Below are 112,299 nucleotides of genomic sequence, written 5' to 3'. Positions count from 1 at the left end.
CGCCACGACGGCGAGGACGATGCAGACGGACGGCGCGAGCGCGGGCAGCATCGCGCCCTGCTGGATCGCCGACTGGCCCTCGTTGATCATGGCGCCCCAGTCGGCGGTCGGCGGCTGGACGCCGAAGCCGAGGAAGGAGAGCGCGGCGAGGTCCATCAGCGCGTAGCCGAAGTTCATCGCCGACTGGGCGAGGAGGGTGGGGGTGATGTTGGGCAGCAGGTGGCGCAGGCAGATGGTCCAGCCGGACCAGCCCTGCACCCGGTAGGACTCGATGTACGGGCGGGCCTTCTCCTGGCGGGCGATGCCGCGGACCAGGCGTCCGACGTACGGGGTGTAGGCGACGGCCATGGCGATGACGGGCGCGGTCATGCCGGAGCCGACGACCGCCACCAGCATGATCGCGAGGAGCAGGCCGGGGATGGCGAAGACCAGGTCCATGGACCGGGAGAGGAAGGCGTCCGCCCAGCCGCCGCGCCAGCCGGCGACGACGCCGAGCACGGTGCCCAGGAGGGTGGAGACGGCGACGACGAGGAGCGGGCCGAGGAGTCCGGTGCGGGCGCCGTACATGAGCCGGGACAGGATGTCGCGGCCGGACTGGTCGGTGCCGAGGAGGTGGTCGCCGCTGGTGCCGACGAGGCTCGACGTGAGGTCCATCGCCTCGGGGTCGTACGGGGCGAGGAGCGGGGCCAGCGCGGTGACGAGCACGAGGGCGACGAGGAGGAGCACGGCCGCGTTGAACATCGGGCCCTGGCCGAGCGCCCGCAGGCGGCGCAGGCCGGGCCGGCGGCGCAGCGCGTCCGTGGGGCCGGCCGCCCCGGGGCTTGCGGTGAGGGTCATGAGGTGCCTTCCCCGAGGAGGGTGAGCCGGGGGTCGATGAGGGGGGCGCAGAGGTCGACGACCAGGTTGACGAGGACGAAGGCCGCGACGCTGAGCAGGGTGATGGCCTGGACGACCGCGAAGTCCTTGGCGCTGACGGACTGCACGAGGAGCGAGCCGATGCCGGGCACGTCGAAGGCGGTCTCGACGACGGAGGTGGTGACGAGGAGTCCGGCGAGCATGGTGCCGCCGACGGTCACGACCGGTCCGAGGCTGTTGCGCAGGACGTGCCGGCGGACCACGGTGCGGCCGGCGACGCCGCGGGCGCGGGAGACGTCCACGTGTTCGCGGCCGAGTTCGTCGAGCATCGCCGAGCGGGTGACGCGGGCGAGGAGTCCGGCGAAGGTGGTGGCGAGGGCGAAGGCCGGCAGCGTGAGGTAGTAGAGGCGTTCGCCGAGTCCTTCCGGGGTGCCGCCGGGTCCGGGGAACCAGCCGAGGTTCACGGAGAACAGCGAGACCAGGGCGATGGCGCTGACGAACGAGGGGGTGGCGGTGGCGACGCCGGTCGCGATGAGGACCAGCCGGTCGAGGAAGCCGGGGCGCAGCGCGGCCAGCATGCCCGCCGCCACGCCGCCGACGGCGACGAGGACGGCGGAGTAGCCGACGAGCAGCACGGTGCCGGTGAGCCGGGAGCCGAGCAGGGCCGAGACGTCCTGGTGGTACTGGGCGGAGCGCCCGAAGTCGCCGTGGAGCGCGCCGCCGAGCCACTTGGCGTACTGGACGGCGAGCGGGTCGTCGAGGTGGTACTCGGCGCGCAGCGCGGCGACGGTCTCGGGGGTGGCCGGGCGGCCGTGCAGCAGGAAGGAGACCGGGTCACCGGGGGCGAGGTGGACGCTGGCGAACACCACGAAGGAGGTGACCAGGAGGACGGCGAGGAGTCCGGCGAACCGGCCGAGGAAGTAGCGGAGCATGCCGTTCATCAGGAGGCGGCACCGATCGTCGCGGCCCAGGGGTAGTACAGCTGGGCGATGCCGGTGGGGGCGCCGGTGATGCGGTTGCCGAGGAAGACCGAGAACGGGGCCTCGTAGATCGGGATGCTGGGCAGCTCGCGGACCGCGATCTTCTGGAGTTCGGCGGTCAGGTCGGAGCGGGCGCCCGGGTCGACGGCGGTGTTGGCGCGGTCGAAGGCGGCGTCGTAGACGGGGTCGGACCAGTTGCCGTAGTTCCCGAAGTCGCCGGTGCGGAAGTACTGGTAGAACTCCAGCGGGTCCGGGGTGTTGTCGTAGCCGTTGGTGATGACCAGGTCGAGTCCCTTGCGGGCGTTCTTGTCGACGAAGATGCTGCTGTACGCCTCGGGCGAGACGGACTTGAGCTGGACGTCGAGGCCGATCTGGCGGCCGGCGGCCTGGACGGCGTTGGCGACGACGCTGATCTCGGGGGCGAGGGTGCTGGTCACCAGGGTGACCTTCTTGCCGGTGGCGCCGGCCTGGTCCACGAGCTCCTTCGCGGCGGCGACGTCGTAGACGGGCTCGGGCAGCTCGGCGAAGTACTTGTCGGTGCGCTCGGGGAGGAGCGACCAGGCGCCGCGCGCGGTGGGGGCCTTGGCGGGGATGCCGATGCCTCCGGCGGCGGCCTTGATGATGTTCTTGCGGTCGAGCGCCATGGACAGCGCCTGGCGGACCTTCAGGTCGCCGAGGGTGCCCTTGAAGTCGAGGACCGCGAGGTTGGCGGCGGCCGTGTTGGGGCCGAAGTACAGCTTGCCCTTGTTGGACGAGCGCAGCTGCGCGAGGGAGGACGAGGGGACCATGTAGCCGCCGTCGGCGGTGCCGGACAGGAAGGTGTTGGTCCGGGCGGAGGGGTCCTCGACGAAGGTGAAGCGGACCGTGTCGGTCTTCGGGGTGAGCTTCTTGTCCCAGTACCCGGGGTGCTTCTTGAGGGTGATGGACTCGCCCTGCTGCCACTTCTCCAGCGCGTAGGGGCCGGTGCAGTTGACCTTGCCGCCGGGGACGCCGTACTCCTTGCCGGTCTTCGCGAGGAAGGCGGCGCTCTCGATGGTGCCGGGCGAGGCGGCCATGAGCTCGTTGAGGAGCACGTCGGGCTTGCTGAGCCGGAGGGTGACCTGGAGGGGTCCGGTCTTCTCGATCGCCTTGACGTTCTTGAAGGCGGAGCCCCAGGGGGAGCCGGTGGCCGGGTCCATCTGGCGCTTGAGGGAGGCGACCACGTCGTCGGCGGTCATGGTGGTGCCGTCGTGGAACCGGACTCCGGGGCGCAGGGTGTACACCCACGACGTCGGGTCGGGGTTCTCCCACTTGACGGCGAGACCGGGCTCGATCTTCAGGTCGGGGGTGACCCGCAGGAGCTGCTCGCAGACGTTGGCGAGGACGGTGTTCGGCGGGTAGTCGAAGGCCTGGGCGTAGTCGAGCGTGTACGGCTCGGCGTACAGCGACCACGTCAGGGAGGACAGCCGGCCCTTCGCCGCGGGGGAGGTCGGCGTGACCGTGTACGCGGCGGCGTCGCCGCCCGGCTTGGTGGCGCCGGAGCAGCCGGTCGCCGCGAGGGCGAGGGCCGAGGTACAGGCGAGGGCTGCGAGGAGTCTGGGCGTGCGCAAGGAGACCCACCCCTTTACGGGTGTAGAGACGTGCACTGGGGATGGTGGGGGATGGAGCGAGTATTGATGCGGGAACGTTCCCGCACAAGACTTTGCGGGAACGGTTTTGCAATGGTCACGGAGGTGGCAGCATCGGGCTGTGACCACACGTGAACAGTTCGGAGGGCATGCCGGTGACAGGCCCGGCGGACCCGGCGCACGACCGCCCGGACCCCGGGTGCGGCTCATCGACGTGGCCCGTGAGGCCGGTCTCTCGAAGACGACCGTCTCCGCGGCGCTGAACGGCACCGGGCGCCTCTCCCCCGAGGTGCGGGAGAGGGCGCGCGAGACCGCGCGACGGATGGGCTACCGCCCCAACGCCACCGCCCGGCAGCTGCGCGCCGGGCGGGCCCGGCTGATCGGCTACGTCGTGGGCGAGTTCGCCGGCCGGCCCTGGACCTACCTGGACTCGCCGTACTTCGCCCGGCTGACGAGCGCGACCGCCGCCGCCGCCCTGCGGCACGGCTACGCGATGGTGATGCTGCCCGCGGGGACCTTGCAGCGGGAGTGGGCCGACCTGCCCCTGGAGGCGGTGATCGTCGCCGACCCCGTCGAGGACGATCCCCTCGTCGAGGACTTCCTCGCCGCCCGCATCCCGGTCTTCAGCGACGCGTCGGTCGCGGACCGGACCGGCGCGCACTGGGTCGACATCGACACGGACGCCGCCGTACGGGACTCCCTGGACCACCTGCGGGAGCGGGGGGCCCGGCGGACCGCGCTCGTCCTGCCGGACAGCACGACCCGCTTCCACCGGCACGTCCACGCCGCCTACCGCGCCTGGTGCGCCCGGCACGGCGCCGAGGAGCTGGTCACCCTGGTGCCCACCCCCGGCAACGGGCCGGTGATCCGGTCCGTCGAGGAGGCCCTGGGCGCCGAGCCCCGGCCGGACGGGCTGTTCGTCGTGGCCGAGGCCAGCCCGCCGCTGGTCCTGGACGCGGCGCGGCGGCTCGGCCTCGCGGTGCCCGGGGACGTGCGGGTGGTGTGCGTCAGCGAGGACAGCACCGCCGCCCACGCCGACCCGCCAGTCACCACGCTGAGCCTGCGCCCGGCCGAGGTCGCCGAGGCGGGTCTGAAGCTGCTCGTCTCCGCCTTGGAGGACGGCGGCGGCACCCCTCCGGGTGTGCTGCTCACCGCGCGGCTGGAGGTGCGGGACTCGTCGTGACGGCCGCCGGGCTCCGGCCCGGCCGCCGCCGGGTGCCGTGACGACCGCCCGGGGCGCGCGGCACCCCGCGACCCCGCGCGGCGCCGCCCGTCGTTCCCGTCCGACCGTCACGGCTCCCCCTAGCCCGCGTACACGCGGGTGCCGCCGACGAAGGTCTGCTCCACCCGGGCCTCGGCGATCTCCTCGTCCGGACCGGTGAGGATGTCGCGGTCGAGGACGACGAGGTCCGCGAGGTACCCGGCGCGCAGGCTGCCGGCCTCGTCGTGACCGCCGACGTGCGCGGAGCCCGCGGTGTAGGCGGCCAGCGCGGTGCTGAGGTCGAGGCGCTGCTCGGGCAGGAAGACCCGGCCGTCGGTGGCGCCGGGCTCGGCCCGGTTGACGGCCACGTGCAGACCGGCGAGCGGGTCGGGGCTGCTGACCGGCCAGTCGCTGCCGGCCACCAGGGTGGCGCCGGCCCGGACCAGGTCGCCGAACGGGTACTGCCAGGCGGCGCGCTCGGGGCCGAGGAACGGGATCGTCAGCTCGTCCATCTGCGGCTCGTGCGCGGCCCACAGCGGCTGGATGTTGGCCAGCGCGCCGAGCCGGGCGAAACGGGCGATGTCCTCGGGGTGCACGACCTGGAGGTGGGCCAGGTGGTGGCGGTTGCCGCGCCGCCCGTTGGCCTCGATCGCGGCCTCGACGGCGTTCAGGGCCTCGCGGACGGCACGGTCGCCGAGCGCGTGGAAGTGCACCTGGAAGTCGAGGGCGTCGAGCTCGGTGACGTAGCCGCGCAGCGCCTCGGGGTCGACGAAGCTGAGTCCGGTGTTCGCCGTGGCGCAGCCGCAGGCGTCGAGGTAGGGGCTGGTCATGGCGGCGGTGAAGTTCTCGGCGACGCCGTCCTGCATGATCTTCACCGAGCCGGCCCGGAAGCGCCCGTGGCTCGACTTCGCGCGCCGCTCGACGAGTTCGGGGATCTGCTCGGCGCCGCGGGCCCGGTCCCACCACAGCGCGCCGCTGACCCGCGCGGTGAGGGAGCCGTCGCGGGCGGCGGCGAGATAGGCGTCGGAGGGGTCGGAGATCCCGCTGAAGGAGCCGAGGAGGGCGTCCTGCCAGCCGGTGATGCCGAGCGAGTGCAGCATCGCCTGGGCGCGCAGCAGTCCGTCGGTCCGGTCGGCCGCGGTGCTCGGCGGGACGAGCCGCTGGACGAGCGCGACCGCGCCCTCCTGGAGGACGCCGCTCGGGGTCCCGTCGGCCTCGCGCTCGATGCGGCCGTCGGCCGGGTCGGGCGTCTCGGCGGTGATCCCGGCGAGCTCCAGGGCGCGGGAGTTGACCCAGGCGCCGTGGTGGTCGCGGTTGGCCAGGAGCACGGGCCGGTCGGCGACCAGCTCGTCGAGCAGGTGCCGGGAGGGCAGTCCGCCCTCGAAGCTCTCCATCGACCAGCCGCCGCCGGTGATCCAGGGGCGGTCGGGGTGCTCGGCCGCGTAGCTGCCGATGATCCGCAGGTAGTCGTCGACGCCCGTGGTGCCGGTGAGGTCGCACTGGGCCATCTCCATCCCGCCGGAGACGGCGTGGATGTGGGCGTCCTGGAAGCCCGGGATCAGCAGCTTGCCGGCCAGGTCGACGACTTCGGTACGCGGCCCGATCAGGCCGCGGACCTCGTCGTGGCCGACGGCGATGATCCGCTCGCCGACGACGGCGAGGGAGGTGGCCCGGGTACGGGCGGGGTCGCCCGTGAAGACGGGGCCACCGGTGAAGACCAGGTCGGCCGTGCTCATGTACGTACTCCTGGGAAGGTGAGGGGGCCGGGGCCGATGCCGCCCCGGGCCGCCGGACGGGCCCCGAGGCGGGGCCGGTGCGAGGGGCGTCATGCAACCGCTGTGACGGTTCACACGTCAAGGGCGTTGTCATAAGGTCGCGGCATGGCCGAACGAGTGGTGCCGGAGAACCGGCGACAGCGCAGGCGCCCCACCAAGCAGGGCACCGTCCTTTCCGAGCGGATCATCATCGAGACCGCGCTGCGGCTCGTCGCCCAGCACGGAGCGGAAGCCCTGTCGGTGCGGCGGCTCGGCGCCGCGCTGGGCGCCGACCCGAGCGCGCTGTACCGCTACTTCCGCAACACCGACGACCTGCTCCTGGCCCTCGCCGACGAGCTGATCGGCGTGGCGCAGCGGGGCTGGCGGGCGACCGGCGACTGGCGGGCCGACCTGCGGGACATCGCCCTGCGCATCCACGCCGCCTACCTGGCCAACCCGCAGGCGGCGGTGCTCGCGGCCCATCGCACGACCGGGCGCGAGCACGAGACCCGGGCGGTGGAGGCGATCCTCTCGGTGCTGCGCGGGGCCGGCTTCCCGGACGCGGAGGCGGTGCGGATCTACCACGCGTTCGTCGACCAGGCGCTCGCCTTCGCGGCCCTGGACGCGGCCGCCCTCGCCCTGCCGGAGCCCGCCCGGGAGGCGGACGAGCAGGTCTGGCACGCGGCCTACGGGAAGCTCTCGGCCACCACACACCCGCATGTCGCCGCGACGTTTCCGCTGCTCGCGGCGGACATGAGCGAGAGCGGGCATCCGTTCGCGCTGGAACTGATGCTGGACGCGGTCGGCGCCCGGCTCGCCGCGCGGGGCACGGGGTGAGCGGGGCGGACGGGACGGGGTGAGTGGGGCGGGGTGAGTGGAGCGGACGGGACGGGGTGAGCGGGGCCTGCGGGGCCGGGTCGATGGCATGGTCTCTTGCGCCCTTACGTCAACACCATTGACGCAAAATCGCCTGGCCGGTTCTCATGGCGGCACTTCGGAGGCCCGTACCTCCGCGATCCGAAGGAGCCCCGCCCCATGGACCCCGTGCACTCGCTCCGCGACGCCTCGCCCACCCCGTTCTGGCTGGACCACCCGAGCAGGCCGCAGGCCTCGCCGGCCCTCGTCGGCCCCACCGACTGCGACCTGCTGGTCGTCGGCGGCGGCTACACCGGGCTGTGGACCGCGCTGATCGCCAAGGAGCGCGACCCGTCCGCCGACGTGGTCGTCATCGAGGCGGACCAGGTCGGCGGCGCCGCCTCCGGCCGCAACGGCGGCTTCTGCGAGTCGAGCCTCACCCACGGCCTCGGCAACGGCATCGCGCGCTGGCCGGACGAGATCGGGCGCCTGGAGCGCCTCGGCCGGGAGAACCTGCGGGCCATGCAGGACACGATCGAGCGGTACGGGATCGACTGCGACTGGGAGCGCACCGGCTCCCTCGCCGTGGCGACCGAGCCGTACCAGCTCGACGGCCTGGCGGAGGAGGCCGAGGCCGCCCAGCGGTACGGCGGGGAGCTGACCATGCTCGACGAGTCCGCCGTCCGCGCCGAGATCGACTCCCCGACCTTCCTCGGCGGACTGTGGAACAAGGACGACGTGGCCATGGTCGACCCCGCCAAGCTGGCCTGGGGTCTGAAGCGGGCCTGCCAGGAACTGGACGTCCGCGTCTACGAGCACACCCCGGGGACCGGGCTCTCCGAGGACGGCGCCCGGGTAGCCGTCACCACCCCGTACGGCCGGGTGCGCGCCCGCCGGGTCGCGCTGGCCACCAACGCGTACCCCTCCCTGCTGCGCCGGCACCGCCCGTACACCGTCCCGGTCTACGACTACGCCCTGATGACCGAACCTCTGACGGACGCTCAGCTCGCCTCCGTGGGCTGGAAGAACCGGCAGGGCTGGGCCGACTGCGCCAACAGCTTCCACTACGTGCGCCTGTCCGCCGACAACCGGATCCTGTGGGGCGGCTACGACGCTGTCCACCGTCGCGCCGTGCGGGCCGAGCACGACCAGCGGCCCGAGTCCTTCGTGACCCTCGCGCGGCACTTCTTCGGGACCTTCCCGCAGCTCGCCGGGGTGCGCTTCAGCCACGCCTGGGGCGGTGCCATCGACACCAGCACGCGCTTCTGCGTCTTCTTCGACACCAGCCACCGGGGCAAGGTCGCCTACGCGGCCGGCTACACGGGCCTGGGCGTCGGCGCCACCCGCTTCGGCGCGGAGGTCATGCTCGACCTGCTGGCCGGAGAGCGCACCGAGCGCACCTCCCTGGAGCTCGTCCGCCGCAAGCCGCTGCCGTTCCCGCCCGAGCCGATGCGCTCGGTGGGCATCGGGATCACCCAGTGGGCCCTCGCCCGCGCCGACGCCCACGAGGGCCGCCGCAACCTGTGGCTGCGGACCCTGGACCGCGCCGGACTCGGCTTCGGCAGCTGACGGGGGCGCACCACCCTCACTACCTACGTCACTTGCACCGCCTGCGTCTCTTGCACCACCCGCGCCACCCGCGCCACCCGCATCACCTGGGCCCCCCACGCCACCCGCACCCCGTGCATCACCGCCGAGGAGGCCCCTGTTGAAGTCCCCCGACACCGCCCCGCCCACCGCCACGAGACCCGGAGCCGGGTCCGGCGGTGGGTTGCGCCGGCTGCTGCCGCTGCTCACGCTCGCCCACGCGGCCCTGTTCACGGTCTACATGGGCGTCGGCGGCATCCTGCTGCCGGTGCAGGTCGAACTCCTCGACCCGGCCGACAAGGTGGCGAACCTGGGGCTGGTCTCCGGGGTGGCCGCGATCCTCGCGACCCTGTTCAACCCGCTGGCCGGTCTGCTGTCCGACCGTTCCGGCCGGCGGAGTCCGTGGATCCTGGGCGGCGGTCTCGCGGCCCTCGGCGCGCTGAGCCTGCTCGGCGCCGTGCGGACCGTGCTGCTCGTGACCGTCGCCTGGTGCCTCGTCCAGGCGACGATGAACGTCTACCAGGCCGCGCTCACCGCGATCGTGCCCGACCGGGTGCCGGTCGAACGGCGCGGTCTCGCCTCGGCGATGGTGGGGATCGGCACCCCGATCGGCTCGGCGGTCGGCATCACCGGCGCCGCGCTCTTCGTGCCGGACTCGCTGACGACGGGCTACCTCGTCATGGGCGCGGTCGTCGCGGGCGCGGCCGTCCTCTTCACCGCTCTCGTGCGGGACCGCGGGAAGGCCGCCCCGGCCGCGCCGGTACCGCTGCGGCGGCAGATCACGGCCTTCGCCTCCACGCCGGCGAACGCGGACTTCCGCTGGGCGTTCATCGGGCGCTTCCTGCTGATGCTGGGCTTCTTCTCCGTCTCCCTCTACCAGCTGTACATCCTCCAGGACCACATCACCCTGCCCGCCGGGCTCTCCCCCACCGACGCCGTCGCGATCACCGCCCCCATCGACGCCGTGTGCACCCTGCTCGCCACGGTCGCCGGCGGTCTGCTCTCCGACCGCATGGGCCGGCGCAAGCCGATGATCGCGGTGTCCTGCGCGCTGAGCGGCGTGTCGATGCTGGTGCCGGTGTTCCTGCCGACGTGGACCGGCATGCTGGTCTTCACGGTCCTCACCGCGCTGGCCTTCGGCTGCTTCATGGCGGTGGACACGGCCCTGGTCACGATGGTCCTGCCGAGCGCCGACGACGCGGCCCGTGACCTGGGCGTCCTCAACATCGCCAACGCGGGGCCGCAGATCATCGCCCCGTTCCTGGCCTCGCTCCTCGTCGGCACGCTCGGCTATGACGGCCTGTACGTCGTGGCGGCCCTGCTCACGCTGCTCGGCGCGGCCTCGGTCGCGGGGATCAAGGGCGTGCGCTGACGGCGCGGGCGTGCGCAAGCGCGTCCATGGGGGGCGGAGGTGGAACCCGGTGGCGTGCACCGGGTTCCACCCCCGTTTCCGTGTCAGACCCCGGGGATCGCCCGGGCCTTGAACGCGGCGCGGACCGCGTCCGCCGCGGCCGGGCCGTACATCCGCTGGGCCGTCGCGATCGTCTTCGTCGCCGCGTCCGAGAAGGAGGTGTCGGGCGCGAAGCCGAACTGCGCGTTCACGATGATCCGGTCGGCGGTCCGGGCCCCGAGCGCGCCGCGGATGTCCCACAGGGCACGGGACCAGATCTCGCCGTCCGCGTGCACCTCGCCGACCCGGTCCGCGTACGTCTTGTCGCCGTCGACGCGGCGCAGACAGTGCGGGGCCGTGCTGTACGGGACGGAGTCCCAGTCGCCGACGCAGGCGAGGTCCGTCTTCACCGGCCAGCCGTAGCGGGCGGCGGCGTGGCTGCCGACCTCGACGGCCAGGTAGTCGCCGAACGCCTCACCGATCGCGCCCCCTTCGGGGGAGCTGCCGAAGCCGGGGACCTGGGCCTCGTGCACGGCGTGCCCATACTCGTGGACGATCACCTCGGCGTCCTCGGAGTCGTCGACGCCGCCCTTGCCGAAGCGGATCTCGTCCTTCTTGTCGGTGAAGAAGGAGTTGTCCGAGCCCCACTGGTTGAGCCGCACGGCCTGCGGGCGGTCGTTGGCGCCGGGCAGTTCGGTGCCGAAGCCGAGGCCCTGGAGGTACTCCTGGGACTCGTTGACCCAGAAGTAGGCCATGACCTGCTCGAACTGGTCGTCGCGCCGGTTGTACGCACCGGCGTCGGCGACCTTGGCGGGGGCGCCGGTCTCGGACCTGATGTACGCCCAGCGCCCGGAGAGTCCGCCGCTGCCGTCGAGGTTGCGCAGCGCGGCGGTGGTGTAGGCGGAGGCGGGCACCGCGTCGGCGGCGTCCTTGGCGTCGGCGAGCGTCTGGTCGCCGGAGGACTGCACCGGGTTGACCATGAAGATCCGTGCCTGCGGACCGCTCGCGGCGGGCGCGGGTGTGGCGGCCGTGGCCGTCGTGAGCGAGGCGGTCAGCGCCACGGCGGCGGTGGCCGCGGCGATCAGGCCGCGGGTTGTGCGGCGTGCCATCAACGTCCTCCTGATGGGGGGATGTGAGGGGGGTGGCGTGGTGCGGGCGTGATCATCGCGCAGGGACGGGGTCCGCGTCGAGGGTCAGGGCGGGCCGGGCTTCGCGGGCGAGACCGTGGGCGAACTCCGGCCACCAGGCGCCGGCGGGCGGGTCGACGACGCCGTACTCGGGGTCGACGGGGCCGCCGGTGCCCCGGGTGCAGCTGCCGTCGGACTCGCCGATGATCTTCACGTACAGGTAGGCGTCGGCCAGCGGGACGCCGGTGTCGGCGGTCGGGCGCGGGCCCATGCCCCGGCCGGGCGGGTTGCACCAGGTCTCCGGGTCGGCGTACGTGCCGGCGGCGGGGGTCCAGGGGCCGCGGCCGTTGCGGCTGGTGTCGACGACGAAGTGGAGGAGCTCGGTGCCGGCCGGGCTGCCGGTGGACTGGTCGTACCAGGCGTCGGTCCAGTGCCAGGTGGTGGGGTCGGCCGCCGAGACCGCGTTGCCGGGCGCGCCGTCGTTGGGGGCGGCGCCGGAGTAGTACTGGCTCGCGCACCAGTCGGTGTGGCCGCGGGCCCAGTCGGGGCCGCGGGTGGCGAACCAGACGCACTTGGAGACCCAGGTGCCGTAGCGGGTGAGCTGTTCGGTGGGCTGGAAGTTGGAGACGTTCAGGGAGAAGCCGTCGGCCTTGCCCGCGCCGGCGTCGATCAGACGCCGGGCGATGTCGCCGACGGCCTTCCACTGGCTGTTGCCCGCGTCGAGGTAGACGGCGGTGCCGGGGTGCCGCTTGAGCGTCGTGACGGCGAAGTCGAGGTCGGCGAGGCGGGCGGCGGTGAGCGCGCCGGTGGGGTCGATGTTCCCCGCGCAGTCCTTGGGCAGGGCGGCCAGGCCGTCGGGTTCCAGGATCACCAGCGCGGGGCCCTCGCCGATGCCGTCGGCGAGGCCGCCGATCCAGTCGCGGTAGGCCGCCGAGGAGGGGGCGCCGCCGCTGGAGTAGAGCCCGCAGTCACGGCCGGGGACGTTGTACGCGACGAGCACGGGGACCTGCTGGGCGGCGCGCGCCCGCGTGACGAGGGCGCCCGCTCCGGCGCGCACGCCCTCGGGGGTGCCTCCGGTGAACCAGGCGGCCTGGGGCAGCGCGGCGAGCCGCCGCATGTTCGCGGCGTCGGCGGCGCTCCCCGCGCCTCCCGCCTCGTCGAGGACCGCCTGCCGGGCGGCGCCGCTGTCGGGGTCGACGTAGAACCGGGTGGCGGTGGTGAGCGGCCCCTCAGGTGCCGCTCCCCCGCCGGGGGACTCGGCCGAGGCCACCGGGGCGACGGCGGTCCAGGCCGCGCAGACGGCGAGCGCCGCGGCGAGTGCGGCGGAACGCCGTCCGCGCATCCGGAACTTCATGAGGGCCTCCCGTGGTGCGGTCCCTCGCAGCGTAGGCGGCGATGATCAACCAGGGGGCCGGAACCTTTCGTTCAGTCCGGATTCAGTCCGGATTCAGCGCGGAACACATTCCCGAACAAAATCCGAACGCAATCCCGAACATATTCCTGAACGCAATCGCGGACACCCTCCCGGCGCCCCTCTCGCACACAATCCCGGACGCATTCCCGAACGCCGCCCGAAACCGCGTCCGGAACACGCCCGCGATTCAGTCCCGCCGACTGCTCTCGTCCCTGAGCCAGGTGTCGAAGTCCCGCGCCTTGATGGCCTTGCGCGCGCCCCTGCGCGCCGCGAGCGCCGCCGAGAGGAAGACGAGGACGGCCGGCAGCAGCAGGGGGTCGGCGCGCAGCAGGGCCCGCAGGTCGGAGACGCCGGTACGGGCCGAGGGCGGCGCGGCGGGCTCCGGAGCCGCCTGCCGGTCCCCGGCCGCCGACCGGGCCTGGTGGTCCTCCAGTTGGGCCGTGGACGTGGCCGCCCGGACACGGCGCCGGATCAGGTCACGCCAGGTGCGCGGCGGCCGGACGACCACGCGGGCGGCGCGGACCACGCTGCGCTCGGCCGGCCCGAAGGCGAGCGAGGCGGCCAGGTCGTCGGCCATCAGGGGCGGCAGCGCGGCGATCCGGGCGTGGCCCTCGCCGGACATGGCGATGACGCCCCGCCCGAAGAGCCCCTCGCGGACCGCCGGCAGCCGCTGCCACACCCGGTAGTACGCGCGCACCCGCCAGGAACAGCCGGTCATCGGCAGCTCCCGCTCGGGCGCCGCGGCGAGGACCTCGCCGGGTCCGGCGAGCGCGGCGGTCAGGGCGCGGACGTCCCCGGCGCCGAGCACCACGTCGGCGTCCACGTAGATCCGGGGGAAGCCCCGGGCGTGCGTGTCGCCGAGGCGCAGGGCCTCGTGTTTGGAGGGCACGGGGGTCTCGACGACCCGGACGCGCGGGCCGTGCCCCGCGGCGACGCGGGCGGTGGCGTCCGTACAGCCGTTGCACACGACGACGATGTCGAACTCCTCGTCGCCGGCGCCGTCCAGGAGGGCGTCCAGGAGGCGGCCGAGGGTACGTTCCTCGTTGTGGGCGGGGATCACGATGCTGGGCACTGGGACAGTATGACCAAGGCGTCCCACTCTTACAGTTCCTTCAAGTATCGGTAGGAGTTTCACACAACTCCTGGATGGACTGCCCTAGTTGGTCTAGATTGAGCGCTGCCGGATCCGCTGGGGCACGAACACGACTCGTCCCGGGCGGATTCAGCGTCCTGTGCGGACACCGGCCGTGGCTGGGGAGACTTGCGACCGCGGTCCGCACCGTTCAGTCAGGCGGAAGAGCCGCGCACCCTCGTCGTACCACCGCATTCTTTCCCGTGCCCGCGAGCCGCTCTCGTGAGCAGTCCCTCGGGAGGGGCGCGGTGGTCCAACAGGGTGCGCGTGAATCGCCCTTGGGGGGAATGGATGACCGTCCTGCCGGTCACGCATGAGCGGCATCGAGTCGAATCCACACATTTCGATGTCCACCGCCTGTGGTGGCGGAGGAGACACCAGATAATCCTGTTGACCGCGGACACGATGGCGGCCGCCGTCGCCGCGGCGAGCGTCCTCGGCGCGGTGGGCCGCTGGCCCGTCGTCCTCGGCCTGCCGCCGGTCTGGGTCGCCCTGATGTGCGCCCACCGGGCCTACGACCGCGGCTCGTTCGGCACCGGCGGTGAGATGTACCGCCGGGTGCTGCGCGGCGCCCTGGTGCTGCCGGCCCTGGCCGCGGTCCTCGGCTGGGGTCTGGTCCGGGATCTCGACCTGCTGCACGAGATGATCCTGGCGGCCCCGGTCGTGGCCGCCCTCACCCTGGCCGCCCGCTTCCTGCTCCGGCGCTGGCTGCGCCGCGACTGGGCGCAGGGGCGAAACCGGACCACCGCGATCCTGGTCGGACCCTCGGCGGGCGTCTCCGCGCTCCTGTCGGCGCTGTGGAACGGCGGCTCCGGCCGCACGCCCGGCCGGGTCGGACTCCCGGGCATGGACATCGCCGGCGTGTGCCTCACCGACCCCGGCCACGACCGGGGCCGTGCGGTGCTCGACAAGCTGGGCGTGCCCGTGCTCGGCGGGGTGGACGAAGTCCCGGGCGCGATCCGGGGGTTCGGCGGCTCCACCACCGTGGTGGTGCTGCCCTCGCCGGAGATCGACGCGACCATGCTGCGGGCGCTCTCGTGGAGCACGGCCGCCGCGGGCGGCGACTTCCTGCTGGCGCCGCCGTTCGGTGACGTGGCCGCCTCGCGCCTGGAGGTTCGGCCCGTCGGCGGGGTTCCGCTGATACGCCTGCGGGCCCCCCGGCTGTCCCGCTGGGCCCGGCTGCCGAAGGAGCTCGCCGAGCGCCTGTTCGCCGCCGTGCTGCTGCTCGCGCTCGCCCCGCTGATGTGCGCCGTCGCGCTGGCGGTACGGCTCGGCAGCCGCGGCCCGGCGCTGTTCCGGCAGGTCCGGGTGGGCCTGCACGGCAAGCAGTTCACCATGTTCAAGTTCCGGACGATGCGGCCCGACGCCGAGGCGGTCCGGGACGAGCTCGCGCACGCCAACCACAACAGCGACGGCCTGCTGTTCAAGGTCCGCGACGACCCGCGGATCACCCGGGTCGGCGCCACCCTGCGCCGCTACTCGATCGACGAACTGCCCCAGCTCCTCAACGTGCTGAACGGGCGGATGTCGCTCATCGGGCCGCGCCCGCCGCTGCCCGAGGAAGTCGCCGGATACAGCCACGAGGTCCGGCGCCGGCTGCTGGTCAAACCGGGCCTCACCGGCCTGTGGCAGGTCAGCGGCCGCTCCGACCTGCCGTGGGACGAGGCCGTACGCCTCGACCTGGCGTACGTGGACAACTGGTCGCTCGGCCTGGACGCGCTGATCCTGCTGCGCACCGGCCCCGCCGTCCTGCGCGGAACAGGGGCCTACTGATGATGAGGGGAAACCACGTGACCGACGTGAACGACGCCGACCGGCCGGACGGGCGGCTGGGGGTCGCCGTCATAGGCGCCGGCTACTGGGGCCCGAACCTGGTGCGCAACTTCCAGGCCAGCGACCGCTTCCGGCTGCGCTGGCTCTGCGACCTCGACGTCACGCGCGCCCAACGGGTCCTCGGCGGGTACTCCACGGTCCAGGCCACCGACGACTACGCGGCGGTCCTGGCCGACCCGGCGGTGCACGCCGTCGCCGTGGCCACCCCGGCCGGCACCCACCTGGACGTGGCGCTCGCGGCGCTGCGCGCGGGCAAGCACGTCCTGGTCGAGAAGCCGCTGGCCACCACGTACGCCGACGGGGCACGGCTGGTCGCCGAGGCCGCGGAGCGCGGCCTGACCCTGATGTGCGACCACACCTACTGCTACACCCCGGCGGTCGCGAAGATCCGCGAGCTGGTGCGCGAGGGCGCGCTCGGCGACATCCACTACGTGGACTCGGTGCGGATCAACCTGGGTCTGGTCCAGAAGGACATCGACGTGCTGTGGGACCTCGCCCCGCACGACCTGTCCATCCTGGACTTCATCCTGCCCGAGCACGTGGAGCCGGTCGCGGTCGCCGCGCACGGCGCCGACCCGATCGGCGCGGGCCAGGACTGCATCACGTACCTGACCCTCCAGCTGAACACCGGGGCCATCGCCCACGTGCACGTCAACTGGCTCTCCCCGACCAAGGTCCGCACCACCATGGTCGGCGGCTCCAAGCGCACCCTGATCTGGGACGACCTCAACCCCGCCCAGCGCGTCGCGCTGTTCGACCGCGGGGTGGATCTGGCGACGCCCCAGGAGCTGGGCGCGGACGAGCGCCGCGAGGCCCTCATCTCGTACCGCAGCGGCGACATGGTCGCCCCCGCGATCGGCGAGAAGGAGGCGCTGCGCAGCATGGTCGACGAGTTCGCCGCGGCGATCACGGAGGGACGGCCGCCGCTGACCGACGGCCGGGCGGGGCTGCGGGTGCTGGACATCCTGGAGGCGGCGTCGCGGAGCCTGGAGTTCCGCGGTGCCGTCGTCGGGCTGCGGACCGGTTCCGACCGGTCCCTCAAGAACGGTGACGAAGTGCTGGGAGAACGGCGTTGAGCGATATCGCGGGCAAGCGGGTCCTGGTCACCGGCGGTGCCGGCACCATCGGCTCCCATGTGACGGACCTCCTCGTGGAGGGGGGTGCGAGCCAGGTCGTCGTGCTGGACAACTTCGTGCGCGGCCGGCGGGCCAACCTCGCCCGGGCGCTGGCGAGCGGCCGGGTCGAGCTCGTCGAGGGCGACATCCGTGACGCGGCGACCGTCCACCGGGTGACCGAGGGCGCCGACCTCGTCTACCACCTGGCGGCGATCCGCATCACGCAGTGCGCGGAGGAGCCCCGGCTCGCCAACGAGGTCATGGTGAACGGCACCTTCAACGTCCTGGAGGCCGCCGCGGCCGCCGGGGTCGGGAAGGTGATCGCCTCCTCGTCGGCCTCCGTGTACGGCCTGGCGGAGTCGTTCCCGACGACCGAGCGGCACCACCCGTACAACAACGACACGTTCTACGGAGCGGCCAAGGCGTTCAACGAGGGAATGCTGCGCAGCTTCCACTCGATGTACGGCCTGGACTACGTGGCGCTGCGCTACTTCAACGTGTACGGGCCCCGGATGGACATCCACGGCCTCTACACCGAGGTGCTGATCCGCTGGATGGAGCGGATCGAGGCGGGCGAGCCGCCGCTGATCCTCGGCGACGGCACCCAGACGATGGACTTCGTCGACGTCCGTGACATCGCCCGCGCCAACATCCTGGCGGCGCGCGACGGGCTCACCGACGAGGTGTTCAACGTGGCCAGCGCCACCGAGACCTCGCTGCGCGAGCTCGCCGACGGGCTGCTCGGCGTGATGGGCTCCGACCTGGAGCCCGTGCACGGACCGGCCCGCGCGGTCAACGGGGTGACCCGCCGGCTCGCGGACACCACGCTCGCCGAGGAGCGGCTCGGCTTCAAGGCCGAGATCGACCTGCGGACCGGCCTGCGGGACCTGGTCGACTGGTGGCGGGCGGAGAAGGGCGCGACGGGGACGGACGCCGACGTGGCCGCCGCCGGGCGGGCTCCCGCGCGGATTCCCGTGATGGTGCCGTGGCTCGGCGAGGAGGAGGCGAAGGCCGCCTCCGACACGGTGCTGTCCGGCTGGGTCGCGCAGGGCCCGAAGGTCGCCGAGTTCGAGCGGGCCTTCGCGGAGCGGGTCGGCGCCCGGCACGGGGTGGCGGTCAGCTCCTGCACGACCGCCCTCCACCTGGCCCTGGTCGCCCTCGGGCTGGGCCCCGGGGACGAGGTCGTGGTCCCCTCGCTCTCCTTCATCGCCACCGCCAACGCCGTGCGGTACGTGGGCGCCGAACCGGTCTTCGCCGACGTCGACCTCGCCACCGGCAACCTCACCGCCGGCACCGTGGACGCGGTCCGCACCCCCCGTACCAAGGCCGTCCTCCTGGTCCACCAGGGCGGGGTGCCCGCGGACGTCACCAGCCTGCGGGCCGCCTGCGAGGGCTGGGGGCTGCCGCTGGTGGAGGACGCGGCCTGCGCGATCGGCTCGACCGTCGACGGCGCGTCCGTCGGGCGGGGCGCGCTGCTCGCCGCCTGGTCGTTCCACCCGCGCAAGCTGCTCACCACCGGCGAGGGCGGGATGGTCACCACCGACGACGACGCGTGGGCGGCGCGGCTGCGCCGGCTGCGCGAGCACGGGATGAACGTCTCGGCGGCCGAGCGGCACGCGAGCGGCAAGCCGGTCCTGGAGAGCTACCTGGAGACCGGGTTCAACTACCGGATGACCGACATCCAGGCCGCGGTCGGCCTCGCCCAGCTGGCGAAGCTGGACGCGATGGTGGCCCGCCGCCGCGAGCTCGCCGCCCGCTACGGGGAGCTGCTGCGGGACGTGCCCGGCCTGGAGCCGGTGCGGGACCCGGCGCACGGGGAGGGCAACTTCCAGTCGTACTGGGTGCTGCTCGCCGAGGACTTCCCGGTGGGCCGCGACGAGCTGCTCGCCGTGCTCGCCGAGGCCGGGGTGTCGGCCCGTCGGGGCATCATGGCCGGCCATCTCGAACCGGCCTACGCGGGCCACCCCGCCGGACCGCTGCCGGCCACCGAGCGGATCGCCCGCGACTCGCTGATCCTGCCCCTGTTCCACACCCTGACCGAGGAGCAGCAGGACCGGGTGGTCGCCGTTCTGCGGGAAGCGGCGGCGCGTCCGTGACCCAGCTCGTCCTCATCGGCGCCGGCGGCTTCGCGCGGGAGACCGCGCAGGCCGCCCGCGCCGCCGGCCTGCCGCTGGCGGGCCATCTCGACGACGACCCGGCGCTGCACGGCGTCGAGGTCGACGGCGTGCCCGTGCTCGGCGGCAGCGCGCTGGTGCGGGAGCTGCCCGGCGCGTCCTTCGTGGTGTGCGTCGGCAGCCCCCGCGACTACGCGTCCCGGGCCCGGGTGGTCGAGCGGCTCGGCCTGCCGCAGGAGCGTTACGCCACCGTGGTGCACCCGACCGCGGTGGTCTCGTCCACCTCGACGCTCGGCCCCGGCACGGTGCTCCTCGCCCACACGGTCCTGACGGCCGCGGTGCGGGTCGGCCGGCACGTCGCGGTGATGCCGCACACCGTCCTCACCCACGACGACGAGGTCGCGGACTTCGCGACCCTCGCCTCCGGGGTACGGCTCGGCGGCGGCGCCCGGATCGGCCGGGGCGCCTACCTCGGCGCCGGCGCGCTGGTCCGCGAGGGCACGGCGGTCGGCGCCTGGTCGCTCGTCGGCATGGGCAGCACCGTCCTGGCCGACGTCCCCGCGGGTGAGGTGTGGGCCGGTTCCCCGGCCCGCCGGCTGCGCGCCGCCGCGCCCTCGGCCCTCGCACAGCTCACGGCCGAGGGCCCCGGCCCCGCCGACGACATCGTCCCCGAGCCGGGCCGGGCGGTCGCGCCGGTCCCGCACGTCCCGCCCGTCCCGGCAAGAGGAGTGAACGGCACATGAACCAGATCCCCCTGGTGGACCTGAAGGCGGCGCACGCCGAGGTCGCCGAGGAGATACGCGCCGGCTTCGACCGGGTCCTGGCCGGGACCGCCTTCATCGGCGGCGCGGAGGTCCGGGAGTTCGAGCGGGAGTACGCCGAGTTCGGCGGCGTCGCCCACGTCGTGGGCGTCGCCAACGGCACCGACGCCCTGGAGCTGGCGCTCCGGGCGAGCGGGGTCGGCTCCGGCGACGAGGTGGTCGTGCCCGCGAACACCTTCATCGCCACGGCCGGCGCGGTCGCCCGTGCCGGGGCCCGGCCGGTCCTGGTCGACTGCGACCCCGAGACCCTGCTGATCGACCCGGCGGCCGCCGTGGCCGCGGTCGGGCCGGGCACCCGGGCCGTGGTGCCGGTCCACCTGTACGGGCAGAGCGCGGACGTGGCCGCGCTGGCCGCCGCGCTGCCGGAGCGCGTACGGATCGTCGAGGACGCCGCGCAGAGCCAGGGTGCGAGCCGGGACGGCCGGACGCCGGGCAGCGGGGGCATCGCCGCCACCAGCTTCTACCCGGGGAAGAACCTCGGCGCCTACGGCGACGCGGGCGCGGTGCTCACCGACGACCCGGAGGCGGCCGCCCTGGTCCGGGCGATCGCCAACCACGGCGGGGTCGAGAAGTACCGGCACGACGTGCCCGGCTTCAACAGCCGGCTCGACGGGCTCCAGGCCGTGGTGCTCCGGGCCAAGCTGCGCCGGCTCGCCGCCGGCAACGCGGCCCGGCGGGCGGCGGCGGCCCGCTACGACGAGCTGCTCGCCCCGCTCGCCGGGTCCGGGCGGCTGGTGCTCCCGGCCACCGCCGAGGGCAACGAGCACGTGTGGCACCTCTACGTGGTGCGGGTGCCCGGGGCCGACCGCGACGCGGTGGTGGGCAAGCTCAACGCGGGCGGCATCGGCGCCGGGGTGCACTACCCGGACCCGGTCCACCTGACGCCCGCCTACGCCCACCTCGGCCACCGCCGGGGGGACTTCCCGCACGCCGAGCGGGCCGCCGGCGAGATCCTCTCGCTCCCGCTCTTCCCGCAGATCACCCCCGACCAGCAGCAGCAGGTCGTGGACGCACTGGTGAACGCCCTGAACTAGGGCCCGCTCCCCCACCCCCGGCCGGTAGGCCTGGATCTGTACTGCCCGTGAAAGGTACAGCGATGCAAAACCGATTCCGCCGAGCCAGAGGCGCCCTGTTCGCCCTGGCGGCGGCGCTGACTGCGATCTTCTTGCCGCCGGCCGGAGAGGCGAGCGCGCTCGCCGATCCATGCGGATCGGGCAGCAATCCCATCGTCTGCGAGAACTCCAAGCCGGGCACGCCCATGTCCGACTGGTTCGCGGGCAGTTCCTGGGGCGACATCGCGGGATTCCCCACCAAGATGAGCCTGCAGGCCGGGGAGACCCTCCAGTTCAAGGTCCAGTCCCCCTCGTCCTACCGGGTCCGGATCTACCGGCTCGGCTGGTACGGGGGTGACGGCGCCCGGCTGGTCTCCACCCAGGCGCAGGCCGACCAGACCTACCCCGCCACCTACTTCACGCAGCGTCCCAGCTGTCTGAAGGACCAGCCGACGGGGCTGATGGACTGCGGCAACTGGCCGACCACCGTGAACTGGACCGTGCCGAGCGACGCGGTGTCCGGACTGTACGTGGCCAACTTCGACCAGGCCGACGGCAACGGCCTGATGCCCTACCCGTTCGTGGTGCGCAACGACGCCAGCCGCTCCGACATCGTCGTGCAGACCTCGGACCAGACCTGGCAGGCGTACAACGACTGGGGCGGCACGAACCTGTACGACGGCCAGGGGCCGGCGCCCGACGGGCGCGCGTACAAGGTCAGTTACAACCGCCCGATGGACATCGGCGGCGAGAACGGCATCTACGGCTCCGAGTTCGAGATGATCTCGTGGCTGGAGCGCAACGGCTACGACCTCAGCTACGTCTCCGGGCTGGACACGGCCACCCGGGGCGCCGCGCTGCTCGCCAACCACAAGATGTTCATGTCGCAGGGGCACGACGAGTACTGGACGCAGGAGCAGTTCACCAACGTGCTCAACGCGCGCAAGTCGGGCCAGCACCAGACGTACTTCTCCGGCAACGAGATCTTCTGGAAGACCCGGCTGGAACCGAGCATCGACGGCAGCGGCACCGCCAACCGCACGCTGGTCTGCTACAAGGAGACCAAGCTCAAGTTCCCCACGCCGAACGGCGTGCCCGACCCCAGCAACGTGTGGACGGGCACCTGGATGGACCCGGACAGCACCAAGGAGGGTGAGCCCTACCGGCCGCAGAACATCCTCACCGGCTCGCTGTTCCAGGTGAACGGCCCCCGAAACGACGCCATCACGGTGCCCGCCGCGTTCGCGAAGATGCGGCTGTGGCGCAACACCTCGGTCGCCGCGCTGACCGGCAACCAGGTGGCCACCTTCCCGCAGGGCACCCTCGGCTACGAGTGGGACAGCGACATAGAGAACGCCTCCCGGCCGGCCGGCCAGATCAGGCTCTCGTCCACCTCCGTCGACGTCAACGACGGCAACTACCTGCTCGACTGGGGCAACTACTACGGCAACGGCACCGCGACCCACAGCCTGGTCGCCTTCCGTGACCCGACCTCGCGCGCCCTGGTGTTCGGCACCGGCACCGTGCAGTGGTCCTGGGGTCTGACCAACGTCCCGACGGCCGATCCGAACGGCGGGGTGATCACCGAGGACAAGCGGATGCAGCAGGCCACCGTGAACATCCTCGCCGACATGGGATTCCAGCCGAAGAGCCTCCAGGACAACCTGGTCACGGCCCAGGCGTCCCAGGACGTCACCGGCCCCACGGTCAACGTGACCAGCCCGGCCCCGAACGGCTCGGTCCCCGCGCTGCGGCAGATCACCGTCGCCGGCACGGCGGCCGACGCGGGCGGCGTGGTCGCCCGGGTGGAGGTCTCCACCGACGGCGGCACCACCTGGAAGGCGGCCGAGGGCACCGGCTCCTGGACCTACAAGTGGACCCCGCTGACGGAGGGGCCGGTACAGCTGAAGGTCCGCGCCGTCGACGACAGCGTCAACCTCGGCGCCGTCAGCACCGTCCCGCTGACCGTGACACAGCAGCAGTGCCCGTGCACGGTGTGGCCGGCCACGGCCGCGCCCACCAAGGCCAACAGCGGCGACGGCAGCTCCGTCGAGCTCGGGGTGAAGGTCCGCAGCTCGGCGCCCGGCACGATCACCGGCGTCCGCTTCTACAAGTCGAGCGCCAACGTCGGCACCCACAAGGGCAGCCTCTGGTCCGCCGGCGGCCAGCTCCTGGCGACCGGCACGTTCACCAACGAGACCGCCTCGGGCTGGCAGGAGCTGAAGTTCGCCAACCCGGTCCCGGTGAAGGCCAACACCACCTACGTCGCCTCGTACTTCGCGCCGAGCGGCGGATACTCCTACGACGCGCACTACTTCACCGACAAGGCCGCCGGCCTCGCCCCGCTGACGGCGCTGCAGTCCGGCACCGACGGCGGCAACGGCGTCTACCGGTACGGCACCACCAGCGGCTTCCCGAACCAGGCGTCCGCGGGCAGCAACTACTGGGTCGACGCCATCCTGGAGACCGGCTCGGCCAGCACCGTGCCGCCGGTCGTCACCGGCCGCACGCCGAGCCCGGGGGTGACCGGGGTGTCGATCACGGCCCCGCTGTCGGCCACCTTCAACCAGAGCATCGACAGCGGCACCCTGCTGTTCACCGTGCAGGGCCCCGGCGGCGCCTCGGTCCCGGGCCGGGCGACGCTCGACGGGGACGGGAAGACCGCGGCGTTCACGCTCAACAGCCAGCTGGCGCTGGGCACCACGTACACGGTCTCCGTGCAGGCCGCCGACCTGTGGGGCAACGCGATGCCCGACCCGGTCAGCTGGACCTTCACGACGAGCTCGACCCCGCCGCCGGCCGCCTGCCCCTGCACCCTGTGGAGCGCGCAGACGGTCCCCTCGAAGACCGCCGAGACCAGTGACGGCAACTCCCTCGAACTGGGCACCCGCTTCCAGTCCTCGCTGAACGGCAAGGTCACGGGCATCACGTTCTACAAGGGGGCGACCAACACCGGCAGCCACACCGGCAGCCTGTGGGCCGCCGACGGCACCCAGCTGGCCACCGGCACCTTCAGCGGCGAGACGGCCACCGGCTGGCAGACCCTGACCTTCGCCACTCCGGTCACGATCACCGCGGGCACCACCTACGTGGCCTCGTACCACGCGCCCAACGGCAACTACGCCTCGGACGCCGGGTTCTTCACGGGCGCTCACCTCAACTACCCGCTGTCGGCACCCGCCGACGCCGCCGGGAACGCCAACGGGCTGTACCGGTACGGCGCCACGAGCGCCTTCCCGAACAGCTCCTACAACTCGACGAACTACTGGGTCGGCCCGGTCTTCACGACCGGCTGACCGATCGACCGCACCCACCGAAATCGGGGAACGCAGCACATGAGCTCAGTCAGCGTCGTCATCCCCTGCTACAAGTACGGCCACTTCCTGGCCGACTGCGTACGCAGCGTGCTCGACGAACAGCCCGGCCTCGACGTGCGGGTGCTCATCATCGACGACGCGTCCCCCGACGACTCGGCGGAGGCGGCCAGGAAACTGGCCGCCTCCGACCCGCGGATCGAGGTGCGGGTCCACGAGACCAACAAGGGCCACATCGCCACCTACAACGAGGGCCTGCTGGAGTGGGCGGACGGCGACTACGTCGTCCTCCTGTCCGCCGACGACCGGCTGGTCCCCGGGGCGCTCGTGCGGGCCGTGGCCCTGCTCGACTCGCACCCGGAGGCGGGCTTCGCCTACGGCAGGCCGCTGCGCTTCCGGCACGGCGGGCCGCTCCCGGCGGCCCGCACCCGCTCCACCGGCTCCGTGGTCTACCCCGGCCACTGGTGGCTGGAGCGGCGCTTCCGCGAGGGCACCGGATGCATCACCTCGCCCGAGGTGGTGGTCCGCACCAGCCTCCAGCGCAAGGTCGGCGGCTACGACCCGGAGCTGCCGCACGCCGGGGACATCGAGATGTGGATGCGGCTGGCCGCCCACGCGGACGTCGGCTACGTCGCGGGCGCGGACCAGGCCTACTACCGGGTCCACGGGAACAACATGTCCACCACCGACTTCGGCGGCCAGCTAGACGACCTGCGGCAGCGCAGGGCCGCCTTCACGGCCGTCCTGGAGAAGTGCGCCGACCGGCTCCCCCAGGCCGACCGCCTGGCCGGCCTGGTCGACACCCGGCTGGCCCGCCACGCCCTGCGGCGCGCCTACCGGGCCTACGACCGGGGGCGCACCGACGTCGTCCCGGTCGAGGAGCTGGTGGACCTCGCCCGGCAGTGGCGGCCGGACGCCGAGGCGCTGCCGGAGTTCCGGGCGCTGCGGCTGCGCCGCCGGATCGGGGCGCGCGTCATGCCGTACCTCCAGCCGCTGGTCCTGTCGGCGGTGGTCGACCGGGGCCGCGAGTGGCTCTGGTGGCGGTCCTGGAAGCGCCGCGGCATCTAGGTCTCATCAGGCCCCTCAGGTCTCCTCCGCTCTCATCGGGTCCCGCCCAAGGAAAGGCTCATCCGTGAACTACCGCGTCCAGCCCACCGCCCAGGTCGACGAGAAGGCCGTCGTCGGCGCGGGCAGCAGCGTGTGGGAGCTCGCCCAGATCCGCGAGGACGCCACGCTCGGCGAGAACTGCGTGGTGGGGCGGGGCGCGTACGTCGGCCCGGGAGTGACCATCGGCGACAACTGCAAGCTCCAGAACTACGCCCTGGTCTACGAGCCGGCCGTGCTCGGGGACGGCGTCTTCATCGGCCCGTCCGTGGTCCTGACCAACGACCACAACCCGCGGGCGGTCGACCCCGACGGGCGGCTGAAGCGGGGCGGCGACTGGGAGCCGGTCGCTGTGCGGATCGGCGACGGCGCGGCCGTCGGCGCCCGCTCCGTGTGCGTGGCCCCGGTCACCATCGGGCGCTGGGCGCTGGTCGCGGCCGGCTCCGTGGTCACCGCGGACGTCCCCGACTTCGCCCTGGTGATGGGGGTGCCGGCCCGGCGGGCGGGCTGGGTCGGCAAGGCCGGGGTCCGGCTGGCCGAGGAGCCCGGCACGCCCGGCCTGTGGCGCTGCCCCGAGACCGGTGAGCGGTACGAGGAGCGCGAGGGGCGGCTCACGGAGTACGGTGCGGCGCGCTGAGCCGCCGTCCGCGCCGCGCCACCGCGATCCGCTCGATCCACAGCGCCGCCATCACCCCGGCGAGGGTGCCCAGCGCGCCCGCGCCGGCCACGGCCCGGGTCCGGTTGGGGGGCAGCGCGACGGTGCCGGGCCGGTTCACCAGATCGACGGTGAGCAGGGTCGCGGACGGCACGCGCTGCGCGGCCTGGAGGGCGTTCAGGTGCTTCCCGTACACCCCGATGATCAACTGGACCTGGCGGTCCGCCTCTTCGGGCCGGGACTGCTCCGACTCGACCTGGAGGGTGGGGATCGAGTAGTACGGGGTGGCACTGGTGCCGCTGTTGCGGGGCGTGATCCGGTAGGTGCCGCGCACCCCGGCGGCCCGCAGCTCGGCCTGCCCGGCGGGCGACTGGAGCTGCTGGACGACGGCGTACGACACCAGGGCCAGCGAGGGCTGGAGGTTGGTCAGCTGATTGGGCTGGTTGCCGGTCCGCGGCGGCTTCACGACCAGCACCGCCGAGCTCTGGCAGCGCGGCGCGGGCCGCAGCGCCGGGTAGCAGGCGGCGCCGGTGAGGAGCATGGCGAGGACCAGGACGTACCAGCGGCGCAGCAGCACGCGGGCCAGTCCTTCGGGAGTCAGCACGTCTCTTTCCATCAGCATCGATACTGGCAGCACGAAGAGGAACCGGGGGAGGGTTCGTGAGCATCGCCGAGATCTTCCGCGTCCTGGCCGGGCGTTGGTACGTGATGGTCCCGCTGACCCTGCTCAGTCTGCTGGCGGGCGGCTACCTGTACACGACCGTGCCCGTGACGTACGAGTCGCAGAGCCAGCTCGCCCTGCTCAACTCCAGCAGAGTGGCCAAGCCGGCGCCGAGTTACGGCAACACCCTGGCGTACGCGAGCGGTTCGCTGATCGGCACGGCGGACGTGCTGATCCGCGCCCTCCAGTCGCCCGAGACGGCCCGTTTACTCCAAGGCCGTGGGATCACCGACGAGTACGGCGTGGACTTCGCCGCCCAGGCGGAGGGGCCGCTGCTGACCCTGACCGTCAAGGGCGAGGACAAGGCGAAGGTCCTGGAGGAGACCCGGAAGATCACGGACTACGCCTCCGAGCAGCTCCAGGTGCTCCAGGAGCAGGCCCGGGTGCCGGAGGGCTACTACGTCAGCTCGGCGCGGATCGTGCCGCCGCAGAAGCCGGTCTCGCAGCCCAAGTCGCGCTACCAGAAGGTGGCCGCCGTCGTCGTCTTCGGCGTCACGGGCGCCTTCCTGCTGTCCTTCGTGATCGAGACCTGGGCGGCGGCCCGCCGCCGCACCCGCGGTCTGCCCGAGCTCCCGGCTCCCCCGGCGCCCCGGCCAGGCGCGGGGCGGCTGCGCACCCTGCTGACCCGGCCGCTGGACGCCACCGCCGTCCTCACCGGCTATCTGGCGCTCGCCCTGTTCCTTCCCTCGAACCTGGCACTGCCCGCCCTCGGCGGCGCCGGCACCCCGGCGAACGTCTTCGCGCTGCTCGGCCTGTTCTGGTACCTGGCGACCTGGTGCCGCGGGCGGATCGCCCCCGCGCCGGGGACCCGCACCATGCGCACGGTGATGCTGCTGCTCTCGGTCGGCGTGCTCCTGTCGTACGTCGCCAACCAGGACCGGATCAGCTCGCAGAAGGAGATACTCGCCGCGGACCGGGGGCTGATCGTGCTCCTGGTGTGGGTGTCGCTCGTGGTGCTGACCACGGCCGGGATCCAGGACCGGGCGCGGTTCGACGTGCTGATGCGGCGGCTCGTGGTGATGGGTTCGATCGTCGCCCTGCTCGGCCTGTACGACTTCTTCACCGGCACCAACATCGCCGACTCGCTGCGCATCCCCGGCCTGAACTCCAGCGTGGCGAACGTGGCGGTCCTGGACCGGGGTTCGTTCACCCGGCCGCGTTCGCTGACCGCGCACCCGCTGGAGTTCAGCGGGATGCTCGCGATCCTGCTGCCCTTCGCCATCGCCCAGGCCTTCGACCCGGTGCGGGCCTCGCTGCCCGGGTGGAAGCGCTGGGCGCCGGTGGTGCTGCTCGGCGGCGGGCTGCCCCTGACCGTGTCGCGGACCTCGATCATCGGTCTGCTGGTGGTCGTCCTGATCATGGTGCCGCGGTGGAAGCCGCAGCGGCGGTGGACGGCGATCGGCATCCTGTTCGGCGCGGTGGCGGTGTTCAAGGTCCTGGTGCCGGGCCTCATCGGCACCATCACCACCCTCTTCTCGGGCAGCCTCAACAACGCGGACAGCAGCACCCAGGCCCGCACCATCAAGTACCCGAAGATCGCCGAGTACTTCGCCCAGGACCCGGTCTTCGGCCGGGGCTTCGGCACCTTCACGCCCGAGCGGTACTTCTTCACCGACAACCAGTACCTGCTGACCCTGGCGGAGCTGGGCGCGCTCGGCGTCCTCGTCCTGCTGGTCCTGGGTCTCACCGGGGTGCACAACGGCGGCGCGATCCGGCGGCTGGCCCGGAGCGAGGCGGACCGGGAGCTCGGCCAGGCCTTCTTCGCCTCCGCGCTGGTCGCCCTGGTGATCAGCGCCACCTTCGACACCCTGAGCTTCCCCATGTTCGCCGGCGTCTTCTTCCTGCTCCTCGGCGCGGGAGGCAGCTGCCTCGGATTCGTCCGGCGCGAGGCGGAGCCGGCCCCGAAGGCCGAGCCCGTACCGCGCCCGCGCACGCCCGACCCGACCCACCTCGTGGAGATCTGATGCACCGACAGCAGCAGGGGGCGGGGCCGGTCGCCGTCCTCGTCGTGACCTGGAACAGCGCCGAGGTGCTGCCCGGCTTCCTGGAGTCGCTGCCGGCCGGGATGGCGGGCCTGGACTGGCGGCTCGTCGTCGCCGACAACGCCTCCTCGGACGACACGGTCGCCGTGGTCCGGAAGTACGCCCCGGAGGCCACCGTCGTCGAGACGGGCCGCAACGGCGGCTACGCCTTCGGGATCAACGCGGGCCTGCGCGCCGCGGCCTCCTGGGAGGGCGGCTTCGGCCCGGTGCTGATCTGCAACCCGGACGTCCGCATGGACGAGGGCTGCGCGGCGACCCTGATCGGGGCGCTGGGCGAGCCGCTGCCGGACGGCGGCCGGGTCGGCGTCAGCGTGCCCCTGCTGCACGAGGAGGACGGGTCGCTCATCCACTCGCTGCGCCGCGAGTCCAGCGTGACCCGGGCGCTCGGCGAGGCCGTGCTGGGCAACCGCAGGGCCGGGCGCTTCCCCCGCTGGAGCGAGCTGGTCACGGCACCGTCCGCGTACACCGGGCGGACCGGGGCGGACTGGGCGACCGGGGCGCTGCTCGCGCTGTCCCGGGAGTGCGTGGCGGCCTGCGGGCCGTGGGACGAGTCGTTCTTCCTCTACTCGGAGGAGACGGAGTACTGCCTGCGCGCCGGCGACCTCGGACTGCGCACGCGCCTGGAGCCGCGGGCCCGGGCCACCCACCTGGGCGGCGACTCCCGGGTCTCGCCCCGGCTGTGGTCGCTGCTGGTGGTGAACCGGGTGCGCCTGTTCCGGCGCCGTCACGGCCTGCCGGCGACGGTGGCGTTCCGTTCGGCGGTCCTGCTGCGGGAGGCGTCCCGGGCGGCGCTCGGCCGGGAGCCGGCCCGGGCGGCGGTGCGCGCCCTGCTCGGCGCGCCCCGCTCCCCTCACCAGGACGTGTAGAAGCTGCCCGGGTTGACCAGGTAGCGCACGGTGGGCCGGGCGAGGTGCGCCACCCGGCGGCCGCGGCTGTAGCGGCGGATCAGCTCCCAGTCCTCCCGGGGCAGCACCTCGGGGGTGCGCCGCAGGCGGCTGAAGCGCAGGGCCGGGACGCGGCGGGCGACGAAGGCGTTGGTGTCGAGGAACGCCTCGTGGGCGGACCTGCGCCGGTCGAACGGCACCGACAGGACGTCCATGTCGGTGCCGTCCGGCCGTACCCTGCGCAGCGCCGTGTACACGCCGTCGGGTCCGCCGGGGGCGGTCAGGGCGCCGAGCGCCTCCGCGAGGTGCTCGGGTTCCCAGAGGTTGTCGTCGTCGAGGAACGCGACGTACCGCGAGGCGGTCAGCCGGATGCCCACGTTGCGGACCACTCCGGCGACGCCGGTGTTCCGGCTCAGCGAGACCGCGAACAGGCGTGGGTCATCCGGGAGTTCGGGCAGGCCCGCGCCGTCGTCCACCACGATGACGACCTGGTCGCGGACCGACTGGTCCAGGGCCGAGCGGACGGCCCGCAGCAGCGCCTCGGGCCGTCGGTGGGTGGCGATGACCGTGGCGACCCGGGCCGTGGGGCGCCGGCCGAGGACCCGGGCGAGCCGGGCGGTCTCGGCGTCCTCGAAGCGGCGCAGCCGGACGGCACTCGGCGCGAGCAGGACCTTGTTGCGGAGCTCGTACAGGACCAGCCACCCGAAGAGCCGTTTCAGCAGCTCCCACGGCCCCCTGAGGACCCGGCGCATCAGACCCGGGTACGGACGGCCGTCAGCGACTTCGTGAGCCCCGCCACCCGCTCGCTGAGGATCACGGAGCGGGGGAAGAGGTAGCTCATCTCGGCGCGGGTGAGCAGCTCGATGTTGATGACCGCGTCCATGCCCTCCTCGGGCGTGGCGGGGCGGCTGTGGGTGAGCGGCCAGTGCCGGACCAGCTTGGCCTGGGCGGCCAGCGGCAGGAACTGGAAGCCGGGGGCGAGGAAGTGCGGCTCCACCGGGAAGTAGCGGTAGGGCGTCTGGACCCAGTGCAGCGGGGCGAGTTGCTCGATCGCGGAGACGAAGCGGCGGCGCTGACTGGGACCGCCGACGTGCTCGATGGTGGAGTTGGAGACCACCAGGTCGAACTCCCCCAGTTTGGCCGGGATCTCGGGGTCGGTGACGTCGGCGATCTCGGCGGTGATCCAGTCGGGCAGTTCGGTGGGGTGCGCCTCCAGGTTCACCAGGTGGACCTGGAGCGGGCGGTGCGGGGAACGCTGCCAGTTCTCGGCGGTGCCCCCCAGGTCCACCACCCTCATCTTCTCGATCTGCGGGAAACACCTGCGGAATCGCTCCCAGCGGGCCGCGCGGAATCGTTCGCCGAGCGAGTCGGGCGCGTCGACGAATCGATTGCGGAGGGCACGGGTGCGCGACATCGCATCAACCACCTGGAGTTCGGAGTTCGGGCCCGCTCTAAGGAGTCGGGGGACGCGATCAACGGTAGTGGTGGATGGGGTGATTTATCAGGCGGATGCCCGGAACGCGGCCTCGCACTTTCCTTGATCGTCAGGACGGGTCGGCGGGGACGACGGGGGTGCCGTCGGCCATCCGGTTGCCGCGCCAGACGTTGCCGTTGCCGGCGGCGTTCCAGTAGGCCACGGCGCCGTACTTGCCGCCCGCCGGGAAGAACTCGGGCGAGAAGACGTTGTCGGTGACCTCGATGCCACTGGAGTCCTTGCCGCCCGCGTAGAGCGCGTAGGCGCCGCCGGCCAGCCAGTTACGGTCGACCACGGTGTGGGTCACCGGAGCGGAGTCGGCGAACAGGCCGACGGCGGCGGAGGCGCCCTGGTCGACCGGGGTCGCGTTGATCAGGGTGTTGTGCCGGATGATCAGCTTGCCCTGGCCGCCGCCGTTGCTGATCACGGCGTTGGTGTGCTGCCACTCCCCGTCGAGGTTCTTGTACGGGACGATGCCGTGCACGTAGTTGTCGTGCAGGTTGCCCTGCCCCATGGAGAGGGCGTCGCCGAAGCCGGAGATGTCGCAGTGGCCGACCTCGACCGAGCTGGTGCTCATGTTGGAGACGGCGTAGTCCGAGCCGCCGTTGTTGGGGCCCTTGCCGGGGACGGCGGTGATCGTGGTGTGCAGGATCCGCAGCCCCGAGAAGCCCGGACGCAGGTTGATCCCCCACCAGTTGGTGGAGGTGACGCGGCTGTCGATCACGGTCACGTTGTTGGCGTAGATGTCGAGCGAGCCGGTGATGTCCCAGCCCCGGATGACCGTGCCGTCGGTGCGGATGCTGGCGTTGCCGGTGCTCTGCGGGGTGAGGGTGGCGACCCGCGGACCGGTGCTGGCCGCGTCGGGGTAGCCGCAGGCCCCGGGGTTCGCGCAGCCCCTGCGGGCGGGCGGCTTGGCGTCCCGGAGGCCCGGGGACCGGGAGAGGCTGGAGGACGGGACGGGGCCCGGGGACCCGGACGGGCTCGCGGACGGGGCGGGACTCGCGGACGGGTCCGGCTCCGCCGACCGGGACGGTCCGCCGCCGCCCTCGGCGGGGGCGGTGATGGCGCGGGGGTCGCAGAGCGCCGCGCCGCCCAGGCAGACCGAGGTGCCGCCGAGGCCGGTGAAGGTGATCAGGGCGAAGAGCAGGACGGCGCAGAGCAGCACCGCTCCGAGGAGCTTGCGGCGGCCGGTACGGGACGAAAGCTTGTGGCGGCCGGTGCGGGCCAGGGGACTCACCTCATCGTTCACGTGCCGGGGTGGCCGGCTGCTTCTGCGCCGGTACGGCGGGCGCGGCGCTCTCTTGCTGCCCGGCCGGGCCCCGGCCGAACCGCGCGAGCGCGCCGCGCACCAGTGTGCGGGCGGGCAGGACGCACAGCGCGTAGCACACGAGTCCGATGACACACGTGGCGGACAGGGCCCACAGCCCCTCCCCCAGCTCCCGGCGCAGCAGCACCAGGACGCCCGCCATCAGCGCGCCGCCGAGCACCGGCCGGACGCAGACCCGGACGACGGCACGGGTGGCGATCCCGCCGCGGCGCAGCGCCAGCAGGAAGGCCGGCAGGACGACGACACCCGCGACCAGGACGTGGCCCGCGGCGACCGTCTCGATGCCCCCGGCGCGGGCGGCCAGCACCAGCACGGGGACCAGGGTGACCAGCCACAGCCCCTGGATGACCAGGAGCGAGCGGCGCCGGCCGATGGCGACCAGACAGTCGTAGGTGAGCTCGGCGGCGATCCGGGCGAGGCCGAGGGCCATCAGCCAGGGCAGTGCCTGGGCGGCGGGCAGCCACGTGGCGCCGTAGACGACCTCGACGGCGGGACCGGCGAGCGCGCCGAGCAGGACGCAGGCCGGGACGGTGGCGCTCATCAGGATGCCCAGGGCGCGGCCGAAGCCCTCGGAGAGGGCCTTGGGGTCGTCGGCGAGCCGGGAGAAGCCGGCGAAGGAGACCCGGCGGGCGGTCTCGGAGATGACCCGTACGGGCCAGCCGGCCATGTTGAAGGCGAGCATGTAGAAGCCGAGTGAGACGTTGCCGAGGACCGCGCCGACGATCATGGCGTCCGCGTTGACGACGGCCAGCGCGAGCATGCTGGCGCCCGCGAGCGGCAGGCCGAACCGGAGCAGCGCCCTGGCCTGTGCCGGGTCCCAGCCGAAGCGGAGCATGCCGGGGGCGGCGAGGGCGCAGCCGACGAGGGCGACGACGTTGCCCGCGACGGCGCCGCAGGCGAAGCTCATGGCGCCCCAGCCGTGCAGGGCGAGGGCCAGGGTGACCGAGGTGCTGACGACGAAGTTGAGCGCGTCGATGATCATCCGGCGGCCCTGGGCGAACTCGCGGGTGAGGACGCCCGCGGGGACCTGGGAGAGGCCGTCGAGCACGAGGCAGACGCACATCACCCGCAGCACCGCGGTGGCCTCGTGGGAGCCGAGCAGTCCGGCGACGGCGGGCGCGGCGGCGAACAGGCTGAGATAGAGCAGGCCGCTGGAGACCGCGCTCAGGGTGAGGACGGTCGGCGCGAACCGGCGTACGTCCCCCTCCCAGCGCACGATGGCCAGCGAGACGCCGAGTTCGTTGGCGGAGAGCAGGACCATCAGGACGGTCTGGGCGACGCCGTACACGCCCCAGGCGGCCGGGTCGAGGACGTAGCGGACGAGCACGATGCCGGTGGCGAAGTTGCCGAGCCGCATGACCATCGTGTTGATGAGGCTCCACCGGGTCGCCGAGCGGACCTTGGTCCCCAGGGTCGCCTGGTCGCCGGGGGCAGCGGGCGCGGCGGGCGCGGTTTCCATCGGGAGGGGGCTCCTCGTCACTTCACCCAGGACGGCGGGCGTTTGGCGGGGCGGTGCTCGGCGGGGGCGGGCTGGATGGGCAGCTGCATGGTGGGCTGGTCGAGGGGCTGGGCGGCGGACCGCCCGGCCGACACCTCGGGGTCGACGAGCGGTCCGGACCCGGCGTGCTCCTCGGGCGCGGAGGGACCCGCCGGCTCCCTGGACTCCGTGATCCGTGGGGCCTGCGCGGTCTGCGGGGCCTGCGCGGTCTGCCCGGCCTCGGTCTGGCGGTGCTTCGCCGGGGCGTCGCGACGGCGGCGGGCCTCCACGAAGAAGGTGGCGACGAGGCTGAGGACGAAGCCGAGTCCGGCGGCCATGATCAGGTACTGGACCTTGGACTTCAGCTTGGCCTGGGGCTCCTGCGGCGGCACGATCGTGGTCAGCCGGATCATGGAGTCCGGCTCGACCTTCTGGTCGGCCTGCAGTTCCTTCAGCCGCTGCGCGGTGTACGCCATGAGCGTCTTGTTCGCCGTGAGGACCGCGTCCGGGTCGTCACCGGTGACGGTGAGCCAGAGCAGCGGTCCCTGCGCGTTGTCCGCGATCTTCGCCTCGTACTTCTCGGTGAGCCCCTTCTCCTTCAGGTCGGCGACCGACTCGTCGGAGTTCACGTTGCGGGCGAGGCTGTCGGCCATGCCCGTGAGCGAGGGCTCCATGCTCAGGAAGGGGTTGCCGTCGGCCGCAGCCCCCTTGCGGGAGTTGAGCAGCGCGACGGTGCTCTGCGACTCGTACGAGGTGGGGACGAACAACCACGCCCCCACGGTCAGGCCGGCCGTGAGCAGCAGCCCGGGCACGAGGACGTACCACCGCCGGCACATGACCCGGAAGATCTCTGCGAGGTCCATGGCGTTCCCCCCTGCGCCCCCGATGTGGCGGCTGCTCAACTGCCGTACCGCTCATGAGGATAGGTGGGATCGCGACAGGTTGTGAGCCCTTCGCGATCACCACGTGTGCGGTCAACGCCGGTCGGTGGGACGGGGGCGGTTGCCCGCCGTCCCTCCTTCCAGCAGGACCCGGGCGATCCGGTCCCCCGCGTGTCCGTCCCACAGGGCGGGGCGGCGGGGCGGCGGCGGGTTCTCCAGGAGGCGTACGGCGGTGGCCAGAATCCGCTGTGGGTCGCGGCCGGCGAGGACGTTGGTGCCCTCGTCGACCGTGATGGGGCGCTCGGTGTTGTCCCGCAGGGTCACACAGGGCACGCCGAGCGCGGTGGTCTCCTCCTGGACGCCGCCGGAGTCGGTGAGGACGATCCGGGCGCCGGCCTGGAGGGCGATGAAGTCGAGGTATCCGGCCGGCGGGACCAGCCGGATGCCGCCGGGCACGCCGAGCGCGTTCAGCCGCTCGGCCGCCCTGGGGTGCACGGGCAGCACGAGCGGGCAGTGCGCGGCGACCTCGCCGAGTCCCTTGAGCAGCCCGGCGAGGATCTCGGGGTCGTCCACGTTGGCCGGCCGGTGCAGGGTGACCAGGCCGTACGCGCCGGGGGTGACGCCGTGGCGGGCGAGGGCGTCGGTGGCGAGGGCGCGCTCGCGGTTGGCGAACAGCGTGTCGATCATGACGTTGCCGACGACGTGGATCTGGTCGTCGTGGTAGCCCTCGGCGCGCAGGTTCACGGCCGCGTCGTCCGAGGGGGCGAGGAGGTAGTCGCTGATCCGGTCGGTGGCGACCCGGTTGACCTCCTCGGGCATCGACCAGTCTCGGCTGCGCAGCCCCGCCTCCACGTGGGCGAGGAGCGGGCCGGCCTTGGCGGTGACCAGGGCGCAGGCCAGGGTGGAGTTGACGTCGCCGACCACCACGACGAGGTCCGGGGCGAGTTCGGTGACGAGCGGTTCGAACTCGGCCATCACCCGCCCCGTCTGCACGGCGTGGCTGCCGGAGCCGACGCCGAGGAAGCGGTCGGGCGGGCGCAGTCCGAGGTCGCGGAAGAAGACGTCGTTCATGGCCGGGTCGTAGTGCTGTCCGGTGTGGACCAGGAGCACCTCGGCGCCCCGGGCCTCCAGGGCGTCCATCACCGGTTTGATCTTCATGTAGTTGGGGCGCGCGCCGGCGACGCAGACCACCCTCTTGACGTGCCTGTCGTGCGTGCTGTGCGTGCCGTGCGTGTCCTGCATTCCCCGCGGTCCCTGCGTTCCGTTCGTGAGGTGGTCCGTGATGCCCGTGGTGCTCGTGTCGGCCATGCGGTTCAGAGCACCTCGATCCTGGATCCGCTCAGCCGGCTCCGGCAGTCGAGCACGTAGTCGGCGTGGGCCTCGACGAGCTCGTAGTCGAAGGCGTCGTGGTCGGTGATGAGCACGACGGCGTCGGCGGCCTCCAGCTCCTCCTTGCTGAGCTCGACCCGGACGAGCCGGTTGTCGACCCGGTGGCCCTCGACGACGTGCGGGTCGGCGGCGCGGACCTCCGCGCCCATGTCGAGCAGGAGCTGGGAGATGCGCAGCGCGGGCGACTCGCGGGCGTCGCCGGTGTTCTTCTTGTAGGCGAGGCCGAGCAGCAGGATCCGCGAGCCGTTGACCGCGCGCTTGCGCGTGTTGAAGGCGTTGACGAGGCGCCGGGTCACGTAGTCCGGCATATGGTTGTTGATGTCGTTGGCGAGTTCGACGAAGCGGAAGCTGGTGCCGAGTTCGCGCTGCACGTGCCAGGAGAGGTACGAGGGGTCGATGGGCAGGCAGTGGCCGCCGACGCCGGGTCCGGGGGTGAAGCGCATGAAGCCGAAGGGCTTGCTGGAGGCGGCGTCGATGGCCTGCCACACATCGATGTCGAGGTGCCGGGCGAACATGGCTATCTCGTTGACCAGCGCGATGTTGACGTGCCGGAAGGTGTTCTCCAGCAGCTTGGCGAGTTCGGCCTCCTTGGGCGAGCTCACCGGCACCGTGGTCTCGACGAGTCCTTCGTAGAACTTGCGGACCGCCTTGAGGGAGGCCTTGTCCACGCCGGAGACCACCTTGGGGGTCTGCTCGAAGCCCCAGACCGGGTTGCCCGGGTCGATGCGTTCGGGGCTGTAGCCGAGGTGGAAGTCGGCTCCGGCGACGAGCCCCGAGCCCTCTTCGAGGAGCGGTCCGAACAGCTCCTGGGTGGTGCCGGGGTAGGTGGTCGACTCCAGGATGACGGTGGCGCCGGGGCGCAGGTAGCGGGCGAGGTCCCGGGCCGACTCCTCGATGTAGCGGAGGTCGGGGGTGCCCTCGTGCAGCGGGGTCGGGACGGTGACGACGGCGACGTCGAAGCCGCCGCAGTCGCGCACGGCGTCGCTCGCCCGGTAGGTGCCGGCCTCCAGGGCCGCCTTGAGGCGCTCGGAGGTGACGTCCTCGACGTACGACTCGCCCGCGGCGAGGCTCTTGACCCGCTCGGTGTCCACGTCGTAGCCGATCACCTCGTGACCGGTCTCGGCGGCACGGATGGCGAGCGGCAGGCCGACATAGCCCTGTCCAACCACGACGACGCGCATCATGACTCCCTGCTGGCGGTGGTGACCGGGGTGACCTGGGTGATCAAGGGGCGGGGGCGGATCAGTTCCCGGCCCGTCATCAGGGCGAAGGAGATGTTGGTGGTGAGGTAGCGGCGGCCCAGCCTGCGCGGCTCCTGGAGTGCGCGGTAGAGCCATTCGAAGCCGAGCCGCTGCCAGCGTTCGGGGGCGCGGCGGGTGACTCCGGCGAGGACGTCGAAGGAGCCGCCGACGCCGTGCACGAGCGCCACCTTGCTCCGCTCGCCGTAACCGGCGGTGAAGATCTCCTTCTTGGGGGAGGTCATGCCGAGGAACAGCATGTGCGCGCCGCTCTCGGCGATCGCGTCGGCGATGGCCGGCTGGTCGGCGTCGTCGAAGTAGCCGTGCCGGCTGCCTGCGACGCGCAGGCCGGGGAAGCGGACGGCGACCCGGCGGACCATCTCGTCCAGGACCGGCTGCTTGGCGCCGAGGAGGTAGACGGAGAGTCCGGCGGTCTCGGCCTCGCCGAGCAGCCGGGTGAACAGGTCGATGCCGGCGACGCGTTCGGGCAGCGGGCGGCGCAGCAGGCGGCCGGCCCAGACGACCGCCTGCCCGTCGGCGAGGACGAGGTCGCAGCCGGAGACGGCCTGGGCGAGGGCGGGATCGCGCCACATGTTGACCAGCTTGGCGGCGTTCACCACGCCGATCTCCAGGCGCTCGCCGGCCCGTACGGCGGCGAGGCAGCGGGTGACGGTCTCGTCCATGGTGAGCGCGTCGATCCGTACACCGAACAGGGTCTGACGCTTCGTCACGTTCTGGGGGCGCGGGTCGGAGGTCATCTCGCGATCCCTCCCAGCCAGGCGAAGAGCATCCAGCCGAACTCGTACGGGCGGCACTCGCGGTCCACCGCGGTGGGCCGGAACACCCCGTCGAGCGGGGCGAGCCGGAGGCCGGGGGCGACCCGGGTGGTCAGCCCTCGGGCGGCGCGCACGGCCTTCTTCGGGTCGCCGCGGTACACCTTGCGCCAGGTGACGCCGAGTTCGTCCAGGATCATCGGCTCGGACGCGCCGGCCGAGGCGAGTTCGGGCACCTCGGTCATCCAGCGCAGGCCCTTGCGGATCGGCTCGCCGAAGTCGGTGCCGCCGGCCTCGGCCAGGTCGAGGAGGGCGGTCGGGGCCATGGCGTGCTGGTGCACGCTGTAGACCGGGTAGCCCTCGACGACGGTGCCGCGGCGGGCGTCGTAGTGCCACCACCACTGGCCGCCGTCGCCCTGGAGGGCGCAGATGCGGGTGGCGCAGGCGTCGGCGGCGGCCAGCGCCTCCGGGTCGTCGCCGCTCGCGTGGGCGCGGGCCAGCGCCTGCAGCGGGTAGGTCTGGTCGGCGAAGCACCCGATGTGCGCGCGGTACCAGGGGTTGAGGCCGGGTCCGGTGGCGTGCGGGAAGAGCGGGCTGGTGCCGATCCGGGCGCGGAGCAGCCGGTCGCGGGCGCTCTTCAGCCGGTCCTCGACGTCGAGCGTGCCGCGGGCGGCGGCGAGCGCGGAGAGCACCCAGGCGGCCTCGACGGTGTACTGGGGGCGGCCGGGCTCGTCCAGGGCGGCGACCCGGTCGAGGGCGTCGGACAGCTTGGGATGGCCGGTCTCTGCGGCGGCCCAGGCGATCAGGGCCGCGTCGCCGAGGTTGCGCACCCCGGGGAGCCGCTCGACCAGTTCGCCGGCGAACTCCTCGGCGGTGTGGCCGCCGAGGACGGTCCGCTGCCGGTCGAGGGGCAGGAAGCGGGCGCCGAGCGTGGTGATGGCGGCGTAGCGGATGCTGGTGCCGCGCTGTTCGAGACGGACGGTGCCGTCGTCGGCGCGGTGGCCGGCCCGGGTGAAGACGAAGCCGGTCCCCTCCGGCAGGAGCATGGCGGGGAGTCCCCGCTCGGCCACCGCGAGCAGACGGGTGGCGAGGTCATGGAGCGGCCGGTCCGCTCTCGCGAGCCCGGTCATCCGTGAACTGCTTGGACTGTCGGGTGTGTTGGCAGGACGATCGGACACACCCACCCCCCTCGGGTCGGTTCGGATCAGGGCGCTGATCCGGATCGGCTGGCTTGTGGCGCGCTTGCGGAGTTGCGCGGGTGCGCTCGGTGGTGGTGTGGGCGGACCTGCGCTCGCGCACGACGGATGCGCGGCACCCTGGCGGATTGCCGCAACGGCACGTCGGCGCGTGCGATCTCTACTCGGCGGCTCCCCAGCCGCGACGAACATGACGACGAGAACAGGCGGCCTCGAAGCGACGGAGCTTCGGCCTCCTGGTGGAACCCCCCACGACACCCCCAGCGCACAGCGCGAACGTTGTGCTCAACTCGCAGCGTACAACGGGAAGATAGGCCCACAACACGGTGTCGATGAGGCCTTTCGAGGAATTGGTCGCAAGCAGTCGCTAAGCCGCACCGATCCCGCCTAACTCCCGGGCCGGCAGCGGTTACAGTGGGCGCGCGATCACCCGCTCACGCCGGTTGGGGTCCCTCACTGTGTATCTGGCCGACCGTTCCGCACCGCAGGGGGCGACCTCCGCGCAGGACCGCCTGCGCGGTACGGCCCGGGCGGTCTCCCCGACCGTGCTGGCACTCGGCACGGTCAGCCTGGTCACCGACGTCTCCACGGAGATGGTCACGGCGGTGCTGCCGCTGTACCTCGTCATGGGGCTCGGGCTCAGCCCGCTCGGCTTCGGCATGCTCGACGGGGTGCAGAACGGGGTGAGCGCCCTGGTCCAGCTCACCGGCGGCCATCTGGCCGACCGGGTGCGCGACCACAAGCTGATCGCGGGCATCGGGTACGGCCTGTCGGCGCTGGTGAAGCCGCTGCTCCTGGTCCACCACCTCGGCGCGCTGGGCGTCGCCCTGGCCCTGGACCGCACCGGCAAGGGCCTGCGGACGGCGCCGCGCGACGCGCTGATCTCGCTGTCGGTGCCGCCGGAGCGGCAGGGCCGGGCCTTCGGTCTGCACCGGGCGATGGACACCACGGGGGCACTGCTCGGGCCGATCGCCGCGTTCCTGATCCTGGGCGTGGCGGCGGGCGGTTACGACGCGGTGTTCGCGGTCAGCGGCTGTGTGGCGGCACTCGGGGTGCTGGTCCTGCTCCTCTTCGTACCGAGCGGAAAGAACGCCCCCTCGGCCGGAAGGAGCGCCCCCGAGGCCGGAGAGGACTCCCCCGCGGCCGGGGCCGCTCCCGAGGAACGGCCGGATCTGCGGGCCGCGTTCGGCCTGTTGCGGGGCCGCCGGCTGCGGGTCCTGTTCGGCTGTGCCGTGCTGCTCGGCCTGACCACCGTGAGCGACGCGTTCCTCTATCTGCTGCTGCAACGCCGTACGGGGGTGGCGGAGCAGCTGTTCCCGCTGCTCCCGCTCGGCACGGCCGCGGTCTTCCTGCTGCTGGCGGTGCCCGCCGGGCGGCTGGCGGACCGGATCGGGCGCCGGACGGTGTTCCTCGCCGGACACGCCGGACTGCTCCTCGGCTACGCGCTGCTGCTCTGGGCGCCCGCCGTCCCGGCCCTGCCGTACCTGGTGCTCGCGCTGCACGGCGCGTTCTACGCCGCCACCGACGGCGTGCTGCCCGCGGCCGTCGCCGCGGTGGTGCCGGAGCGGCTGCGGGCCAGCGGCATCGCCCTGGTCGGCACCGGACAGGCGTCGGCCCGCTTCTGCTGCTCCCTGGCCTTCGGCGCCGTGTGGGCCGCGTGGGGCGACGGCCCCGCGCTCGCCTCGGCCGCCGTCGGCCTCGCCTGCTGCGCCACGATCGCCGGTGTCGCGCTGCGCCCGGCGGGAGAACCACGATCGACGGGAGTTCCGCGATGACCCTCACCCCGCTGCGCCGTCTGCTGATCCTCGCCACCGGGGTGCTGGTGCTCGTCGGCGTCGGTGCCTGGTCGGTGCTGTCGGCCGCCGACCGGGCGGCCGAGGAGAACAAGCCCCGGGCGGGCGGGCCGCTGTTCGCGGACGGGAAGGTGAGCCTCACCGAGCCGGACCGGCTGGTCTTCCGCAACATGGCGCGGGGCCCGCGGCGCGACCGGCTCGTCTCCGTCCCGGCCGGCACCGCCGCCGGGGCGACCCGTACCGCCTCGGACGTCTCCTGCCTGCGCTTCCACGCGGCGGCCGGCACCGGGGTCTGCCTCCAGGCCACCACCGCCCTGGGCCGGCCCGCGTACCGGGCGCAGATCCTCGACTCCGGCCTGCGCACCCTGAGGAGCTACCCGCTGGCGGGCATCCCGAGCCGCGCCCGGGTCTCGCCCAGCGGCCGGCTGGCCGCCTGGACGGTGTTCGTGAAGGGCGAGTCGTACGGCACCGCGTTCTTCTCCACCCGGACCTCGGTCCTGGACACGCGTGGCTGGAAACTGTCGGCGAACCTGGAGGAGTTCGCGATCACGCTGAACGGCGGGCCGTACCGCAACAGCGACGTCAACTTCTGGGGCGTCACCTTCGCCTCCGACGACGACACCTTCTACGCCACCATGAGCACCCGCGAGAAGACGTACCTCGTCCGCGGTTCGCTCGCCGGCCGCAGCGTCACCAGCCTGGCGGAGAACGTCGAGTGCCCCTCGCTCTCCCCGGACGGGACCCGCGTGGCGTACAAGAAGCGGGTGCTCGGCACGGCGGCCCTGTGGCGCGAGCACGTCATGGACCTGCGCACCATGAGGTCGACCGCGCTCGCGGAGCGCCGCAGCGTCGACGACCAGGCCGCCTGGCTCGACGACCGCACCCTCGCCTACGCGCTGCCCGCCGAGGGCCGCACGGGCGTCGACGACGTGTGGACCGTGCCGGCGGACGGCACCGGCGCCCCCCGGATCCTGCTGACGGACGCGCAGGCACCGCCGCGCGCCACGAAGTGAGCCGCACGGCGCAGTGAGCCGCCCCGCCGTCCGCTACGGATACGTCCGTACGTCGTCGGTGTACTCGCGCGCCCGCTCCCGCACGAGCTCCGGCAGGGTCCCCTGGACCAGGTCGGCGAGGGTCGTGCCCTCCAGGACCTGGCGCAGGCTCGCCCGTACCGCCCGCCACACGTCCGGCATGGGCGCGGCGGCGCCCTGGTACTCCAGCCCCGTCAGTTTCAGGTCGCGGACGCTGACGAGGGGCCCGTCCATCGCGCGGATGACGTCGGCGACAGTGATCTCCCCGGGCGGGCGGGTCAGCGCGTAACCGCCGTCGGGGCCGCGCACGCTGGAGACCAGCCGGGCCTGGCGCAGGTCGCTGAGCACGACGAAGAGAAAGCGGACGGGGATGTCCTGGCGTCCGGCGATGTCCTCGGCCTTGAGCGGCCGGTCCTGGTCGCCGGCCAGCTCCGCCATGGCCCGGATGGCGTAGTCCGTTCGTGCTGAGATCCTCACGCACTCAATGTCTCACGCCCGGCCGAAGGACGGCCGCCGACCGGCCACGGGACCCGCCGCGGGACCGGCCGCCGTCCGTCAACGGCACGCCCACGGGAGCGGGTTGTCCGGAAGCAGCATTGCGACTCCACTTTGTTCATCGACATAGTGAACTTCACCCGCGCAGTGCCCGCCCGACCCGGAGGTGCCCGAAGTGTCCGTGGTGTCCGCTCCCTCGCCCGAGTCCCCCGTGCCCACCGCGTCCGGGCGCACCCGCCCCACCGTCGCGGTCGTCGGCGCGGGCGCGGCCGGCGCGCTCGTCGCCGTCCAGCTGTGCGAGGCCGCGGCCCGGCGGCGCACCCCCCTCGACCTGGTCCTGATCGACCCGGCGGCGGAGGCGGGGCGGGGCGTCGCGTACTCCACGGAGGTCCCCGAGCACCGCCTCAACGTGCCGGTCGGCGGCATGAGCTGCTACCCGGACGACCCCGGCCACTTCCGCCGCTGGCTCTGCCGGCACGGCGAATCCACCGTGACCGCCGCCGACTTCGCCTCCCGCTACCGCTACGGCTCGTACCTGGCCGACACCCTGGGCCGGGCGATCATCACCGCACACGGCACCGTCTCCGTGCGGCGCCTGCGCACCCGTGCCACCGGCTGCGCCGAGCTCCCCGGCGGACGGGTCGAGCTGCGGCTCGCGGACGGCGGGACGGTGACGGCGGACAGTGTGGTCCTCGCCACCGGTCCGGCGGCGGGCCGCTCGGACTGGGCCCCGGAGGAGCTGCGCGGCTCCGAGCGCTTCATCGCCCGCCCCTGGGCGCCGGGCGCGCTGGACGCCGTGGGCGCCTCCGACGACGTGCTCCTCGTCGGCACCGGGCTCACCGCCGTCGACCTCGCCCTCGTCCTCGACCGGCCCGGCCGCACCGTGCACGCCGTCTCCCGCACCGGCCTGCTGCCGCAGCCGCACGCCCTCACCCCGCTGCAGGCCGTGCTGCCGCCCCGTGACCTCGCCGTGCTGCCCTTCGCCCGGCTCCGTCGCGAGGTGCTGCGGTACGTGGCCGAGACCCGCCGCACGCACGGCGACTGGCGGCCCGCCTTCGACGGCCTCCGGCCCTGGATCGCGCAGCTGTGGCAGGGGCTCACGGACGACGAGCGGGCGGAGTTCCTGGGCCGCGACGCCACCCCCTGGAACGTGCACCGGCACCGGATGGCCCCGTCCACCGCCGAGACCGTCACCCGGGCGCGCGCCGCCCGCAGGCTGCGGATCCACGCCGGCCGGATCGCCTCCGCCGCGCCCCACGAGGACGGCGGCCTCACCGTCTCCCTCGCCGACGGCGGCACCCTGCCGGTGGCCTGGGTGGTGGACTGTACGGGGCCAGGACTGCGGGCCGACTCCGGCGGCGACCCGCTGTGGACCGGGCTCCTCGGCGACGGCCTCGCCGTCCCCGGGCCGCTGGGCATCGGGGTGGCCACCGACGCGGGCCGCCTCCTCGACGCGGCGGGGCGCGCGGAGCGCCCGCTGTTCACGCTGGGCGCGCCCCGGCGCGGCGAGTTGTGGGAGACGACCGCGATCCCGGAGATCCGCACCCAGGCCAAGGAGATCGCCGAGGCCGTCCTCGCCCCCTTCGCCGGTGCCCCGCGCCCGGTCCGCCGCAGGCCCACCGACCAGTTCGGGCTGCCGCTGTCCACGCACGCCGCCGCAGCGGCCTCGTTCCGGGGCGGCCTCGGCCGGGTGATCACCGTACGGGCGAAGGCGGCGGAGGCGTTCGCGCGCGCCACCGAGCTGGACCCCGGCTTCGCCCTCGGACACGCGGCGCTGGCCCTGCTCGGGCACGAGTGCGGCGCCGAGGTCGACGTGGCCAGGGAACTCGCGGACGCCCAGCGCAGCGTGCGGGAGCGCGGGGACGAACGGGAGCGCTCGTTCGTGGAGATGGTCACCCGCCGGATCGAGACCCGGCCGACGGCGGCGGACGGCCCGGACGCCGGCGACCAGGCCCTCGTCGCCCATCTGGACCGCTTCCCCGGCGACGCGTTCGCGCTGGCCGTCGCGGTGCCCACCATCGCCTTCTCCGGCATCGGGGACATCGACGGTTCGCTGGCCAGGCGCCTGGTGGAGGGCACCGCGGGCGCGTACGACGGGCACTGGTTCCACACCTCGCTGCTGTCCTTCGTACGGCAGGAGCAGGGCCGGATCGACGAGGCCGGGGAGCTCGCGCGGGCGGCCCTCGCGGCGGAGCCCGCCTCGGGCCACGCCGTGCACGCCCTCGCCCACGTCCACTACGAGTCGGGCGACCACGCCGCCGGCCGGGACTGGCTCGACGGCTGGATCGGCGCCCAGGGGCGCGGCGCCGTGCACCGGGCGCACTTCTCCTGGCACGTGGGCCTGCACGAACTCGCCCTCGACGACGCCGCGGCGGTGCGCCGCCGCTGGTACGCGCAGCTCGCCCCGGGCCAGGTGAACGGCGTGCGGGCGCTCGTCGACTCCGGCTCGCTCCTGTGGCGGGCCCGGATGGCGCAGAGCTGGAGCGGCCGGGTGCCGGTCGACGGCGTGCTCGACGCGGTCGCCCGCGAGCTGGTCGAGCGCCCCTCGACCGCCTTCACCGCCCTGCACGGCGCCTTCGCCCTCACCGCCGCCGGCGACCTGGCCGCGCTCCGTCGGTTGCGGACGCACGCGGCGGGCGCCGACCAGGTGCAGCGCGAGGTCGTCGTCCCGCTGTGCAGCGCCCTGGAGGCCGTCCTGGAGGAGGAGTGGAACACGGCGGCCCGGGGGCTGCGCGCGCTGCTGCCCTCGCTGCGCCGGGTGGGCGGCAGCGCGGCCCAGCGCGAGGTCGTCGAGGAGACGCTGCTGTACGCCCTGGTGGAGGCGGGTCACCGGGACACCGCACGCGACCTCCTGGAGCGGCGCCTCGACCGGCGTGCCTCGCCGCTCGACCGGCGCAGGCTGGCCGGCCTGGGCGCCTGACACCTGGTCTGGGCGCCTGACTCCCGTCCTGGGCGCCTGACACCAGGTCGGCCGTCGTCCGCCGCGCCCATGATCGCCGCGCCTATGATCGAGTCCTCCGCCGGACCGCGCGAAGACGTCGAAGAGACCGACGGGGCCGGCGCAGGGACGGAGGAGCACGCCCATGGCGGACCAGCGGGTGTACCTGGTGACCGGCGGCGGGACGGGCATCGGCGCCGCCACCGCGCGCCTGCTGCGCGAGGCGGGTCACCACGTGGTGGTCTCCGGCCGCCGCCCCGAACCCCTGCGGCTCGTGGCGGCGGAGTCGGGGGCGCTGCCCGTCCCCTCCGACATCACCGATCCGGAGGGCGTCCGCGCCCTCGTCGAGACGGCCGTCGGCACGTACGGCCGGCTCGACGGGCTCGTGCTCAACGCCGGTATCGGGCGCGGCGGAAGCGTGGGCTCGGTGACCGTCGAGGACTGGGAGTCGGTCATGCTGACCAACCTCACCGGTCCCTTCCACCTGCTGCGGGCGGCCCTGCCGCACCTCCTCGACGCGCGCGGCGCGGTCGTCGCGGTCGCCTCGGTCTCCGCGCTGCGCAATGGCGTCGGCAACGCCGCCTACGCCACGTCCAAGGCGGCGCTCCTCCAGCTCTGCCGCTCGCTCGCGGTCGACTACGGCCCGGCGGGCCTGCGGGCCAACACGGTGTGCCCGAGCTGGGTGCGCACCGACATGGCGGACCGGCGCATGAGCCGCTTCGCGGAGGAGGCGCGGCTCGGGGCGGGCGGGACCGAGGCGGCGTACGAGGAGGTCACCCGGCCGCTGCCGGCCGGGCGTCCGGCCGAACCGCGCGAGGTCGCCGAGGCCGTCGCCTGGCTCCTCTCCCCCGCCGCCTCCTTCGTGAACGGGGCGACGCTCACGGTCGACGGCGGCGCGACCGCCCTGGACCCGGGCACCCTGGCGTTCGACTTCCGCATCGAGCCGAGGGCGGGCCGGGAGCCGGGCGCCTGACGCGCTCCCTTCGAGCTCCCCCGGAGCTCCCCGCGCGCCTCACACCCTGACCTGCCTCACGGTCCGTGACCGATAGGCTCCGTGGTGTGATGCTCACGCGCGTGCCGGCGTTCGTTCAGCGGCGCCTGTTGGGACTGATGCTGGGCTGCTACGTGCTGGCGGCGGTGTGCCCGGGCCCCGGGGAGGCGTGGCGCGGGCTGGGTGTCCCCCTCCCCGGCGGGTCCACCCGGATCACCCTGCCGATGGCGCTGCTGGCCCTGATGGTGTTCAACGCCGGTCTCGGCGTGCGCCTCGCCGACCTGCGGGCCGTGGCCCGGCGCCCGGCGCGGCCCCTGCTCGGGGTCGCCGCCAACGCCCTGCTGCCGCTGGTGGTCCTGCCGGTCGCCGCCCTCGTCCTGGCCCTGTGGCCCGACGCCGGGGAGGCGGAGGGCCTGCTCGTCGGGCTGATGCTGGTGCTGGCCATGCCGATCGCCGGCGGCGCCGCCTCCTGGGCCCAGAACACGGGCGGCAACCTGCCCCTGTCCGTCGCCACGGTCGTCGGCTCGACCCTGCTCAGCCCGCTCACCGTCCCCGCCACCCTCTATGTGGCGGGGCGGGTCGTCGGCCCCGCCGGCATCGGCGCGCTCGACGACACGGCCACCCTCGACGGCCTCGCGCGCGGCGGCGCCGGACCCTTCGCGGTCGTGGCCGTGGTCCTGCCGTGCCTGGCCGGGATGGGCGCCCGGGTCGTGCTCGGCGAGCGGGTGGTGGGCCGCGCGCTGCCGGCCGTCAAGGCGCTGAACCTGCTGAACACCCTGCTGCTCTGCTACCTCAACGCGAGCGGCGCCCTGGGCCGGGCGCTGGCCCACCCCGACCCGGACCTCCTCGTCGTGGCGCCGGTCGCCGCCGCCGCGGTGTGCTTCCTCGCCTTCCGCTGCGGCCGGTGGGCCTCGGCCCGGACCCGCTGCGACCGGCCGGACACGATCTCCCTCACGCTGGCCACCGGCATGAACAACAGCAGCGCCGCGGCGGCGCTCGCCGCCACCTGCTTCTCCCAACGCCCCCAGGTGCTGCTGCCGATCCTCGCGTACAGCCTGTTCCAGAAGGTCGCGGCCCAGGCGGCGGCCCGACCGCACAGGCCGTAGCGGCCCGGGGCGACGTGGGCGGGGGTCGCGTCGATTCCGCATCGTATGGTGGAGAGATGCCCGACACGGCTCACGGGATCACGACGGGCGCCGTCGCACGGCGCCTGGGCGTCTCCCCCACGACGGTGCGTTCCTGGGACCAGCGGTACGGCATCGGTCCCGCCGTACGCGCGGACGGACGGCACCGCCGGTGGAGTCCGGCGGACGTGGCGATGCTGGAGGAGATGTGCCGGCTCACGGCCTCGGGCGTCCCGCCCGCCGAGGCCGCGCGGGCCGCCCGGCAGGTGCGGCCCGGGGCGGCCCGGCCGACGGCGCCCCTGGAGGCTCCCCGGGCGGCGGTCCGGCGCGCCGGGCCCGGCGGCGGGCTGCCGCTGGGCGACGTGCGCCAGGAGTGCCGGGGGCTCGCCCGCGCCGCCGTGCGCCTCGACGGTCCGGCCATGGAGGCGCTGCTCCAGGAGGCGCTGGCGGAGCACGGTCTGGTCACCGCGTGGGAGGAGGTCATGGTCCCGACGCTGCACGCGGTCGGCCGCAAGTGGGAGTCCTCCGGGGACCGTTACGTCGAGGTCGAGCACCTGCTGTCCTGGCACGTCTCCACCGCGCTGCGGCGGGGTGCCGCCACCGGACCGGCGGCGACCCCCTCGCTCGCCCCGGTCCTCCTGGCCTGCGTCCCCGCCGAACAGCACACGCTGCCGCTGGAGGCGCTCACCGCGGGGCTCGCCGAACGGGGCCTGCCGACCAGGATGTTCGGCGCGGCCGTGCCCGCGGAGGCGGTCGACGCGGCGGTACGGCGCTTGGGCCCGGCCGCCGTGGTCCTCTGGTCCCAGGCGCGTTCCACCGCGCACCACGCCCTGGCCCGGCACGTCGCGGGCACGGAGTTCGGGGTGCGGGGCGCGCGCACGGCTCCCCTGGTCCTCCTCGCGGGCCCCGGCTGGCGCGGCCGGACGCCCGCCGTCGGCCTGGTCCGTCCCACGGGGCTGCGCGAGGCGCTCGACGTGATCTCGGGGCTGTACGGGGAGCCGCCGGGCGCGGCGGGCGAAGGCTGACCGGACGTGGGACCCCTCATGCCCGGGGGCCGGTGGCCATGACGGGCGCGAGGTCGTGGCGCATGCGCAGCAGACCGCGGCGCGCGTGGCTCTTGACGGTGCCCAGGGGCAGGCCGGTGCGGGCGGCGATCTGCGCCTGGGTCAGGTCGGCGAAGTAGGCGAGGGCCAGGACGTCGCGCTGGACCCGGGGCAGCCTGGCCAGCTGCTCGGTGACGACGATCCGGTCGAGGACCCGCTCCGGCTCCGCCTCCGGACGCTCCTCGTGCTCCAGGGCGGCGCCGAGGACGGCCGCGAGCTCGGTGCGGCGGGTGCGGGCGGTGAGCGCGTCGGCGATCTTCCGGCGCGCGATGCCGGTGAGCCAGGCGGGCAGCGTGCCCCGCTCGGGCCGGAAACCGGCCCGTCCGCGCCAGGCGGCGACGAACACCTGCTGGGTGATGTCCTCGGCCTCACGCGGGTCGCCCAGCGCCCGGGCGGCGAGGGCGTGGACCAGACGGCCCCAGCGGTGGTAGGCGGCGGCCAGACAGGACTCGTCGCCGAGGACCAGACCACGGGCGATGCGCTCGTCCGTGCTCCGGGTGTCGGCGGTCCGGTCGTCGACGGTCGGGGTGGCTGCGATCCGGTCGTCTCCGGTCCTGGTGGCGGTGGTCCGGTCGTCGACGGTCCGGTCGTCGGTGGTCCGGGTGGCGGTCATGGTGGTTCCTCCGGCGGGGGCGGCGTCGGGACCTCGCTCACCGGTCCCGTGCACCCTCACGTTCCGGCCGAATGTCCCACCCGGACAACTCGCATCGTTTGCGCGTCGATATCGCTCAGGGCCGGTCCCGGTCCGCCCGGAAGCGCGCCAGGGCGTCGGAGAGTTCGACCAGCGGTTCCGGGTAGTCGAGGGCGGCCCGTTCGAGTCCGACGAGCCGCCAGGGCTCGTGGACGGCGGGGCCTTCGAGTCCGGCGAGCTCCGGGACCCAGCGCCGCACGTAGCCGCCGTCCGGGTCGTACCGGCGGCCCTGCCGGACCGGGTTGAGGACGCGGTTCGGCCGGGTGTCGGTGCCCGTGCCCGCCGCCCACTGCCAGTTGAGCTGGTTGTTCGCGATGTCGCCGTCCACCAGCAGACCGAGGAAGTGGCGTGCCCCCTCCCGCCAGTCCACGCGGAGCGTCTTCGTCAGGAAGGAGGCCGTGAGCAGCCGGCCCCGGTTGTGCATCCACCCCTCGTGGGCGAGCTGCCGCATCGCGGCGTCGACGACGGGGTAGCCGGTCCGCCCCTCCCGCCAGGCGGCGAGGTCGGCCTCGGCGTCGGCGCCCCGCCGCCAGCGGTCGTGGCGCGGCCGGTAGTCCTCGGTCGCCGCCTCGGGGCGCGCGGCCAGCACCTGGTGGTGGAAGTCGCGCCAGCACAGCTGGCGTACGAACGCGTCGGCGCCCGCCCCGCCGCGCCGGCGCGCCCGCTGCACCGCCTCGGTCGCGGACAGGGTGCCGAAGTGGAGGTGCGGGGAGAGGCGGGAGGTGAGGTCGCCCGCCAGGTCGTCGTGGCCCTCCTCGTACGTGTCGACGTGGGCGGCCAGCCAGGAGGCGAGCCGCCCGCGCCCCTCGGTCTCGCCGCCGGCGGCGAGACCGGGCGACACGTCCGGGACCTCGGACCGGCGCGGCAGCGCCGCGGACCGCACCCCCGGGGGCACCCGTACCTCCTTCGGGGCGGGCAGCGGCGCGCGGACCGGCTCGGCGGCCCAGCGCCGGTGGTAGGGCGTGAACACGGCGAAGTGGTCCGATCCGTGCGGGAGGACGTCGCCGGGCGGTACGACGGTGACGACGCCGTCGTGCACGTACAGCCGGCGTCCGTCGCCCTCCAGCGCCTCGCGGAGCCGCGTCTCCCGCGCCCGGGCGAAGGCGGTCACGCCCGCGGCGAGGTGCACCTCGTCGGCCTCGGCCTCCCGTACCAGGGCCAGGACCTCGGACACGGTGTCGCCCTCCCGCACCACGAGGCGGCCGCCGCGCCGCGCGAGCCCGCGGTCCAGGTCGGCGAGGCAGTCGGCGAGGAACGCGAGCCGGTTGGGCGCGGCGAAGCCCGCCCGGTCCACGGCCGGGTCGCGGACGAACACCGGCACGACCTCCCGCGCCCCCTGGACCGCGGCCCTGAGCGGCGGATGGTCGTGGACCCTGAGGTCGGAGGTGTACAGAACGACGGAGACGGTCATCGCGTCCTCCCTGCTGGGCCGCCGTCCGCGAGCCCGCGTCGGCGGTGTACTGATGTCACACCCGTGCACCCGCGGTTCCCCCGCGACACGCGTTCCGGATGCACCCGGGACGAGAACGGCCGAAGACAGCGGTCGCCCGCTCCGTGCGGTCGAACGGGGCCGGGTTCTGCCCCAGAATGCGGGGCATGGAGAGCTGGAGGCCGCCGGAGAGCGGGCTGTTCGTGGGGCGGGGCCGGGCCGTCGGGGAGCTGGGCGCCCTGCTGTCCGCCCGTCCTCTCGTGACGCTGGTGGGCATGGGCGGCATCGGCAAGTCCCGGCTCGCCGCGCGGGTGGCCGAGGAGTACGGACCGGGCGGGTTCGCCGCCGTCCACTGGGTCCCGCTCTGGTCCCTGACCGGCCCCGCCCTGTTCACCTCGCTGGTCGCCGACGCCTGCGGTCTGTCGGACCACTCGGCGGGCGATCCGGCCGACACGCTGGCCGAGTGGATCGGCTCGCGCCGCGTCCTGCTGGTCCTGGACTCCTGCGAGCACGTCCTCGGCGCCTGTGCCGCGCTGGTCCGCGTCCTCCTCGCGCGCTGCCCGGCGCTCGTGGTGCTCGCGACCAGCCGTGAGCCGCTGGGGGTGGACGGCGAGACGCGGTTCCCGGTGGGCCCGTTGGACCCCGACTCCGAGGCGGTGGAGCTGTTCGCCGCGCGTGCGGCGGGCGTCGGCGTGCGGTGGACGCGGCCCGAGGAGTTCGTGGCCGCCGCCGACGTGTGCCGCTGGCTGGAGGGGGTGCCGCTGGCACTCGAGCTGGCCGCCGGGCATCTGCGGGAGCGGCCGGTGTCCGCGATGGCCCGGCTGTTGCGCGGCCGGCTCGCGCTCGACCGGGGCCCGGAGAGCCGGGTCCAGCCGGCCCGTCACCGGGCGTTGCGGACCACGATCGGGTGGAGCCACGAGCTGTGCGAGCCCCATGAACGCCTGCTGTGGGCGCGCCTTTCGGTCTTCCGCTCGGGCGCCACGGTGGAGGACGTGACGCGGGTCTGCCGCGGCGGACCGCTGACCGACACGGTGCTGGCCCGCGCGCTCGACGGGCTGGCCCGCAAGAGCGTCGTCACGCTGACCGACGGCCGGGTGCACCTGTACGACACGGTGCGCGAGTACGGGGCGCTGTGGCTGGCGGAGCTCGGCGAGACGCGTGCGACGGGCACCCGGCACGCGCTGCGCTTCCATGAACTGGCCCTGACCGCCGAGGAGTCCTGGTGGGGGCCGGGGCAGGCGGAGACGACGGCGCGGCTGGCCGACGGCTACGGCGACCTGTGCGCGGCACTGGAGCACCTGCTGGCGACGGACCCGCAGCGGGCGGCCGAACTGGCGGGCGCGGTCGGCTTCTTCTGGGGGTGCTCGGGGCATCTGCACGAGGCCACGCACTATCTGGAGGAGTGCCTGCGGCTGGTCGCCGGACCCTCGGCGGTGCTGGCGCGGCTGTGCTGGGCGCTGGGGGTGGTGCGGTGCCTGCGGGGCGAGTACGACACGGCGGCGCGGCTGGCGGGCCGGGCCGACGAGGAGGCGGTACGGGCGGGGGACGCGACGCTCCTCGCGGACGCGGCGTATCTGCGCGGCCTGGTGATGCTGCTGCGGGGCGAGCCCCGCAACGCGCTGGCCGTCGCCGACCGCGCGCTCGCCGGCCCGGCGTCCGGCCCGGCGGCGGCGGCCCGGTGCCGGCTGGTGCGGGTCTTCGCCCTGACGGCCTCCGGCGCCCTGCCGAGGGCCCGGGCGGCGGCCGAGGCGCTGCGGGACGACTCCGTCGAGGCGGGGGAGCACTGGACGCGCTCCTACACGGAGTACCAGCTGGCGGTGATAGCGCTGTTCGAGGAGCGCGCGTCCGACGCCGCCGCGCACTCCCGGGCGATGCTGCGCGACAAGCGCCTCATCGGCGACTCCTTCGGGCTGGGCCTGGGGCTCGACCTGCTGGCGGTCGCCCTGGCGGCGCTGGAGCGCGGCGAGGAGGCGGCGGTCGCGTACGGGGCGGGCCAGGTGTTCTGGGAGAGGGTGGGGCATCCCCAGCGGGGTACCCCCGAGTTGAAGCCCCTGCGGCAGCGGGCCGAGCGGGCGGCCCGCCGCCAGATCGGCGACGGCGCCTACGACACCGCGTACCAACTGGCCCGGATCGCCGACCCGTTCAGGACGCTGGACACGATGCTGGCCGGTTAGCGGGGAGGCGGGCCGGTCCGCCCGCGTGACGCCCCCGCTCCCGCCCCCGCCGCCGTCGACCGGCGGGAACCTACCGCCGTCCACGCCGAGGGACCCGGCGGCGGAACCGGCCGGGCGGGCCCTGCTCCGGGAGGGCCGGCTCCCGCCCGTACGAGGGGATCCGGCCGCCCTGGTCGCGGCCCCGGCGCCGCCGGGCCGGGCGCGCCGATGCCCGTCCGCCGAACCGGGCCGCCGCCCGACGCGCGTGCCGGGGTCACGCGCGTGCCGGGGTCACCGGCCCGCGTGCGGGCGTCCGTCCGGCCGCTCGCCTACCTCGTGTCCGGCAGGCCAGTCGCCTCGTCCGGGCGTCGCCCGCTCTCGGCCTCGGCGGTCCGGGCGATGTTCCGGGCCATGCCGCCGAAGACCACGGCGTGGAACGGGGCCACACTCCACCAGTACGCCTGCCCCGCGAGGCCCCGGGGGTGGAAGAGCGCCCGCTGCCGATAGGAGGTGCGGCCCCGCTCGTCGCGGTCGACGCCCATTTCCAGCCAGGCGAGTCCGGGCAGGCGCATCTCGGCCCGGAGGCGGAGCAGCCGGCCCCGGTCGATCTCCTCCACCCGCCAGAAGTCCAGCGCGTCACCGGCCCGGAGGCGCGCGGCGTCCCGGCGCCCCCGGCGCAGCCCCACGCCGCCCACGAGCCGGTCGGCCCAGCCCCGTACGGCCCAGGCCAGCGGGAACGAGTACCAGCCGTTCTCGCCGCCGACGCCCTCGATGACCCGCCACAGCGCCTCCGGACCGGCGTCGACGACCCGCGAGCGTTCGTCGGTGTAGAGGCTGCCGCCCGCCCAGTCGGGGTCGGTCGGCAGCGGGTCGCTCGGCGCGCCGGGCGTGCCGGCGGAGGACCAGCGGGTGGTGACCTCGGCGTCCCGGACCCGGCGCAGCGCGAGCCGCAGCGACTCGTCGAAGGTGAGGGGCTCCCCCGGGCCGTCCGGGACGTACCGGGTGAGGTCGTCCTCGGTACGGACGACCTCGTGCCGGAGCGATTCGGCGAGGGGCCGCGCCAGGGCGGCGGGGACCGGGGTGACGAGCCCGATCCAGTGGCTGGACAGCCGGGGCGTCAGCATCGGCACGGAGACGATGAGGCGCTTGGGCAGCCCGGCGACCCGCGCGTACCGCAGCATCATCTCCCGGTACGTGAGGACGTCGGGGCCCGCGATGTCGAAGGTCCTGCTGACGTCCGGGGGCAGGGCGGCACTGCCCACCAGGTACCGCAGCACGTCGCGGACGGCGATGGGCTGGACCCGGCTGCCGACCCAGCTCGGCGTGACCATGACGGGCAGCCGCTCGGTCAGGTACCGCAGCATCTCGAAGGAGGCCGACCCGGAGCCGATGACGACGGCCGCCCGCAGGACGGCGGTGGGGACGCCCGAGCCGAGCAGGATGCGCCCGACCTCGGTGCGGGACCTCATGTGCGGCGAGAGCTCCGCGTCCGGCACGCCGCGCGGGGCGAGGCCGCCCAGGTAGACGAGGCGCCGCACACCGGCGGCCCTGGCCTCGGCGGCGAAGGTGCGGGCGGCGAGCCGGTCCGTGTCCTCGAAGTGCGTCGTCGAGGCCATCGAGTGGACGAGGTAGTAGGCGATGTCGACCCCGTCGAACGCCGCCCGCAGGCCCTCGGCGTCGGTGACGTCCCCCCGCACCGTCTCCACCCGCCCGGACCAGGGGAAGTCCCGCAGTCTGTCCGGGTGCCGGGCGAGACACCGCACCCGGTACCCCTGGTCGAGCAGTTCCGGCACGAGCCGCCCACCGATGTACCCGCTCGCACCGGTCACCAGACAGAGGGCCCCCTCGGAGGGGCGGGGAATGTCCATGCGCTGATCCGTTCCACCGATGTCCGTGACGTGACCGCCTGTGTCGATACTTCGCCGCGACGGGGCTCTTCGGATGCGGCGAAGGGCCGGATCCGCCCTTGCGGCTCGGCCGGGACTGGGCCGGGGCTCGGCCGGGGCCCGGCCGATGCTCAGCCCAGGAAGCTCAGCCGGACCTGCCGTACGGGGTTGTCCTTGTTGGTGTCGACCAGGCAGATCGACTGCCAGGTCCCCAGCTCCAGGCGCCCGCCGAGCACCGGCACCGTCGCGTGCGGCGGGATCAGGGCCGGGAGGACGTGGTCTCGGCCGTGGCCCGGGGAGCCGTGCCGATGCTGCCAGCGGTCGTCGGCGGGGAGCAGCTGGTGGAGGGCGGAGAGGAGGTCGTCGTCGCTGCCGGAGCCGGTCTCCAGGATGGCGAGGCCCGCGGTGGCGTGCGGGACGAAGAGGTTGAGGAGGCCGTCGGCGCCCTGGGCGGTGCGGCTGAGGAAGTCCTCGCAGTGGCGGGTGAGGTCGGTGACGGTCTCCGTGGAGCCGGTGGTGAGGCTGAGGACCGTGGTGCTGAAGGGCATGGCCCCATCCTGCCGTTCACGGGCCGGGATCGCGCGTCCACGCTCCGAGACACCGTTGACCCGGCGCGGAACGGCTCGCTACGTTCGCGGCATGTTGCGTACAGCCCTGCTCACCACGCGCGGTCACATCGACCTGCTGCGGGTGGCCTCCGCCGCGTGTCGTCGCGGCCGCTGACGTCTCCCTCTCCCTCCCTCCTGTCCAGGACCTTCCGGGGCCTCCTGACGTCCTGACGCGGTGCCGGCCGCGGGCGCGTGCGCGGTGGCGTGCGCGGGTCCGTGAGCGCTGACGCGTACCCCTGGACCCTCCCTTCGCCACGTCGCGCACGCCTTCCCTCCGAGGGCGGCGTGCGCGCTCCCGAAAGGCAGCTGCCGTGATGGCGACCGACCTTCCCCGGGCCGTGATCGTGCGCGGTCTGACCCGCTCCTTCGACGGGCGCGCCGTCGTCGACGGGCTCGATCTGAGCCTGCCCGCCGGGCAGTTCGCGGCGCTGCTGGGACCTGCCGGCTGCGGCAGGTCGACGCTGCTGCGCGTGCTCGCCGGGTACGACCGCGAGGTCGGCGGCACCGTCCTGGTGCCGCGCCGCCGGGCCCTCGTGGCCCGGGCGCCTCGCCTGCTGCCGTGGAAGCGGGCGCGGCACGGCACGCCGCCCGGCCCGGCGGGCCGACGGGTCTCGCTGGACCGGGCGTTGGCCCGGGATCCCGATCTCCTGCTGCTCGACGATCCGTTCGGGTCTCCGGACGCGCGGGCCGCGTCGGCGGCCCGGCGCCGGGTGCGGGAGTGGTGGGAACGGGGCGGGCGCACCGTGCTCCTGGTCACCGACGACGTCGACGAGGCGCTGCTGCTCGCCGACCGGGTGCTCGTCATGCGCGGCGGGGTCGTCGCGTACGACGCGCCGGTCGCCCTCGACCGTCCGCGCTCCCCCGCCGACCCGGCCTTCGCCGCCCGGCGCGCCCGTCTGCTCGCCGCGCTCGGGGCCGCGGCGGACTCGCCCGTACCTCGGGCCGCCTGACCCGGCCCCCGCCTTCCGCTCCGCCATCCACCCGCCGCCGTCGGTCGCCCCGGCGCGCGGCCACCGAAAGGGCAGCTCCCGATGACCGTCCATCTCCACTGGTTCCTGCCGACCGGCGGCGACGGCCGCACCCTCGTCGACCGGCACGTGTACGGCGACGGCGGCATCGGCCGCACGAGCGGGGTGCGGGCCCCCGACATCGAGTACCTGGCGCAGATCGCCAAGGCGGCCGAGCGGCTGGGGTTCGAGGCGGTCCTCACGCCGACCGGGACCTGGTGCGAGGACTCCTGGCTGACCACCGTCGCGCTCGCCCAGCACACCGAACGGCTCAAGTTCCTGGTGGCGTTCCGGCCAGGGGTCGTCTCCCCCGTCCTCGCGGCCCAGATGGCGGCGACGTACCAGCGGATCACCCGTGGCCGGCTGCTGCTCAACGTGGTGACCGGCGGCGACTCGGCCGAGCAGCGGCGCTACGGCGACTTCCTGGGCCACGACCGGCGCTATGAGCGGACCGCCGAGTTCCTGCGGGTGGTGCGCGGGGTGTGGAGCGGGCAGCCGTACGACTTCGAGGGCGTCCACTACCAGGTGGAGGGCGGCCTGACCGCGCTGCCGCCGGACCCGCTGCCGGAGATCTTCTTCGGCGGCTCCTCGGCCGCCGCCGGTCCGGTCGCCGCCGAGCACGCGGACGTCTATCTGACCTGGGGCGAGCCGCCGTGGCAGGTGAAGGAGAAGATCGACTGGATCCGGCGGCTGGCGGCGGAGCGGGGCCGCGAGGTGCGGTTCGGCATCCGGCTGCACTCCATCTCCCGCGACTCCGCGCGCGAGGCGTGGGCGACGGCGGACCGGCTGCTCGCCGATCTCGACGCGGAGACGGTGGCCACGGCCCAGGCGGCGCTGGGCCGCAGCGAGTCGGTGGGCCAGCAGCGGATGCTGGCGCTGCACGGCGGCGGCACGCTGGACCGGGACCGGCTGGAGATCGCGCCGAACCTGTGGGCGGGCGTGGGGCTGGTGCGCGGCGGGGCGGGGACGGCGCTCGTGGGCAGCCACGGGGACGTGGCCGACCGGATCGAGGAGTACCACGACCTGGGCGTCGAGCACTTCGTGCTGTCGGGCTATCCGCACCTGGAGGAGGCGTACTGGTTCGGTGAGGGCGTGACACCGGAGCTGGCGTCGCGCGGTCTGCTGCCGGCCGTCCCCCCGTCGCCGCTGCTCGGCGTCCCGGCGGCGAACGGCCGCCCGGCCTCGGCACCGGGCGGGGCTCCGCTGCTGGTGTCCGGCAACGGACGGTAGCCGGCCGGCGCCCGTGGCCTCGCGGGGCGGGCCGGGAAGATCCCCGCCCCGCCCACGGTTGGTGGAACCGTGAACGATTTCGGGGTACACGAAGTGGACGTGGTCGTCGTCGGCGCCGGGCAGGCGGGCCTGTCCGCCGCCTACCACCTGCGGCGCACGGGGTTCGAGCCCGACCGGGACTTCGTGGTCCTCGACCACGCCCCGCGCCCGGGCGGCGCCTGGCAGTTCCGGTGGCCCTCGCTGACGTACGGCAAGGTCCACGGGATGCACGCGCTGCCCGGCAAGGAGCTGGCCGGGGCGGACCCCGCCCGGCCCTCCTCCGAGGTGATCGGCGGCTACTTCGCCGACTACGAGGAGACCTTCGGGCTGCGGGTGCACCGCCCGGTGGAGGTGTCGGCGGTCCGCGAGGGCGAGGGCGGGCGGCTGCGCGTCGAGACCTCCGAGGGTGTGTACGCCACCCGCGCCCTGATCAACGCCACCGGCACCTGGGACCGCCCCTTCTGGCCCCGCTACCCGGGGCAGGAGACCTTCCGGGGCCGCCAGCTGCACACCGCCCGGTACCCCGGGCCCGAGTCCTTCGCGGGGCAGCGGGTGATCGTCGTCGGCGGCGGCGCGTCCGGCACCCAGCACCTGATGGAGATCGCCGAGGTCGCCGCGGAGACCACCTGGGTCACCCGCCGCGAGCCCGTCTACCGCGAGGGCCCGTTCGGCGAGGTCGAGGGCCGGGCGGCGGTCGCCCTCGTCGAGGAGCGGGTGCGGCGCGGGCTGCCCCCGCAGAGCGTCGTGTCGGTCACCGGCCTCCCCCTGAACGACGCCGTCCGCTCCGCCCGCGCGCGCGGCGTCCTGGACCGCCTGCCCATGTTCGACCGGATCACCCCGACCGGGGTGGCCTGGGACGACGGGCGGACCGTCGAGGCGGACGTGATCCTGTGGGCGACCGGCTTCCGCGCCGCGATCGATCACCTGGCGCCGCTGCGGCTGCGCGAGCCGGGCGGCGGCATCCGGGTCGAGGGCACCAGGGCGGTCCGGGACGAGCGCGTCCACCTGGTCGGCTACGGCCCCTCGGCCTCGACCATCGGCGCCAACCGTGCCGGGCGGGCGGCGGTCGGCGAGATCGAGCGGCTCCTCAGGCGCGCCCCGCGGCCCGTCGCCGCTCGTTGAACTCGGCCACGTTGGCCTGGTGCTCCGGGTAGCTCGCGGTGAAGCGGGTGTCGCCCGGCTCGACCGTCACGAAGTAGAGCCAGTCGCCGTCGGCCGGGGCGAGCGCCGCCGCCATCGCCGCGTCGCCCGGGTTCCCGATGGGCGACGGGGGCAGGCCCCGGCGCTCGTAGGTGTTGTACGGGCTGTCGACGCGGGTGTCCTGGTGGGTGGTGTCCACGGTGTCGCGCCCCAGCGCGTAGTTGATCGTGGAGTCCATCTGGAGGGCCATGCCCTGGCCGAGCCGGTTGTAGACGACCCTCGCCACCTTCGCCATGTCCTGCGCGCTGTCGGCCTCGGCCTGCACGATGCTCGCGATGATCACGGTCTGGTGGACGCTCATCCCGTGCCGCCGGGCGCCCTCGGTGACGTGCTCGCCGCCGAAGCGCCTGCCCGCCGTGTCGACCATGTAGCGCAGCAGGCCCTGCGGGGTGGTGGCCTTCACCACCGGGTAGGTGGCGGGGAACAGGTAGCCCTCCGGGTTGCCCCCGGCGGCGGGCGGCAGGGGCAGACCGGTGGCCCGCGCCTGGGCGGTCCTGCGGGTGGTGCCCGCCGGCAGGCCCAGTGAGCGGTCGACGGCCGCGTACACCTCTCCGGCCCGCCAGCCCTCCGGGATGAGCAGGGTGCGCTGCTTCTCGGCCGCGGGCCGCTCCTGTCCGCCGAGCAGCAGCGGCACGGTGACCGCGGCGACCGCGACGAGGACGGCGCCCAGAAGGAGCGCGAGGCGGCCGCGCCGGGTCAGGCGGGTGCGGCGGCGACGGCGCTCGGGCTGCCAGGACCGGTACGTCATGGGCGCACGCTAACCCGGTGCGTCCGCGAATCCGGGGAGCGCCGGACACGCGGCGGCGCCGCCGGTCCCCTGGGACGGGGGGCCGACGGCGCCGCTTTCCTGCCGGGCGTGAGGGTCAGACGAGCCAACCCAGGAAGTGGAGGACGCCGGCGAGCAGGTTGGTGATGACGTTCATGTGGGTGTTTCTCCTCGTACAGAGCTTTCTGTGGGACTGCGCGGTCGCGGTCTGCAGCCCGTCGTTCGCGCTCCGTAATCATCCGACGCCGTACGGGAGTTGGGCAACGAAAACCGGCACGATCACACGTTCTGGGGAACAACCGCTCCCACGTTCGTGTGTTCGTCCCGGCGCACCAGTGCCGCGTAGCGTCCGTCCCGGGCGAGGAGCTCCTCGTGGGTGCCGCGCTCGGCGATCCGTCCGGCTTCGAGGACGACGATCTGGTCGGCGTCGCGGACGGTGGACAGCCGGTGCGCGATGGTGATGGTGGTGCGGCCGGCGGAGAGGGAGTCGATGGCCCGCTGGACCGCGTGCTCGGTGCGGGTGTCGAGGGCGCTGGTCGCCTCGTCGAGGATGAGCACGGGCGGGTCGCGCAGGATGGTGCGGGCGATGGCGAGGCGCTGCTTCTCGCCGCCGGAGAAGCGGTAGCCGCGTTCGCCGACGAGGGTGTCGTAGCCGTCGGGCAGCGAGGCGATGTGGTCGTGGATCTGGGCGGCGCGGGCGGCGGCCTCGATCTCCTCGTCGGTGGCGTCGGGCTTGGCGAAGCGCAGGTTGTCGGCGACGGAGGCGTGGAAGAGGTAGGTCTCCTGGGAGACCACGCCGACGGCCCGGGCGAGGGTGTCGAAGCCGAGGTCGCGCACGTCGGTGCCGTCGAGGGTGACGCGCCCGTCGGTGACGTCGTAGAGCCGGGGCACCAGGTAACTGAGGGTGGACTTGCCGGAGCCGGTGGGGCCGACGACGGCGAGGCTGCCGCCGGCGGGGACGGTGAGGTCGATGCCGTCGAGGGTGGGGCGGCCCTCGCCCTCGGGGTCGTAGCGGAAGCCGACCTTCTCGAAGACGATCTCGCCGGAGACGTGCGCCGGGCGGACCGGCTCGGCGGGCTCGGTGATCTCGACGGGCAGGTCGAGGTACTCGAAGATGCGCTGGAAGAGGGCGAGCGAGGTCTGCATCTGCACGCCGGTCGACAGCAGGCTCACGGCGGGCCGGAACAGGCCCTGCTGGAGGGAGACGAAGGCGACGAGCGTGCCGAGGGAGACGGCGGGTCCGCCGGCCTGGAGGGCGAGGCCCGCGGCCCAGTAGATCAGCGCGGGCATGGCGGCCATCACGATGCCGATGGTGGACATGCGCCAGCGCCCGGCCATGGAGGAGCGCACTTCGAGGTCGACGAGGCGCTCGGACTCCTCGGCGAAGGACCTGGTGAGCGAGTCGGCGCGGCCCATGGTGCGGCCGAGCAGGATGCCGCTGACGGAGAGGGACTCGGTGACGGTGGCGGCCATGGCCGCCATCTGCTTCTGCCGGTGCGTGGTGATGCGCTTGCGCTCGCGTCCCACCCGGCGGCTGATCCAGACGAAGACGGGCAGCAGGAGCAGGGAGACGAGGGTGAGCCGCCAGTCCAGCGCGAGCATGGCGACGACGGTGGCGACGACGGCGGTGAGGTTGGAGACGAGGGAGGTGGCGGTCGAGGTGACCGTCGCCTGCATGCCGCCGATGTCGTTGGCGATCCGGGACTGGACCTCGCCGGTGCGGGTGCGCGTGAAGAAGGCCAGCGGCATCCGCTGGAGCTGGGCGTAGACCGCGGTCCGCAGGTCGTGCATGACGCGCTGGCCGACGGTGGTGGAGATCAGGGTCTGGAGCACGCCGAAGACCCCGGAGACCACGGCGGTGACGATCATGCCGAGGGCGAGCAGGCTGAGCAGCCCGGTGCGCCCCTGGGGGATCGCGGTGTCCAGGATCTCCTTCAGGAGGAAGGGCGAGGCGATGGAGACCAGGGACGACGCGCCGACCAGCAGGCCGACGACGGCGAGGCGGCCCCGGTAGGGGCGGAAGAGGCGCAGGATGCGCCGCAGTTGCGCGGGCTCCTCGGGGCGCCCGGCTTCACGGGAGGGAGGCGTCCAGGTGGACTCGTCGTGCGGATGCATGGGCTCCTACGAGGGTTCGATGACAGATGTGGCCGAGCACATCGGAGCATAGCTCATTGTTACCTATACTCACAATGAACATGGTCCTGATAGTATTCCCCGCATGAGCACCTCCGATCGCACCCCCGATCGCGCCCCCGACCCCGACGGCCTCCTCGCCGAGCAGCTGCTCCGCCTGACCCGCCGGCTCCAGCGCGCCCACAAGGGGTACATGGAGCCGGTCGGCATCACCCCCGCCCAGTTCCGGCTGCTGCGGACGGTCGCGCACTACGAGGAGCCGCCCCGCATGGCGGACCTCGCGGCCCGGCTCGAAGTGGTCCCCCGGGCCGTGACCAGCCTCGTCGACGGCCTGGAGGCGGCCGGCCGGGTGCGCAGGGCGCCCGATCCGCACAATCGCCGGGTCGTGCGGATCGAGCTCACCGACGCCGGACGCGACACGCTGAGGGAGCTGCGCAGCGCGCGCCGCGCCGCCGCAGAGGAGATGCTGGCCCCACTGACCGTCGAACAGCGCGAGGTGCTCGGAGGTCTGCTGTCCGCCCTCGTCGACCGCGGTCCGGGGCGCGCCTGCTGAGACCGCGGCACGGCCTCGCCGGAGGGGAGCCCTGGCCATGCCCGTACTGGAGCCGAACCCGCAGGCCCTGCGATCCGGTACACCGCGACGGGCGGCGCCCGACCGGGTGCCGGACCTCCAGGCCCGCGGCACGCCCAAGCACCTGCGCGAGGAGCTGACCGCCGTCCTCGGGCCCGGCAAGGTGCTGTCGAAGATCTCGGACCTGGTGCGGTACGCCTCCGACGCGAGCCCCTACCGGTTCGTGCCGCAGGTCGTGGTGGTGGCCGAGGACATCGACGACGTGTCCGCCGTCCTCTCGTACGCGCACGGCAAGGGCCGCGAGGTCGTGTTCCGGGCCGCCGGGACCAGCCTCAACGGGCAGGCGCAGGGCGAGGACATCCTGGTCGACGTGCGCCGCCACTGGGCGGGCGTCGAAGTCCTGGACGGCGGCGCCCGGGCCCGGATCCGCCCCGGCACGACGGTGGTCCGCGCCAACGCGGCGCTGGCGCCGTACGGCAGGGTCCTCGGGCCCGACCCGGCCAGCGCGATCGCCTGCACGATCGGCGGCGTGGTCGCCAACAACGCCTCCGGCATGACGGCCGGGACCACCCGGAACTCGTACCGCACGGTCGCCTCGCTCACCTTCGTGCTGCCGAGCGGCACCGTCGTCGACACCGCCGACCCGGCGGCCGACGACGAGCTGGCCCGCGCCGAACCGCGGCTCTGCGCGGGGCTGCTGGCCCTGAAGGCGGACATCGAGGCGGACCTGGAGCTCACCGCGCGGATCCGCGCCAAGTACGCCATCAAGAACACCAACGGGTACCGCCTCGACGCCTTCCTCGACGCCGACACCCCGGTCGGGATCCTGCGCGGTCTGATGGTCGGCTCCGAAGGCACCTTCGGGTTCATCTCCGAGGTCGTCTTCGACACCCTGCCGCTGGACCGGAAGGTCAGCACCGCCCTGCTCTTCTTCCCGTCCCTGCCGGCCGCGGCGGCGGCCGTGCCCCTCTTCAACGACGCGGGCGCCCTGGCCGTCGAGCTGATGGACGGCAACACCCTGCGCGCCTCGGTGAAGGTGCCCGGAGTGCCGGCCGACTGGGCCGAGCTGCCCAAGGAGACGGCCGCGCTCCTCGTGGAGTTCCGCGCGCCCGACGAGGCCGGGCAGGAGGCGTACGAGGAGGCCGCGGCCCGGGTCCTGGAAGGGCTCGCGCTGGTCGCCCCGGTCGCCTCCGTGACCAACGCCTTCACCCGGGACGCCGGGACCGTCTCCGGCTACTGGAAGGCCCGCAAGGCCTTCGTGACGGCGGTCGGCGGCTCGCGGCCCTCCGGCACGACGCTGATCACGGAGGACTTCGCGGTGCCGCCCGCCCGGCTCGCCGAGGCCTGCGCCGAGCTCCTCGAACTCCAGGCGCGGCACGGCTTCGACGCCGCCGTCGCCGGCCACGCCGCCCACGGCAACCTGCACTTCCTGCTCGCCTTCGACGCCGGCGACCCCGCCGACGTCGAGCGGTACGCCGGCTTCATGGACGACTTCTGCAAGCTGACCGTGGAGCGCTTCGACGGCTCCCTGAAGGCCGAGCACGCCACCGGCCGCAACATCGCGCCCTTCCTGGAGCTGGAGTGGGGACCCAAGGCGACGGAACTGATGTGGCGGACCAAGGAGGTCATCGACCCCGACGGGCTCCTCGCCCCGCGGATCGTCCTGGACCGCGACCCGCAGGCCCATCTGCGCGGCCTGAAGACCATTCCGACGGTGGAGCCGATCGCCGACCCGTGCATCGAGTGCGGCTTCTGCGAACCCACCTGCCCCAGCCACGACCTGACCACCACTCCGCGCCAACGGATCGTGCTGCGGCGGGAGATGATGCGCCAGGCGGACGGCTCCCCGGTCGAGAGCAGCCTCCTGGAGTCGTACGGCTACGACGCCGTCGACACCTGCGCCGGCGACTCCACCTGCAAGCTGGCCTGCCCGGTCGGGATCGACACGGGCGCCCTGATGAAGGAGTTCCGGCACCAGCGGCACTCCCCGCGCGAGGAGCGGATCGCCGCGCTCACCGCGACGCACTTCCGCGCCGTGGAAGCCGCGGCGCGGCTGGCCGTGGGCGCCGCCGAACGCGTCGGGGACCGGCTGCTCGGCTCCGTGACGGGACTCGCCCGCAAGGCCGTGCGGCCCGATCTCGTACCGGAGTGGCTGCCCGAGATCCCCGGCGCCGCCCCCCGCCGGCTGCCCCGCACCCACCGGCCGGCCGCCGTCGCCGTCTACTACCCGGCGTGCGTGAACCGCATCTTCGGCAACCCCGAGGGCCACCGGGGCCCGTCGCTGCCCGAGGCGGTCGTGGCGCTCTCCGCCCGCGCCGGGCGGCCGGTGTGGATCCCCGACGACGTCGCGGGCACGTGCTGCGCGACGATCTGGCACTCCAAGGGCTACGAGCGCGGCAACGAGGTGATGGCCAACCGGATCGTCGAGGCGGCCTGGGGCTGGACGGCGGGCGGGCGCCTTCCGCTGGTCGTCGACGCCTCGTCGTGCACGCTCGGCATCGCGCACGAGGTGGTGCCGTACCTCACCGACGACAACCGCGCGCTGCACGCCGAACTGACCGTGCTCGACTCACTGGTGTGGGCGGCGGACGAACTGCTGCCGCGGCTCGACGTACGGCACCGGGTCGGCTCCGCCGTCGTGCACCCCACCTGCTCCATGCGCCACTTGGGCGACGAGGACCGGCTGACCGCGCTCGCCGGGGCGTGCGCGGAGGAGGTCGTCGTCCCCGAGGACGCCGGCTGCTGCGCCTTCGCGGGCGACCGGGGCATGCTGCACCCCGAACTGACCGCGTCGGCGACCGCGAAGGAGGCGGCGGAAGTGACGGCCCGGCCCTTCGACGCCCATCTGTCGGCGAACCGGATGTGCGAGATCGGCATGGACCGGGCGACCGGCCGCAGCTACTACTCCGCCCTCCTGGAACTGGAGCGCGCCACCCGGCCGTGAGCCCGGACGCCGCGCGTCGCGGGGGCGGGACGATCCCGCCCCCGCGACGGGGCACCGGGTCAGGGGGCTACTGCGGCGGGGTGTCCTGCGGCGGCCGGTCCGCGCCCAGCTGCTCCTTGAGCTTGTCCTGGGCGGTGTCGACCTGGCCGCTGTACTTGCCCTGGGTCTTCTCGTCGACGAAGTCACCGGCCTTGTCGACGCCCTGGCCGGCCTTGTCCTCGTGACCCTTCAGCATCTGCTTGAGCTTGTCCATCACGCTCATCCGAGCCTCCTTGGCGGGCTGTGCTCCCCTCCAGGATCACCGCTCGCGGGCCGTACCGCATCCGCTCAGCAGCGCCGCAGGTCCTCCACGAGGGTGCCCTGGACGGTCTTCAGCGAGCGGTCGTAGCAGCCCCCGGAGCCGTACAGGCGATAGCGCTCGGCGCTGGTGCCGACCGCGTGCCGCTGCTCGCGCGGGACGCCGAGGGTGAACGCGGCGTCGCCGGTGTACGTGTCGTCGAGCCGCGACCAGGACAGGCGGCGGCCGTCGCGGACGACGTCCACGGAGGACCGGTCGCCGACGGTGAGGACGGTCCGCAGGCGGTTGCCGGCGTCCACGGTGATCTCGCCGTCCATGGTGTACGCGCGATGGGTGCGGGTCGCGGTCCGGCCGACGGTCACCGTCTCGTCGTCGGTCCAGGACGCGGTGAGCGCGTCCGGGTTCTCGTCGGCGCCCCAGCGGTGCGCGGAGCGGTGGCCGACGGTGCGGGTGACGGTGGTGACGACCCGGCCGTGCGAGGTGTTCAGGTGCCCGGAGACGGTGAGGGTGTGTCCGCCGGTGGTGTCCAGGCGGTCCGGCGAACCGGGCGTGTGGACCGAGGAGTTGCGTGGGGTGCCGGCCTCGTGCCGGTCGAGGGCGCCGGTGACGACCGTGCTGCCCCGGTCCTGCCACAGGAGCACGTTGGCGGGGACGCTCCAGCCGGACTGGCCGGCCGGGACGCCGGCCACGCCGACCTCGACGCGGTGGGCGCGCCCGTCGTTGAGGACGGCCGCGAAGGGGGTGAGGTCGTAGACGACGGGCTGCACGTCGAAGGCGCGCGGCGCGGGGGTCACGTACCAGAGGAAGGGGTTGGACCAGCCGCCGGTCCAGACGTGCGGGAAGGGGGCGGCGATGCCGGCGAGCCGCCCGTCGACGGAGATCCGCACCTCGCGGTACGGCCCGTCGGTGGCCTTGCAGGAGTAGGGCGCGGCGTCGGGGACGGTGAGGTACCAGAACTCCTCGCAGCCGCCGCCGGAGCCGGTGGCGTACACCTCGGCCAGGATCCGCTCGGTGTTGCGCGGGGTGGTGAGCGTGCCGCCGGTGAGCGGCAGGACGCGGTCGGGGGTGCCGGCGGCGGGCTTCGCCTCGCCCCGCGCGGTGTGGAAGGTGAGCGTGACGCGGACGTCGATGACGCCGGTGTACGTGTCGTCGACGACGTTGCCGATGAGCATCTCGACGGGCTGGGGCCGGCTGAGGGTGTCGCGGTAGCGGGTGACGTCCTTCTCGACCGCCCAGGTGATGCCGTCGGGCGAGGGCTCGGGGGTGGAGGTGCGGAGGATCTCGACGCCGCCGACGGAGAGGTGTCCGAGCCGGTCGTACTGGCGCCCCTTCACCTTGCCTTCGAGACGCAGGACCACCTTGTTCCAGCGGGTGCCGCACTCCTCGGGCGGGGTGTAGCTCCCCTGGTACGGGGTGAAGTCGCGGAACTGGGCGGCGGCGAGGGTCACTTCGCAGTTGCGGGTGCCGGGCGTGGCGACCGGCGGCGCGGCGGTGAGCGGGTCGTGCCAGTCGGTGGTGAACTCGGCCGGCGGGGTCGGGGCCTCGTCCGCGTGCGCCGCGGGGGCGGCGAGCAGCAGTCCGGCGGCCAGGGTGAGGCCGCCGATCATGCTCATGATCTTCCGTTGTCTCATGGGTCGTGAGTGAAGCGTGCGCTTCCGGACGGGGTCCAGAGGGCGTGGGTCCGGCTTGGCCGGAACTGTGCCCGGTTGCCAGAAAATCGATTGCCCGAAGCGGCCCGCCCGGGCGAGGCTGGATCGGTTCGAGACCTCACCGGACCGGTCCGACGGACCGGTCGAAAGCCCTGGGACATCATGCAGATTCGCGATCTACCGTACGCCGACCCAGGGGTCCCGGACATCCGCTCAGGCGGCAGGTTCCTCCTCTGGCTTGGCCGCAGACAGCTCGGCGGGCAGGTGAAGTGCCTGCTGTGGGGCCTGCTGTTCCAGCTCGGCATCGCCGGTCTGCCGATCGGCGTGGGCATCGCCGTACAGGCGGTCGTGGACCGCGACGGCGGCGGCCTGGCGCTGGGCGTGGGACTGCTGGTCCTGCTCGGGGTGGCGATCGCGGCCGGGGACACGATGGCCCACCGGGTCGCCGTCACCAACTGGATCACCGCCGCCGCCCGCGTCCAGCAGCTGCTCTCCCGCAAGACCGCCGAGCTCGGTGCCGTGCTGACCCGGCGGGTCGCGGCCGGCGAGGTGGTGGCCGTGTCGACCTCGGACGTCGAGAAGATCGGCTGGTTCGTCGAGGCCGCCTCCCGCTTCGCGGCCGCCGCCGTCTCGCTGGTCGTGGTCTGCGTCGGGCTCGTGCTCTACCAGCCCGACCTCGGCGTGGTCGTGGCCCTGGGCGTCCCCGTCCTCGCGCTCGCCGCGCTGCCGCTGCTCCCCCGCGCCACCCGCCGGGCGGACGCGCAGCGCGAGAAGGCGGGCCGGGCCACCGAGCTGGCCTCCGACACCGTCGCCGGCCTGCGGGTGCTGCGCGGCATCGGCGGCGAGGAGCTGTTCCTGGGCCGCTACCGGGCCGCCTCCCAGGAGGTGCGCGAGGCCGCCGTGCACAGCGCCCGGATGTGGGCGCTGATCGCGGCCGTCCAGGTGCTGCTGCCGGGACTGCTGCTGCTCGTCGTCGTGGTGTACGGCGCGCGGCTGGCGCTCGACGGGCGCATCTCGGTGGGCGAACTGGTCACCGTGTACGGCGCGGTGGCGCTCACCCACCACCCCTTGCGCAACTTCGAGGAGATCGCCATGGCGTACTCCTTCTCGCGTCCCTCCGCCAAGCGGGCTGCCCGGGTGCTGGCCCTGGCGCGCACGACGACGGTCCGCCCCGAGGCCGCCGCCACCGGTCCCGGCCGGGAGCTGCCCGCGGGCGATCTGTACGACCCGGTCACCGGAGTGCTGGCCCCGTCCGGCCGGTTCACCGCCGTGGTGTGCGGCGACCCGGACGTGGCCGGACGGCTCGCGGACCGGCTCGGCGGGCACCCGCCGGAGCCGGGCGAGGACCACGCCTCGGTGCTGCTCGGCGGCGTCGCGCTCGACGAGCTGACGCTCGACGCCGCCCGGACGGCCGTCCTGGTCCAGGACAAGGACCCGGTGCTGCTCTCGGGCACCCTGCGGGAGCTGCTCGACGTGCCGTCCTCCGGGGCGGTCGCGGCGCGGGCGGCGCTGGACGCGGCCCAGTGCGGGGACGTCCTCGACGCCCTCGCCCAGGCCTCCGTCGACACCGGGGGCGACCCGATGCGCACCCGGATCACCGAGCGCGGCCGGTCGCTGTCCGGCGGCCAGCGCCAGCGGCTCGCCCTGGCCCGCTCCCTGGTCACCGACCCGGAGGTGCTGGTCCTGGACGAGCCGACCTCGGCGGTGGACTCGCACACCGAGTCCCGGGTGGCGGCCGGGATCAAGGGGCTGCGCGCGGGCCGCACGACGGTGGTGCTGGCCTCCTCGCCGCTGCTGCTCGACCTCGCCGACCGGGTGGTCCTGGTCCACGAGGGCGCGGCGGTCGCGGTCGGCACCCACCGGGAGCTGCTCGCGGACGAGCCCCGCTACCGGGCCGTCGTCACGCGCTCGCCCGACGAAGAACCCGCCGAACTCGCCGGGCCCGCCCGTGCGGACGGGCGGGACCGGCTCGCGGAGCTGGACGACGTGCTGGAAGAAGAGCTGGAAGGAGAGTCGGCATGATCGGCCTGGCGCCACCGGAGTACGACCCGGCGGCACCCCAGTCGGCGACGACGCTGCCGGTGGGCGGCGGAGCGACGGTGCGGGCGTACGTGCGGGACCTGCTGCGCCGTCATCGTGGGGCGTTCGCCCTGCTCGTCGGGGTGAACACCGTCGCGGTGCTCGCCTCGATGGCCGGCCCCTATCTGCTCGGCTCGGTCGTCGAGCGGCTGACGGACGGGGCCCGTGAGCTGCATCTGGAGCGTACGGCGGCCCTGTTCGCCGTCGCCCTGCTGATCCAGACGGTGTTCACCCGGCTGGTGCGGCTGCGCGGGGCGATGCTCGGCGAGGAGATGCTGGCCGATCTGCGCGAGGACTTCCTGGTGCGCTCGGTCGCCCTCCCGCCGGGCGTCCTGGAGCGGGCCGGGACGGGCGACCTGCTCTCCCGGATCACCACCGACATCGACCGGCTCGCCAACGCGATGCGGGAGGCGGTGCCGCAGCTCGTCGTCGGCGTGGTGTGGACGGGCCTGCTGGTCGGCGGCCTCGCGGTGACCGCCCCGCCGCTGGCGCTCGCGCTGGTGTGCGCGGCGCCGCTGCTGATCGTGGGCTGCCGCTGGTACTTCCGCCGGGCCCCCTCGGCGTACCGCTCGGAGGCCGCCGGGTACGCGGCGGTGGCCGCCGCGCTCGCGGAGACCGTGGACGCGGGCCGCACGGTCGAGGCGCACCGGCTCGGCGGGCGCCGGATCGAGCTGTCGGACCGGCGGATCGGCGAATGGACCCGTTGGGAGCGGTACACGCTGTACCTGCGCTCGGTGCTCTTCCCGGTCGTCGACCTGACGCACACCGTGGTGATCGCCTCCGTGCTGCTGATCGGCGGGGTGTTCGTCCTCCAGGGCTGGATGGACGTGGGCCAGCTGACCACCGGGGCGCTGCTCGCCCAGATGCTGGTCGACCCGATCGGGATCATCCTGCGCTGGTACGACGAGCTCCAGGTCGCCCAGGTGTCGCTGGGCCGGCTCGTGGGCGTCCGGGAGATCGAGCCCGAGGCGGGCGACGGTTCGCTGCGCCCCGAGGGGCGGGCGGTCCGCGCCGACGAGGTGCGCTTCGGGTACCGCGAGGGCGTGGACGTGCTGCACAAGGTGTCGATGGACGTCGCGCCGGGCACCCGGCTCGCCCTGGTCGGACCGTCGGGGGCCGGCAAGTCGACGCTCGGGCGGCTGCTCGCCGGCATCTACGCCCCGCGGGCCGGTTCGGTCACGCTCGGCTCGGCCGAGCTGGCCCGGATGCCCGCCGAGCGGGTCCGCGAGCACGTGGCCCTGGTCAATCAGGAGCACCACGTCTTCGTCGGCTCGCTCCGGGACAACCTGCTGCTCGCGCGGGCGGGCGCCGGGGACCCCGAGCTGTGGGACGCGCTGGGCGCGGTGGACGCGGACGGCTGGGCGAAGGCCCTCGACGCGGGCCTCGACACCGAGGTCGGCTCGGGCGGTCTGGCGCTCACCCCGGCCCAGGCCCAGCAGGTCGCGCTCGCCCGGCTCGTCCTCGCCGACCCGCACACGCTGGTCCTGGACGAGGCGACCTCGCTGCTCGACCCGCGGGCGGCCCGCCATCTGGAGCGCTCGCTGGCCAAGGTCCTGGACGGCCGGACGGTCGTCGCCATCGCGCACCGGCTGCACACGGCGCACGACGCCGACCTGATCGCGGTGGTCGAGGGCGGCCGGATCAGCGAGCTGGGCAGCCACGAGGAGCTGGTGGCGGCGGACGGGGCGTACGCGGCCCTGTGGCGCTCCTGGCACGGGTAGCCGAGCGGTCTCGCCGAGGCCACGCGGAAGGGGCCGCCCCGGTCGAACCGGGGCGGCCCCTTCCGCGTACGTCCGCGTACATCCGCGCAGGTCCGCGTACGTCCGCGCAGGTGCCCTGTGGACCGGCTACAGGAAGCCGAGGGCCGAGGCCCCGCCCACGCCGCCGAGCAGCATGAAGACCGGCATGAGGACCTTCAGCTCGACCCAGCTGCCCGCGCGGAAGCGCATCGCCTTCGGCGGGCCGATGGGGTACCAGCGCTTGCGGCCCACCGGGATCGGCCACAGGATCGGGCAGCCGGAGACGGTCAGGGCGTCGCCGATGTCGTGGACCAGGGCGCCGAGGACGATCGGCAGGCCGAGCCACAGGTACTCCTGGCCGGGCTCGGTGAACAGCCAGCCGGCCCCGTTGCCGGGCTGGTCGAGGACCCCGGCGAGGATCCAGGCGCTGGTGGCGCCGAGCAGCCACACCAGGACGTCGCTGGACATCCGGGCGGCCCGCCACAGCAGGCCCTCGACCGCGAGGACCAGGTGTACGAAGAGGATCGTCAGGACCGCCCAGCGGCCGCCGGTGACCGCGGCCGCCGAGCAGCCGGCCCCTATCAGGACCGCCCACAGCCAGGTGTGGGTGAGGGTGCGGTGGCCGCCGGACCTGCGCGGGTCGGCGGTGGAGCGGGTGGCCTTGTAGACGGCGTACGAGAGCTTGTCGACGATCTCGCAGAGGCCGCGGGAGACGGGTCCGAAGGCGCGCGAGATGGTGGCCGACTTGTGGTCCAGGTCGGGGGCGAGGGCCGCGCCCGCGCAGATGAGCGCTCCGACGACGAGAACGGGCCACGGCATCGGGTGGTCGAACGCCGCCGCGGCGGCCCCGACACCCAGCCAGGCCGCCGCTCCGGACAGCGAGTGCGCCGGTCCCATCATGGTCGTACCCGCCCCGTTTCCTCGTACGCCGGCGCTCAGTTGACGCACGGTCGGAGGACCGGTCGCGCGACCGGTCGACGGATCAGCCTATCCTCCGTGATCTTCCTTCCGGTGGCCGGTTCCCTCATCCGGGCGGAATCCAGGCAAGATGGGGGCGTGACCCTTATCGATCAGCTGCCGCCGACCGCCGACCCCGATGCCCTTTTCGAGGCCTTCTCCTCATGGACGGAGGGCCAGGGCATCACGCTCTACCCGGCTCAGGAGGAGGCGCTGATCGAGGTGGTCTCCGGGGCCAACGTGATCTTGTCCACACCGACCGGCTCGGGAAAGTCGCTGGTCGCGGCGGGGGCGCACTTCACGGCCCTGGCCAATGACCAGGTGACGTTCTACACGGCGCCGATCAAGGCGCTGGTGTCGGAGAAGTTCTTCGACCTCTGCAAGATCTTCGGCACCGAGAACGTCGGCATGCTGACCGGCGACGCCTCCGTGAACGCCGACGCCCCCGTCATCTGCTGCACGGCCGAGGTGCTCGCCTCGATCGCGCTGCGCGACGGCAAGGACGCGGACATCGGCCAGGTCGTGATGGACGAGTTCCACTTCTACGCCGAGCAGGACCGCGGCTGGGCCTGGCAGATCCCGATCCTCGAACTGCCGCAGGCCCAGTTCATCCTGATGTCGGCCACCCTCGGCGACGTGTCGATGTTCGAGAAGGACCTGACCCGGCGGACCGGGCGGCCGACCTCGGTGGTCCGCTCGGCGACCCGGCCCGTGCCGCTGTCGTACGAGTACCGGCTCACCCCCATCACCGACACGATCACGGAGCTCCTGGAGACCAGGCAGGCGCCCGTCTACATCGTGCACTTCACCCAGGCGCAGGCGGTGGAGCGCGCGCAGTCGCTGATGAGCATCAACATGTGCTCGCGCGAGGAGAAGGACAAGATCGCCGAGCTGATCGGCAACTTCCGCTTCACCACCAAGTTCGGCCAGAACCTCTCCCGCTACGTGCGGCACGGCATCGGCGTGCACCACGCGGGCATGCTGCCCAAGTACCGGCGGCTGGTCGAGAAGCTGGCGCAGGCCGGACTGCTGAAGGTGATCTGCGGGACGGACACCCTCGGCGTGGGCGTCAACGTGCCCATCCGCACGGTGCTGTTCACGGCGCTGACGAAGTACGACGGCACCCGGGTGCGGACGCTGCGCGCGCGGGAGTTCCACCAGATCGCGGGCCGGGCCGGCCGGGCCGGGTTCGACACGGCGGGCTACGTGGTCGCGCAGGCGCCCGAGCACGTCATCGAGAACGAGAAGGCGCTCTCCAAGGCCGGCGACGACCCGAAGAAGCGCCGCAAGGTGGTCCGCAAGAAGGCCCCCGAGGGCTTCGTCGCCTGGAGCGACACCACCTTCGAGAAGCTGATCGGCGCCGAGCCGGAGCCGCTGACCTCCCGCTTCAAGGTCACGAACATCATGCTGCTGTCCGTGATCGCCCGGCCGGGCAACGCCTTCGACGCGATGCGCAAGCTGCTGGAGGACAACCACGAGCCGCGCCGGAACCAGCTGCGGCACATCCGCCGGGCCATCGCGATCTACCGCTCGCTGCTCGACGGCGGCGTGGTGGAGCAGCTGGCCACCCCGGACGCCGAGGGCCGCACGATCCGGCTCACGGTCGACCTCCAGCAGGACTTCGCGCTGAACCAGCCGCTGTCCACCTTCGCGCTGGCCGCGTTCGACCTGCTGGACCCGGAGTCCCCCTCGTACGCCCTGGACATGGTCTCGGTGGTCGAGTCGACCCTCGACGACCCGCGCCAGATCCTCGCCGCCATGCAGAACAAGGCGCGCGGCGAGGCGGTCGGGCAGATGAAGGCGGACGGCGTCGAGTACGAGGAGCGCATGGAGCGGCTCCAGGACATCTCGTACCCGAAGCCGCTGGAGGAGCTGCTCTGGCACGCGTACAACGTGTACCGGAAGTCGCACCCGTGGGTCGGCGACCACCCCGTCTCGCCGAAGTCCGTCATCCGTGACATGTACGAACGGGCGCTGACCTTCACCGAGTTCACCTCCTGGTACGAGCTGGCGCGGACCGAGGGCATCGTGCTGCGCTACCTCGCGAGCGCGTACAAGGCGCTGGACCACACGATCCCGGACGACCTGAAGACCGAGGACCTCCAGGACCTGATCGAGTGGCTCGGCGAGATGGTGCGCCAGGTGGACTCCTCGCTCCTCGACGAGTGGGAGCAGCTGGCGAACCCGGACGTCGAGACCGCCGAGCAGGCGCAGGAGAAGGCCGACCAGGTCAAGCCGGTCACGGCGAACGCCCGCGCCTTCCGGGTCCTGGTGCGCAACGCGATGTTCCGCCGGGTGGAGCTGGCGGCGCTGGACAACGTGGCCGCGCTGGGCGAGCTGGACGGCGAGTCCGGCTGGGACGCCGACGCGTGGGGCGAGGCGATGGACGGGTACTGGGACGAGTACGAGGACCTGGGCACCGGACCGGACGCGCGCGGCCCGAAGCTGCTCGCCATCGAGGAGGACGCGGCGCACGGTCTGTGGCGCGTCCGGCAGACCTTCGCCGACCCGAACGGCGACCATGACTGGGGCATCAGCGCGGAGGTGGACCTGGCGGCCTCGGACGAGGAGGGCCGGGCCGTCGTGCGGGTGACCTCGGTCGGACAGCTGTAGCCACTCCCGAAGGAGCATGAGGTGACCAACCCCGCCGAGAGGCTCGTGGACCTGCTCGACCTGGAGCAGATCGAGGTGAACATCTTCCGCGGCCGCAGCCCGCAGGAGTCGCTGCAGCGGGTCTTCGGCGGGCAGGTCGCCGGCCAGGCCCTGGTGGCGGCCGGGCGCACCACGGACGGCGAGCGGCCGGTGCACTCGCTGCACGCGTACTTCCTGCGGCCGGGCCGGCCGGGCGTGCCGATCGTCTACCAGGTGGAGCGGGTGCGCGACGGGCGCTCCTTCACCACCCGGCGGGTCACCGCCGTCCAGGACGGCCGGACGATCTTCAACCTGACGGCCTCCTTCCACCGGCCGGAGGAGTCCGCCTTCGAGCACCAGCTGCCGCCCCGGCACCTGGGCGATCCGGAGAGCCTGCCGAACCTCGCGGACGAGATCCGCGACCACCTGGGGGCGCTGCCGGAGGCGCTGGAGCGGATGGCCCGCCGCCAGCCCTTCGACATCCGCTACGTGGACCGGCTGCGCTGGTCGAAGGAGGAGGTCCGGGGCGCCGATCCGCGCAGCGCGGTGTGGATGCGGGCGGTGGGACCGCTGGGCGACGACCCGCTGGTGCACACCTGCGCGCTGACCTACGCCTCGGACATGACGCTGCTCGACGCGGTACGCATCCCGGTCGAGCCGCTGTGGGGGCCCCGCGGCTTCGACATGGCCTCGCTCGACCACGCGATGTGGTTCCACCGCCCGTTCCGGGCCGACGAGTGGTTCCTGTACGACCAGGAGTCGCCGATCGCGCACGGCGGGCGGGGGCTGGCCCGCGGCCGGATCTACGACCGCGAGGGCCGGCTGCTCGTGTCGGTGGTGCAGGAGGGCCTGTTCCGCAAGCTCTAGCGGCTCCAGGGGCTCCGGGGGCTCCGGGCGGCCCCTCAGACGCCGGGCAGGGTGTCCTGCTCGACCTCGTGGCGGCGGGTGCGGATGTCCGGGCCGGGCGGGTGCAGCTTGGCGTCGCAGGCCGGGCCGAGTCCGGTGCGGCGGGACCCGGCGCCGGTCAGCGGGCGCCCGCACAGGCGGCACCGCACCCGGCCCCGCGCCGTGGCCCCTTCGCCGGAATCGATCTCGATTGCCAGTGGTTCGTCTCCCATGCTGAGATCAAACCTCATTCACCCTTGGAGCTGTCCATGAGCCTGTACGAGATTCCGCTGAAGACCCTCGCCGGGGACCCGCTCTCCCTGGCCGACTACCGCGACCGGGCCGTCCTGGTCGTCAACGTGGCCTCCCAGTGCGGTCTGACCCCGCAGTACGCCGGCCTGGAGCGCCTCCAGAAGGAGTACGGGGACCGCGGCTTCACCGTGGTCGGTGTGCCCTGCAACCAGTTCGCGGGCCAGGAGCCGGGCAGCGCCGAGGAGATCGGGACCTTCTGCTCGGCGACGTACGGCGTGACCTTCCCGCTGCTGGAGAAGACCGAGGTCAACGGCGCCGGGCGGCACCCGCTGTACGCGGAGCTGACCAAGGTCGCGGACGCCGAGGGCGAGGCCGGGGACGTGCAGTGGAACTTCGAGAAGTTCCTGATCGGCCGCGACGGCGCGGTCACCCGCTTCCGCCCGCGCACCGAGCCGGACGCCCCGGAGATCGTCGCGGCGATCGAGGCCCAGCTTGTCTGAGGCCGGTGTGGTGGAGCGGCTGCGGGCCGCGGGCTGTGTCTTCGCCGAGGAGGAGGCGGAGCTGCTGACCGCGGCCGCGGCCGGTCCGGCCGAGCTCGACGCGATGGTCGAGCGGCGGGCCGCGGGCCTGCCGCTGGAGCACGTGGTGGGCTGGGCCGGGTTCGGGGGGCTGCGGATCGAGGTCGACCCGGGTGTGTTCGTGCCGCGCCGGCGTACGGAGTTCCTCGTCGGGCAGGCCGTGCGGCTGGCCCGGCCGGGCGCCGTCTGCGTCGACCTGTGCTGCGGCTCGGGCGCGGCGGGAGCGGTGCTGCTCGCCTCCGTGCCGGGCGCCGAGGTGTACGCCTCGGACATCGAGCCGGCGGCGGTGCGCTGTGCCCGGCGGAACGTGGAGCCGCGCGGCGGCCGGGTGTACGAGGGCGACCTCTTCGAGCCGCTGCCCGAGGCGCTGTTCGGCCGGATCGAGGTCCTCGTCGCCAACGTGCCGTACGTGCCGAGCGAGGACGTGGCCCTGCTGCCGTCCGAGGCCCGCGACCACGAGCCGCTCGTGGCGCTGGACGGCGGCGCGGACGGCCTGGACGTGCTGCGCCGGGTCGCGGCCGGGGCGGCCGGGTGGCTGGCCCCGGGCGGTCACCTGCTGGTGGAGACCAGCGAGCGCCAGGCCGACCGGGCCGTGGCGGCGGTCACCGCGCACGGCCTGTCGGCCCGGATCCTGGAGGACGAGGAGCTGTACGCCACGGTGCTGGTGGCGACCCGCCCGTAGGCGGGCGTGGAACCCCTCCGGCCCGTGGACGCCCCCTGGGCGCCCCCTAGACGCTCTCGCGCGCGCCGCCCGCGGCCTCCTGGTCACCCTGACCCGGCGTGCGGGGCTTCAGGCGGCAGCGGGCCGGGCCGAGGGCCTGGAGGGTGATCGCGGAGTCGAGCGGCACCTGGGTGTCGATCGCCTCCAGCTCGTGGTCCCGGAGGATCATCGCCAGGGCGATCACGGACTCCAGCATCGAGAAGTGCTGCCCGATGCAGGCGCGCGGGCCGCCGCCGAAGGGGAACCACGCGTAGCGGGGCCGCTCGGCCTCCCGCTCGGGGGTGAAGCGCTCGGGGTCGAAGCGCTCCGGGTCCTCCCAGTAGTCCGGATGGCGGTGGGTGACCCAGGGGGAGACGATCACGTCGGCTCCGGCGGGGATCGCGTAGCCGCCGATCTCGGCGTCCTCGACGGCCCGCCGTCCGATCGCCGGTGCGGCCGGGAAGAGCCGCATGGTCTCCTTCAGGACGCTGGTGAGGTACGGCAGGGCGTCGAGGTCGGCGGCGCCCGGGGTGCGCCCGGCGAGCACCCGGTCGATCTCCTCGTGGGCCCGCCGCTGCTCCTTGGGGTGGCGGGCGAGCAGATGGAGGGCGAAGCCGAGCGAGGTGGCGGTGGTCTCGTGCCCGGCGAGCAGGAACACCAGGACCTGTTCGCGCAGTTCGGTGGCGTCGAAGCCGCCGTCCTCGTCGCTGCTCGCCTCGACGAGCCGGCTCAGCAGGTCCTCCCCGGCGCCGTCGGTGCCGGCCGCCCGCCGCTCGGCGATGATGCGGTCGCAGACGGCGTACAGCTCCTCGTGGGCCGCGGCGGCACGCCGGTTGCCGGGCGTGGGCCAGGAGCGCGGCAGCTTGCGGGGCGAGTAGCCGCGCCGCGAGACGTACGCCCCGAGCACGGGGAAGCAGCGCTCCACGATGCCGACGGCGGCCTCGACGTCGGTGCCGAACAGGATGCGGGCGACGGCCCGCAGGGCGAGTCCGGTCATCTCGTGGACGACGTCCACGGTGTCGTGGCCCGCGGCGCGCCAGCCCTCGGTGAGCCGGCTGACCTCGATGGCGACGGCGGAGGCGTAGCCGTCGACGCTGCGCCGGGTGAAGAGCGGCTGGACGAGCCGGCGCTGGCGCAGGTAGTCGGTGTCCTGGCTGGTGAGCAGGCCGTTGCCGAAGGACTCGCGGATCTCCTGGTAGAAGGCGTTGTCCTTGCGGTAGTTGGCGGCGTCGGTGGCGAGGACGCGCTGGGCGCCCTCGGCGGAGAAGACGCAGTGGACGGTGGCCCGGGCGCCGGGTGGTCCCGCGGTGATCCGGACGACGTCGCCGTGGTCGGCGCGGGCCTTGAGGAAGGTGCCGAGCGAGTCGTTCTTGAGGTCGAGCAGTGAGCCGAGCAGCGGGACTCCCGTGAGCTCGGGAATCTCCGGTGCGGTGGTGGTCGTCGCCATCGTGTTCCCCCCGTGACGTGCCGCCTGACGTTCCGTCTGACGTGCCGTGCTGTTCGCCGGTTCGTTCGATTCTGCCGTACCGGGAGGGCGTACGGCAGCCTCTGCGAGGGGCGTTGTCAGTGGTGTCTGGAAGGCTGCCGGCATGACTGCGACCGAGATGACGCTGCAACTCACGATCGACTGCGCCGACCCCCGGCGGCTGGTGCTGTTCTGGGCGGAGGCCCTGCGTTACGTGCCGGAGCCACCGCCGGAGGGCCACGCGAGCTGGCAGGAGTACTGGAGGGCGCTCGGCGTCCCGGAGGACGAGCTGGCGGACGGCGCGGGCGAGCTGCCCGAGTCGATCGTGGACCCCAAGGGCCTCGGCCCGCGCGTCTGGTTCCAGGCGGTCCCGGAGCCGAAGACCACCAAGAACCGCCTCCACCTGGACCTCAAGGTCGGCGGCGGCCGCACGGTCCCGCTCCTCGAACGCCGCGACCGCGTGGACTCCGAGGTCACCCGGCTGACCGCGCTGGGCGCCTCGGTCCTGTACACGATGGACGAGCCGGACGGCATGGACTACTACGCGGTGGTGCTCCGGGACCCGGAGGGGAACGAGTTCTGCGTGGTGTGACGGCCGGGCGGGCGACGCCCTCGGCTGGCCTGATTCACCCGGCGCCTGACCGCATATCAGCTGTCCCCGCCGCGCGGCCGCGCCCTACCCTCCTTGAAAAATCAATCAGGGAGGGTGCCGTGAAGCGTTCCATCAAGCGACTACTGGCCACAGGAGCGAGCGTCCTGGCCCTGACCGCCGCCGCGGTCACCACCGCGCCGACGGCCTCCGCCGCACCGTCCGACTGCGGCGGCATCGATCGCTACGAGATCCCCGGCTGGACGATCGTCTACTGCTACGGCGGCACGGGCTACTACCGCTCGCTGGCGCGGTGCTCCGACGGCTGGGGCGCGGGGTACGACGTCATCTACGTCGGCCCGTGGCGAGCGGCGGGCACGGGCGACGACAGCGAGGCGGACTGTTCCTCGTCCTACCCGTACCTGATCTCCACCGGGATGGAGACCCTGTAGGTCGCCGTCCCGCGCGAACGGTCACGGCGGCGTGCGGCCCCACCCGCGATCCGGGTCGGGGCCGCACGTCACGCGTCGCACGTCACGCGTCACGCGCCGCACGCCACCCGCCACGCGTCAGCGGATCGGCATCCCCGACAGCGTGCGGGCGATGACCAGGCGCTGGATCTCGCTGGTGCCCTCGAAGATCGTGTAGATGGCGGCGTCGCGGTGCATGCGCTCGACCGGGTACTCGCGGGTGTAGCCGTTGCCGCCGAGGATCTGGATGGCCTGGGCGGTGACCTTCTTGGCGACCTCGCTCGCGTACAGCTTGGACATCGAGCCCTCGGCGGAGGTGAAGGGCTTGCCCGCCGTCGCCATCCAGGAGGCACGCCAGACGAGCAGGCGGGCCGCGTCGATCTGGGTGCGCATGTCGGCGAGCTGGAAGGCGACGCCCTGGTTGTCGATGATGGGGCGGCCGAACTGCTCGCGGGTCTTCGCGTAGTCGAGGGCGACCTCGTACGCGGCGCGGGCGGTGCCGACGGCCATGGCGCCCACGGCGGGGCGGGAGGCCTCGAAGGTGGCCATGGCGGCGTTCTTCACCCTCTCGCCGCCGCCCGCCTTCGCCTTCTCCCGGGCGCGGGCGAGGCGCTCGTCCAGCTTGTCCTTGCCGCCCAGCAGGCAGCTGCCGGGGACCCGGACGTCCTCCAGGACGACCTCGGCGGTGTGCGAGGCGCGGATGCCGTGCTTCTGGAACTTCTGGCCCTGGGAGAGGCCGGGGGTGTTCGGGGGCACGATGAACGAGGCGTGCCCCTTGGAGCCGAGCCCGGGGTCGACGGCGGCGACGACGACGTGGACGTTGGCGATGCCGCCGTTGGTCGCCCAGGTCTTGGTGCCGTTGATCACCCACTCGTCCTTGGCCTCGTCGTAGACGGCGCGGGTGCGCAGGGAGGCCACGTCGGAGCCGGCGTCGGGCTCGGAGGAGCAGAAGGCGGCGACCTTCACGTCGGAGGCGTCGCCGTACATCTGCGGGATCCAGGTGCCGATCTGCTCCTCGGTACCGTTGGCCATCACCCCGACGGCGGCGAGACCGGTGCCGACGATGGAGAGCGCGATGCCGGCGTCGCCCCAGAAGAGCTCCTCCATGGCCATCGGGATGCCGAGACCGGTGGGGTCGAAGAACTGCTGGGCGTAGAAGTCGAGCGAATAGATGCCTATCTTGGCCGCTTCCTGGATGATCGGCCAGGGCGTCTCCTCACGCTCGTCCCATTCGGCGGCCGCCGGGCGCATCACGTCGGCGGCGAAGCCGTGCAGCCAGTCGCGCACCTGCTTCTGGTCGTCGTTGAGTTCGAGCGTGAACTCGGCCATGGACCCTCCCAGCGGTATGTTACTTGCGGTAACACCAGTCTGTTACCGACGGGTAGAGGCTGTCAACCAGCAAGAAGGCAGCAACAAGGCGGCACCGGGGCGACTCCGCCCGATCGGCACCGAGTGCCGTCCGGGTGTTACGTTGCGACAGCCTCAGGAATTCGCACGGGCGGGGAGCCACGCTTATGGACACCACACATCGGACCACCACCGACCAGCAGAAGCCGGCCGACCAACGGCGGCGAGAACTGCTGGAGGCGGCGGACCGCGTGGTGCTCCGGGACGGCCCCAAGGCCTCCATGAACGCGATCGCCGCCGAGGCCGGGATCACCAAACCGATCCTCTACCGGCACTTCGGCGACAAGGGCGGCCTCTACCGCGCCCTCGCCACCCGGCACACCGACGCCCTGCTCTCGGCGCTCCGCGCCGCGCTGGACGCGCCCGCCGACCGGCGCCGCCGCGTCGAGTCCACCCTGGACACGTACCTCGCCTCCATCGAGGCGATGCCCCAGGTCTACCGCTTCCTCATGCACCCCGCCGAGGAGTCCCAGCAGGCCGAGCAGGGCTTCGACGTGGGCCGGCACTCGGCGCCGCTGCTGCGGCGCATGGGCGAGGAGCTGGGCCAGGTCATCGCCGAGCGGGTCGACCTCGGCCCCGGCGGCGAGGCCCAGGCCCGCATCTGGGGCCACGGCATCGTCGGCATGATGCACGCCGCCGGCGACTGGTGGCTCGGGGAACGCCCGTGCTCCCGGGCCGAGTTGGTGAGCAGCCTGGCGGACCTGCTGTGGGGCCGGCTGGCCGCCGCCGGCGACCGCCCGGACGGGCCCGGGTTCTGAGCCACCGCACCCCGAGGACCCCGGGGACCCGGCGCCCCCGGCTACAGCGCCGCCGCCCCGCTCCCCCACGGCTCCTTCCGGATCCGGCGGAGCAGCCTGCCCCGCCGCCACCCGGTCACGTGGTCCGCGTACACGCCGCCCTCCAGGTGGTCCGCCTCGTGCTGGAGGCAGCGGGCGAAGAAACCCGTACCCTCGACCCTGACCGGGGTGCCGTCCACCCGGACGCCCTCGACCACCGCACGGTCGAAGCGGGGCGTCGGCGCCTCCAGGCCCGGCAGGGACAGACAGCCCTCGGGGCCGCGGATCACGTCGCCGTCGGCCTCGACCAGGCGCGGGTTGACCAGATGGCCCAGGTGCCGGACGTCCTCGTCGTCGGGGCAGTCGTAGACGAAGACCCGCAGCCCCACGCCGACCTGGTTGGCGGCGAGGCCCACGCCGTTCGCCGCGTACATGGTCGCGAACATGTCCTCGACCAGCCGGGAGAGCTCCGGGCCGAAGTCGGTGACGGGTGCGCAGGGCGCGTGCAGCACCGGGTCGCCGAGCAGGGTCATCGCTCGGACGTGGCCGGAACTGCCGGGGATCAAGCGGTTTCGCATGGGCGCAAGGGTACGTTCAGGGGGCAGCCACCCGCGCCACGGAGCCGCGGTTCGGGCTGCTGGCCGGATCTCGATAGGCTGAGGCCGGACCGACGCAAGGAGGAACAAGGACGATGTCAGGCAGCAACTCGGAGCCGCTGTCGCCGCGCGCGAAGCTGGCGGTGACGGCGGGCAAGGCCGCCGCCGCGGTGTCGCGGGCAGCGGGACGCGGCAGCGGATCGGTGATCGGCGGCCGGGTCGCGCTCAAGCTGGACCCGGATCTGCTGGGGCGGCTCGCGCAGCACCTGGACGTCGTCCTCGTGTCGGCGACCAACGGAAAGACCACCACGACGCGACTGATCGCCGAGGCGCTGCGCGCCGCCGGCCCGGTCGTGTCCAACGCCCTGGGCGCCAACATGCCCGCGGGCATCACCTCGGCCCTGGCCGGCGGCTCGGACGCCAAGTACGGCGTCATCGAGGTCGACGAGAAGTACCTGGCGGGCGTCGCACGGGACACCACCCCGAAGGCGATCGCCCTGCTCAACCTCTCCCGCGACCAGCTCGACCGCGCCGCGGAGACCCGCATGCTGGCCGAGAAGTGGCGCGAGGGCCTCAACGGCACCAAGGCCGTCGTCATCGCCAACGCGGACGACCCGCTGATCGTCTGGGCCGCCTCCTCCTCCCCCAACGTGGTCTGGGTGGCCGCGGGCCAGGAGTGGAAGGACGACGCCTGGTCCTGCCCCGCCTGCGGCGGTGTGATGCAGCGCCCCGGCGACGACTGGTTCTGCGGCGAGTGCGGCTTCCGCCGCCCCGCGCCGAGCTGGGCGCTCAGCGGCGACCACGTGCTCGACCCGCACGGTTCGGCCTGGCCGATCCACCTCCAGCTGCCCGGCCGCGCCAACAAGGCCAACGCCGCCACCTCCGCCGCGGTCGCCGCGGTCTTCGGGGTGCCGCCGCAGGTCGCCCTGGAGCGCATGTACCAGGTGCAGGCCGTCGCCGGCCGCTACGACGTGGTGTCCTTCCAGGGCCGTGAGCTGCGTCTCCTGCTGGCCAAGAACCCGGCCGGCTGGCTCGAGACCTTCTCCCTGATCGACCCGCCGCCGACCCCGGTGATCCTCGCCGTCAACGCCCGCGGCGCCGACGGCACGGACACCTCCTGGCTGTGGGACGTGGACTACGGCCGCCTGGCCGGCCACCCGATCATGGTGATCGGCGACCGCAAGCTGGACCTCGCGGTCCGCCTGGAGGTCGCGGGCGTGGACTTCCGCGTGTGCGAGACGATCGACGAGGCCGTGACGGTGGCGCCGCCCGGCCAGATCGAGCTGATCGGCAACTACACCGCGTTCCAGGACGTCCGCCGCCGTGTCGGCAACTGACCCGACTCGACCCCGCAGAAGGACATGCAGCATGACTGACAGCAGCCTGCGTCTGGTCTGGGTCTACCCGGACCTGCTCAGCACCTACGGCGACCAGGGCAACGTCCTCGTCGTCGAGCGCCGCGCCCGCCAGCGCGGCCTCAGCGTCGAGCGCGTCGACGTGCGCAGCGACCAGCCGGTCCCGACCTCCGGCGACATCTACCTCATCGGCGGCGGCGAGGACCGGCCGCAGCGGCTCGCGGCCGAGCGGCTGCTCCGCGACGGCGGTCTGAGCCGGGCGGCGTCCAACGGCGCGATCATCTTCTCGGTCTGCGCCGGCTACCAGATCCTGGGCCACGAGTTCGTCAACGACGTCGGCGAGCGGCAGGCCGGTCTCGGCCTGCTCGACGTGACGACGGTCCGCGGCGAGGGCGCCCGGTGCGTCGGCGACGTGCTCGGGGACATCGACCCGCACCTGGGCCTGCCCCAGCTCACCGGGTTCGAGAACCACCAGGGCGTCACCCACCTCGGCCCGACCGCCCGCCCGTTCGCCCGGACCGTGTTCGGCAACGGCAACGGCACCGGCGACGGCACCGAGGGCGCGTACAACGACACCGTCTTCGGCACCTACATGCACGGCCCCGTGATGGCGCGGAACCCGCAGATCGCGGATCTGATGCTGAAGCTGGCGCTGGACGTGAACGCGCTGCCGCCGACGGACGACCGCTGGTACGAGGCGCTGCGCTCCGAGCGCATCGCGGCGGCCTCGCAGCCCGCCTGACGGTCCGTAACGCCCCGGTCCGTACGACTCTCGTACGAAAGTACGTTGTCCACTGTGCGGACATCCGGTTCGGCCCCGCCACCCTGCACCGATAGGGTGGCGGGGATCCAGCCGGACGACGTGGTCCGGGAGTCTGCCCACGTTGCAAAGGTTTTTGGGCTATGCGCATTGGTGTGCTCACCTCCGGCGGAGACTGCCCCGGTCTGAACGCCGTCATCCGGTCCGTCGTGCACCGCGCCGTCGTCGACCACGGTGACGAGGTCATCGGCTTCCACGACGGGTGGAAGGGCCTCCTGGAGTGCGACTACCGCAAGCTGGACCTCGACTCGGTGGCCGGCATACTCGCCCGCGGCGGGACCATGCTGGGTTCCTCGCGGGTGCAGCCCGCGCACTTGGTCGACGGCGTCGAACGCGCCAAGGGCCATGTCGCGGACCTCGGCATCGACGCGATCATCCCGATCGGCGGCGAGGGCACGCTGAAGGCCGCGCACCTCCTCTCCGAGGCCGGGCTGCCGATCGTCGGCGTGCCCAAGACCATCGACAACGACATCGCCTCGACCGATGTCACCTTCGGCTTCGACACCGCCGTCACCGTGGCGACCGAGGCCCTCGACCGTCTGAAGACCACCGCCGAGTCGCACCAGCGCGTGCTGATCGTCGAGGTCATGGGCCGCCACACCGGCTGGATCGCCCTGCACTCCGGCATGGCGGCCGGCGCGCACGCGATCGTCGTGCCCGAGCGTCCCTTCGACATCGACGAGCTGACCGCCCGGGTCGGCGCCCGCTTCGAGGACGGCAAGCGCTTCGCGATCGTCGTGGTCGCCGAGGGCGCGAAGCCCCGCGAGGGCTCGATGGACTTCAAGACCGCCGGCACCGACATCTACGGCCACGAGCGCTTCACCGGCGTGGCCAACCAGCTCTCCGCGGAGCTGGAGCGGCGCCTCGGCAAGGAGGCCCGCCCGGTCATCCTCGGCCACGTCCAGCGCGGCGGCACCCCGACCGCGTACGACCGCGTCCTCGCGACCCGCTTCGGCTGGCACGCGGTGGAGGCGGCGCACCGCGGCGACTTCGGCATGCTGACGGCGCTGCGCGGCACGGACATCGAGCTGGTGCCGCTCGCCGAGGCCGTCGAGACGCTGAAGACGGTCCCCGCGGACCGCTACGCCGAGGCCGAGACCGTGCTCTGAGCCCCTGGCCACGCCAGGAACCGCCCCCGGTCGCAGTCGCGGCCGGGGGCGGTTCTAGTCTGGTGCGGACAACAAGCGCGAATCGGGCTCCAGGAGTAGACACATGGATCACAGCGGGCACGGCATGACCATGGATCTGCCGCCGTTCACGCTGGGGCGGGCCCTGGAGTTCTCTCCCGACCTGTTCTTCCTGATCGGCTGCGTCGCCGGCCTCGGCCTGTACGGCTGGGGCGTGGCGCGGCTGCGCAAGCGCGGGGACGCGTGGCCGGTGAGCCGGACGGTGTTCTTCGCGGTGGGCGTGCTGAGCATCGCCCTGGTGATGTGCACCAAGCTGAACGACTACGGCATGGTCATGTTCAGCGTGCACATGGTCCAGCACATGGTGATCTCCATGCTGTCGCCGATCCTGCTGCTGCTCGGCGCGCCGGTGACGCTGGCGCTGCGGGCGCTGCCGGTGGCGGGCCGGGGCTCGATCGGCCCGCGCGAGCTGCTCCTGAAGCTGCTGCACAGCCGGTACATGCGGATCATCACGCACCCGGCGTTCACGATCTCGATGTTCATCGCGAGCCTGTACGGGCTGTACTTCACGTCGCTGTTCGACACGCTGATGAGCTCCAAGGCGGGCCACGTCGGGATGATGGTCCACTTCCTCATGGTGGGCCTGGTCTTCTTCTGGCCGATCATGGGCGTCGACCCGGGGCCGCACCGGCCCGGCTATGTGATGCGGATGCTGGAGCTCTTCGCGGGCATGCCGTTCCACGCGTTCTTCGGCATCGCGATGATGATGGCGACCGAGCCGCTGGTCGAGGTGTACAAGAACCCGCCGGCCTCGCTGGGGATCGACGCGCTGACCGACCAGAACGCGGCGGGCGGCATCGCCTGGGCGTTCAGTGAGATCCCGTCGGTACTGGTGCTGATCGCGCTGGTCTACCAGTGGTACCACTCCGAGCAGCGGCAGGCGGTACGCAAGGACCGGGCGGCGGACCGGGACGGCGACAAGGAGCTGGAGGCGTACAACGCGTACCTGGCCTCGCTCCAGGGACGTGCCTCGCAGTAGCACGGTTTCGCCGCCTTCGCAGGGCTGGCGCCCGACCCGTCCCAGGAGTCACGATGGCTTCGAGGAGGGCTGAGCGATGATGTCCGGTCCCACGAAGACGATGGCGGCGGTCACCGCCGCCGCCCTGGTGCTCACCACCGCGTACACGGTGGCGCTCGGCAGCAGCGGCTGGCTCTGGTTCGGCTGGGTGATTCTCGGCGTGGTCACGATCGGGATGGCCGCCGCGGACAGCGGCGAGCCGACGGTCCGGCGCCCACGTCCGCGCCCCAAGCCCCAGCCCTGACGCGTGCGCGGAGGGCTCGTCCGGCGTCCGACGGGGGTTGCCGGTGTTCTACCGGGTCCTCGAGCACGTGCTCCTCGGTGAAGGCGGCCGGCCGCACGGACGAGGAGCCCGGGAAGTTCCCGTCGGACGGACGCCCACAGCGGATCCGCGCACGGCGAAAGGGCCTGGGCGGCGCGGCCCCCGGCCCGTAGCGTCCCCCGCATGACCAAGGGAAACGCGTTCGTGCTGGGAGCGACGGGACAGATCGGACGGGCGGCCGTGCGGGCGCTCGTCGAGGACGGCTGGGAGGTGACGGCCGGCTCGCGCCGCGGCGGCCGGGACGAGAAGTGGCCGGCGGAGGTCCGGTCGGCGGTCGTGGACCGCACCGAGGAGGGCGCGCTGGCGGCGGCGCTCGGGGAGGGCACCGACGTCCTGGTGGACGTGGTGGCCTTCGACGCGGGGCACGGGCGGCAGCTGACGGGGCTCGCGGACCGGATCGGTTCGGCGGTGGTGATCTCCAGCGCCGCGGTCTACCAGGACGCGCGGGGCCGCAACTTCGACACGCAGGACGAGCCGGACGGCTTCCCGGACTATCCGCTGCCGATCCCGGAGACGCTGGGGACGGTCGCGCCCGGCGACGGCTCGTACAGCACGCGGAAGGTGGCGCTGGAGCGGGAGCTGCTCGCGGCGGCCGGGACGCTGCCGACCACCCTGCTGCGGGCGGCGGCCGTGCACGGCCCGTACAGCCCGGGGCCGCGCGAGCTGTGGTTCGTGAAGCGGGCCCTGGACGGGCGCCCGGTGCGGATCCTCGCGGAGGGCGGGCGGTCCGTCTTCCATCCGGTGCACGTGGACAACCTGGCGGAGCTGGTCCGGCTGGCCGCCGCGCGGCCGGGGACCCGGGTGCTCAACGGGGCCGACCCCGAGGCGCCGACGGTGGCCGAGATCGGTGCGGCGGTCGACGCGGCGATGGGCGTGACCAGCGAGACGGTCCTGTTCGAGGGGGCGCCGGGCAAGGACATGGTGGGCTACACCCCGTGGACCACGCCGCGGCCGATGGTCTGCGACATGTCGGCGGCGGAGCGGGAGCTGGGGTACCGGCCGGTGACGGGGTACGCCCAGTCGCTGCCCGGCACGATCGAGTTCCTGGCCGCGACGGTGGCGGAGCGGGACTGGCGGGAGGCCTTCCCCGGTCTGGTCAAGTACGGGGTGGACTTCTTCGACTACGCGGCGGAGGACGCCTGGCTGGCCGCGCGCTGAACCGCGGAGGGGCGGCCGCCGTACGGCGACCGCCCCTCTTCATGATGTGCGGGTGTTACGGCTGGGGCGTGGCGTGCGGGTCGCACGTCACGTCCTGGCTGTCCACCTTGCCGGTGAGCAGGTACGTCTCGACCTTCGGGTTGATGCAGGAGTTCACCAGGTTGGTGACGCCGTGCGAGCCGGCGTTCCGCTCGGTGATCAGACGCGAACCCTTGAACCGCTTGTGCAGCTCGACGGCGCCGGCGTACGGCGTCGCGGCGTCACGCTCGGACTGGACGATGAGCACCGGCGGCAGACCCTTGCCGGTCTTCACCTGGGTCGCCCGCTCGCGCGGCGTGGACCACGTGGCGCAGGGCAGGTTCATCCAGGCGTTGGCCCAGGTCATGAACGGGTACTGCTCGTGCAGGCGGGAGTTGTCCCGGTCCCACTTCTTCCAGCTGGTCGGCCAGGGCGCGTCGGCGCACTCGACGGCCGTGTAGACCGCGTTGCCGTTCTCCGACGCGATGTTGCCGGCCGTGTCGGTGAGGTCCGCGGCGGCACCGTCGATGAGCGGCTGCGGGTCACCCTGGGCGTAAGCGCTCCACGCCTCGGCGACCGGGGCCCACGAGGAGTCGTAGTACGGCGCGCTCTGGAAGAAGTTGATGAGCTCGGCCGGACCGACCTTGCCGCCGAGGGGGTTCTTCTTGGCGGCGGCGCGCAGGGTCACCCACTGCTGCTGGACCTCGGCGTAGGTCTTGCCGAGGTGGTAGGCGTCGTCGTGCTGGGCGACCCAGGTCATCCAGTCCTTGAGACGCCCCTCGAAGGCGATGTCCTGCTCCAGGTTGGCCTGGTACCAGATGTTGCTCTTCGCGGGGTTGACCACGCTGTCGACCACCATGCGGCGCACGTGGTCCGGGTACATCGTGCCGTAGACGGCGCCGAGGTAGGTGCCGTAGGAGACGCCGACGAAGTTGAGCTTCTTCTCGCCGAGCGCGGCCCGGACGACGTCGAGGTCACGCACGGTGTTGCGGGTGGTCATGAAGGGCAGCAGGTCGCCGCTCTTCTCCGCGCAGCCCTTGGCGTACGCGGCGGCCGCCTTGCGCTGGGCCAGCTTGTCGGCCTCGCTGTCCGGGACCGGGTCGGGCTTGGGGCCCTTCACGAACTCGGTGGGGTCGACACAGGAGATCGGCGCCGAGTGGCCGACGCCGCGCGGGTCGAAGCCCACGAAGTCGTAGGCCTTGGCGGCGTTCGCCCAGATCTTGTTGTTGGTGGTCACGCGGCGCGGGAAGCGCAGACCGGAGCCGCCGGGGCCGCCCGGGTTGTAGAGCAGGGCGCCCTGCTTCTCCTGCGGGGTGCCGGTGGCGGCGATGCGGTCCACGGCGATCTTGATCTGCTTGCCGTTGGGGTGCGCGTAGTCGACCGGAACGGTGACCCAGCCGCACTTGATGGGCTTCTCGAGCCCCCAGTCGGCCGGGCAGTCCTGCCAGTCGATGCCGGCCTTCGCGGCGCGGGCGGCGGCGATGGTCGCGCCGCGCGCCTCGTCGTCACGGTCGTGGCGGCTCTGCGCGCCGGCCGTCGGTGCGGCCAGCGCGCTGACTATGAGCGTCGCCGTCATCAGAGTGCCGGCGGAGCCGAGCACTGCTGTACGTCTCAAGTGGTTCCTCCCCCTCGGTGGGCGCCGCCCCCGTGGCAGCGCCGTGGTGGGCTGTCCGGGGGATCCTTTCGTCCTTGGGGCCTCCGGTAAAAGGGCGTACACGTGTTTCTTTGCCGAACCAATAACCGGAGATCGGTGTACCGCTGAGCGGAACTCCGTCGGAACTCCCCCTGGAATCGCCGGGAATCCCCCGGGAACTCACCGCGGAGCGAGCAGTTCCAGGCCCTCGTCGAGGGCGCGGCGCAGTGCCAGGGCGTCGGGCGCGACGGCGCTGACCAGGGCGGCGGGTCCGGCGAGGGGCACCAGCACGGCGTACTCGCCGAGGAGCCGCGCTTCGGGCGCTTTGCCCTGCTTGCCCCCTTCTGTGGCGAAGTCCGGGTCGACGACGAGGAGTTGTCCGGTGGCCCGGTGCCCGCCGAGGACGGCGGGGCCGTCCCACCCCTCGGACGTCCCGGGGCCGTACGCCAGCTCCTGGTCGAGCAGGGGGCGCCCGTCGCGGCGCACGGTCAGCCGGGTGGTGAGGGTGCCGGGCCGCTCGCCGTGGCGCCCGAGGATCTGCTCCTCGCGGAGCACCAGCCGCGCGTCGGCGGCGAGTTCGACCGTGGTCCGCATGCGCAGCTCGGAGCCCGCGGCGGAGACCAGCTGCTCCGGCAGCCAGCGCAGTTCCGCGCCCCGGCCGACGGTGAGCGCGAGATCGTACGTGGCGAGGGTGCCGTCCGCGCCGGGCAGGGCGACGGTCGCGGCGGCGGAGTCGACCAGGAGCCGCGCCCCGTCCCGTACCTCGGTCTCCAGGAGGAGCCGGTCGCCGCCGAGCGGGGCGCTCATGGCGCCGACGACGGTGACCCGGGTGTACGGGCCGGGGGCGCGGGTGCGGCGCAGGGCGAGCGGCCCGTCGCTCTCCAGGACGGGGAGCGAGCCGTCCGCCGCGGCGGCGATCCGGGCGGTGGCGCGCAGGCTCATGCGGTCCATGCGGCGAGGCGGGCGCGGACCCAGTCGGCGACCGGGGCGACGCCCTCGGCGGAGCGGAGCGAGGTGAAGGCGACGGGCAGTTCACCGCGTTGCGCGGCGGCGTCGCTCGCCATCCGGCCCAGGTCGGAGCCGACGTAGGGGGCGAGGTCGGTCTTGTTGACGACGAGGAGGTCGGCGGTGGTGACGCCGGGGCCGCCCTTGCGCGGGATGTCGTCGCCGCCGGCGACGTCGATGACGAAGATCTGGGCGTCGACGAGGCCCTTGGAGAAGGTGGCGGTGAGGTTGTCGCCGCCGGATTCGACGAGGACGAGGTCGAGCGGGCCGACCGAGTCCTCCAGGTCCTCGACGGCTTCGAGGTTGGCGGAGATGTCGTCGCGGATCGCGGTGTGCGGGCAGGCGCCCGTCTCGACGGCCTGGATCCGCTCGGGCGGCAGTACGGCCTCGCGGAGCAGGAACTCGGCGTCCTCGCGGGTGTAGATGTCGTTGGTGACGACGGCGAGGGAGAGGGTGTCGCGCAGTTCGCGGCAGAGGGCGGCGACGGTGGCGGTCTTGCCGGAGCCGACGGGGCCGCCGAGGCCGATGCGCAGGGCGCGGCGGGTGCCGTCGGGGCGGTGGGCGTCGGCGGAGACCGCCTGGCCGTGGTCGTGGCCGTGGTCGAGGTGCATGGGGGCTCCAGTGTTCTCGGATGCTCGGGGTGGCGGCTCAGGAGGCGAACAGGCGGACCGGCCAGGTCGCGTGCTGTTCGGCGGCGAGGTCGAGCAGCGGGGCCGAGGCGGCGGGCAGGGCGTGGACGTCGCCCTCGCGGGCCGCGGCGGCGGCGCGGGCGGCGACCTCGTCCAGGTCGGGGGCGAGCCGGGCCAGGACGGCGGTGGCCTGGAAGGGGTCCAGGCCGAGCAGGCGGACGACGGCGGTGGCGGGCCCGCTGACGGTCTCGTAGCCGATGCAGTGGGCGGCGTCCTCGGGGCCGAGTCCGGCGGCGCGGGCGGCCGTGCCGAGGACGACCGGCTGGTGGGCGCCGCGCGGGAACGCGGCGGCCAGCCGGTCGAGTTCGGGGCTCGGCCAGGCCGCGCGGGCGGCCCGCATCAGCTGCCGGCCCAGCTTGCGGGCGGTGGCCCGCAGGGCCGGCGAGGGGGTGCGGGCGTCGGCGGCGGCGTCGAGTTCGTGCGGGTCGGCGCCGAGGGCCGCCGCGGCCGCGAGCGCGGCCGAGGTGAGCCCGGTGGTGCGCAGCCGGCCGCGGCAGAACGCCTCCAGGTCGGCGGCGTCCTTGAGGCGGCCGGCCTTGACCGCGGCCTCGGCGCCGCCGGAGTGGGCGTGCCCGCCGGCGGGGAATCGCCCGTCGGCGAGCACGAGCAGTGCGGATCTCATGGTGGTACGGGGCCCGTCAGAAGATGAAGTAACGCTGGGCCATGGGCAGTTCGGCGGCGGGGGCCGGTACGACCGGTTCGCCGTCGATGGTCACCGTGAAGGTGTCGGCGTCGACCTCGACCCGGGGCAGCGCGTCGTTCTCCCGCATGTCGGCCTTGGTGACCCGCCGGGTGGAGCCGATCGCGGTGAACTCCTTGTGCAGGCCGAGCCGTTGCGGCAGGTCGTCCTCGATCGCCGCCTCGGCGACGAAGTTGACCGAGCCGGCCGCGGCGGCCCGCCCGAGCGAGCCGAACATCGGCCGGGGCAGCACCGGTTGGGGCGTCGGGATGGAGGCGTTGGCGTCGCCCATCTGCGCGTACGCGATCTGTCCGCCCTTGATCACGACGAGCGGCTTGACGCCGAAGAAGGCGGGCTCCCAGAGCACCAGGTCGGCCAGCTTGCCGGGTTCGACGGAGCCGATGAGGTGCCCCATGCCCTGCGCGACGGCCGGGTTGATCGTGTACTTGGCGACATAGCGCCGGGCCCGGTGGTTGTCGGCGGCCCCGTCGCCGGGGAGCGCGCCGCGCCGCTTCTTCATCACGTGCGCGGTCTGCCAGGTGCGCATGATCACCTCGCCGATCCGGCCCATGGCCTGGGAGTCGGAGGAGATGATCGAGATGGCCCCGAGGTCGTGCAGGACGTCCTCGGCCGCGATGGTCGAGGGCCGGATCCGGGACTCGGCGAAGGCGAGGTCCTCGGGGACGGCCGGGTTGAGGTGGTGGCAGACCATCAGCATGTCGAGGTGTTCCTCGATGGTGTTGACGGTGTGCGGCCGGGTCGGGTTGGTCGAGCTGGGCAGCACGTACGGCTCGGAGACCACGGTGATGATGTCGGGGGCGTGCCCGCCGCCCGCGCCCTCGGTGTGGTACGCGTGGATGGTGCGCCCGCCGATGGCGGCGAGGGTGTCGCCGACGAAGCCGGCCTCGTTGAGGGTGTCGGTGTGGATGGCCAGCTGGGCGCCGGTCTCCTCGCAGACGCTCAGACAGGCGTCGATGACGGCCGGGGTGGCGCCCCAGTCCTCGTGGATCTTGAAGCCGAGGGCGCCGCCGCGCAGCTGGGAGTGCATGGCCTCCCGGGACATGGTGTTGCCCTTGCCGAGCAGACCGATGTTGACGGGGAAGGTGTCCAGGGCCTCGAACATCCGGGCCATGTGCCAGGGGCCGGGGGTGATCGTGGTGGCCTTGGTGCCTTCGGCCGGTCCGGTGCCGCCGCCGACGAGGGTGGTGACGCCGGTGGCGAGGGCCTGTTCGACGACGGTCGGCGAGATGAAGTGGACGTGGGTGTCGACGGCGCCGGCGGTGACGATCCGCCCGTTGCCGACGATCACCTCGGTCTCGGGGCCGATGACCAGTTCGGGGTGGACCCCGTCCATGGTGTCGGGGTTGCCGGCCTTGCCGAGGGCGGTGATCCGGCCGTCGCGGATGCCGATGTCGGCCTTGACGATGCCCCAGTGGTCGATGACCACGACGCCGGTGATCACCGTGTCGGGGGCGCCTTCGGCGCGGGTGGTGCGGGACTGGCCCATGGACTCGCGGATGACCTTGCCCCCGCCGAACACGGCCTCCTCGCCGGCGCGGCCCGGGCCGCCGGAGCGGTCCTCCTCGATCTCGACGAGCAGGTCGGTGTCGGCGAGCCGGATCCGGTCGCCGGTGGTGGGGCCGAACAGGTCGGCGTAGACGGCGCGGTGCAGCTCAGGCACGGTCGCCTCCGTTCGGCTCGGTGCTGTCGAGGGGTCCGGCGGTCTCGCCGCGCAGTCCGGGGACGACCCGGCGGCCGGCGATCGGCACCAGTTCGACCTCGACGGGGATGCCGGGCTCGAAGCGCACGGCGGTGCCGGCGGCGATGTTCAGCCGCAGCCCGCGCGCGGCCGTGCGGTCGAAGTCGAGACCCGGGTTGGCCTCGGCGAAGTGGTAGTGGGAGCCGACCTGGACGGGCCGGTCGGCGGCGTTCAGGACGGTGAGGCGGCTGACCGGGCGGCCCTCGTTGAGGACCACGGGCCCGTCCGCGTACAGGATCTCTCCGGGGATCATCGCGTGCCCCCGTCAGATGATCGGCTCGTGGACGGTCACCAGTTTGGTGCCGTCGGGGAAGGTCGCCTCGACCTGGACGTCGTGGATCATCTCGGGGATGCCGTCCATGACCTGTTCGCGGCTGAGCACCTTGCGCCCGGAGGCCATCAGTTCGGCGACGGTGCGCCCGTCCCGGGCGCCTTCGAGGACGTGGGAGGTGATGAGGGCGACGGCCTCCGGGTGATTGAGGAGCACACCGCGTGCCCGGCGCTTCTCCGCCACGTCCGCCGCGACATGGATGAGCAGTCTTTCCTGCTCATGGGGGCTGAGTTGCACGCTTCCACCTCACTGTCGTCCACCGGGCATGACTCCCGGACGCAGGGGACCCTAACGATCCTCAACACTCTGTTGACGTCGTGAGAAGGGCCGCCGCGTCAGACATTGCACGTTAGGGCGGAAGTTTTTCCTGCTCGTTAACTCGGGCTTTGCGAGCCCATGGACCTCAGCCGCCGGGCGTCCCCGGGTCGCGGTGGTGGGCGGCGATGCCGAAGCGTCGCTGTTCGCCCGGAGCGGAGGCGAGCGAGCCGACGCCGGAGACCGAGCTGACCGCCCGCTCCTCGACCGGTTGTTCGGCCGCTTCGAGGAGTTCCAGGTCAGCGGCGGACACCAGGGCGACGAGCGGCTTGCCGTGGCGGGTGACGACCACGCGCTCGTTGCCGTAGACGACGCGGTTGATCAGGTCGGCGAGCTCTGCCCGCGCTTGCGTCACCGGAATCTCATAGGCCATGCTCCTCATCTTACGGCCTGTACGTCCTGTACATTTTTTACAGACAGAGGAGTACGCCATGCCCGACGCCCGCTACGTCCTTCCCGAGTTCACCGAGCGCACCTCCTACGGCAGCCGCACGCTCGACCCCTACTCGAAGCTGCTGGAGGGGCGGATCGTCTTCCTCGGCACGCCGATCGACGAGACCTCGGCCAACGACGCCATCGCCCAGTTCCTGCACCTCGACCACGCGGAACCCGGCCGCACGGTTTCCCTCTACATCAACTCCCCCGGCGGCTCGGTCAGCGCCATGACCGCGATCCACGACACCATGCGGACGCTCTCCTGCGAGGTGGAGACCACCTGCCTCGGCCAGGCCGTCGGCCCCGCCGCCGTGCTGCTCGCGGCCGGCGCCCCGGGACGGCGCCTGTCGCTGCCGGGCGCCCGGATCGTCCTCCAGCAGCCCGCCATGGACGAACCCCTGCGGGGACAGCCCAGCGATCTGGACATCCACGCGCGGGAATTGCTGCGCCAGCGGGACCTGGTCGTCGCCCTGCTCGCCGAGAGCACCGGGCAGAGCCGCGAGCGGACCGCCGCCGACCTCGACCGGACCACCGTGCTCGACGCGCCGGGCGCCCTGGCCTACGGCCTGGTGGACCACGTGGTGCGGACCCGCGGCGACTCCGCCGGCGCCGGGGAGCGGTGAGCCCGCCATGGTGCCGGAGCTGCCGCCGCTCCCCGCCCTGACGCGCGCCGAGGGCGACCTCGTCGACACCTACCTGGAGGTCGTCGACCTCCTCGGGAGGATCAATCCATCCAGATCCACGCATACCTATGGGGCACTTCGCGCGGCTCAGGCACTGGTGGGGCGCGCGACGGCCCTCCGGGACGCCCTGACGCTCATGCATATGCGGGGCGAGAGCGAGGTCCACGCCGACACATTGGCGCGCGCGTTGAGGGTGTTGGACGGAGAGCGGCGGACCGGCCGGGTCACCGTCCCCGACGAACCCCCGAGTTGACACTCCCGCGTGTCGTGTCGAGGGCCGCCCGGGGCACGAGACCGCAGAATCCCTCCCCCGTTCGGCGTAGTCGACGAATCGACATGAAGCTCAGACGAGTTGCGCAACAGGTGTACGCATCTGGCGGAATTGGGCGTTCCGCCGCAGGTGCGGGGCTCATCGGGCAAAGCTCCGAAGATCCCGAAACCCGACTGTCCACCCGTATGGATCAGTCGTGAGGAGCCTCACATATCGCCGTTTCAGCTCGGATTTCGCCCTGGATGTGGGTCAAGATCCTCGACGACGACAAGCCCCCGCCACCCACGGCGGGGCGGTCCGGGCGGACGCCGAGTCCTGCCGCTGTCCCGGACGCCTGGTCGACAGGAGTGGATCGGCAGGAGTGGAGGACCCAGGCAGTACGGGGCGTTCGCGCAGTGTGCGGACGTTCCTTGGGGTGAAGCCGCAGCCGCGGCCGGGCATCTTCGCCTGCCCGAACCCGACAGGTCATCCTTCACAGGCGGCTGACGAAGGGTTGCGCATGACTGCGCAGATTCATGTCCCGTCCCTGCTGTCCCGGGCCGGAGCCGTCACGGCTCTCACCCTCGCCGCCGTCGGCGGCACGCTGCTCGCCCCAGGAGCGGCGCCGGAGGCCCAGGCCGCGACGTCCTACGCCGACAAGGCCTTGAACGTCGCCGCCTCGAAGAAGGGATCGCCCTACAGGTACGGAGCCTCGGGACCCGGCCGTTTCGACTGCTCGGGCCTCACGCTCTACTCGTACAAGAAGGCGGGCAAGACGCTGCCCCGCACCGCGCAGCAGCAGTACAACAAGACCCGGCACATCTCGGCGGCCGGCCGGCAGAAGGGGGACCTGGTCTTCTTCCATTCCGGCGGACGGGTGTACCACGTCGGAATCTACGCGGGTAACAACAAGATCTGGCACTCGCCGAAGACCGGCTCATGGGTGAAGCTGGACAAGATCTGGAGCTCCAAGGTCCTCTACGGCCGCGTCCGCTGACGGGCGGACCCGCCGCACCCGCGCACCGGCCCGATCAGCCGATGCGCTGAACCCCGCGGACGAACGCGCCGCACGACGGTGCGGGAGGAGCGCCCGGTGGCGCCGCCGGCCCCTCCTCCCGCCCGGCACACTTCCTGTTCGGCACACTTCCTTGTTCGGCACGCTCCCTACGCGGCGTGCGCCGCGGGCCAGGGCAGCCTGATCCAGACGGTCTTGCCGCCCTCCTCCGTGGGCGTCACCGTCAGCCGCCCGCCGGCCTCCGCGGCCAGACAGCGGATGATCACCATGCCCCGCCCGTTGTCCTGCTGCACGGCGGCGGGCAGCCTGCGCGGCCAGCGCGGATGGCTGTCGGTCACTCCGATGCGCAACTGCTCGTCGCGCTCCAGGCGCACGTCGACCGTGAAGGTCGGCGACTGGCCGAAGGTGTGCTGCACCGCGTTGGTCGCCAGCTCCGAGACGATCAGCCGCACGGTGTCCGCGATCTCGTCCGCGTCGTCGAGCCCCCAGGACCCGAGGACCTCGGCGACGTACCGCCGGGCGGCCGGCACCGAAGCGGGATCGCTCGGCAGCGTGAGGGTTGCTTCCTGGTGATCTGCCATGGCGACGCTGTCCCTTTCCCACCGGGCCCGGCCCCGGATTGCGCTGCGCGCCAGACTGCCACCGATCGCACCGCGCTGGGTGGCGATCGGCCAAGATATACGGATATCTGTCGCCCGATGCGGTGAACGGTGCGACGGGCGACCGGACACGCGTGCGTGACCTACGGTCGGACCGCGTCCCGCCCCGCCGCCACCGCCCCGGCCGGTGCCGTCCGCAGGATCGTCGCGACGGCCCGCTCGATCTGCCCGTCCGTGAGGTCCGCGCGCGCGGTCAGCCGCAGGCGCGAGATGCCGTCCGGGACCGACGGCGGCCGGAAGCAGCCGACGCCGAGACCCCGTTCGCGGCAGTCCGCCGCCCACCGCAGCGCCTCCTGCGGCCCCGGGGCGCGCACCGAGACCACGGCCGCGTCCGGGCGGGCGGCGGTCAGCCCCGCCCCGGTCAGCAGCGTGTGCAGGCGGCCCGCCACGCCCCGGGCCCGGGCGGCGAGCCCGGGCTCGGCCGCGATCAGCCGCAGGCTCGCGAGGGCGCCGCCCGCCGCGGCCGGGGCGAGCCCCGTGTCGAAGATGAAGGTGCGGGCCGCGTTGACCAGGTGCTCGATGACCCGGGCCGGTCCGAGGACCGCGCCGCCCTGACTGCCGAGCGACTTGGAGAGGGTGAGGGTGGCGACGACGTCCGGGGCGCCCGCGAGCCCCGCCTCGTGGAGCGCGCCGCGCCCGCCCGCGCCCAGGACGCCGAAGCCGTGCGCGTCGTCGACGACCAGGCCCGCGCCGTGCGCCCGGCAGACGGCGGCCAGCTCGGCGAGCGGCGCCCGGTCGCCGTCCACGGAGAAGACGGAGTCGCTGACGGCCAGCGCCCGGCGGCCCGGGTGGGCGCCCAGGGTCTTGGCGACGGCCTCCGGGTCGGCGTGCGGGACCACGGCCGTCTCGGCGCGCGCGAGCCGGCAGCCGTCCACGATCGAGGCGTGGTTGGCGGCGTCGGAGACGATCAGCCCGTCCCGGTCGGAGAGCGCGGTCAGGGCGGCCAGGTTGGCGGTGTAGCCGGAGGAGAAGACCAGCGCGGCCTCGAAGCCGCTGAACTCGGCGAGTTCGCGCTCCAGGCGCGCGTGCAGCCGCGTGGACCCGGTGACGAGCCGCGAGCCGGTGGAGCCCGCGCCCCAGCGGCGGGCCGCGTCGGCCGCCGCCTCGGTGATCTCCGGCCGGCGGGTGAGCCCCAGGTAGTCGTTGCCCGCCAGGTCGAGCAGCTCGGAGTCGGCGGCCCGGGGGCGCAGCGTGCGCACCAGGCCCGCCCGCTCGCGCTGCCGGGCCGCGGTGTCCGTCCAGTCGAAGGCGCCGGGGCGCGGGTCCCGTCCCGCGCTCGGGTCCTGCGGGTCCTCGGCGTGCGACGGCATGACGGATCCTTTTGTAGGCAGCGCACAGACCCTAACCGCCCCGGGTCGAGGTCAGGGTGTGGCCATGCACACACCTCAATCGGGGTCGTTTGTTCAGATCCTCCTTGGCCGAGGGGCGTGCGGTAGGCCAGGATCAGCGCTTATGGACCTGCTGAACACGCTGGTGGACAAGGGGCTGCGGCGCGAGTCGCCGACCCGTGAAGAAGCGCTCGCCGTACTGGCGACCTCCGACGACGACCTGCTCGATGTGGTGGCCGCTGCCGGCAAGGTGCGCCGGCAGTGGTTCGGGCGCCGGGTGAAGCTCAACTATCTGGTCAATCTGAAGTCCGGCCTGTGCCCCGAGGACTGCTCGTACTGTTCGCAGCGGCTCGGCTCCACGGCGGGGATCCTCAAGTACACGTGGCTGAAGCCCGACGAGGCGTCCGCCGCGGCCGCCGCGGGTGTCGCGGGCGGCGCGAAGCGGGTCTGCCTGGTGGCGAGCGGTCGCGGCCCGACGGACCGCGACGTGGAGCGGGTCGGCAAGACCATCGAGGCCATCAAGGAGGGGAACGAGGGCGTGGAGGTCTGCGCCTGCCTCGGTCTGCTCTCGGACGGCCAGGCGGAGCGGCTGCGGGAGGCCGGCGCCGACGCGTACAACCACAACCTGAACACCTCCGAGGCGACGTACGGGGAGATCACCTCCACCCACACGTACGCGGACCGGGTGGACACCGTGCAGAAGGCGCACGCGGCGGGCCTGTCCGCCTGCTCGGGCCTCATCGCGGGCATGGGCGAGAGCGACGAGGACCTGGTCGACGTCGTGTTCGCGCTGCGCGAGCTCGACTCGGACTCGGTGCCGGTGAACTTCCTCATCCCCTTCGAGGGCACCCCGCTGGCCAAGGAGTGGAACCTCACCCCGCAGCGCTGCCTGCGGATCCTGGCGATGGTCCGGTTCGTCTGCCCGGACGTCGAGGTGCGGATCGCGGGCGGGCGCGAGGTCCACCTGCGCTCGATGCAGCCGCTGGCGCTGAACATCGCCAACTCGATCTTCCTCGGCGACTACCTGACCAGCGAGGGCCAGGCCGGCCAGGCCGACCTGGACATGATCGCCGACGCGGGCTTCGAGGTGGAGGGCGCGGGCACGACGACCCTTCCGGCGCACCGCGCGGACGCGGTGGCCGCCGCCGCCGCGGCGGGCGGCGGGTGCGGCTCGCACGCGGAGGCGGCCGGTGGCGGCTGCGGCTCGCACGCCTCGGCCGGCGGCTGCGGTCCCTGCGGCGGCCCGGTGGCCGAGCAGGCCGCCCCGGCCGCCTCCGCCTCGGCTTCCGAGGCGAGGACCGACCTGGTGGCGGTGCGCCGCCGGGGCGCCGGTACGGACCTCGCGCCGAATGCGTAACGACGAACTGCTGGCCCTGGACCGGGCGCACGTCTGGCACCCGTACGGCCCCATGCCGGGCCGCGCGGAGCCGCTGGTCGTCGCGTCCGCGTCCGGGGTACGGCTCCGGCTCGCCGAACCCGCCGAGGGCCAGGACGAGTTGGTGGACGGCATGTCCTCCTGGTGGTCGGCGGTCCACGGCTACAACCACCCCGTCCTGAACGAGGCGGTGCGCGGCCAGCTCGACCGGATGAGCCACGTGATGTTCGGCGGGCTCACCCACGAGCCGGCCGTCCGGCTCGCCACCCGCCTGGTCGAGATCACGCCCGAGCCGCTGCGGCACGTCTTCCTCAGCGACTCCGGCTCGGTCTCCGTCGAGGTCGCGGCCAAGATGTGCCTCCAGTACTGGCGCTCGGTCGGCCGCCCCGGCAAGCAGCGGCTGCTGACCTGGCGCGGCGGCTACCACGGCGACACCTGGCAGCCGATGTCGGTGTGCGACCCGGAGGGCGGGATGCACGAGCTGTGGTCCGGCGTCCTGCAGCGCCAGGTCTTCGTCGACGCGCCGCCCGCCACGTACGAGGAGTCGTACGCGGATCTGCTGCGCGAGGCGATCGGGCGGCACGCGGACGAACTGGCCGCGGTGATCGTGGAGCCGGTGGTGCAGGGCGCGGGCGGCATGCGCTTCCACTCCCCCGCGTACCTGCGGGTGCTGCGCGAGGCCTGCGACGAGCACGGCGTGCTCCTCGTGTTCGACGAGATCGCGACCGGGTTCGGGCGGACGGGAGAGTTGTTCGCCGCCGACCACGCCGGGGTCTCGCCGGACGTCATGTGCGTCGGCAAGGCGCTGACCGGCGGCTATCTGTCGATGGCGGCGACGCTCTGCACGAGCCGGGTCGCCGAGGGCATCTCGCGCGGCGAGGTCCCCGTGCTGGCCCACGGCCCCACCTTCATGGGCAACCCGCTGGCCTCGGCCGTCGCCCTCGCCTCGATCGACCTGCTCCTCTCCCAGGACTGGCGGGTCGAGGTGAAGCGCGTCGAGACGGGGCTCCGCGAGGGCCTCGCGGAGGCGGCCTCGCTCCCGGGCGTGCGGGACGTCCGCGTGTTCGGCGCGATCGGCGTCGTCCAGCTCGACCACGAGGTCGACATGGCGGCGGCGACGCGGGCGGCGGTCCGGGCGGGCGTGTGGCTCCGCCCCTTCCGGGACCTGATCTACACGATGCCCCCGTTCGTGACCGGCGACGAGGACCTGGCCCGCATCGCGACCGCGGTCCGCGAGGCGGCCCGCGCGGGCTGACCGTCCCGAAGGCCCGGACCCGCACCACCCCCGAAAGGACCCCCACCATGTCCGTCATCGTCGTCACCGGCACCGGCACCGAGATCGGCAAGACCGTCGTCACCGCCGCGCTCGCCGCCACCGCCGTCGCCGCCGGCCGCTCCGTCGCCGTGCTCAAGCCCGCTCAGACGGGTGTCGGCCGGGGAGAGGCGGGGGACGTGGAGGAGGTCCGGCGGCTGGCGGGGGCCGTGGTGGGGGCCGAGCTCGCGCGGTTCCCCGAACCGTTGGCGCCGGACACCGCCGCGCGCCGCGCGGGGATGGCCCCGGTCTCCCCGGCGGAGGTCGCGCAGGCGGCGGCGAAGCTGGCGGCGGAGCACGACCTGGTCCTGGTGGAGGGCGCCGGCGGCCTCCTCGTCCGGTTCGACGAGGAGGGCGGGACGCTCGCCGACGCGGCCCGGCTGCTCGGTGCGCCGGTGCTGGTGGTCGCCCCGGCGGGACTCGGCACCCTCAACTCCGTGGCGCTGACCGCGGAGGCGCTCCGGGCGCGCGGGATCGAGCAGTCGGGCGTGGTCGTCGGCAGCTGGCCCGAGGAGCCGGACCTGGCGATGCGGTGCAATCTGGCGGACCTGCCGAGGGTGGCGGAGGCGCCGCTGCTCGGCGCGGTCCCGGCGGGCGCCGGCGCCCTCGACCCGGCGGAGTTCCGGGCGGCGGCGGCCGGTTGGCTGGCCCCCGCGCTGGGCGGGAGCTGGGACGCGGAGGCGTTCACCGCGCGGTTCGCCGAGCCGTTCACGGCGGCGCGGGAGGCCTGAGCTCCGTACGCTGGCCCGCATGCGTGCCCATGTTCAGGAGATCGTGTTCGACTGCGCCGACCCGGCCGCCCTCGCCCGGTTCTGGTCGGCCCTGCTCGGCGGGGCTCCGGTCGACCGGAGCCCGGACTGGTCGTACGTCGATCCGCCGGGTTTCGCGCGGATCGCGTTCCAGCGGGTGCCGGAGGGCAAGGCGGTGAAGAACCGTCTGCACCTGGACGTGGAGGTGGCCGACCCGGTGGCGGCGGCCGACGAGGTGCTGCCGTGGGGCGCGCGCCGCTCGGGCGGTCCGGTGACGGACGAGCAGGGCACGTTCCAGGTGATGCACGACCCGGAGGGGAACGAGTTCTGCTTCGTGACGGGGTGAGCGCCCGGGACGCGGGCCGAGGCTGGGGCTGCCCCCGCGGTCGAGGCCCGCGGGCCGAGGCTGAGTCCGCGGTCGAGGCCCGCAGGCCGAGGCCGCGCCCGGGACCACGCCCGCGACCGCGACCGAGGCCAAGGCCGCGCCCGGGACCGTCGGCGGGCCCCTCCCCGACGTCAGGCGTCCGCGCGGAAGGTGCGCCGGTACGCGGCCGGTGTCGTGCGCAGCGCCTCGTGGAAGCGGCGGCGCAGGTTGACCGCCGAGGAGAGGCCGACCCGGTGCGCGATCGTCTCGACGGGCAGGTCGGTCTCCTCCAGGAGCGCGCGGGTGGCCGCGAGGCGCCGGTCGAGCAGCCAGCGGGCCGGGCTGATGCCCAGTTGCTCGGTGAAGCGCCGGGTCAGCGTGCGGGCGGAGAGCCGCGTGTACGCGGCCATCTCGGCGACGCTGGTCGGCCGGTCGAGCCGCCCGGCGAGCCATTCGAGGAGCGGGGCCAGCGAGTCGGCGACCGGCCCGGAGGTGGGGAGTTCGGCGTACTGCAGCTGGCAGCCCTCCCGGTGCGGCGGCATGACCAGCTGTCGGGCGATCCGCATGGCGTACGCGGCGCCGTGGTCGCTGCGCACGAGGTGCAGGCAGAGGTCCACGCCGGCGGCGGATCCGGCGCTGGTGGCGACGTCGCCGTGGTCCACGTACAGCACGGCCGGGTCGACCCGGACCCGGGGGAACCGGGCGGCGAGGCCGGCGGCCCTGGCCCAGTGGGTGGCGGCTCGCCGGTCGTCGAGCAGTCCGGCGGCGGCGAGCACGAAGGCGCCCGAGCTGAGCCCGACGATCCGCGCGCCGCGCCGGTGCGCCCGGCGGACCGCCGCGATCACCTCCGGCGGCACCTCGGCGTGGTCCGCGTCCTCCCGGCCGGGCACCAGCACGGTGTCCGCGCGTTCCAGCGACTCCAGGCCCTGGGTGACCAGCAGCTCGTAGCCGGTCCGGGTGGTGAGCGGGCCGGGCCGTTCGGCGCAGACCTCGAAGGCGTAGCGGGCGGGGATCGCCGGGGCGTGGTCGCCGAAGACCTCGGCGGCGCAGGACAGCGGGAAGGTCGACTGCCGGGGCTGGAGCAGGGCCACCACCCGGTGCGGCGGGTGGGGGTTCGGCAGCGGACGGGACGGCGTCATGGCGCGAAAGTACCCCTTCATGTCGGTCGGGACACTGGGAACGGGCAATTGGTCCAGACCATGATCGCTGCTGTGACCACCACGCAGACACGGCACCACCCGTCCCCCCTCCCCGGCTCCCCCGGCTCCCCCGTACCGCCCGCCCGACTCCCCCTGTGGGACCGGCGCTTCACCCTCTACTTCGCCGCCCGCACCGTCTCCCTGTTCGGCGACGCGATGATGCCGGTGGCCGCCGCGCTCGCGGTCGGCGCGCTCTACGGGATCCCCGGGGCCGGTGTCGTCCTCGGCACCTGGACCGGCACGTTCGTCCTCCTGGTCCTGTTCGGGGGCGTGTTCGCCGACCGCTTCGGCGCCCGCCGGATGATGATCGGCGCGGACCTGGCCCGGGTGCTCACGCAAGGAGTGCTCGCGGTCGCGTTCTTCGCCGGGCGACCGCCGTTCTGGCTCCTCGTCGCCATGGCGGCGCTGGCGGGCGCGGCGGTCGCGATGTTCCTGCCGGGGGTGAACGGCATGGTCCCGCTGGTCGCCGCCGAACCGCAGCGGGCCAACGCCACGCTCAAGGTGGCCGACGCCCTCGCCCATCTGCTGGGCCCCGCCCTCGCCGGGCTGCTGATCACGCTGACCGGCGCCGGGACGGTGTACGCGATCGACGCGGGGACCTTCCTGCTCAGCGCCCTGTGCCTGGCGTCGATCCGGTTCGCCCCGGCCGTCCCGGCCGCCGGGGAGCCGGCGGCGTCGGCGGCGTCGGCGGCGTCGGCGGCGTCGGCGCGTTCGCTCCGCCGGGACCTGCGGCAGGGCTGGCACGAGTTCCGCTCCCGCACCTGGATGTGGGCGGTGATCCTGATCTGGGTGGTGTACGGCGTCCTGATCTTCGGCCCGCTGGTACCGCTGGGTTCGGCGCTGGTCGGCGCCCGCCTCGGCCCGAACGCGTACGGCCTCGCGGTGTCCTTCCTGGGCGTCGGCACGGTGCTCGGCGGCCTGCTCGCGCTGCGGCTGCGTCCGGCCCGGCCGCTGGCCGCGGGCGCGGGGGCGATGGCGCTGTACACGGTCCTGCCGCTCTGCGTGGCCCTGGACGCCGGACTGCCGCTGCTCTTCGCGGGCCATGCCGTCGGCGGCGGCGCCCTGGCGTTCTGGTCGGTGATGTGGGCGACCAGCGTGCAGACCCACACGCCCCCCGCGGTGCTCAACCGGGTCAGCGCGTACGAGCTGGCCGGATCGGTGTCGGGCATCGCGCTCGGCCAGATCCTCGCGGGTCCCGCCACCGCGCTGGCCTCCCCGGAGCGCCTGCTGCTGGTCTCGGCGGGCACCTGCCTGGCGGGCTGCGCGGCGCTGCTCGCGATCCCGGCGGTCCGCGGCCTGCGCCGTGCCGAGGCGGCGCCGGACATGGCAGGCTGAGGGACCGTCACCCGACACCCGTCCCCGGCCGCCCGTCGACCTGGAGGTACCGCCGTGGTCCCGTCCTTTCGTTTCGCCGTCACCATGCTCACGCCCGGCACGGGTGTCGAGTGGCGGGCGCGCTGCCGCCGGGCCGAGGAGCTGGGGTACGACCTGATCCTGGTCGCGGACCACCTCGGGATGCCCGCCCCGTTCCCCTCGCTGGTGGCGGCGGCCGAGGCCACGACCCGGCCCCGGCTCGGCACCTTCGTGCTCAACACGGGTTTCTGGAACCCGGTGTTGCTGGCCCGCGAGGTGGCCACGACGGCGGCGCTGACCGACGGCCGGCTCGAACTCGGCCTGGGCACCGGCTATGTGCGGGCCGAGCACGAGCGGGCCGGGATCCCGTTCCTGCCGCCGGGCGAGCGGGTCGGCCATCTCGCCCGTACCGTCGAGGAGTTGGCCGGGACGCTGAAGGGCGGGGAGGGCAACCCGCGCACTCCCCTGCTCATCGGCGGCAACGGGAACCGGGTGCTGCGGCTCGCCGCCCGGTACGCCGACGTGACGGCCTTCAGCGGCGGCCGCTTCACCGGCGACGCGGTGACGGTGCTGACCGCGACGGAGGTCGCCGCCCGGGTGGAGGCGTACCGGGGCTTCGAGCGGGAGGCCGGCCGCGCCACGCCCGCGGAGCTCAACCTGCTGATCCAGCGGGTGATCGTGACGGAGGACCCGTCCGCGGCGGCGGCCGAGTTCCTGCCGCGGGCCCCGTATCTCACCGAGGAGCAGGTCCTGGACCTGCCGATCCTCGCGATCGGCACGGTGCGGGAGATCGCCGACCGGGTGCTCGCGCTGCGGGAGCGGTTCGGCTTCTCGTACCTCACGGTGCTCGACGACGCGATGGAGGCGTTCGGCCCGGTGATCGCACTGCTGCGGGAGCGCGCCGACGCCTGACGTCGGCTCCTGAGGCCCCGCCTCCGGAGGCCCCGCCCGCCCGTGAAACACGGTCGACGGGCGGGCCCGGCCGGTGGTGGGATGCCGGCATGGACGATCTTCGGATACGGGCCGCCGCGGCGGCCGACCTCGACGCCGTGCTCGCCTTCTGGAAGGACGCCGCGGAGGGCACGAGCATCAGCGACGACCGCGCGGGCGTGGCGCGGCTCGTCGAGCGGGACCCCGACGCGCTGCTGCTCGCCGAGCGGGACGGGGCGCTGGTCGGGACGGTAATCGCCGGCTTCGACGGCTGGCGGTGTCATCTCTACCGGCTCGCCGTCCACCCGGAGCACCGGCGCCGGGGCATCGGCGGGGCGCTGCTCGCCGCGGCCGAGGAGCGTTTCGTACGGCTCGGCGGCCGGCGCGCGGACGCCATGGTGCTGGACCGGAACGAGCGCGGGCAGGCCGCGTGGCGGGCGGCGGAGTACGGGCCGCAGGAGCAGTGGACCCGCTGGGTGAAGCCGCTCGCTCCCCCTTCCGTCCGCTGATCGCCCGCCCTTTTGCCCATCCTTTACTATGGGTGGTCAGAATTCGGTCATCCGATCAGCCACAGCGCTGCCCCGCACTATCGAAAGGTGTGAGCGTCCGCCCATGGGCGAGCCTCCCAGTAGCCGTTCCCGAAGCCGACATCGCGCGGTCCTCCCTCCCCTGACTGATCATGGGACTCGTCGAGGGACGGAGGTGAACCGATGACCGAGGTACTGCTCCTCTTCGTGGCGCTGCTGCTCGCGCTGGCCTGCGGTGCCTTCGTCGCGGCGGAGTTCTCGCTGACCACCGTCGAGCGGGGCGAGCTCGAAGCCGCCGCCGAGCGCGGCGAGCGGGGCGCCGCCGGCGCCCTCAAGGCCGTCAGGTCGCTGACCTTCCAGCTCTCCGGCGCGCAGCTCGGCATCACCGTGACCAACCTGGTCGTCGGCATGCTCTCCGAGCCCTCGATCGCCAAACTGCTCCAAGGACCGGCCGAGGCCCTCGGCCTCTCCCCCTCGGTCGCCTCCTCGGTGGCCCTCGTCGTCGGCACCGCCCTGTCGACCGTCGTCCTGATGGTCGTCGGCGAGCTGGTCCCCAAGAACTGGGCGATCTCCTCGCCGCTCGCGGTCGCCAAGGTGGTCGCCACTCCGCAGCGGATCTTCACCGCCGCGTTCAAGCCGCTGATCAGCCACCTCAACAACACCGCCAACCGCATCCTGCGCCGGCTCGGCATGGAGCCGACCGAGGAGCTGGCCTCCGCCCGCTCCCCGCAGGAGCTGGTGGCCCTGGCGCGCCACTCCGCCAAGGAGGGCTCCCTGGAGGCGGACACCGCGGAGCTGTTCGTCCGCACCCTCAACCTCGCGGAGCTGACCGCCGAGAACGTGATGACCCCGCGCGTCCAGGTCACCGCCCTGGAGGTGCAGGCCACGGCCGAGGACGTCGCCAACGCGACCCGCGCGACCGGCCTCAGCCGCTTCCCCGTCTACCGGGGCAACCTGGACTCGGTCGTCGGCATCGCCCACATCAAGGACGTCCTCGCGATACCCGCCGACGAGCGCCCGCGCCGCCGCATCGGCGAGATGCTGCGCGAGCCGCTCCTGGTGCCCGAGAGCCTCACCGTGGACCGGCTGCTCGACCGCCTCTCCGGCAAGCAGACGATGGCCGTCGTCATCGACGAGTACGGCGGCACGGCCGGCGTCGTGACCCTGGAGGACATCGTCGAGGAGGTCGTCGGCGAGGTGCGGGACGAGCACGACCCTCACGAGACCTCCGACCTGGCACCGGCCGGTGAGGACGCCGACGGGCGCCCGCTGTGGTCCGCCGACGGCGCGGCCCGCACGGACCAGCTGGAGGCCATCGGCCTGAAGGCGCCGGAGGGTCCGTACGAGACCCTGGCCGGCGTCCTGGCCACCGAGCTCGGCCGGATCCCGGCCGTCGGGGACACCGTGGAGCTCGCCGGCTGGCGGCTCGACGTGGTGGACGCCTCCGGGCGGCGCGCGGCGCGCGTGCTCCTGCACGCCCCGCTCCCCGGCACCGGTGAGGACACGTACGAGGAGGCCGGCCGATGATCGCGGTCCAGCTGTTGATCGGCTTCGCGACCCTGGTCGTCAACGCCTTCTTCGTCGGCGCCGAGTTCGCCCTGATCTCCGTGCGCCGCAGCCAGATCGAGCCGCTCGCGGAGGCCGGGAACCGCCGGGCCCGCAGCGTCATCTGGGGCCTGGAGCACGTCTCCGCGCTGCTCGCGGCGGCCCAGCTCGGCATCACGCTGTGCACCCTGGTGCTGGGCATCGTGGCCGAGCCGGCCATCGCCCACCTCCTGGAGCCGGTCTTCGACGCCGTCGGCGTCCCGCACGGCCTCGTGCACCCGATCTCGTTCGTGATCGCGCTCTCGGTCGCCACCTACCTGCACATGCTGCTGGGCGAGATGGTCCCGAAGAACATCGCGCTGGCCGAACCGGCCCGCTCGGCGCTGGCCCTCGGCCCGCCGCTGGTGACCGTGGCCCGGGCCCTGCGCCCGGTGATCTTCGCGATCAACGCGTTCGCCAACGCGATCCTGAAGCTGCTGCGGGTGGAGACCAAGGACGAGGTCTCGGCCACGTTCTCCGACGACGAGCTGGCCCGGATGGTCACCGACGCCGGTGACGCCGGCCTGCTCGACGACCGTGCCGCCGAGCGCCTGCACGACGCCCTGGAACTGGGCCGGCGCCCGGTGCGGGACGTCGTGATGCCGGTGGAGAAGGTCGTGTACGCGCAGGTGGGCACCACTCCGGAGGAGCTGGAGGCGCTGTCGGCGCGGTCCGGGTTCTCCCGCTTCCCGGTGGTCGACTCGGCCCGCCGGATCCTGGGCTACCTGCACGTGAAGGACGCCCTGGACGTCACCCCGCGTGACCTGCCGTTCCCGGTGACGTCGCTGCGCCCGATCGCCCGGGTGCGGGCGGCGACGCCGCTGGACGACGTCCTGACGGCGATGCGCCGCAGCCGGACGCACCTGGCGGCGGTCGTCGACGAGGACGGGCGCCCGGCCGGTCTGGTGACGATGGAGGACGTGCTGCGCGAACTGGTGGGACCCCCCTCGGGGGCGTGACGCGCCCGCGCGCCGAGAACACGGGGAAGGGCCCGGGACGCACACCGTCCCGGGCCCTTCCGGCGTCCGCCCGCGGGCCGCAGGGGCCTGACCCAGACAGGTCCTACGGGTCGGGGCCTACGGACCTGGCCTACGGGTCGGGGCCTACGGGCCGGGGCCTACGGGCCGGGGCCTACGGGCCGGGCCTACCGACCAGGCCTACGGGTCGGGGCCTACGGACCGGGGCCCACCGACCAGGGCCGCCGACCGGGCCCTACCGACCCGGCGCCTGGAGCGCGGTCGACGCGATCCAGGCGTCGAGGAGCGTGCGGTCGCCGGAGCGGTCGAAGCGGGGGGCGTCGGCGGCGTACCGCCCGTGCAGGAGCAGCAGGAGGTCGGCGGCGGTGCCCGCGACGCCCGCGGTGGGCTCGCCCTCGGCCCGGCGCCGCCAGGCGAAACCGCCGCCGCCGAGGGTGATCGTCCAGGCGGCGCCGGTGTCGGTCGCGGTCAGCCGGAGGCTCGCGCCGTCCCGGTCGAGCTGGGCGACGGGTTCGGCGGCCCAGGAGAAGTACGGGAGGTTCTCCAGGAACTCCTCGACGCCGTCGCCGGCCGTCGCCGGATCGACCGGCGCGGGCTCCCGGCCGAGGGCCAGCTCGGCGTCGGCGAGACGGACGACCGCCTCGAAGAGCAGCCGGCGCGGGTAGAACCGTACGTGCGGGTCGCCGCCGTGCACCCACACCGGGGCGTCCGGCTCGGCCTCCCGCAGCACCCGCAGAGCTCGCTTCGCACTCTCGGCGAGCCAGTCCGGGTAGCCGGCCGGGTCCGCCGGCAGGTCGAGCGGCACGTCGGCGGACCGGACCCGTCCGGTCGCCCGGGTGCGCACCAGGTGTTCCGTACGGCGATGGGTCGCGCCGTGGTGCCGCACGAGATCGGCGAGGCTCCAGCCGGGGCAGCTCGGCACGGGCGTGGCGGGGTCGGCGTCGCGGACGAGCGTGACGAAGCTCTCGACGTATCCGGCGGCCCGATCGCAGCGGGCGAGGTGCGCGTCGCCCGACAGGCCCAGGCCGGCCGGGACCTTCAGGAACCGCTCGCGGCGGGGTCCCGGGGGCTGCCGCAGGGCGGCGGCGCGGAAGAGTCCGTCCAGGGTCCGCCGGTCGGCGGCGGGAAGCCCGTCCAGGAGCCGCGCGGTGTCCGCGAGGCCCGGCCCGTCCGCCCCGGGGTCGTGCGCCGTGGCCAGCTCGGCCACGGCCTCGGCCAGCGCGCTCAGCAGCGCCTCGCTCATGGGTCTGCCCCTCCCTGCTCCTCCGGGCCACCGCGGCCATACCGCGCGGTACGATCGCTGGGCCATGGAGATCAATGCCACGTACACCAGTCTTGTCGCCGTGGGCGACAGCTTCACCGAGGGTATGTCGGACCGGAAGCCCGACGGTTCCTACCGCGGCTGGGCCGACGTCCTGGCCGGCCGGCTGGCCGCCCGCACGCCCGGCTTCCGCTACGCGAACCTGGCCGTGCGCGGCAAGCTGATCGGCCAGATCGTCGACGAGCAGATCGACACAGCGGCGGCGATGAAGGCCGACGTCGTGACCCTCGTCGGCGGGCTCAACGACACCCTGCGGCCCTCGTGCGACATGGGCCGGGTGCGCGGCCTGCTCGGCGAGGCCGTGGAGCGCCTCGCGCCGTCCTGCGGACAGCTGGTCCTGATGCGCAGCCCCGGCCGCAACGGGCCGGTCATGGAACGCTTCCGCCCGCGCATGGAGGAGCTCTTCGGGTACGTGGACGAGCTCGCCGCCCGGCACGGCGCCCTGGTGGTCGACCTCTACGGCGCCCCGGCCCTGGGCGACCCCCGGATGTGGGACGTGGACCGGCTCCACCTCACGGCCGACGGGCACCACCGGGTCGCGGAGGCGGTCTGGCAGACCCTGGGCCTGGCGCCCGAGGAGGACTGGCGGGCCCCGCTCCCGGCCGCCGTGCCGCCGGGCTGGGCCAGCCGCCGGATCGCCGACGCCCGCTTCGCCCGGCAGCACCTGGTCCCGTGGATCGGGCGCCGCCTCACCGGCCGCTCCTCGGGCGACGGGCGCGCCCCGAAGCGGCCGGAGCTGTTGCCGTACGACGTGACGCCGCTCTCGTAGCAAACTCCAGCCCGGACCCTGGCGCCGACCTGCAGAAACCGCCAGTAGAATCGGTCCACGTGACAGCTGCGACTGCGAAGCCCCGCATCCCCAACGTCCTGGCCGGCCGCTACGCCTCCGCGGAGCTCGCCGTCCTCTGGTCCCCCGAGCAGAAGGTGAAGCTGGAGCGCCAGCTGTGGCTGGCCGTGCTGCGTGCCCAGAAGGACCTCGGGATCGAGGTTCCGGACGCGGCGCTCAGCGACTACGAGCGGGTCCTCGACGAGGTCGACCTCGGCTCCATCGCCGAGCGCGAGAAGGTCACCCGGCACGACGTGAAGGCCCGCATCGAGGAGTTCAACGCCCTCGCCGGCCACGAGCACGTCCACAAGGGCATGACCTCTCGTGACCTCACGGAGAACGTCGAGCAGCTCCAGATCCGGCTCTCCCTGGAGCTGATGCGCGACCGTACCGTCGCCGTCCTGGCCCGGCTGGGCAAGCTGTCCGCCGAGTACGCGGAGCTCGTCATGGCGGGCCGCTCGCACAACGTCGCCGCCCAGGCCACCACCCTCGGCAAGCGTTTCGCGACCGCCGCCGACGAGCTGCTCGCGGCCTACGCGCGCCTGGAGGACCTCCTCGGCCGCTACCCGCTGCGCGGCATCAAGGGCCCGGTCGGCACCGCCCAGGAC

At 73.7% G+C, this 112,299-nt stretch carries 98 protein-coding genes and 1 riboswitch (2 of these 99 only partly in view); of the genes, 55 read left to right on the top strand and 43 right to left on the bottom strand.

From position 1 onward, the window contains the following. The 3 genes in view from AB0Q96_RS13205 to AB0Q96_RS13195 are tightly spaced (at most 8 nt apart) and all read right to left on the bottom strand, a layout consistent with a single transcriptional unit that may run on beyond the window. Positions 1-837, bottom strand: the 5' portion of a protein-coding gene (locus AB0Q96_RS13205; protein ID WP_365324686.1) for an ABC transporter permease. 54 nt of this gene lie to the left of the window's left edge; the window shows 837 of its 891 coding nt (coding positions 1-837); it begins with the start codon at positions 835-837; the stop codon falls past the left edge of the window. Beyond that, a complete protein-coding gene (locus tag AB0Q96_RS13200) occupies positions 834-1,787 on the bottom strand; it encodes an ABC transporter permease (protein WP_365324757.1) in 954 nt (317 codons plus the stop codon). Before AB0Q96_RS13200 ends, AB0Q96_RS13205 begins: the two co-directional genes overlap by 4 nt. 8 nt (positions 1,788-1,795) lie before the next feature. Continuing rightward, the gene (locus AB0Q96_RS13195; protein ID WP_365324684.1) at positions 1,796-3,424 is read right to left on the bottom strand and encodes an ABC transporter substrate-binding protein; all 1,629 of its coding nucleotides are present in this window, start codon (positions 3,422-3,424) and stop codon (positions 1,796-1,798) included. Between the two features lie 139 nt (positions 3,425-3,563). On the opposite strand from AB0Q96_RS13195, the gene AB0Q96_RS13190 reads away from it, so the two are divergent. Beyond that, on the top strand, positions 3,564-4,625 hold the full coding sequence (locus AB0Q96_RS13190) for a LacI family DNA-binding transcriptional regulator (RefSeq protein ID WP_365324682.1): 1,062 nt from the start codon (positions 3,564-3,566) through the stop codon (positions 4,623-4,625). 119 nt (positions 4,626-4,744) lie between these two features. On the opposite strand, the gene AB0Q96_RS13185 is transcribed toward AB0Q96_RS13190, so the two are convergent. After that, positions 4,745-6,379 (bottom strand): amidohydrolase, encoded by a 1,635-nt coding sequence (locus AB0Q96_RS13185; protein WP_365324680.1) that lies wholly within the window; start codon positions 6,377-6,379, stop codon positions 4,745-4,747. 144 nt (positions 6,380-6,523) lie between these two features. On the opposite strand from AB0Q96_RS13185, the gene AB0Q96_RS13180 reads away from it, so the two are divergent. From AB0Q96_RS13180 to AB0Q96_RS13170, 3 genes are all read left to right on the top strand, one after another. Continuing rightward, a complete protein-coding gene (locus tag AB0Q96_RS13180) occupies positions 6,524-7,234 on the top strand; it encodes a TetR/AcrR family transcriptional regulator (RefSeq protein ID WP_365324678.1) in 711 nt (236 codons plus the stop codon). 198 nt (positions 7,235-7,432) lie between these two features. After that, positions 7,433-8,821, top strand: a complete 1,389-nt coding sequence (locus tag AB0Q96_RS13175) for an FAD-dependent oxidoreductase (RefSeq protein ID WP_365324676.1) — start codon at positions 7,433-7,435, stop codon at positions 8,819-8,821. Positions 8,822-8,960: 139 nt separating this feature from the next. After that, positions 8,961-10,211 carry an MFS transporter gene (locus AB0Q96_RS13170; protein WP_365324674.1) on the top strand — a complete coding sequence of 417 codons (1,251 nt, stop codon included), beginning with the start codon at positions 8,961-8,963 and terminating at the stop codon, positions 10,209-10,211. 83 nt (positions 10,212-10,294) lie between these two features. Here the strand turns inward: AB0Q96_RS13170 and AB0Q96_RS13165 are convergent, their stop codons facing one another. From AB0Q96_RS13165 to AB0Q96_RS13155, 3 genes are all read right to left on the bottom strand, one after another. Then, positions 10,295-11,338 carry a M4 family metallopeptidase gene (locus AB0Q96_RS13165; protein ID WP_365324672.1) on the bottom strand — a complete coding sequence of 348 codons (1,044 nt, stop codon included), beginning with the start codon at positions 11,336-11,338 and terminating at the stop codon, positions 10,295-10,297. A 52-nt stretch (positions 11,339-11,390) separates the two neighbouring features. Then, on the bottom strand, positions 11,391-12,710 hold the full coding sequence (locus AB0Q96_RS13160; RefSeq protein WP_365324670.1) for a glycoside hydrolase family 6 protein: 1,320 nt from the start codon (positions 12,708-12,710) through the stop codon (positions 11,391-11,393). Between the two features lie 247 nt (positions 12,711-12,957). Continuing rightward, the gene (locus AB0Q96_RS13155) at positions 12,958-13,842 is read right to left on the bottom strand and encodes a glycosyltransferase family A protein (protein ID WP_365324669.1); all 885 of its coding nucleotides are present in this window, start codon (positions 13,840-13,842) and stop codon (positions 12,958-12,960) included. 450 nt (positions 13,843-14,292) lie between these two features. Between AB0Q96_RS13155 and AB0Q96_RS13150 the strand changes: the two genes are divergently transcribed. The 8 genes from AB0Q96_RS13150 to AB0Q96_RS13115 all read left to right on the top strand — a co-directional run bounded on the left by AB0Q96_RS13150 (position 14,293) and on the right by AB0Q96_RS13115 (position 25,892). Beyond that, positions 14,293-15,675: a sugar transferase gene (locus AB0Q96_RS13150; protein ID WP_365324667.1), complete on the top strand. Its 1,383-nt coding sequence runs from the start codon at positions 14,293-14,295 to the stop codon at positions 15,673-15,675. Between the two features lie 17 nt (positions 15,676-15,692). Further along, a complete protein-coding gene (locus AB0Q96_RS13145; protein ID WP_365324665.1) occupies positions 15,693-16,811 on the top strand; it encodes a Gfo/Idh/MocA family oxidoreductase in 1,119 nt (372 codons plus the stop codon). Continuing rightward, positions 16,808-18,946, top strand: a complete 2,139-nt coding sequence (locus tag AB0Q96_RS13140; protein WP_365324663.1) for an aminotransferase class I/II-fold pyridoxal phosphate-dependent enzyme — start codon at positions 16,808-16,810, stop codon at positions 18,944-18,946. Before AB0Q96_RS13145 ends, AB0Q96_RS13140 begins: the two co-directional genes overlap by 4 nt. Further along, positions 18,943-19,707, top strand: coding sequence for an acetyltransferase (locus AB0Q96_RS13135; protein WP_365324661.1), 765 nt, complete (start codon positions 18,943-18,945; stop codon positions 19,705-19,707). The genes AB0Q96_RS13140 and AB0Q96_RS13135 overlap by 4 nt, the downstream gene beginning before the upstream one ends. Beyond that, the gene (locus tag AB0Q96_RS13130) at positions 19,704-20,819 is read left to right on the top strand and encodes a DegT/DnrJ/EryC1/StrS family aminotransferase (protein ID WP_365324659.1); all 1,116 of its coding nucleotides are present in this window, start codon (positions 19,704-19,706) and stop codon (positions 20,817-20,819) included. Before AB0Q96_RS13135 ends, AB0Q96_RS13130 begins: the two co-directional genes overlap by 4 nt. Positions 20,820-20,881: 62 nt before the next feature. Next, positions 20,882-24,133 carry a DUF4082 domain-containing protein gene (locus AB0Q96_RS13125; protein ID WP_365324657.1) on the top strand — a complete coding sequence of 1,084 codons (3,252 nt, stop codon included), beginning with the start codon at positions 20,882-20,884 and terminating at the stop codon, positions 24,131-24,133. Positions 24,134-24,172: 39 nt separating this feature from the next. Further along, positions 24,173-25,219: a glycosyltransferase gene (locus tag AB0Q96_RS13120; protein ID WP_365324655.1), complete on the top strand. Its 1,047-nt coding sequence runs from the start codon at positions 24,173-24,175 to the stop codon at positions 25,217-25,219. 64 nt (positions 25,220-25,283) lie between these two features. Continuing rightward, positions 25,284-25,892: an acyltransferase gene (locus tag AB0Q96_RS13115; RefSeq protein WP_365324653.1), complete on the top strand. Its 609-nt coding sequence runs from the start codon at positions 25,284-25,286 to the stop codon at positions 25,890-25,892. On the opposite strand, the gene AB0Q96_RS13110 is transcribed toward AB0Q96_RS13115, so the two are convergent. Further along, a complete protein-coding gene (locus AB0Q96_RS13110; protein ID WP_365324651.1) occupies positions 25,867-26,514 on the bottom strand; it encodes a hypothetical protein in 648 nt (215 codons plus the stop codon). The two genes, AB0Q96_RS13115 and AB0Q96_RS13110, sit on opposite strands and share 26 nt — an antisense overlap. Before the next feature lie 56 nt (positions 26,515-26,570). On the opposite strand from AB0Q96_RS13110, the gene AB0Q96_RS13105 reads away from it, so the two are divergent. Both AB0Q96_RS13105 and AB0Q96_RS13100 read left to right on the top strand, forming a co-directional pair. Then, positions 26,571-28,595, top strand: a complete 2,025-nt coding sequence (locus AB0Q96_RS13105) for an O-antigen ligase family protein (RefSeq protein WP_365324649.1) — start codon at positions 26,571-26,573, stop codon at positions 28,593-28,595. Then, entirely contained in the window at positions 28,595-29,539 is a 945-nt protein-coding gene (locus tag AB0Q96_RS13100) for a glycosyltransferase family 2 protein (protein ID WP_365324647.1), read from the top strand. The genes AB0Q96_RS13105 and AB0Q96_RS13100 overlap by 1 nt, the downstream gene beginning before the upstream one ends. Here the strand turns inward: AB0Q96_RS13100 and AB0Q96_RS13095 are convergent. The 9 genes from AB0Q96_RS13095 to AB0Q96_RS13055 all read right to left on the bottom strand — a co-directional run bounded on the left by AB0Q96_RS13095 (position 29,524) and on the right by AB0Q96_RS13055 (position 39,246). Further along, positions 29,524-30,309 (bottom strand): glycosyltransferase family 2 protein, encoded by a 786-nt coding sequence (locus AB0Q96_RS13095; RefSeq protein WP_365324645.1) that lies wholly within the window; start codon positions 30,307-30,309, stop codon positions 29,524-29,526. The genes AB0Q96_RS13100 and AB0Q96_RS13095 overlap by 16 nt on opposite strands. Continuing rightward, the gene (locus tag AB0Q96_RS13090; RefSeq protein WP_365324643.1) at positions 30,309-30,971 is read right to left on the bottom strand and encodes a class I SAM-dependent methyltransferase; all 663 of its coding nucleotides are present in this window, start codon (positions 30,969-30,971) and stop codon (positions 30,309-30,311) included. The genes AB0Q96_RS13095 and AB0Q96_RS13090 overlap by 1 nt, the downstream gene beginning before the upstream one ends. 130 nt (positions 30,972-31,101) lie before the next feature. Then, positions 31,102-32,268: a hypothetical protein gene (locus AB0Q96_RS13085; protein ID WP_365324642.1), complete on the bottom strand. Its 1,167-nt coding sequence runs from the start codon at positions 32,266-32,268 to the stop codon at positions 31,102-31,104. A gap of 1 nt (position 32,269) precedes the next feature. Next, the gene (locus AB0Q96_RS13080) at positions 32,270-33,817 is read right to left on the bottom strand and encodes an oligosaccharide flippase family protein (RefSeq protein WP_365324640.1); all 1,548 of its coding nucleotides are present in this window, start codon (positions 33,815-33,817) and stop codon (positions 32,270-32,272) included. A 17-nt stretch (positions 33,818-33,834) separates the two neighbouring features. Beyond that, positions 33,835-34,698, bottom strand: coding sequence for a chain length determinant protein (locus AB0Q96_RS13075; RefSeq protein WP_365324638.1), 864 nt, complete (start codon positions 34,696-34,698; stop codon positions 33,835-33,837). Positions 34,699-34,809: 111 nt separating this feature from the next. Next, positions 34,810-35,958, bottom strand: coding sequence for a UDP-N-acetylglucosamine 2-epimerase (non-hydrolyzing) (gene wecB / locus AB0Q96_RS13070; RefSeq protein ID WP_365324636.1), 1,149 nt, complete (start codon positions 35,956-35,958; stop codon positions 34,810-34,812). 71 nt (positions 35,959-36,029) lie between these two features. After that, positions 36,030-37,286 carry a nucleotide sugar dehydrogenase gene (locus AB0Q96_RS13065; RefSeq protein ID WP_365324755.1) on the bottom strand — a complete coding sequence of 419 codons (1,257 nt, stop codon included), beginning with the start codon at positions 37,284-37,286 and terminating at the stop codon, positions 36,030-36,032. Next, the gene (locus AB0Q96_RS13060; RefSeq protein ID WP_365324634.1) at positions 37,286-38,101 is read right to left on the bottom strand and encodes a WecB/TagA/CpsF family glycosyltransferase; all 816 of its coding nucleotides are present in this window, start codon (positions 38,099-38,101) and stop codon (positions 37,286-37,288) included. The genes AB0Q96_RS13065 and AB0Q96_RS13060 overlap by 1 nt, the downstream gene beginning before the upstream one ends. Beyond that, the gene (locus tag AB0Q96_RS13055; RefSeq protein ID WP_365324632.1) at positions 38,098-39,246 is read right to left on the bottom strand and encodes a hypothetical protein; all 1,149 of its coding nucleotides are present in this window, start codon (positions 39,244-39,246) and stop codon (positions 38,098-38,100) included. The genes AB0Q96_RS13060 and AB0Q96_RS13055 overlap by 4 nt, the downstream gene beginning before the upstream one ends. A gap of 524 nt (positions 39,247-39,770) precedes the next feature. Between AB0Q96_RS13055 and AB0Q96_RS13050 the strand changes: the two genes are divergently transcribed. Both AB0Q96_RS13050 and AB0Q96_RS13045 read left to right on the top strand, forming a co-directional pair. Further along, a complete protein-coding gene (locus AB0Q96_RS13050; RefSeq protein ID WP_365324630.1) occupies positions 39,771-41,087 on the top strand; it encodes an MFS transporter in 1,317 nt (438 codons plus the stop codon). Beyond that, on the top strand, positions 41,084-42,118 hold the full coding sequence (locus AB0Q96_RS13045) for a TolB-like translocation protein (protein WP_365324629.1): 1,035 nt from the start codon (positions 41,084-41,086) through the stop codon (positions 42,116-42,118). The genes AB0Q96_RS13050 and AB0Q96_RS13045 overlap by 4 nt, the downstream gene beginning before the upstream one ends. Positions 42,119-42,151: 33 nt before the next feature. Here AB0Q96_RS13045 and AB0Q96_RS13040 read toward each other — a convergent pair whose 3' ends face one another. Further along, positions 42,152-42,613, bottom strand: a complete 462-nt coding sequence (locus AB0Q96_RS13040; protein WP_365324627.1) for an Rrf2 family transcriptional regulator — start codon at positions 42,611-42,613, stop codon at positions 42,152-42,154. A 202-nt stretch (positions 42,614-42,815) separates the two neighbouring features. Between AB0Q96_RS13040 and AB0Q96_RS13035 the strand changes: the two genes are divergently transcribed. The 4 genes from AB0Q96_RS13035 to AB0Q96_RS13020 all read left to right on the top strand — a co-directional run bounded on the left by AB0Q96_RS13035 (position 42,816) and on the right by AB0Q96_RS13020 (position 48,709). Continuing rightward, positions 42,816-45,551, top strand: a complete 2,736-nt coding sequence (locus tag AB0Q96_RS13035) for an FAD/NAD(P)-binding protein (RefSeq protein ID WP_365324753.1) — start codon at positions 42,816-42,818, stop codon at positions 45,549-45,551. Positions 45,552-45,714: 163 nt separating this feature from the next. Continuing rightward, positions 45,715-46,542 carry an SDR family oxidoreductase gene (locus AB0Q96_RS13030; protein ID WP_365324625.1) on the top strand — a complete coding sequence of 276 codons (828 nt, stop codon included), beginning with the start codon at positions 45,715-45,717 and terminating at the stop codon, positions 46,540-46,542. 101 nt (positions 46,543-46,643) lie between these two features. Continuing rightward, the gene (locus AB0Q96_RS13025) at positions 46,644-47,666 is read left to right on the top strand and encodes a bile acid:sodium symporter (protein WP_365324623.1); all 1,023 of its coding nucleotides are present in this window, start codon (positions 46,644-46,646) and stop codon (positions 47,664-47,666) included. Between the two features lie 56 nt (positions 47,667-47,722). Next, complete coding sequence (locus AB0Q96_RS13020) at positions 47,723-48,709, top strand: MerR family transcriptional regulator (protein WP_365324622.1); 987 nt, start codon at positions 47,723-47,725, stop codon at positions 48,707-48,709. Positions 48,710-48,725: 16 nt separating this feature from the next. On the opposite strand, the gene AB0Q96_RS13015 is transcribed toward AB0Q96_RS13020, so the two are convergent. Both AB0Q96_RS13015 and AB0Q96_RS13010 read right to left on the bottom strand, forming a co-directional pair. After that, positions 48,726-49,400 carry a sigma-70 family RNA polymerase sigma factor gene (locus AB0Q96_RS13015; protein WP_365324620.1) on the bottom strand — a complete coding sequence of 225 codons (675 nt, stop codon included), beginning with the start codon at positions 49,398-49,400 and terminating at the stop codon, positions 48,726-48,728. Positions 49,401-49,515: 115 nt separating this feature from the next. After that, positions 49,516-50,889, bottom strand: a complete 1,374-nt coding sequence (locus tag AB0Q96_RS13010; RefSeq protein ID WP_365324618.1) for a deoxyribodipyrimidine photo-lyase — start codon at positions 50,887-50,889, stop codon at positions 49,516-49,518. A 185-nt stretch (positions 50,890-51,074) separates the two neighbouring features. Between AB0Q96_RS13010 and AB0Q96_RS13005 the strand changes: the two genes are divergently transcribed. Beyond that, positions 51,075-53,081 (top strand): NB-ARC domain-containing protein, encoded by a 2,007-nt coding sequence (locus AB0Q96_RS13005; protein WP_365324616.1) that lies wholly within the window; start codon positions 51,075-51,077, stop codon positions 53,079-53,081. 308 nt (positions 53,082-53,389) lie between these two features. On the opposite strand, the gene AB0Q96_RS13000 is transcribed toward AB0Q96_RS13005, so the two are convergent. Together AB0Q96_RS13000 and AB0Q96_RS12995 are read right to left on the bottom strand one after the other, a co-directional pair. Continuing rightward, positions 53,390-54,928, bottom strand: a complete 1,539-nt coding sequence (locus AB0Q96_RS13000; protein WP_365324614.1) for an SDR family oxidoreductase — start codon at positions 54,926-54,928, stop codon at positions 53,390-53,392. A 149-nt stretch (positions 54,929-55,077) separates the two neighbouring features. Next, entirely contained in the window at positions 55,078-55,494 is a 417-nt protein-coding gene (locus AB0Q96_RS12995) for a secondary thiamine-phosphate synthase enzyme YjbQ (RefSeq protein WP_365324612.1), read from the bottom strand. Positions 55,495-55,868: 374 nt separating this feature from the next. On the opposite strand from AB0Q96_RS12995, the gene AB0Q96_RS12990 reads away from it, so the two are divergent. From AB0Q96_RS12990 to AB0Q96_RS12980, 3 genes are all read left to right on the top strand, one after another. Next, a complete protein-coding gene (locus tag AB0Q96_RS12990; RefSeq protein ID WP_365324610.1) occupies positions 55,869-56,504 on the top strand; it encodes an ATP-binding cassette domain-containing protein in 636 nt (211 codons plus the stop codon). Between the two features lie 81 nt (positions 56,505-56,585). Further along, positions 56,586-57,791, top strand: a complete 1,206-nt coding sequence (locus AB0Q96_RS12985) for an LLM class flavin-dependent oxidoreductase (protein ID WP_365324608.1) — start codon at positions 56,586-56,588, stop codon at positions 57,789-57,791. A gap of 69 nt (positions 57,792-57,860) precedes the next feature. Continuing rightward, positions 57,861-58,952 (top strand): NAD(P)-binding domain-containing protein, encoded by a 1,092-nt coding sequence (locus tag AB0Q96_RS12980; protein WP_365324606.1) that lies wholly within the window; start codon positions 57,861-57,863, stop codon positions 58,950-58,952. On the opposite strand, the gene mltG is transcribed toward AB0Q96_RS12980, so the two are convergent. After that, positions 58,918-59,778: an endolytic transglycosylase MltG gene (gene mltG, locus AB0Q96_RS12975; protein ID WP_365324604.1), complete on the bottom strand. Its 861-nt coding sequence runs from the start codon at positions 59,776-59,778 to the stop codon at positions 58,918-58,920. The genes AB0Q96_RS12980 and mltG overlap by 35 nt on opposite strands. A gap of 297 nt (positions 59,779-60,075) precedes the next feature. Continuing rightward, on the bottom strand, positions 60,076-61,911 hold the full coding sequence (locus AB0Q96_RS12970) for an ABC transporter ATP-binding protein (protein ID WP_365324602.1): 1,836 nt from the start codon (positions 61,909-61,911) through the stop codon (positions 60,076-60,078). A 103-nt stretch (positions 61,912-62,014) separates the two neighbouring features. Between AB0Q96_RS12970 and AB0Q96_RS12965 the strand changes: the two genes are divergently transcribed. Beyond that, on the top strand, positions 62,015-62,482 hold the full coding sequence (locus tag AB0Q96_RS12965) for a MarR family transcriptional regulator (RefSeq protein ID WP_365324600.1): 468 nt from the start codon (positions 62,015-62,017) through the stop codon (positions 62,480-62,482). Positions 62,483-62,519: 37 nt separating this feature from the next. Further along, entirely contained in the window at positions 62,520-65,444 is a 2,925-nt protein-coding gene (locus AB0Q96_RS12960) for an FAD-binding and (Fe-S)-binding domain-containing protein (RefSeq protein WP_365324598.1), read from the top strand. A 67-nt stretch (positions 65,445-65,511) separates the two neighbouring features. Here AB0Q96_RS12960 and AB0Q96_RS12955 read toward each other — a convergent pair whose 3' ends face one another. Together AB0Q96_RS12955 and AB0Q96_RS12950 are read right to left on the bottom strand one after the other, a co-directional pair. Further along, positions 65,512-65,706, bottom strand: a complete 195-nt coding sequence (locus AB0Q96_RS12955; RefSeq protein WP_365324596.1) for an antitoxin — start codon at positions 65,704-65,706, stop codon at positions 65,512-65,514. A gap of 65 nt (positions 65,707-65,771) precedes the next feature. Then, entirely contained in the window at positions 65,772-67,373 is a 1,602-nt protein-coding gene (locus tag AB0Q96_RS12950) for a peptide-N4-asparagine amidase (protein ID WP_365324594.1), read from the bottom strand. A 180-nt stretch (positions 67,374-67,553) separates the two neighbouring features. Between AB0Q96_RS12950 and AB0Q96_RS12945 the strand changes: the two genes are divergently transcribed. After that, entirely contained in the window at positions 67,554-69,413 is a 1,860-nt protein-coding gene (locus tag AB0Q96_RS12945; RefSeq protein WP_365324592.1) for an ABC transporter ATP-binding protein, read from the top strand. After that, positions 69,410-71,191: an ABC transporter ATP-binding protein gene (locus AB0Q96_RS12940; protein ID WP_365324590.1), complete on the top strand. Its 1,782-nt coding sequence runs from the start codon at positions 69,410-69,412 to the stop codon at positions 71,189-71,191. Before AB0Q96_RS12945 ends, AB0Q96_RS12940 begins: the two co-directional genes overlap by 4 nt. 126 nt (positions 71,192-71,317) lie before the next feature. Here AB0Q96_RS12940 and AB0Q96_RS12935 read toward each other — a convergent pair whose 3' ends face one another. After that, the gene (locus AB0Q96_RS12935; RefSeq protein ID WP_365324588.1) at positions 71,318-72,109 is read right to left on the bottom strand and encodes a metal-dependent hydrolase; all 792 of its coding nucleotides are present in this window, start codon (positions 72,107-72,109) and stop codon (positions 71,318-71,320) included. Between the two features lie 96 nt (positions 72,110-72,205). Between AB0Q96_RS12935 and AB0Q96_RS12930 the strand changes: the two genes are divergently transcribed. Next, positions 72,206-74,779: a DUF3516 domain-containing protein gene (locus tag AB0Q96_RS12930; RefSeq protein ID WP_365324586.1), complete on the top strand. Its 2,574-nt coding sequence runs from the start codon at positions 72,206-72,208 to the stop codon at positions 74,777-74,779. Between the two features lie 21 nt (positions 74,780-74,800). Further along, complete coding sequence (locus tag AB0Q96_RS12925; RefSeq protein WP_365324584.1) at positions 74,801-75,664, top strand: acyl-CoA thioesterase II; 864 nt, start codon at positions 74,801-74,803, stop codon at positions 75,662-75,664. A gap of 35 nt (positions 75,665-75,699) precedes the next feature. On the opposite strand, the gene AB0Q96_RS12920 is transcribed toward AB0Q96_RS12925, so the two are convergent. After that, positions 75,700-75,915 (bottom strand): DUF6011 domain-containing protein, encoded by a 216-nt coding sequence (locus tag AB0Q96_RS12920; protein ID WP_365324582.1) that lies wholly within the window; start codon positions 75,913-75,915, stop codon positions 75,700-75,702. A 36-nt stretch (positions 75,916-75,951) separates the two neighbouring features. Between AB0Q96_RS12920 and AB0Q96_RS12915 the strand changes: the two genes are divergently transcribed. Together AB0Q96_RS12915 and AB0Q96_RS12910 are read left to right on the top strand one after the other, a co-directional pair. Continuing rightward, a complete protein-coding gene (locus tag AB0Q96_RS12915; protein WP_365324580.1) occupies positions 75,952-76,434 on the top strand; it encodes a glutathione peroxidase in 483 nt (160 codons plus the stop codon). Next, the gene (locus tag AB0Q96_RS12910; protein WP_365324579.1) at positions 76,427-77,194 is read left to right on the top strand and encodes a putative protein N(5)-glutamine methyltransferase; all 768 of its coding nucleotides are present in this window, start codon (positions 76,427-76,429) and stop codon (positions 77,192-77,194) included. Before AB0Q96_RS12915 ends, AB0Q96_RS12910 begins: the two co-directional genes overlap by 8 nt. Positions 77,195-77,240: 46 nt before the next feature. Here the strand turns inward: AB0Q96_RS12910 and AB0Q96_RS12905 are convergent, their stop codons facing one another. Then, entirely contained in the window at positions 77,241-78,659 is a 1,419-nt protein-coding gene (locus tag AB0Q96_RS12905; RefSeq protein ID WP_365324577.1) for a cytochrome P450, read from the bottom strand. A 142-nt stretch (positions 78,660-78,801) separates the two neighbouring features. Here AB0Q96_RS12905 and AB0Q96_RS12900 point away from each other — a divergent pair, with 142 nt between their 5' ends. Beyond that, positions 78,802-79,269 carry a VOC family protein gene (locus AB0Q96_RS12900; protein WP_365324575.1) on the top strand — a complete coding sequence of 156 codons (468 nt, stop codon included), beginning with the start codon at positions 78,802-78,804 and terminating at the stop codon, positions 79,267-79,269. 119 nt (positions 79,270-79,388) lie between these two features. Then, the gene (locus AB0Q96_RS12895) at positions 79,389-79,718 is read left to right on the top strand and encodes a hypothetical protein (protein WP_365324573.1); all 330 of its coding nucleotides are present in this window, start codon (positions 79,389-79,391) and stop codon (positions 79,716-79,718) included. Positions 79,719-79,835: 117 nt separating this feature from the next. On the opposite strand, the gene AB0Q96_RS12890 is transcribed toward AB0Q96_RS12895, so the two are convergent. After that, on the bottom strand, positions 79,836-81,065 hold the full coding sequence (locus AB0Q96_RS12890; protein WP_365324571.1) for an acyl-CoA dehydrogenase family protein: 1,230 nt from the start codon (positions 81,063-81,065) through the stop codon (positions 79,836-79,838). Positions 81,066-81,250: 185 nt separating this feature from the next. Between AB0Q96_RS12890 and AB0Q96_RS12885 the strand changes: the two genes are divergently transcribed. After that, positions 81,251-81,901, top strand: coding sequence for a TetR family transcriptional regulator (locus AB0Q96_RS12885; RefSeq protein WP_365324569.1), 651 nt, complete (start codon positions 81,251-81,253; stop codon positions 81,899-81,901). A gap of 41 nt (positions 81,902-81,942) precedes the next feature. Here AB0Q96_RS12885 and def read toward each other — a convergent pair whose 3' ends face one another. Beyond that, positions 81,943-82,497, bottom strand: a complete 555-nt coding sequence (gene def, locus AB0Q96_RS12880; protein WP_365324567.1) for a peptide deformylase — start codon at positions 82,495-82,497, stop codon at positions 81,943-81,945. A 113-nt stretch (positions 82,498-82,610) separates the two neighbouring features. Here def and AB0Q96_RS12875 point away from each other — a divergent pair, with 113 nt between their 5' ends. The 6 genes from AB0Q96_RS12875 to AB0Q96_RS12850 all read left to right on the top strand — a co-directional run bounded on the left by AB0Q96_RS12875 (position 82,611) and on the right by AB0Q96_RS12850 (position 88,375). Then, the gene (locus AB0Q96_RS12875) at positions 82,611-83,852 is read left to right on the top strand and encodes a MurT ligase domain-containing protein (protein WP_365324565.1); all 1,242 of its coding nucleotides are present in this window, start codon (positions 82,611-82,613) and stop codon (positions 83,850-83,852) included. Positions 83,853-83,883: 31 nt separating this feature from the next. Continuing rightward, positions 83,884-84,612, top strand: a complete 729-nt coding sequence (locus AB0Q96_RS12870; protein WP_365324563.1) for a glutamine amidotransferase — start codon at positions 83,884-83,886, stop codon at positions 84,610-84,612. Positions 84,613-84,773: 161 nt separating this feature from the next. Continuing rightward, positions 84,774-85,799, top strand: a complete 1,026-nt coding sequence (locus tag AB0Q96_RS12865; protein ID WP_365324561.1) for a 6-phosphofructokinase — start codon at positions 84,774-84,776, stop codon at positions 85,797-85,799. A 103-nt stretch (positions 85,800-85,902) separates the two neighbouring features. Further along, positions 85,903-86,856: a cytochrome c oxidase assembly protein gene (locus AB0Q96_RS12860; protein WP_365324558.1), complete on the top strand. Its 954-nt coding sequence runs from the start codon at positions 85,903-85,905 to the stop codon at positions 86,854-86,856. A 76-nt stretch (positions 86,857-86,932) separates the two neighbouring features. After that, positions 86,933-87,139 carry a hypothetical protein gene (locus AB0Q96_RS12855; RefSeq protein WP_365324766.1) on the top strand — a complete coding sequence of 69 codons (207 nt, stop codon included), beginning with the start codon at positions 86,933-86,935 and terminating at the stop codon, positions 87,137-87,139. A 201-nt stretch (positions 87,140-87,340) separates the two neighbouring features. Then, positions 87,341-88,375: an NAD-dependent epimerase/dehydratase family protein gene (locus AB0Q96_RS12850; RefSeq protein WP_365324556.1), complete on the top strand. Its 1,035-nt coding sequence runs from the start codon at positions 87,341-87,343 to the stop codon at positions 88,373-88,375. 55 nt (positions 88,376-88,430) lie between these two features. Here AB0Q96_RS12850 and AB0Q96_RS12845 read toward each other — a convergent pair whose 3' ends face one another. The 8 genes from AB0Q96_RS12845 to AB0Q96_RS12810 form a co-directional block, all read right to left on the bottom strand. Further along, positions 88,431-89,969 carry an alpha/beta hydrolase gene (locus AB0Q96_RS12845; RefSeq protein WP_365324751.1) on the bottom strand — a complete coding sequence of 513 codons (1,539 nt, stop codon included), beginning with the start codon at positions 89,967-89,969 and terminating at the stop codon, positions 88,431-88,433. A gap of 237 nt (positions 89,970-90,206) precedes the next feature. After that, entirely contained in the window at positions 90,207-90,968 is a 762-nt protein-coding gene (locus AB0Q96_RS12840) for an urease accessory protein UreD (protein WP_365324749.1), read from the bottom strand. Then, complete coding sequence (gene ureG, locus AB0Q96_RS12835) at positions 90,965-91,642, bottom strand: urease accessory protein UreG (protein WP_365324554.1); 678 nt, start codon at positions 91,640-91,642, stop codon at positions 90,965-90,967. Before ureG ends, AB0Q96_RS12840 begins: the two co-directional genes overlap by 4 nt. Positions 91,643-91,679: 37 nt before the next feature. Continuing rightward, entirely contained in the window at positions 91,680-92,342 is a 663-nt protein-coding gene (locus tag AB0Q96_RS12830; protein WP_365324552.1) for an urease accessory UreF family protein, read from the bottom strand. A 16-nt stretch (positions 92,343-92,358) separates the two neighbouring features. Continuing rightward, a complete protein-coding gene (locus AB0Q96_RS12825) occupies positions 92,359-94,080 on the bottom strand; it encodes an urease subunit alpha (RefSeq protein WP_365324549.1) in 1,722 nt (573 codons plus the stop codon). Next, entirely contained in the window at positions 94,073-94,411 is a 339-nt protein-coding gene (locus tag AB0Q96_RS12820; protein ID WP_365324547.1) for an urease subunit beta, read from the bottom strand. Before AB0Q96_RS12820 ends, AB0Q96_RS12825 begins: the two co-directional genes overlap by 8 nt. Before the next feature lie 12 nt (positions 94,412-94,423). Beyond that, entirely contained in the window at positions 94,424-94,726 is a 303-nt protein-coding gene (locus tag AB0Q96_RS12815; protein WP_365324545.1) for an urease subunit gamma, read from the bottom strand. A 166-nt stretch (positions 94,727-94,892) separates the two neighbouring features. Continuing rightward, complete coding sequence (locus AB0Q96_RS12810; protein WP_365324543.1) at positions 94,893-95,177, bottom strand: type II toxin-antitoxin system Phd/YefM family antitoxin; 285 nt, start codon at positions 95,175-95,177, stop codon at positions 94,893-94,895. A gap of 58 nt (positions 95,178-95,235) precedes the next feature. Here AB0Q96_RS12810 and AB0Q96_RS12805 point away from each other — a divergent pair, with 58 nt between their 5' ends. The 3 genes from AB0Q96_RS12805 to AB0Q96_RS12795 all read left to right on the top strand — a co-directional run bounded on the left by AB0Q96_RS12805 (position 95,236) and on the right by AB0Q96_RS12795 (position 97,169). Next, positions 95,236-95,862, top strand: a complete 627-nt coding sequence (locus AB0Q96_RS12805; RefSeq protein ID WP_365324541.1) for an ATP-dependent Clp protease proteolytic subunit — start codon at positions 95,236-95,238, stop codon at positions 95,860-95,862. Between the two features lie 7 nt (positions 95,863-95,869). Then, positions 95,870-96,175: a hypothetical protein gene (locus tag AB0Q96_RS12800; protein ID WP_365324539.1), complete on the top strand. Its 306-nt coding sequence runs from the start codon at positions 95,870-95,872 to the stop codon at positions 96,173-96,175. 314 nt (positions 96,176-96,489) lie between these two features. Next, positions 96,490-96,689: riboswitch (cyclic di-AMP (ydaO/yuaA leader) on the top strand. Between the two features lie 3 nt (positions 96,690-96,692). Then, positions 96,693-97,169: a C40 family peptidase gene (locus tag AB0Q96_RS12795; protein ID WP_365324537.1), complete on the top strand. Its 477-nt coding sequence runs from the start codon at positions 96,693-96,695 to the stop codon at positions 97,167-97,169. Positions 97,170-97,336: 167 nt separating this feature from the next. Here the strand turns inward: AB0Q96_RS12795 and AB0Q96_RS12790 are convergent, their stop codons facing one another. Together AB0Q96_RS12790 and AB0Q96_RS12785 are read right to left on the bottom strand one after the other, a co-directional pair. Further along, entirely contained in the window at positions 97,337-97,768 is a 432-nt protein-coding gene (locus AB0Q96_RS12790) for an ATP-binding protein (protein ID WP_365324535.1), read from the bottom strand. A gap of 161 nt (positions 97,769-97,929) precedes the next feature. Beyond that, positions 97,930-99,156: an 8-amino-7-oxononanoate synthase gene (locus AB0Q96_RS12785; RefSeq protein WP_365324533.1), complete on the bottom strand. Its 1,227-nt coding sequence runs from the start codon at positions 99,154-99,156 to the stop codon at positions 97,930-97,932. 142 nt (positions 99,157-99,298) lie between these two features. Here AB0Q96_RS12785 and bioB point away from each other — a divergent pair, with 142 nt between their 5' ends. Genes bioB through AB0Q96_RS12765 form a run of 4 tightly spaced genes read left to right on the top strand, consistent with a single transcriptional unit; the run spans position 99,299 to position 102,956 of the window. After that, complete coding sequence (gene bioB, locus AB0Q96_RS12780) at positions 99,299-100,531, top strand: biotin synthase BioB (protein ID WP_365324531.1); 1,233 nt, start codon at positions 99,299-99,301, stop codon at positions 100,529-100,531. Beyond that, a complete protein-coding gene (locus tag AB0Q96_RS12775) occupies positions 100,524-101,804 on the top strand; it encodes an adenosylmethionine--8-amino-7-oxononanoate transaminase (protein ID WP_365324529.1) in 1,281 nt (426 codons plus the stop codon). Before bioB ends, AB0Q96_RS12775 begins: the two co-directional genes overlap by 8 nt. Positions 101,805-101,851: 47 nt before the next feature. Beyond that, positions 101,852-102,592, top strand: a complete 741-nt coding sequence (gene bioD / locus AB0Q96_RS12770) for a dethiobiotin synthase (RefSeq protein ID WP_365324527.1) — start codon at positions 101,852-101,854, stop codon at positions 102,590-102,592. A gap of 19 nt (positions 102,593-102,611) precedes the next feature. Further along, entirely contained in the window at positions 102,612-102,956 is a 345-nt protein-coding gene (locus AB0Q96_RS12765; RefSeq protein WP_365324526.1) for a VOC family protein, read from the top strand. Positions 102,957-103,126: 170 nt separating this feature from the next. On the opposite strand, the gene AB0Q96_RS12760 is transcribed toward AB0Q96_RS12765, so the two are convergent. Beyond that, on the bottom strand, positions 103,127-104,113 hold the full coding sequence (locus AB0Q96_RS12760) for a helix-turn-helix domain-containing protein (RefSeq protein WP_365324524.1): 987 nt from the start codon (positions 104,111-104,113) through the stop codon (positions 103,127-103,129). Positions 104,114-104,185: 72 nt separating this feature from the next. Here AB0Q96_RS12760 and AB0Q96_RS12755 point away from each other — a divergent pair, with 72 nt between their 5' ends. From AB0Q96_RS12755 to AB0Q96_RS12735, 5 genes are all read left to right on the top strand, one after another. Next, on the top strand, positions 104,186-105,508 hold the full coding sequence (locus tag AB0Q96_RS12755) for an MFS transporter (RefSeq protein WP_365324522.1): 1,323 nt from the start codon (positions 104,186-104,188) through the stop codon (positions 105,506-105,508). A 54-nt stretch (positions 105,509-105,562) separates the two neighbouring features. Beyond that, positions 105,563-106,438: a TIGR03621 family F420-dependent LLM class oxidoreductase gene (locus tag AB0Q96_RS12750; RefSeq protein WP_365324520.1), complete on the top strand. Its 876-nt coding sequence runs from the start codon at positions 105,563-105,565 to the stop codon at positions 106,436-106,438. 89 nt (positions 106,439-106,527) lie between these two features. Continuing rightward, entirely contained in the window at positions 106,528-106,965 is a 438-nt protein-coding gene (locus tag AB0Q96_RS12745) for a GNAT family N-acetyltransferase (protein WP_365324518.1), read from the top strand. Between the two features lie 201 nt (positions 106,966-107,166). Continuing rightward, a complete protein-coding gene (locus tag AB0Q96_RS12740; protein WP_365324516.1) occupies positions 107,167-108,510 on the top strand; it encodes a hemolysin family protein in 1,344 nt (447 codons plus the stop codon). Next, on the top strand, positions 108,507-109,526 hold the full coding sequence (locus AB0Q96_RS12735; RefSeq protein ID WP_365324515.1) for a hemolysin family protein: 1,020 nt from the start codon (positions 108,507-108,509) through the stop codon (positions 109,524-109,526). The genes AB0Q96_RS12740 and AB0Q96_RS12735 overlap by 4 nt, the downstream gene beginning before the upstream one ends. 253 nt (positions 109,527-109,779) lie before the next feature. Here AB0Q96_RS12735 and AB0Q96_RS12730 read toward each other — a convergent pair whose 3' ends face one another. Beyond that, positions 109,780-110,787, bottom strand: a complete 1,008-nt coding sequence (locus AB0Q96_RS12730; RefSeq protein ID WP_365324513.1) for a maleylpyruvate isomerase N-terminal domain-containing protein — start codon at positions 110,785-110,787, stop codon at positions 109,780-109,782. A gap of 64 nt (positions 110,788-110,851) precedes the next feature. On the opposite strand from AB0Q96_RS12730, the gene AB0Q96_RS12725 reads away from it, so the two are divergent. Together AB0Q96_RS12725 and purB are read left to right on the top strand one after the other, a co-directional pair. Next, positions 110,852-111,634 carry an SGNH/GDSL hydrolase family protein gene (locus AB0Q96_RS12725; RefSeq protein ID WP_365324511.1) on the top strand — a complete coding sequence of 261 codons (783 nt, stop codon included), beginning with the start codon at positions 110,852-110,854 and terminating at the stop codon, positions 111,632-111,634. Between the two features lie 59 nt (positions 111,635-111,693). Then, on the top strand, positions 111,694-112,299 hold the 5' end (the start) of the coding sequence (purB, locus tag AB0Q96_RS12720) for an adenylosuccinate lyase (RefSeq protein ID WP_365324509.1). It continues 837 nt past the right edge of the window; the window shows 606 of its 1,443 coding nt (coding positions 1-606); the start codon lies at positions 111,694-111,696; its stop codon lies off the right edge, out of view.

The sequence above is a fragment of the Streptomyces sp. NPDC093111 genome (assembly GCF_040683955.1).
In the GTDB taxonomy this organism is placed as follows: Bacteria; Actinomycetota; Actinomycetes; order Streptomycetales; family Streptomycetaceae; genus Streptomyces.
The sequence above is the reverse complement of the archived record's forward strand: the minus strand, read 5'-3'. Positions and strand labels throughout refer to the sequence as shown.

Excerpts from the sequence above, each read along its gene's own strand:
- AB0Q96_RS13200 (WP_365324757.1), bottom strand. The coding sequence starts at position 1,787 with ATGCTCCGCTACTTCCTCGGCCGGTTCGCCGGACTCCTCGCCGTCCTC.
- AB0Q96_RS13185 (WP_365324680.1), bottom strand. The coding sequence starts at position 6,379 with ATGAGCACGGCCGACCTGGTCTTCACCGGTGGCCCCGTCTTCACGGGC.
- AB0Q96_RS13180 (WP_365324678.1), top strand. The coding sequence starts at position 6,524 with ATGGCCGAACGAGTGGTGCCGGAGAACCGGCGACAGCGCAGGCGCCCC.
- AB0Q96_RS13175 (WP_365324676.1), top strand. The coding sequence starts at position 7,433 with ATGGACCCCGTGCACTCGCTCCGCGACGCCTCGCCCACCCCGTTCTGG.
- AB0Q96_RS13165 (WP_365324672.1), bottom strand. The coding sequence starts at position 11,338 with ATGGCACGCCGCACAACCCGCGGCCTGATCGCCGCGGCCACCGCCGCC.
- AB0Q96_RS13160 (WP_365324670.1), bottom strand. The coding sequence starts at position 12,710 with ATGAAGTTCCGGATGCGCGGACGGCGTTCCGCCGCACTCGCCGCGGCG.
- AB0Q96_RS13130 (WP_365324659.1), top strand. The coding sequence starts at position 19,704 with ATGAACCAGATCCCCCTGGTGGACCTGAAGGCGGCGCACGCCGAGGTC.
- AB0Q96_RS13125 (WP_365324657.1), top strand. The coding sequence starts at position 20,882 with ATGCAAAACCGATTCCGCCGAGCCAGAGGCGCCCTGTTCGCCCTGGCG.
- AB0Q96_RS13120 (WP_365324655.1), top strand. The coding sequence starts at position 24,173 with ATGAGCTCAGTCAGCGTCGTCATCCCCTGCTACAAGTACGGCCACTTC.
- AB0Q96_RS13100 (WP_365324647.1), top strand. The coding sequence starts at position 28,595 with ATGCACCGACAGCAGCAGGGGGCGGGGCCGGTCGCCGTCCTCGTCGTG.
- AB0Q96_RS13095 (WP_365324645.1), bottom strand. The coding sequence starts at position 30,309 with ATGCGCCGGGTCCTCAGGGGGCCGTGGGAGCTGCTGAAACGGCTCTTC.
- AB0Q96_RS13090 (WP_365324643.1), bottom strand. The coding sequence starts at position 30,971 with ATGTCGCGCACCCGTGCCCTCCGCAATCGATTCGTCGACGCGCCCGAC.
- AB0Q96_RS13080 (WP_365324640.1), bottom strand. The coding sequence starts at position 33,817 with ATGGAAACCGCGCCCGCCGCGCCCGCTGCCCCCGGCGACCAGGCGACC.
- AB0Q96_RS13075 (WP_365324638.1), bottom strand. The coding sequence starts at position 34,698 with ATGGACCTCGCAGAGATCTTCCGGGTCATGTGCCGGCGGTGGTACGTC.
- wecB (WP_365324636.1), bottom strand. The coding sequence starts at position 35,958 with ATGCAGGACACGCACGGCACGCACAGCACGCACGACAGGCACGTCAAG.
- AB0Q96_RS13065 (WP_365324755.1), bottom strand. The coding sequence starts at position 37,286 with ATGCGCGTCGTCGTGGTTGGACAGGGCTATGTCGGCCTGCCGCTCGCC.
- AB0Q96_RS13060 (WP_365324634.1), bottom strand. The coding sequence starts at position 38,101 with ATGACCTCCGACCCGCGCCCCCAGAACGTGACGAAGCGTCAGACCCTG.
- AB0Q96_RS13055 (WP_365324632.1), bottom strand. The coding sequence starts at position 39,246 with ATGACCGGGCTCGCGAGAGCGGACCGGCCGCTCCATGACCTCGCCACC.
- AB0Q96_RS13045 (WP_365324629.1), top strand. The coding sequence starts at position 41,084 with ATGACCCTCACCCCGCTGCGCCGTCTGCTGATCCTCGCCACCGGGGTG.
- AB0Q96_RS13030 (WP_365324625.1), top strand. The coding sequence starts at position 45,715 with ATGGCGGACCAGCGGGTGTACCTGGTGACCGGCGGCGGGACGGGCATC.
- AB0Q96_RS13020 (WP_365324622.1), top strand. The coding sequence starts at position 47,723 with ATGCCCGACACGGCTCACGGGATCACGACGGGCGCCGTCGCACGGCGC.
- AB0Q96_RS13015 (WP_365324620.1), bottom strand. The coding sequence starts at position 49,400 with ATGACCGCCACCCGGACCACCGACGACCGGACCGTCGACGACCGGACC.
- AB0Q96_RS13010 (WP_365324618.1), bottom strand. The coding sequence starts at position 50,889 with ATGACCGTCTCCGTCGTTCTGTACACCTCCGACCTCAGGGTCCACGAC.
- AB0Q96_RS13005 (WP_365324616.1), top strand. The coding sequence starts at position 51,075 with ATGGAGAGCTGGAGGCCGCCGGAGAGCGGGCTGTTCGTGGGGCGGGGC.
- AB0Q96_RS13000 (WP_365324614.1), bottom strand. The coding sequence starts at position 54,928 with ATGGACATTCCCCGCCCCTCCGAGGGGGCCCTCTGTCTGGTGACCGGT.
- AB0Q96_RS12995 (WP_365324612.1), bottom strand. The coding sequence starts at position 55,494 with ATGCCCTTCAGCACCACGGTCCTCAGCCTCACCACCGGCTCCACGGAG.
- AB0Q96_RS12990 (WP_365324610.1), top strand. The coding sequence starts at position 55,869 with ATGGCGACCGACCTTCCCCGGGCCGTGATCGTGCGCGGTCTGACCCGC.
- AB0Q96_RS12985 (WP_365324608.1), top strand. The coding sequence starts at position 56,586 with ATGACCGTCCATCTCCACTGGTTCCTGCCGACCGGCGGCGACGGCCGC.
- mltG (WP_365324604.1), bottom strand. The coding sequence starts at position 59,778 with ATGACGTACCGGTCCTGGCAGCCCGAGCGCCGTCGCCGCCGCACCCGC.
- AB0Q96_RS12970 (WP_365324602.1), bottom strand. The coding sequence starts at position 61,911 with ATGCATCCGCACGACGAGTCCACCTGGACGCCTCCCTCCCGTGAAGCC.
- AB0Q96_RS12965 (WP_365324600.1), top strand. The coding sequence starts at position 62,015 with ATGAGCACCTCCGATCGCACCCCCGATCGCGCCCCCGACCCCGACGGC.
- AB0Q96_RS12960 (WP_365324598.1), top strand. The coding sequence starts at position 62,520 with ATGCCCGTACTGGAGCCGAACCCGCAGGCCCTGCGATCCGGTACACCG.
- AB0Q96_RS12955 (WP_365324596.1), bottom strand. The coding sequence starts at position 65,706 with ATGAGCGTGATGGACAAGCTCAAGCAGATGCTGAAGGGTCACGAGGAC.
- AB0Q96_RS12950 (WP_365324594.1), bottom strand. The coding sequence starts at position 67,373 with ATGAGACAACGGAAGATCATGAGCATGATCGGCGGCCTCACCCTGGCC.
- AB0Q96_RS12945 (WP_365324592.1), top strand. The coding sequence starts at position 67,554 with ATGCAGATTCGCGATCTACCGTACGCCGACCCAGGGGTCCCGGACATC.
- AB0Q96_RS12940 (WP_365324590.1), top strand. The coding sequence starts at position 69,410 with ATGATCGGCCTGGCGCCACCGGAGTACGACCCGGCGGCACCCCAGTCG.
- AB0Q96_RS12935 (WP_365324588.1), bottom strand. The coding sequence starts at position 72,109 with ATGATGGGACCGGCGCACTCGCTGTCCGGAGCGGCGGCCTGGCTGGGT.
- AB0Q96_RS12920 (WP_365324582.1), bottom strand. The coding sequence starts at position 75,915 with ATGGGAGACGAACCACTGGCAATCGAGATCGATTCCGGCGAAGGGGCC.
- AB0Q96_RS12915 (WP_365324580.1), top strand. The coding sequence starts at position 75,952 with ATGAGCCTGTACGAGATTCCGCTGAAGACCCTCGCCGGGGACCCGCTC.
- AB0Q96_RS12905 (WP_365324577.1), bottom strand. The coding sequence starts at position 78,659 with ATGGCGACGACCACCACCGCACCGGAGATTCCCGAGCTCACGGGAGTC.
- AB0Q96_RS12900 (WP_365324575.1), top strand. The coding sequence starts at position 78,802 with ATGACTGCGACCGAGATGACGCTGCAACTCACGATCGACTGCGCCGAC.
- AB0Q96_RS12890 (WP_365324571.1), bottom strand. The coding sequence starts at position 81,065 with ATGGCCGAGTTCACGCTCGAACTCAACGACGACCAGAAGCAGGTGCGC.
- AB0Q96_RS12885 (WP_365324569.1), top strand. The coding sequence starts at position 81,251 with ATGGACACCACACATCGGACCACCACCGACCAGCAGAAGCCGGCCGAC.
- def (WP_365324567.1), bottom strand. The coding sequence starts at position 82,497 with ATGCGAAACCGCTTGATCCCCGGCAGTTCCGGCCACGTCCGAGCGATG.
- AB0Q96_RS12875 (WP_365324565.1), top strand. The coding sequence starts at position 82,611 with ATGTCAGGCAGCAACTCGGAGCCGCTGTCGCCGCGCGCGAAGCTGGCG.
- AB0Q96_RS12870 (WP_365324563.1), top strand. The coding sequence starts at position 83,884 with ATGACTGACAGCAGCCTGCGTCTGGTCTGGGTCTACCCGGACCTGCTC.
- AB0Q96_RS12865 (WP_365324561.1), top strand. The coding sequence starts at position 84,774 with ATGCGCATTGGTGTGCTCACCTCCGGCGGAGACTGCCCCGGTCTGAAC.
- AB0Q96_RS12860 (WP_365324558.1), top strand. The coding sequence starts at position 85,903 with ATGGATCACAGCGGGCACGGCATGACCATGGATCTGCCGCCGTTCACG.
- AB0Q96_RS12855 (WP_365324766.1), top strand. The coding sequence starts at position 86,933 with ATGATGTCCGGTCCCACGAAGACGATGGCGGCGGTCACCGCCGCCGCC.
- AB0Q96_RS12850 (WP_365324556.1), top strand. The coding sequence starts at position 87,341 with ATGACCAAGGGAAACGCGTTCGTGCTGGGAGCGACGGGACAGATCGGA.
- AB0Q96_RS12845 (WP_365324751.1), bottom strand. The coding sequence starts at position 89,969 with ATGACGGCGACGCTCATAGTCAGCGCGCTGGCCGCACCGACGGCCGGC.
- AB0Q96_RS12840 (WP_365324749.1), bottom strand. The coding sequence starts at position 90,968 with ATGAGCCTGCGCGCCACCGCCCGGATCGCCGCCGCGGCGGACGGCTCG.
- ureG (WP_365324554.1), bottom strand. The coding sequence starts at position 91,642 with ATGCACCTCGACCACGGCCACGACCACGGCCAGGCGGTCTCCGCCGAC.
- AB0Q96_RS12830 (WP_365324552.1), bottom strand. The coding sequence starts at position 92,342 with ATGAGATCCGCACTGCTCGTGCTCGCCGACGGGCGATTCCCCGCCGGC.
- AB0Q96_RS12820 (WP_365324547.1), bottom strand. The coding sequence starts at position 94,411 with ATGATCCCCGGAGAGATCCTGTACGCGGACGGGCCCGTGGTCCTCAAC.
- AB0Q96_RS12810 (WP_365324543.1), bottom strand. The coding sequence starts at position 95,177 with ATGGCCTATGAGATTCCGGTGACGCAAGCGCGGGCAGAGCTCGCCGAC.
- AB0Q96_RS12805 (WP_365324541.1), top strand. The coding sequence starts at position 95,236 with ATGCCCGACGCCCGCTACGTCCTTCCCGAGTTCACCGAGCGCACCTCC.
- AB0Q96_RS12800 (WP_365324539.1), top strand. The coding sequence starts at position 95,870 with ATGGTGCCGGAGCTGCCGCCGCTCCCCGCCCTGACGCGCGCCGAGGGC.
- AB0Q96_RS12795 (WP_365324537.1), top strand. The coding sequence starts at position 96,693 with ATGACTGCGCAGATTCATGTCCCGTCCCTGCTGTCCCGGGCCGGAGCC.
- AB0Q96_RS12790 (WP_365324535.1), bottom strand. The coding sequence starts at position 97,768 with ATGGCAGATCACCAGGAAGCAACCCTCACGCTGCCGAGCGATCCCGCT.
- AB0Q96_RS12785 (WP_365324533.1), bottom strand. The coding sequence starts at position 99,156 with ATGCCGTCGCACGCCGAGGACCCGCAGGACCCGAGCGCGGGACGGGAC.
- bioB (WP_365324531.1), top strand. The coding sequence starts at position 99,299 with ATGGACCTGCTGAACACGCTGGTGGACAAGGGGCTGCGGCGCGAGTCG.
- AB0Q96_RS12775 (WP_365324529.1), top strand. The coding sequence starts at position 100,524 with ATGCGTAACGACGAACTGCTGGCCCTGGACCGGGCGCACGTCTGGCAC.
- bioD (WP_365324527.1), top strand. The coding sequence starts at position 101,852 with ATGTCCGTCATCGTCGTCACCGGCACCGGCACCGAGATCGGCAAGACC.
- AB0Q96_RS12765 (WP_365324526.1), top strand. The coding sequence starts at position 102,612 with ATGCGTGCCCATGTTCAGGAGATCGTGTTCGACTGCGCCGACCCGGCC.
- AB0Q96_RS12760 (WP_365324524.1), bottom strand. The coding sequence starts at position 104,113 with ATGACGCCGTCCCGTCCGCTGCCGAACCCCCACCCGCCGCACCGGGTG.
- AB0Q96_RS12745 (WP_365324518.1), top strand. The coding sequence starts at position 106,528 with ATGGACGATCTTCGGATACGGGCCGCCGCGGCGGCCGACCTCGACGCC.
- AB0Q96_RS12740 (WP_365324516.1), top strand. The coding sequence starts at position 107,167 with ATGACCGAGGTACTGCTCCTCTTCGTGGCGCTGCTGCTCGCGCTGGCC.
- AB0Q96_RS12735 (WP_365324515.1), top strand. The coding sequence starts at position 108,507 with ATGATCGCGGTCCAGCTGTTGATCGGCTTCGCGACCCTGGTCGTCAAC.
- AB0Q96_RS12730 (WP_365324513.1), bottom strand. The coding sequence starts at position 110,787 with ATGAGCGAGGCGCTGCTGAGCGCGCTGGCCGAGGCCGTGGCCGAGCTG.
- AB0Q96_RS12725 (WP_365324511.1), top strand. The coding sequence starts at position 110,852 with ATGGAGATCAATGCCACGTACACCAGTCTTGTCGCCGTGGGCGACAGC.